Raw genomic sequence first — 115,343 nt, 5'->3', positions numbered from 1 at the left:
GGCGGAGGCGTCCTCGGCCACGTCCGCGAGGTCCGGTGCCGCGGCCGCTTCCGGCTGGGCGAGCAGGGTCGCGAACTCGGCGATGGTCGGCTTCTCGAACAACATCGCGGGCGCCAGCTCGACGCCGAGTTCCTTGCCGATGCGGCCGATCACGACCAGGCCGATCAGGGAGGTGCCGCCGAGGTCGAAGAACTTGTCGTCGACGCCCACCTGCTCCAGACCCAGACAGGCCTGCCAGATCTCGGCCACCTGCTGCTGGGCCGGCGTGCTCGGGGCCACGTAGGGAGTGCGCAGCTCCGGCCGCGGATAGCGCTTGCCGTCGGTCAGGTCGACCGCCGCGCCGCCCACCAGGGCGTCGAAGGAGTCGAGCTGGGCCAGTGCGGCCAGGGCGTCGGAGAGCTCCAGCGACAGCACGGCCACCTGCGTCTCACCGGAGGCCACGATGCGGGACAGCAGTTCCGTCCCCTCCTCGGTCGGGATGCCGAACTCCTCGCGGAACCGCTTGGAGCCCTCCTGCATCTCGGCCGAGCCGGCGAGGCCCGCCGACGTCCAGGGGTCGAGCTGCCACGGTCCCCACGCCACCGAGACGACGCGCTTGGCGACCCCTCCCGTGTTGGCCTCCACCACCGCGAAGGAGTCGAGGAAGGCGTTGGCCGCCGCGTAGTCGGTCGCGCCGACGCCGACGGTCAGGCTCGCCACCGACGAGTAGAGCACCAGCAGTTCCACCGGGTCGTCGCGCAGCGCGTCGGCCAGGGCCAGCGTGCCCGCCACCTTCGGCGCGAGCACCGCGGCCGCCTGCTCCTCGGTCTTGGTCTGCAGCAGTCCGCCACCCGCGACGCCCGCCGCGTGCACGACGCCGTGCAGTTCACCGAAGTGCGCCCGAACCTCCCGCACCAGCGACACGACCTGTGCGGGGTCGCTGACGTCGGCCTGGGCGACGAACACCTCGGCGCCCAGGGCACGCAGCTCCGCCACGGCCATGAGCACGCCGCTGGTCTTGTCGTTGACGCCCTTCTCCGCGATCCAGGAGTCCCAGGTCTCCTCCGGTGGCAACCCCTTCCGGCCGGCCAGCGCGAGCCTGGTGCCGAGCGGGGCCAGCCGCCGCGCCAGTGCCAGGCCGAGCTCGCCCAGACCGCCGGTGATGAGGTAAACGCCACCGGGACGCCAGGCCTCGGAGTCGGCGACCTCCGGCAGCCCGACCACCTCGAAGTCGCGCACCCAGCGACGGCCGTGCCGCCACGCGGCCACGGCGACACCGTCCACGGTGTCCGAAGTGGACGCTGCCAGGCCGTCGAGCTCGCGCAGCGCCTGGCGGGCGTGGTCGCCGTCCGGGCCGAGATCGGCGTACTGCGACCGCAGCAGGGGGTACTCCGCGGCGAGGGCGGGCGTGATCGCCGCGATGGTCGCGGCGTGCGGGTCCTTGGCGTCGCCGTCGAGGACCTCGAACCCGTTGGCCGCGAGGCTGATCAGCTCGACCCGCCTGCCCGCGCACTCTGTGCCGATGGCCTTGCCGAGTCGCATCAGGCTGTAGAAGCCGCTTTCCTGACTGGTGTCGGTGAGGCCGTAGGCGTGCACGATCCGCAGCGGCTCACCGGTGGTGCCCGCCAGCAGAGCGCGGTAGTCCTCCTGGTCCTGCGGCCGGGTGTGCGCGTGGACGACCTCGTGCCCGGCTTCCCTTGCCAGCGCGGCGAACCTGTCGGCGAACCCGCCCGGTTCGGCGAGGAGCACCAGCGGTCCGGCCGCGGCGGGCAGCGGGCGGCTGTTGTCGCGCCGCCAGGTGGGCACGTGGGCCTTCAGGCCGTCGTACGACGGCATTCCGGTGTTGGCCGTGGGCGCCGCAGGGGCGCTGGTGGCGTTCGCCGGGAACTCCGGCCAGTAGCGGGTGCGCTGGAAGCGGTACGCGGGCAGCGGGACGAACACTCGTTCCGCACCGGCGCCGCTCGCCCAGTCCACCGGCACGCCCTGCTCCCACAGCGCACCGAGCGCGGCAAGCCACGACCGGCGACCCTGCTCCAGCGGCAGGCTGACCGTCCGGGATCCGCTCGCCTCGGCCGGACCGACCTCGACGAGCACTTCGGCATGCCGGCCCAGCACCTGCAGGCCGTCGGCGATCCGGTCGGACTGCCCCGCCCAGTAGGCGGCGCCGGACACCTCGGCCGCTGTCAGCACGGCGCCGGTGCGCGGCGACACGACGGTGATCGTGGGCTCCGCGGGCTCGGTGGGAACCGTTCCGTCCAGGGCCAGTGCCAGACCGTCGGCCAACGACAGCATTCCGCCGACGACCGCGGCGACGCACTCCCCCACCCCGGCACCCAGCACGACGGCGGGGACCAGGTTCAGCGAGCCGAACAACCGGGCCAGGCCGTACTCGACCGCGAACACGGCCGCCCGCTCGTCGCCATCGGCCTCGCCGTACAGCGCGCCCAGCAGGTCCACCCGCCCGTTGAGCAGGCCGGCACACTCGTCGATCGCGGCGCTGAACGCCGATTCGGTGCGGTACAGCTCCTCCGTGGCGCCGCGCCAGGAACCCAGGGCCGCGGGGAGGAACAGACCGAAGCGGCGCTTGTCCTCGACCACCGAACCGGTCACGCCCGCGCGCAGGGACGCGATGGCGTCGGCGGTGTCGCGCACCGGCAGGGCGGTCCGCACCGGCAGCGCGCTGCGCCCGGACTGGGTGGTGTGCGCGACGTCGGCCAGTTCCAGCTCCGGGTGGAATTCCAGGTGATCGGCCAGCGCCACGGCGTTCGCGCGCAGGCTGGACTCGTTGTGCCCGGACACCGTGAGCAGCTGCCACGGCGGTCCCGATCGCGGCATCGAGCCCTGCGGCGCGCGCTCCAGTACGAAGTGGACGTTCGAGCCCGACCAGCCGAACGAGCTGACGCCCGCCCGCAGCACGCCGCCGGCGTCCGCGGGGAAGGACCTCGCGGTCTGCACGGGCCGGACGGGGCCGTCCAGGGTGACGACCGAGTTGGGAGTGCTCATGTGCAGGTTGGCCGGGATCTCGCCGTGTTCCAGCGCGAGCACGGTCTTGACCAGACCGGCCATCCCGGCGGCGGCCAGGGTGTGGCCGACGTTGGACTTGACCGCGCCCACGTACAGCGGTTCCGGCGCGGAGCGCTCGCCGAAGACCTCCTGCAGGGCGGTGAACTCGATGGCGTCGCCGAGCTGCGTGCCGGAGCCGTGCGCCTCGACGTAGCCGATGTCGTCGGTCCGCACGCCCGCGTCGGCGTGAGCGGCACGGATGACGGCGATCTGCGCGGCCCGGTTGGGCGCGGTGAGACCGTTGCTGCGGCCGTCCTGGTTGGTCGCCGTGCCGCGGATCAGCGCACGGGTGCGTTGCCCCGGCGCGACGTCCTGGGTGCGGCGCAGGACGACCACGCCGCCGCCCTCACCGATCACGTACCCGTCGGCGGACTCGTCGAAGGTCTTCGTGCGGCCGTCGGCGGCGAGCATGCTCATCTTGCAGGACTGGACGAACACCTCCGGGTTGATCATCGTGGAGGAGGCGCCGACGATCGCGATGTCGCACTCGCCGCGGCGCAGGCTCTGCACGGCCAGGTGCATGGCGCTCAGCGCGGAGGAGCACGCGGTGTCCACGGTCAGGCAGGGACCGCGCAGGTCGAGCTGGTGCGCGATCCGGCCGGCGGCCGCGGACAGCGAGCTGCCCAGGCCGAAGTACGGGTCGTCCGAGGCCTCGGCGCCGTCGGCCTCCAGCTGGCGCATGCTGTACTGGATGGTGTCGATCAGCCCGGCGAACACGCCGGTGCGGCTGCCGCGCAGCTCTTCCGCGGTCAGCGAGGAGTCCTCCAGCGCCTCCCAGACGAGCTCCATGAGCAGCCGGAAGCTCGGATCGGTGCGGCGTGCCTCCTGCGGCGAGAGCCCGAAGAACGCGGCGTCCCAGCCCGCGATGTCGGTGACGAACGCGCCGTGCTGGGTGTAGGCCTTGCCCGGCGCGGTGCGGTCGGGGTCGAGGTAGTCGGCGGCGTTCCACCGGTTCTCCGGAGCCAGGCTGACCAGGTCCTTGCCCTGCATGAGGTTCTGCCAGTAGTCCTCGACCGTGTCGCTGCCACCCGCGAAGCGGCAGGACATGCCGACGACGGCGATCTCCTGGCCCTGCGCGGTGTTCGCGCGGACGGCGGCCTTCGTCGCCGAGGGCTGCTCCTGCGGGCCGAGCTCGGCGAGCAGGTGTGCGGCCAGGGCGGCCGGGCTCGGGTGGTCGAAGACGATGGTGGGCGGGAGCGCGAGCCCGGTCTCGACGTTGAGCCGGCCGCGCAGCTCGACCGCGGTGAGCGAGTCGATGCCCAGCTTGGTGAACAGCTGCTGGGCGCTGACCTCGTCCTCGTGGCCCAGCACGGCGGAGGTGTGGGTGAGCACGAGCTGGTGCAGCACGCGCTCGCGCTCGGCCTGGGGCATGCCGGCGAGCCGCGTCCGCCACGCCGTGGTGACCTCGACGCCCTCCTCCGCGCGCCGCGCGTCGGCCTCGGCGATCGCCGCGACCTCGGGCAGGTCGGCGAGCAGGGGGCTCGGTCGCAGCGCGGCGAACGGGGGTGCGAACTTCAGCCACTCGAACGCCGCCACGGTCAGCGCGGTCTCCTCGCGGCCGAGCGCGCGCCGCAGCGCGGCGACACCCAGTTCCGGTGCCATGGCGGGCACGCCGAGGTCGCTGAGCAACTGGTCGGCCTGTCCGCTGACGCCCATGCCGACCTCGCCCCAGCGCCCCCAGGCGACGGAGGTGGCGGGCAGGCCGCGGAACCGGCGCTGCTGGGCGACAGCTTCCAGGTAGGCGTTCGCGGCGCCGTACACGCTCTGCGCGGGGTTGCCGACGGACGCGGCGATCGAGGAGAACAACACGAAGGCGTCCAGGTCGAGCCCCTCGGTGACCTCTTCGAGGTTCCGAGTGCCGGAGACCTTGGCGCGCAACGCGTCCGTGTAGGACTCGCGGCCTATCGTCTCGATCTGCCCGATCTCGAGGACTCCCGCGAGGTGGAACACGGCGCGCAGGTCGTCGCGGAACTCGCCGACGACGTTCTCGAGCGCGTCGCGGTCGGCGACGTCGCAGCCGACGATGGAGACCTTGTCGCCCAAGTCTTCCCGCAGGAACTCCGCGCCCGGCGCGTTCCCGCCGGTCCGGGAGACCAGCACCACGTGGTCCGCGCCCGCCTCGGCCAGCCAGCGGGCGACCACTCCACCGAGACCGCCGGTACCGCCGGTCACCAGGACGGTGCCCCGGGGCTTCCAGGAGCGCGCCGGCTCGGTGTTCTCGGCGTGCGCCAGGCGACGGCCGAACGCACCCGCCGTGCGGATCGCGACCTGGTCCTCGCCGCGGGATCCCGTGACCACCGCACCGAGAAGTGCGCTGACACGGTCGGACGGCTCGGCCGGAACGTCGACCAGTCCACCCCACAACCGCGGGTGTTCCAGCGCGGCCGCCCTGCCGAATCCCCAGAGCTGGGCCTGGACCGCGGAGGCGGGCGCCTCGTGCGGACCGGTCGCCACGGCCTGCCGCGTCACTGTCCACAGAGGAGTGCCTAGTTCACGGGCTGCCAGTTCCTGCACCAGCGACAGGGTCGCTTCAGCACCGAAGGACAGGCCGTCGATCTCGTGCTCGTCGAGCGCGACCAGGGAGAGCACACCGTCGAACGCCTGGACACCGTCCAGTGCGACCGCCACGGAGGCTCGGTCGGGTGCGTCGAGCACCACGCGTTCGACGTGGACTCCTTGTAGTGCCGCCGCGGCGGCGTCGGTCCAGTCGCCGGACCGCGACGAGGACACCAGCAGCCACCGTCCGGACGCCGCCGCCGACTTCGGCGTGAACGGCTTCCACCGCACGTGGTATCCCAAGGCGTCCACTTCGGACTCGCTCGCACGGGAGGTGCGCCAGCGCGCCAATGCCGGCAGGACGTCACCGAGAGAGACCTGCGTGTTCGGCAGCTCCAGCTCGGCGGCCAGCTCCTCGACGTCACCGCTCGCCACGACGGACCAGAACCGGTCGTCCTCGCCGCCGGCGCCGGCGGTGCCGTCTCCGGCGTCCTCCAGCCAGTAGCGGCGGCGCTGGAACGGGTACGTCGGCAGGGAGACGGTGCGAGCACCGGTACCGCCGAGGTAGGCGGCCCAGTCGACGGCGACACCGTTGACGTGCATCGCCGCGAGCGCGCGGACGAGCGTCTCGATCGGCTCGCGGTCCTTGCGCTGCGCGGCGGCGAACACCACGCCGTCGGCCAGGGCGGAACGGCCCATCGCGGTCAGCGGGGCGTCCGGTCCCAGCTCCAGGAACGCGGTCACGCCGCGCTTCCGCGAGGTCTCGAGGGCATCGGCGAACCGCACCGCCTCGCGGGCGTGCTCGACCCAGTACGCCGGGTCGGTCAGCCGCTCGGCGAGCTCACCGGTCAGCGTGGAGACCACCGGGATGGTGGGCTCGCCGTAGGTGACCGCACGGGCGATCTCCGCGAACTCCGCCAGCACGGGGTCCATCAGGCTGGAGTGGAAGGCGTGCGAGACCTTCAGCCGCGTCGTGCGGCGGTCGGCGAACCGCTCCGCCACCGCGAGAGTGGCTTCCTCGGCTCCGGACAGGACCACCGCACGCGGGCCGTTGACCGCGGCCAGGCACACGTCGTCGCTGAGGTGCGGGCGGACCTCGTCCTCGGTCGCCTCGACCGCCACCATCGCTCCACCGACGGGGAGCGTCTGCATCAGGCGACCTCGGGCCAGCACGAGCCGTGCCGCGTCGGCGAGGGAGAACACACCCGCGACGTGGGCGGCGGCGAACTCCCCGATCGAGTGGCCCGCGAGGAGGTCGGGGACCACACCCCACGAGGTGACCAGGCGGAACAGCGCCACCTCGAAGGCGAACAGGGCGGGCTGGGCGAACTCGGTGCGGTTCAGCCGCTCGGCGTCGTCGCCGAACACCACCTCGCGCACACCCGGCAGGTACTCGCAGGCCTCGTCGAACGCGGTGGCGAACACCGGGAAGGCGCCGTGCAGCTCGCGGCCCATGCCGATCTGCTGCGAACCCTGACCGCTGAACAACACGGCCAGCTTTCCGGTGGTGGCGAACCCGGTGATCGCTCCGGCGTCGCCGTCGGCGACGGCGCGCAGTCCGGCGGCCAGCTCCTCGGGGCCGGCACCCACGACGACGGCACGGTGGTCCATCGCCGCGCGGGTGATGGCCAGCGACAGCGCGATGTCCACGGGCTCGTTCGGGACTTCGTCCACACTGGACAGCAGCGCCGCGGCCCGGGCGCGCACCGCGGCGGGAGACGCACCCGACAGGACGTAGGGCACCACGGCCGGTGCCTGGACGTCGCGGGGCGGCAGCGGCTCTTCCGGTGCCTGCTCCAGGATGACGTGGGCGTTGGTGCCGCTGATGCCGAACGAGGACACCCCCGCGCGGCGCGGCCTGTCCACCTCCGGCCACGGCCGCCGCTCGGAGAGCAGCGAGATCGTTCCGGCCGACCAGTCGACGTGCCCGGACGGCCGGTCGACGTGCAGGCTCGCCGGGAGGACGCCGTGCCGCATCGCCTCGACCATCTTGATGACCCCGGCGACACCCGCGGCGCACTGCGTGTGCCCGATGTTGGACTTGACCGACCCGATCCACAGCGGCTCGGTGCGGTCCTGGCCGTAGGTGGCCAGCAGGGCCTGCGCCTCGATGGGGTCACCGAGCTTCGTGCCGGTGCCGTGCGCCTCGACCGCGTCCACGTCCGCCGGCGACAGCCGCGCGCCGGCCAGCGCCTGGCGGATCACCCGCTGCTGTGACGGGCCGTTCGGGGCGGTCAGGCCGTGGGACGCACCGTCGGAGTTGACCGCGCTGCCGCGGATCACGGCCAGCACCGGGTGGCCGTTGCGCCGGGCGTCGGACAACCGCTCGAGCACCAGCATGCCCGCGCCCTCGGCCCAGTTCGTGCCGTCGGCGCCGTCGGCGAACGGCTTGCACCGGCCGTTCGCGGCCAGCCCTCGCTGGCGGGAGAAGTCGACGAACGGGCCGGGGCTGGCCATGACCGTCACCCCGCCGGCCAGGGCCAGGGTGGACTCCCCCGTCCGCAGCGAGTGGGCGGCCAGGTGCAACGCCACCAGTGACGACGAGCAAGCCGTGTCGATCGACACCGACGGCCCCTGCAGGCCCAGCACGTAGGAGATCCGCCCGGACACCACGCTGCCCAGGGTTCCGGTGGCGAGGTACCCCTCGTACTCCCCCGGCACCTCGGTGAGCCGGGTGGCGTACTCGGTGTTCGTGACACCGGCGAACACGCCGGTCGCGCTGCCCTTGAGCGAGGCCGGGTCGATGCCGGCGCTCTCGACGGCCTCCCACGCGGTCTCCAGCAGCAGCCGCTGCTGCGGGTCGGTCGCCTCGGCCTCGCGCGGCGAGATGCCGAACAGCTCGGCGTCGAACTCGTCGGCGTCGTGCAGGAAGCCGCTCTCGCGGACGTAGGTCGTGCCCTGCCGCTCCGGGTCCGGGTCGTAGAGCCCGTCCAGGTCCCAGCCGCGGTTGGTCGGGAACGGCGAGACGGCGTCGCCCTCGGTGCTGACGAGGTCCCACAGCTGCTGCGGCGAACGGACCTCGCCGGGATAGCGGCAGCTCATCGCGATGATCGCGATCGGCTCGGCCTGGCGTTCCTCGGACTCCCGCAGCTGCCGACGGCTCTCCCGCAGGTCAGCCGCCATTCGCTTGAGGTAGTCGACGTACTGCTCTTCGGTGGGCATCGGTGATGGCTCCTATGACGGCCGGGGCTGGTCAGCGCGTGCCGAACTCGTGGTCGATCAGCGCGAGGATGGTGTCCGGGGTCGCGGTGTCGAGATCGCTCCCGGAGGAGTCCGAGCGCTTGGCCGTCCAGTCGGACAGCAGGCGCTGCAGACGCCGGTCGACCTCGGTGTCGTCCGGATCGGTGCCGGCGAGCATCGCCTCCAGCCGGCCTATCTGGTCGATCAGCGCGGTGTTCGCCGGTGCGGCGTCGCCGGCCAGTTCGGTGTGCAGGAACGCGGACAGCGCGGCCGGGCTGGGGTAGTCGAAGACCAGCGTGGACGACAGTCGCAGCCCGGTGGCGGCGCTCAGCCGGTTGCGGAACTCGACCGACGTCAGCGAGTCGAACCCGAGGTCGCTGAAACCGCGGGCGGGCTCGACGCTGTCCGCGCCCGCCCTGCCCAGCACCAGTGCGGCCTCCCGCCGGACCAGGTCGAGCAGGAACTCGTCCCGCTGGGCCGCGGTCAGCTCGGCGAGCTTGCGGAGCAGTTCGCCGTCCTGTTGCGCGGCGGCCGCCCGGGCCCGCACGCGGCCGGGAGCGCCGACCAGGCTGCGCAGCAACGGGGACATGGACGCGTCCGAGGCGCTGGCGCGGACCGTGGCGCGGTCGACCCGCAGTGCGAGCAGGACCGGGTGCGCGGTGCCGACGGCGATGTCGAACATCGCCATGCCCTCGGCGGAGGTGATGGGCGGGAAACCAGCGCGGCGCAGGCGTTCCTCGCCCTCCTCGCCGAGCCGGTCGCCCATGCCGCCCGCCCACAGGCCCCACGCGATCGAGTGGGCGGCCAGGCCGTCGGCGCGGCGGCGGACGGCCAGGGCGTCGAGGAAGCTGTTGGCCGCGGCGTAGTTGGCCTGTCCCGCGTTGCCCAGCACCCCGGCGGCCGAGGAGAACAGGACGAACCAGCGCAGTGGCAGGTGCCGGGTCAGCTCGTGCAGGTGGGTGGCCGCGTGGACCTTGGGTGCGAAGACGCGGTCCACCCGCTCCGGGGTGAGCGCGTCGACCAGGCCGTCGTCGAGAACGCCCGCCGCGTGCACGACACCGGTCAGCGGGTGCCGGTCCGGGATGGCGCTCAGCAGGTCCGCCACGGCGTCGCGGGAGGCGAGGTCGCAGGCGACGACGGTGACCGCGGCACCCAAACCGGTCAGGTCGGCGACCAGCTCGGTGGCACCCGGCGCGTCCGGGCCGCGACGGCTGGTCAGGACCAGGTGCCGGACACCGTGCTCGGTCACCAGGTGCCTGGCGAGCAGGCCGCCGAGGTCGCCGGTGCCGCCGGTGATCAGCACGGTGCCGTCCGGCTCGGGACCGCCGGGGATCGTCAGCACCAGCTTGCCGATGTGCTTGGCCTGGCTGAGGAAGCGGAACGCCTCCGGGGCGCGCCGCACGTCCCAGACACGGGTCGGCAACGGCGTGAGCACACCGCGGTCGAACAGCTCGACCACCTCGGACCACATCCGGGCGAGCAGCTCCAGCTCGGCCTCGATCAGGTCGAAGGGCCGGTAGAGGACTCCGGGATGCCGCGCGGCGACCTCGTCCGGGTCGCGCAGCCCGGCCTTGCCCATCTCCATGAACCGGCCGCCGCGCGGCAGCAGCCGCAGCGAGGCGTCGACGAAGTCACCGGTCAGCGCGTCCAGCACGACGTCGACGCCGCGCCCACCGCTGGTGGTCGTGAAGTGCTGCTCGAAGTCGAGCGTGCGGGAGTCGGCGATGTGGCCGTCGTCGAGCCCTGCCTCGCGCAGCACGTGCTGCTTGCCGGCGCTCGCCGTGGCGTAGACCTCCGCGCCGAGGTGCCGGGCGATCTGCACGGCGGCCATGCCGACGCCGCCGGCGCCCGCGTGGATCAGCACCGACTCGCCCGCGCTGAGCCCGGCCAGCTCCTTGAGCCCGTAGTACGCGGTCAGGAACACCAGCGGGACCGAGGCCGCGGTCTCGAACGACCAGCCGTCGGGAACCCGAGTCACGTAGGCGCGGGGCGCGACGGTGACCGTGCCGACGCCACCGGCCGCCACGCCCATCACGGCCTCACCGGCCACCAGGTCCGTCACGCCGGATCCGACCTCGACCACCACGCCCGCCACCTCGTTGCCGAGGGGGCCGGGCTCGCCGTCGAACATGCCGAGCACGTTGAGCACGTCGCGGAAGTTCAGGCCCGCTGCGGCGACGGCGATCCGGACGTCGTTGGCCGCCAGCGGTTCCAGTGCCTGCGGGTACGGCTCCAGGCGCAGGTTGTCCACGGTGCCGCGGCCGGTCATGCCCAGTCGCCAGGCCGGACCGGCCGGAACGACGAGCTCGTCCGCCGCAGGCAGTGGGGCCAGGCGCGGCGCGGCGAACTCACCGCCGCGGAGGAGCAGCTGCGGCTCGCCGGTGGACAGGGCCGCCGCCAGCTGTGCGGAGGTCGGCTCGGCGTCGGTGTCGATCAGCACGTACCGGCCGGGGTACTCGGACTGGGCCGAGCGCACCAGACCCCAGACCGCGGCGGCCGCCGGGTCGACCTGGTCCGTGCCGGCCGCGTCGCGGGTGAGCACCACCAGGGTGGAAGCCTGCAGGCGCTCCTCGGCGTTCCAGCGCTGGAGCACGGCGAGGACCCGGTTGGTCTCCGCCAGTGCGGTGCCCGCCACGTCGGCCGCTCCCGTGCGGACCGGGAGCACGACGGCCGGCGGGGGCGGGACCTCGTCGTCCAGTTCGTCGGCGAAGGCCCACTCGACGTCGTGCTCACCGGAGATGGAGAGCGGTGTCCAGTCGAGGTGGAAGAGCGAGTCCAGTCCACCCGGTTCGGCCGTCTTGAACTGGTCGGCGCTGATCTGGCGCAGCAGGAGCGCACCGATGGTGGCCACCGGCGCGCCGACGCCGTCCGCGACCCGGAGCGTGACCGCGTCCGACTGGCCGGGGGTCAGCCGCAACCGCAGCGTGGTGGCGCCGATCGCGTGCAGGGCGACGTCCTGCCACAGGTAGGGAACCCGGGGACCGGAGTCCTCGTCCGTGGTGAGGCCGATGGCGTGCAGGCAGGCGTCGAGCAGTGCCGGGTGCAGGCCGAACTTCTCCGCGTCCTTCTGCGCCTCGCCTTCCTCGGGCAGCCGCAGCTCCGCGTAGACCTCGTCGCCGAGGCGCCAGGCCGCCCGCAGGCCGCGGAACACCGTCCCGTACTCCAGGCCGTTGCGGGCGAACGCTTCGTACAAGTCGCCCAGGTCGACGGCGGAGGCACCGCGCGGGGGCCACTCGGCGAGGTCGAAGTCCGGTGCCGCGGCCGACGGGGTCAGCGTGCCGGAGGCGTGCTGGACCCAGCTGCCTTCACCTGCGCGGGAGTGCAGGGACACCGGCCGGCGGCCCGACTCGTCCGGCGCGGCCAGCACGACCTGCAGGTCGCGTGCGCCGTCCAGGAACACCGGCTCGTGCAGGGTGAGCTCCTCCAGGTGCGGGCAGCCGGACTCGTCGCCCGCGCGGAGCGCCAGCTCGACCAGTGCCGTTCCCGGCAGGATCGCGGTGCCCGCGACGACGTGGTCCGCGAGCCACGGGTGGGTCGGGAGCGAGACCCGGCCGGTGAGGACGAGCCCGGAGTCGTCGGCCAGTGCCACCGACGCACCCAGCAACGGGTGGCGGGCGTCGGCCAGGCCCAGCCCGGCCGGATCTCCCGCGCTGCCCGCGGACTTCAGCCAGTAGCTGTCGTGCTGGAACGCGTAGGTGGGCAACTCCGCCGCACGAGCCCCGGTGCGTTCGTAGAACGTCCGCCAGTCCACGCGCCCGCCGCGCACGTGCAGCGCGGCGAGGGCGGTCGTCGCCGTCACCGGCTCGGAACGGCCGCCGCGCAACATCGGCACGGCCAGCACGTCCTCGTCGGGCAGAACGCGGGCGAGCATGGCGGTCAGCACCGAGTCGGGTCCCAGTTCGACGAACCTCGAGACCCCCTCGGAGCGGAGCCAGGTGATCGAGTCCGCGAACCGGACGGACTGCCGGACGTGCCGCGGCCAGTACCCCGGCTCGGTGACCTCGTCGGTGCCGGCCAGCTTGCCGGTCACGTTGGACACCACCGGGATGCGCGCGGCACCGTAGGAGACGCTCTGGGCGACCGCGGTGAACTCGGCGAGCATGCCGTCCATGCGCGCCGAATGGCACGCGTGCGTCATGCGCAGCCGCTTGGTCTTGCGGCCGCGCTCGGCGAACGACTCCGCCACCGCGAGGACCGCGTTCTCGTCGCCGGACAACACCACCGCGTCCGGACCGTTGACCGCACCGATCTCGACGCCGTCGACGAGCGCGGCGTGCACCTCTTCCTCCGAGGCCTGAACGCTCACCATGGCACCGCCGGAGGGCAGCGCCTCCATGAGCCTGCCGCGGGCGGCGACCATCTTCGCCGCGTCCGGCAGCGTCCAGACACCGGCCACGTGCGCGGCCGTGAGCTCACCGATGGAGTGGCCGGCGACGAAGTCGGGACGCACGCCCCAGGACTCCAGCAGCCGGAACAGCGCTACCTCGACGGCGAACAGAGCCGGTTGCAGGTACCCCATGCGGTCGAGCAGGTCCTGGTCGTCGCCGAAGACCACGCCGGCGAGCGACCGGTCCAGGTGCTCGTCCAGCGCCGCCGCCACCGCGTCGAACGCCTCGGCGTAGGCGGGGAAGGCTTGGTAGAGCTCGCGACCCATGCCGCAGCGCTGGCTGCTCTGCCCGGTGAACAGGAACGCCGTGCGCCCGATCAGCGGGGTGCCCGACACGACGGCGGGCGAGGGCGAACCCTCCGCCAGCGCGGTCAGACCGGCCACGAGGTCGGCACGGGTCGAGCCGATCACCGCGGCCCGCCGGTCGAGCGTGGACCGGGTGGTCGCGAGCGAGCAGGCGACGTCGAGCGGATCGGCTCCTCCCACGGCGTCGAGGACGCGGGACGCCTGCGCTCGCAGGCCGCTCTCGTTCTTGGCCGACAACACCCACGGCAACACCGCCGGAGGCGTCCGTTCGACGTCCTCCTGCTCCTCCAGGACCTGCTCGAGGATGACGTGGGCGTTGGTGCCGCTCAGGCCGAACGACGACACCGCGGCGCGGCGCGGCCGGTCGACAGCGGGCCAGGGGCGCTCGCCGGTGAGCAGTTCCACGGCGCCCGCCGTCCAGTCGACGTGGGGCGACGGCTCGTCGACGTGGAGCGTGCGCGGCAGCACCCCGTGCCTCATGGCCTCGACGACCTTGATGATTCCGGCGACTCCGGCGGCCGCCTGGGAATGACCGATGTTGGACTTGATGGACCCCAGGTACAGCGGCTCGTCCCGGTCCTGGCCGTAGGTGGCCAGCAACGCCTGCGCCTCGATCGGGTCACCGAGCCGGGTACCCGTGCCGTGCGCCTCGACGAGGTCGACGTCCGATGTGGACAGACGAGCGTTCGCCAGCGCCTGGCGGATCACCCGTTGCTGGGACGGGCCGCTGGGAGCGGTGAGCCCGTTGGAGGCCCCGTCCTGGTTGACCGCCGAACCGCGGACGATCGCGAGCACGCGGTGCCCGTTGCGGCGGGCGTCGGACAACCGTTCCAGCAGCAGCACACCGGCGCCCTCGGACCACCCCGTGCCGTCGGCCGCGGCCGCGAAAGCCTTGCACCGCCCGTCGACGGCCAGCCCGCGCTGGCGGGAGAACTCGACGAACGTCTCCGGCGTGGACATCACGGTGACCCCGCCGACCAGGGCCAGCGAGCACTCACCGGTGCGCAGGGCGTGCCCGGCCAGGTGCAGTGCGACCAAAGAGGACGAACACGCGGTGTCGATGGTCACCGCCGGCCCTTCCAGGCCGAACGTGTAGGACACCCGGCCCGACAGCACGCTGTTGGACGAGCCGGTGCCCACGAAACCCTCGACGTCCTCGGACACCGACGTCAAACCGGACACGTACTCCGTGCGCATCGCTCCGGCGAACACCCCGGTAGCGCTCCCCCTCAGCGAGGCGGGGGCGATTCCGGCGCGTTCCAGCGCTTCCCACGTGACCTCGAGCAGCAGGCGCTGCTGCGGGTCCATGGCCAGCGCCTCGCGTGGCGAGATCCCGAACAGTTCCGCGTCGAACCGGTCCGCGTCGTGCAGGAAGCCGCCCGCGGTGGTGTAGGTGGTGCCGCGGTGGTCCGGGTCGGGGTGGTGGAGCGAGGCGGCGTCCCAGCCCCGGTTGTCCGGGAAGCTCGTCACGCCGTCACCGCCCTGCGCCACCAGCCGCCACAGGTCCTCCGGCGAGGCGATCCCGCCGGGGTACCGGCAGGCCATCCCGATGACGGCCAGCGACTCGGACGCGCTCTCCTGGACCTCGTCCAGGCGACGCCTGGTGTCGCGGAGTTCGGTGGTCAACCGCTTCAAGTAGTCGAGCGTCCGGTCGTCGCTGGTCATGCCGATTCCTCCTTGTGGCAGCGTCCTGTGTGGACGCTGCCACGAACGGAAAGGTCGAAACGGGTCAGAGTTCGTTGTCGAGCAGGGAGAACATGTCGTCCAGGGTGGCCGCCTCAAGGTCCGCGCGGTCGTCCGAGCCGGCACGGGTCTTGTCCCGCCACAGCGCGACCAGCTGGCGCAGCCTCGTTTCCACCCGTGCCCCGTCGGTGGCCGCCGGGTCGAGCGCCGACAGCGCCGCCTCCAGGTGGGTGATCTCGCTGTCCACACCGGAGACTTCGGTGGCGGCCGCGGGTACCACTTCGGTCTGCAGGAACTCCGACATGGCGTCCGGAGTCGGGTAGTCGAAGATCAGCGTCGCGGGCAGGCGCAGGCCGGTGACCTCGCCGAGCTGGTTGCGCAGCTCGACCGCGGTCAGCGAGTCGAAGCCCAGGTCGGTGAACGCCCTGTCCGGTTCGATCGTGTCCGGTCCCGCGTGACCGAGCACGGCTGCCGCCTGTCGGCGGACCACGGCGAGCAACGCCTGCCGGGCATCGGCCTGCGACAGCCCGGCCAGGCGCCGCCTCAGTTCGTCCGCCTGTCCCGCGGTGTCGGCCGAAGCCGACCGGCGGGCGCGCTGCGGCGGCACCAGCACCCGCAGCAGTGGCGGCACCGAGGCGGTCTCGGCGAGCGCCCTGAGCCTGGCCACGTCGAGCTTCATCGGCACCGTCGCCGGTGCCACCATGGACGTGGCCAGGTCGAACAGCGCCAGGCCCTCGGTCGCGGTGAGCGCACCGAAACCCTCTCGTGCCATCCGGCCGGCGTCCGTCGCCGAACCCATGCCGTCGGCCCAGAGGCCGTAGGCCAGGGACGACGCGGGCAGGCCCAGTGAACGCCGGTGTTCGGCGAGCGCGTCGAGGAAGGTGTTCGCCGCGGCGTAGTTCGCCTGACCCGGCGTGCCCAGGACTCCCGCGGCCGAGGAGAAGAGGACGAACATCGTCAGGTCGCGTCCCAGGGTCAGCTCGTGCAGGTTCCAGGCCGCGTTCACCTTGGGGCGCAGGACGGTGTCCAGCCGGTCCGACGTCAGCGAGGTGAACAGGCCGTCGTCGAGCACGCCGGCCGCGTGGACCACACCGGTCAGCACCGGGATGCTGTCCAGCAGGAGTTCCAGTTCGGACCTGTTGGCCGCGTCGCACGCGGCGACGCGGACCTCGGCACCCAGCCCGGTCAGTTCGCGGACCAGGTCCGCCGCACCCGGCGCGTCCGCGCCGCGCCGGCCTGCGAGAACGAGGTCCCGCACGCCGAGCGCGGTGACCAGGTGCCGGGCCAGAACAGCGCCGAGGCCACCGGTACCGCCGGTCACGAGGACCGTTCCGCTCGTGTCGAGCACTCGCGGCACGGTCAGCACGACCTTGCCCGTGTGCTCGGCGCGACCGAGGAAGCGAGCCGCCTCGGGAGCCTCGCGGACGTCCCAGGAGCGGACCGGCAGCGGGTTGAGCAAGCCCGACTCGAACATCGTGATCAGCTCCTCCCACATCGCCGCGATCCGTTCGGTGCCAGCGTCTTCGACGTCGCACACCCGGTAAGTCACACCTGGATACTGCCCTGCGAAATCGCTCGCCGGGCGAAGATCGGGCTTCCCCATTTCCACCCATCGCCCACCGCGCGGCAACAGCCGGGCCGACGCGTCGGTGGCCTCACCGGAGAGCGGGTCGAGGACGACGTCGACGCCGCGGCCGTTGCTGGAGGCCAGGAACCGCTTCTCGAAGCCGGGGGTCCGTGAGGAGGCGACGTGGCTGTCGGGCAGGCCCGCCGCGCGCAGGACGTCCAGCTGTCCCTCACCGGTCGTGCCGTAGACCTCCGCGCCGAGGTGGCGGGCGATCTGGGTGGCGGCCATGCCGACGTCGCCGGCCGCGGCGTTGATCAGCACCGCCTCTCCCGCGGACAGACCGGCCAGGTCGTTCAGCGCGTACCAGGCGGTCAGGAACGCCCTGGGCACGGAGGCCGCCTGCTCGAACGTCCACCAGTGGGGAACCTTGGTGACGAGCGCGCGATCGGTGCGGACGACCGGGCCGAAACCGTTGTGCACCAAGCCCATCACCGCATCGCCGGCGCGGAGGTCCGTGACGCCCTCCCCCACCTCCACGACGACGCCCGCGGCTTCGAGGCCGAGCATCCCGGCCTCACCGGAGCTGGCGCCCGCGGCACGGACGCCGATCCGGACCTCGTGTGCGGCCAGTGGTGCGGCGGCGTCCGGGAAGGGCTCGAACGTGAACTGGTCCAGGTTCTCCCCGCTCGGTGAGCCCAACCGCCAGAAGCGCTCGCCCGGCGGCGGGACCAGTTCCGGCGCGCTGCTCGCACGAAGCAGGCGGCAGGCGTGCACGACGCCGTCGCGCACCGCCAGTTGCGTCTCGTCGCCGAGGTTCGCGACCGCCAGTTCCACGTCCTGCTCGGAGGCGTCCAGCAGCACCAACCGGCCGGGGTTCTCCGACTGGGCACTGCGGATGAGGCCCCAGGCCGAGGCCGTGACCGGGCTGACCTCGTCGCCGTCGCGCACCCGCACCGCGTGGTGGGTGAGCACGACGAGCTTGCCGTCCGCGGCGCGCTCGTCCGCCAGCCATGCCTGGACGGTGGCGAGCGTGCTCGCCAGCACGTCGTGCACGGCGCGCGGAACCGCCTCCGCGGGCGGTTGCACCCTGAGCACCGTCACCGGTGGCTCGGTCTGCCCGGCCTCGTCGTGGTAGGCCCAGGCGACCGGCGCACCGCCACCCGCGACCGGGACCCAGTCCGCCCGGAACAGCCAGTCCGCAGTGGACGGTTGACCGAGCTGCTCCTTCGACACTTCGCGCAGCAGCAGGGATCCGACGGTGAGCACCGGTGCGCCCGCGGTGTCGGTGAGTTCCAGCCGGACCGAGTCGGCGCCGGTGGGGGTGACCGTCACGCGCACCGCGGTCGCGTTCGTGGCGTGCAGCGAGACGTCGCGCCAGAGGAACGGCAGACGCGCGGTCGCCTCTCCGTCGAAGCCGAGCAGCCCGATGGGGTGCAGGGCCGCGTCGAGCAACGCCGGGTGGATGCCGAACCGGGGCACGTCACCGTGCGCCGCTTCCGGCAGCACCACGTCGGCGAAGATCTCCGCGTCCCGCAGCCAGGCCGAGGTGAGGCCCTGGAACACAGGGCCGTAGCTCAGGCCCGTGACCTCCAGGTCGGAGTAGAGGCCTTCGAGGTCGAGGACCTCGGCGTCCGCGGGCGGCCACGCGCCCGCTGCCGGGGGGCGGCTCTCGTCCGGCGTGAGCACACCCGTCGCGTGCTGCGTCCACGGTTCCTCGACGGAGGCGTCCGCCCGCCTCGAGTACACCGCGACCTCGCGCCCGCCGTCCTCCGCCGTTGCTCCGACGACGACCTGGACGGCCAGTCCGCCCTGGTCGGGCAGCACCATCGGCGCCGCCAGGGTCAGCTCCGCCACCCTCGGACAGCCGAGCTCGTCGCCCGCCCGGACGGCCATCTCGACCAGGGCCGCGCCGGGGACCAGGACCGCACCGAGCACGGTGTGGTCCGCGAGCCACGGCTGGGCGGCGCGGGAGAGCCTGCCGAAGCAGATCAGCCCGTCCCCGTCCGGCGTCGACACGGTCGCGCCGAGCAACGGGTGCTCGGTCGTCGTGAGTCCGAGCCCGGCGGCGTCGCCGGTCGCCGGACCGCTCTCGAGCCAATAGCGCTCGCGCTGGAAGGCGTAGGTCGGGAGCTCGGTGCGCCGGGCACCGGTGCCCGCGAAGAACGCCTCCCAGTCCACGGTCACGCCCGCCGCCACCAACCGGCCGAAGGCGGCTTCCGCGGACTGCCGCTCGGCGCGGTCCTTGCGCAGCAACGGGACGAACAACGCCGCGTCGCCCGCGCAGTCGTGGCCCATCGCGGACAGCACACCGTCCGGACCCAGCTCGACGAATTTGTTGACGCCCGCGGCTTCCAGCGCACGGACGCCGTCGGCGAAGCGAACGGTGTCGCGCACGTGCCGGACCCAGTACCGCGGGTCGGTCAGCTCGGTCGCCGGCCGGCCGGTCACGTTCGACACGACCGGGATCGCGGGCTCCCGGTAGTCCAGTGAGCGCGCGACCTCCTCGAACTCGGCGAGCATCGGGTCCATCAGCACCGAGTGGAAGGCGTGCGAGACCGGAAGCCGCTTGGTCCGGCGACCTCGGGCGCGGAAGCTCTCGGCCACAGCCAGTGTCGGAGCCTCCACACCGGACAGCACGACGGCGGACGGACCGTTGACGGCGGCCAGGCCGACCTCGGCGGTGAGGTGCTCGCACACCTCGTCCTCGGTGGCCTCGACGGCCACCATGGCGCCGCCGGTGGGCAGTGCCTGCATCAGCCGTCCGCGCGCCTCGACGAGCGTGGCCGCGTCCCGCAGGGACAACACCCCGGCGACGTGCGCCGCGCTCAGCTCGCCGATGGAGTGGCCGGCCAGGAAGTCCGGTCGCACGCCCCACGACTCGACCAGCCGGTACAACGCGACTTCCAGCGCGAACAACGCGGGCTGGGCGTTGCCCGTCTGGTTGAGCACCTCGGCGTCGTCGATCTCCCGGATGCCCGGCAACAACGCCGCGATCTCGTCATAAGCCTCGGCGAAGACGGGGAAAGCCGCGTACAGCTCACGACCCATCCCCAGCCGCTGGGAACCCTGTCCCGTGAACAGCACGGCGAGCTTGCCGCCCACGGCACGGTCGGTCGTCACGTTCGCCGCGGGGTGCCCGTCCGCCAGGGCGGCGAGCCCGGCACGCAGGTCGGCGGGGCCACCCGTCACGACGGCTCGCCGTTCGTGCACGGTGCGGCTGGTGACCAAGGAGTACGCGACGTCCACCGGTTCCGCGAGCTCGGCGTTGAGCAGACGCTCCGCCTGCGCCCGCAGGGCGTTCTCCGTCCGTCCGGAAAGGACGTACGGGAGCAGCGCCGGTGCCTTGACCTCTCGCGCGGCCGACGGGGTGTCCGGCCCCTGTTCGAGGATGACGTGGGCGTTGGTGCCGCTGATGCCGAAAGCCGACACGGCCGCACGACGGGGGCGGTCGTGCCGCGCCCACGGCCGGGCCTCGGTCGCCAGCTCGACCGCGCCCTCGGCCCAGTCCACGTGCGGGGACGGCGAGTCGATGTGCAGGCTTGCCGGGATGACCCCGTGCCGCATCGCCTCGACCATCTTGATGATCCCGGCGACACCGGCCGCGGCCTGGGTGTGGCCGATGTTCGACTTGACCGAGCCGAGCACCAGCGGCACGTCCCGGTCCTGGCCGTAGGTGGCCAGCACCGCCTGCGCCTCGATCGGGTCGCCCAGCGCGGTGCCGGTGCCGTGCGCCTCGAGCGCGTCGACATCCACAGTGGACAGTCCGGCGGCCGCGAGGGCCTGGCGGATGACACGAACCTGGGACGGGCCGTTCGGAGCGGTCAGGCCGTTCGACGCGCCGTCCTGGTTCACCGCGGAACCCCTGACCACGGCCAGGATGCGGTGACCGTTGCGCTGGGCGTCGGACAACCGCTCCAGGAGCAGGAAGCCCGCGCCCTCCGACCAGCCGGTGCCGTCCGCCGCCGCGGCGAACGGTTTGCACCGCCCGTCGGCGGCCAGACCGCGCTGCCGGGAGAACTCGATGAACGGGTTCGGCGTGGCCATCACCGTCGCGCCGCCCGCCAGCGCCAGGTCGCAGTCGCCCGACCGCAGCGCCTGTGCCGCGAGGTGCAGTGCGACCAGCGACGACGAGCACGCGGTGTCCACCGACACCGCGGGGCCTTCCAGCCCGAAGGTGTAGGCCACCCGGCCGGACAGGACGCTGTTCGCGCTACCGGTGCCGAGCAGGCCCTCGAACCCGTCGGGAGTGCTCGTCAGGCGGGACGCGTAGTCGTTGTACATCACGCCGGCGAACACACCGGTGGGGCTGCCCTTGAGCACCGCCGGGTCGATCCCCGCGCGTTCGAAGGCCTCCTGGGCGGTCTCCAGCAGCAGGCGCTGCTGCGGATCGACGGTCATCGCCTCGCGGGGCGAGATGCCGAAGAACTCGGCGTCGAAGTCCGCCGCGTCGAGCAGGAACCCGCCCTCGCGGGCGTAGCTCTTCCCGGTGCGGTCGGGGTCCGGGTCGTACAGGTCGTCGAGGTCCCAGCCGCGGTCGGCCGGGAACGGCGTGATCGCGTCGGTGCCCTCGGCGACCAACCGCCACAGGTCCTCCGGCGAGCGGACGCCGCCGGGGTAGCGGCAGCTCATCGCGATGATCGCGACAGGCTCGTCCGACGCGGCGGAGCGCGCCGCCGGGACCACCGCGGTGGCCGTCGCGCCGAGGAGCTCGGTGCGGACGTGCTCGGCCAGCGCCAGGGGCGTCGGGTAGTCGAAGATCAGCGTCGCCGGCAGCCGCAGGCCGGTCGCCTCACCGAGCCGGTTGCGCAGCTCGACCGCCGTGAGCGAGTCGAAGCCCAGCTCGGTGAACGCACGGCCCACCTCCACCGCGGCCGTTGCGCTGTGGCCCAGCACTTCGGCGACGCGCGCCCGGACCAGGTCCGTCACGTGCGTGTGCTGGTCGGCGTCGGAGAGCCTGGACAGGCTCTCCAGCAGTGCGGACACCGCCTGGGCGTTCACGGCGCTGCGCAGGCGCGGCACCCGCACCAGGCCGCGCAGCACCGCCGGGATCGGCGAGGTGCGGGCGTGGACCTGCAACGTCGCGAGGTCCAGCTTCACCGGGACCGGCACCGCCGTCCGCGCGGCGAGCGCGGCGTCGAACAGCGCCAGACCCTCCTGCACGGACAACGCGCCGAAACCGTCACGACTCAACCGGTCCACATCGGACCCGTCGCCCATGCCGTCGGCCCACAGGCCGTAGGCGAGGGACCGGGCGGGCAGCCCTTCGGCGACCCGCTGCTCGGCCAGTGCGTCGAGGACCGCGTTCGCGGCGGCGTAGTTCGCCTGCCCGGGACCACCGAGGATGCCGGAGACCGAGGACAGCAGGACGAACTGGCTCAACGACCGGTCGCGGGTCAGCTCGTGCAGCGCCAGAGCCGCCTCGGCCTTGGGACGCAGCACGGTGTCCACCCGCTCAGGCGTCAGTGCCGTGACCACGCCGTCGTCGAGCACACCGGCGGCGTGCACGATCCCGGTCAGGTCGGGGATCGAGTCCAGCAACCCCGCCAGGGCGTCCCTGTCCGCGACGTCACACGCCTCGACCTGCGCGCCCAGCTCGGCGGCGAGTTCGGCCGCACCCGGCGCTTCCAGGCCGCGGCGGCTGGTCAGGACCAGCTTGGTGACGCCGTGCGCCTTCGCGAGGTGCCGGGCGATCGCGGCGCCGATCCCACCCGTGCCGCCGGTGACGAGGACGGTGCCCTCGCCCCACGCGGCCGGGTCGGCGGTGCGCGCCCGGACGAGCCGGGGCGCCAGCGTCTCTCCGTTGTGGACGCGGACCTGCGGCTCACCGGTCGCCAGCGCCGCGGTGACGTCGTCACCCTGGACGAGGACGAACCGGCCGGGGTTCTCCGACTCCGCGCTGCGGACCAGGCCGCGCACCGCCGCACCGGACAGCGACTCGTCGGTCACGACGACCAGCCGTGCGTCGGCGAACCGTTCCTCGGCGAGGAACCCCTGGATCGCCGCCAAGGTGCTGTGCAGGACGTCCCGGGGTTCACCCGCCGCGACGTCCAGGACCAGCGCCGCCGGAACGTCGTCGCCGACCTCCCCCAACGGCAGGTGCTCGACCGGAGTTCCCTGTGCGGGCACGGGAACCCAGGACAGCTCGTACAGCGGCTCGTCGGTCGTGCGCACCTGCTCGGCAGAGGCGGCGCGGACGACCAGCGAGCCGATCGTCGCGACGGGCGCGCCCGTGCTGTCGGCCACGAGCACCGACACCCGGTCGGTGCCGGTCGAGGTGACCCGGACCCGCAGCGTGGTCGCGCCGGTCGCGTGCAGGGTCACCGAGCCGAACGAGAACGGCAGACGGGTCCCCTCCCCCGCGGTGAACCCGATGGTGTGCAGCGCCGCGTCGAGCAGCGCCGGGTGCAGGCCGAACCTGCTCGCCTGGTCGTGTTCCTCCTCGGGCAGCGCGACCTCGGCCCAGACGTCGTCTCCGGCGCGCCAGGCGGCCCGCAGGCCCCGGAACACCGGTCCGTAGACCAGTCCTGCCGCCTCGAAGTCCTCGTACACGCCGTCGAGCTCCACGGTCTCGCCCGCAGGGGGCCAGGCCGCCAGGTCGAACGCCGGTGCGGACGTGACGGGCGACAACGTGCCCGCCGCGTGCTCGGTCCAGGCCCCATGCGCACCACGGGAGTGCACCGACACCGGTCGCCGACCGGCGCCGTCGGCCGCGCCGACGAGCACCTGCACGTCGAGCGATCCGGACGCGGGCAGCAGCAGCGGTGCCTGGACCGTCAGCTCCTCGACCGTGCCGCAGCCGGCTTCGTCGCCGGCGCGCACGACCAGTTCCAGCAGCCCGGTTCCCGGCATGAGCACGGTGCCCAGCGCGGCGTGGTCCGCGAGCCACGGGTGCGTGGCCAGGGACAACCGTCCCGTGAACACCCAGCCGTCACCGTCGGCGAAGGGCACGGCCGCACCGAGCAGCGGGTGCTCGGTGGGCACGAGACCGACGGCGGAGACGTCCGCACCGGCACCGGCGGAGGCGAGCCAGAACCGCTGGTGCTGGAAGGCCGAGGTCGGGAGGTCCACGATCCGGGCGTCGCTGCCCGCGAACACCGCGGACCAGTCGACCTGCTCACCCCTGGTGTACGCGGCGGCCAGCCCGGTCAGTGCGGACGTGGCCTCGTCGCGGTCCTTGCGCAGGAACGAGGTGAAGAGGCCGTCGGCGCTGTCGGCGCCCATCGCCGACAGCACGCCGTCCGGACCGGCCTCGAGGAACCGCGTGACGCCCTTGTCGTGGAGCCACGAGACGGTGTCGGCGAAGCGCACGGTCGCCCGGACGTGCTCGACCCAGTGAGCGGGGTCGGTCAGCCGGTCGGTGACGAGCTGCCCGGTGACCGTGGAGACGACCGGGATCGATGGTGCCGTGTAGGTCAGCGACTCCGCCACCGCGCGGAACTCGTCCAGCATCGGCTCCATCAACACCGAGTGGAACGCGTGTGAGACCGCCAGCCGCTTGGTGCGGCGGCCGAGCTTCTCGAACTTCTTGGCGACCTTGAGGGTCTGCGACGCGGCGCCGGACAGCACCACGGCGTTCGGGCCGTTGACCGCGGCCAGGGAGACCTTGGGAGACAGGTGTTCCCGGACCTCGTCCTCGGTCGCCTGGACGGCGACCATCGCACCGCCGGCGGGCAAGGCCTGCATCAGACGGCCTCGCGCGGACACCAGCTTCGCCGCGTCCTCCAGCGACAGGACTCCGGCGACGTGCGCCGCCGCGATCTCACCGATCGAGTGTCCAGCAAGGAAGTCAGGCGTCACACCCCACGACCGCACCAGGCGGAACAGCGCCACTTCCAGCGCGAAGATCGCGGGCTGGGCGTTGCTGGTCTGGTCAAGCACGTCCGCGTCGGCGATGTCCCCGATACCGGGCAGGAATTCGCAAACCTCGTCGTAGGCCTGAGCGAAGACGGGGAATGCCTCGTACAGCCCGGAACCCATGCCCAGCCGCTGGGAGCCCTGGCCGGTGAACAGCACCGCCGTCCGTCCGGAGAGGACCTTGCCGGTCGTGACCGACGCGGCGGTCTCACCGGCCGACAGCGCCGCCAGACCGGCACGCAGTTCCTGCGCGGTGGAGCCGACCACGACAGCCCTGTGGTCGTGCGAGGTGCGCGTGGTGGCCAGCGAGAGGCCGAGGTCGGCGTGCTGACCGTCGGCCGCGAGCAGCCGAACAGCCTGCTCGCGCAGTGCCTCCTCGCTGCGTCCGGAGAGCACCCAGGGCACGGCGGGGAGCTCCGCGTCCTCGCGCGGCGGCACGGGCACGTCCGGAGCCTGTTCCAGGATCACGTGCGCGTTGGTGCCGCTGATGCCGAAGGACGACACGGCGGCACGGCGCGGCCGGTCGACCTCGGGCCAGGCGCGCTGCTCGGTGAGCAGGCTGACGTCACCGGACGCCCAGTCGACGTGCGGGGTCGGCTCCTGCAGGTGCAGCGTCGCGGGGAGCACGCCGTGCCGCAGCGCCTGAACCATCTTGATGACACCGGCGACACCGGCCGAGGCCTGGGTGTGGCCGATGTTCGACTTGATCGAGCCGAGGTAGAGCGGCTCCTCGTCGCGCTCCTGGCCGTAGGTGGCGAGCAGCGCCTGGGCCTCGATCGGGTCGCCCAGCGGGGTGCCGGTCCCGTGAGCCTCGACGACGTCCACGGTGGACGACGCGATGCCCGCGCTGGCCAGCGCCTGGCGGATCACCCGCTGCTGCGACGGACCGTTCGGGGCGGTCAGGCCGTTCGACGCGCCGTCCTGGTTCACCGCCGAACCCCTGACCACGGCCAGGACGCGGTGACCGTTGCGCCGGGCGTCGGACAACCGCTCCAGCACCAGCACACCGACGCCCTCGGACCAGCCGGTGCCGTCGGCGTCGGCCGAGAACGACTTGCACCGGCCGTCGACGGCGAGACCGCGCTGCCGGGAGAAGCCGATGAAGGTGTCCGGCGAGGCCATGACGGTGACACCGCCCGCCAGCGCCATCGAGCACTCACCGGTGCGCAGCGCCTGCATCGCCCAGTGCATGGCGACCAGCGAGGACGAGCACGCCGTGTCGACCGTGACGGCGGGGCCCTCCAGGCCCAGGGTGTAGGCCACCCGCCCGGACAGCACGCTGCCGGACGTGCCGGTGCCGATGAAACCCTCGACACCGTCGGGCAGCACGCCGAGGCGCGCGCCGTAGTCGTGGTACATCAACCCGGCGAACACACCGGTCTGCGAGCCCTTGAGACCGCTCGGGTCCACCCGTGCGTGCTCCAGCGCCTCCCACGAGACCTCCAGCAGCAACCGCTGCTGCGGGTCCATCGCCAGCGCCTCGCGCGGCGAGATCCCGAAGAACTCCGGGTCGAAGTCGCCGGCGTCGTGCAGGAACCCGCCCTCACGCGTGTAGGTCTTGCCCTGCGCGTCGGGGTCGGGGTGGTAGATGCCGTCGACGTCCCACCCGCGGTCCTCCGGGAAGCGGGTCACGCCGTCGCGGCCGTGGGTGACCAGGTCCCACAGGTCCTCCGGTGACCCGACGCCACCGGGGTAGCGGCAGGCCATGCCCACGATGGCGATCGGGTCGTCGGCGAGTGCCACGGGGGCGAACGCCGGCGTCGCCGGATCGGCCAGCTCGTCGAGGAACTCGGCCTGGACGAACTCCGCCAGCACCAGGGGCGTGGGGTAGTCGAAGATGAGGGTGGCGGGCAGCCTCAGACCCGTGGCGGCGTCGAGGCGGTTGCGGAGCTCGACCGCGGTGAGCGAGTCGAAGCCCAGGTCACCGAACGCGCGGTCGGTCTCGACCGCGTCCGGGCTGGTGTGGCCCAGCACCAGCGCGACCTCGGTGCGGATCAGCTCGAGCAGCTGCCGCAGCCGCTCGGCCTGCGGAAGCGCGCCCAGCCGCTGGCGCAGCCCGGCACCTTCCTCCGTGCGCGCGGCACGGCGCGGGCGCACCTTGACGAGGCTCCGCAGGACGTGCGGGACCACACCGGTGGCCTTCGCTGCGTCCCTGACCGCGGCGACGTCCAGTCGCATCGCGACCGGGTTCGCGTCGTCGCCCAGCGCGACCAGGTCGAACAGCGCCAGGCCGTCCTCGGCCGGCAGTGCCGCGAAACCGGCGGGGCCGGCGGCCTGGCCGTGGCCCATGCCCTCGTCCCACAGGCCGTAGGCGATGGAGGTCGCCGGCAGTCCCAGTGCGCGGCGGTGGGCCGCCAGCCCGTCGAGGAAGCCGTTCGCCGCGGCGTAGTTGGCCTGGCCCGGCGCGCCGAGCGTGCCCGCGATCGAGGAGAACGTGACGAACAGGTCGAGATCGGTGGTCAGTTCGTGCAGGTGCCAGGCGGCCTCGGCCTTCGGACGCAGCACGGCTTCGACGCGCTTACGGGTCATCGCGTCGAGCACACCGTCGTCGAGCACACCGGCCGCGTGCACGATCCCACGCAGCGGCCGGCCGACGGGAACGAGAGCGAGCGCGGCCTCGAGCTGGGCGCGGTCGGAGACGTCGCACGCGGCGACCGTCACCTCGGCGCCGAGCGCGGTCAGCTCCTGCACCAGCAGGGGTGCGCCGGGGCTGTCGCCGCCGGAACGGCTGACGAGCACCAGGTTCCGGACGCCGTGGTTCTCGACGAGGCGGCGGGCGACCAGTGCGCCCAGGCCGCCGGTACCGCCGGTGACCAGAACGGTCCCGTCCAACGTCCAGTCGTCGGGACCGGTCGCCTTGGCGCGGACCAGCCGGGGAACCCTCAGCTCTCCATCGGAGAGCAGAACCTCCGGCTCACCCGTGCCGACCGCCGCGGCGACGTCACCGTCGCCGTGCACCAGCACGAACCGGTCGGGGTGCTCGGCCTGAGCGCTGCGCACGAGACCGCTCACCGCGGCGTGCGCGGGAACGCCCGGCGTCGTGCGCACGACCAGCTTGGCCTCGCGGTCCTCGGCCAGCCACGACTGCAGCAGCTCCAGGACCTCGACGGTCAGGACGTCGGCCGCACCCTCGGGAACGGCGTGGACGAACGCGTCCTCCTGGCCGTGTGGCCGGACGTTGGCCGTGACCGGCACCCAGTCCACGGTGAACAGGGCATCGCGCTCCGCCGAGTTGACCGGGCGCAGCTGCTCCTCGCTGATCTCCCTCAGCGCGAGCCGGTCGACCGAGAGCACGGGGGCGCCGGTCACGTCGGCGACCCGCAGCGACAGCGCGCCCGATCCCGCCGGAGCGAGCCGGACCCGCAGCGCGGTCGCACCGGCCGCGTGCAACGTCAGGCCGGCCAGCGAGAACGGCAGCCTCGCCTGGCCGCCGGACAGCCCGACGGCGTGCAACGCGGCGTCCAGCAGGGCCGGGTGCAGGCCGAACCGGCTGACGTCGGTGTCGGCGGGCAGCTCGACCTCGGCGAACGTCTCCTCACCCCGGCGCCACGCGGCACGCAGGCCGCGGAACAGCCCGCCGTAGTCCAGTCCGGCCTCGGCGAGGTTCGGGTAGAAGCCGTCGAGGTCGACCGGTGCGGCGTTCTCCGGCGGCCACACCGTCTGCGGCTCTCCCGGCTCGTCGCCGCCGCGGACCAGCGTTCCGAAGGCGTGCAGGGTCCACTCGTCGTCGGCGCCCTCAGGTCGCGAGTGGACGGTCACCGCCCGGCGACCGTCTACTTCGGACTCCGAAAGGGACACTCGGAGCTGCAGGGGCACGGTGCCGAGCACCAGTGGTGCCTGGAGAACGAGCTCCTCGACCGTGTCGCAGCCGGCCTCGTCGCCCGCCCGGACGGCCAGTTCGGCGAACGCGGTGCCGGGGAGCAGGACCGTACCCATCACCCGGTGCCCGGCCAGCCACGGCTGCGCGTCCAGCGAGAGCCGGCCCGTCAGCACGAGGCCCCCGCTGTCCGGGAGCGTGACGGTGGCGCCGAGCAGCGGGTGGTCCAGCGCGCCGAGACCCAGGCTCGGGGCGTCACCCACCCCTGGCGTGGAGTGCAGCCAGAACCGCTGCTGCCGGAAGGGGTAGGTCGGCAGGGCGACGGCCTTCGCGCCGCTGCCGGCGAAGTACTCCTGCCAGCCGACGTCGACGCCGTGGCTGTACAACGTGCCCAGTGCGGTCACCAGCGAGGTCGTCTCGTCGCGGTCCCTGCGCAGGGACGGGACGAACACCGCCTCGACCGTGTCCTGCCCGAGCCCGGACAGGGCGGCGTCGGGACCGATCTCCAGGAACCGGGTGACGTCCAGGCCGGCCAGCGTCGTCAGGCCGTCGGCGAACCGGACCGGCTTGCGCACGTGCTCGACCCAGTACTCCGGCGACGTGATCTCACCCAGCCCCACCAGGGCACCGGTCACGGTGGACACCATCGGAACAGTCGGTTCGCGGTACTCGATCGACTCCGCCACCGCGCGGAACTCGTCCAGCATCGGCTCCATCAGCACCGAGTGGAACGCGTGTGAGACGGCCAGCCGCTTGGTGCGGCGGCCGAGTTCCTTGAACTTCTCGGCGACCTCCAGAACCGGCGACACCGCACCGGACAACACCACGGCGTTCGGGCCGTTGACCGCGGCCAGGGAAACCTCGTCGGACAGGTGTTCCCGGACCTCGTCCTCGGTCGCCTGGACGGCCACCATCGCACCGCCACTGGGCAACGCCTGCATCAGACGGCCCCGCGCGGACACCAGCTTCGCCGCGTCCTCCAACGACAGGACCCCGGCCACATGGGCCGCCGCGATCTCACCGATCGAATGCCCCGCAAGGAAGTCCGGCGTCACACCCCACGACCGCACCAGGCGGAACAGCGCGACCTCTAGAGCGAAGATCGCAGGCTGGGCGTTGCTGGTCTGACCGAGCACGTCCGCGTCGGTGATGCCCTTGATGCCGGGCAGGAACTCGCAGACCTCGTCGTAAGCCTCGGCGAAGGCCGGGAACGCCTCGTACAGCCCGGCGCCCATGCCCAGCCGCTGGGAACCCTGTCCGGTGAACAGGAACGCGAGCCTGCCGGGAGCGGCCAGACCGGTGACCACGCCGGCTGCCTGGCCGGTGGCGGCGAACGCCGACAGCCCGGCGAGCACGCTCTCGTGGTCGGCGCCGACCACGACGGCGCGCCGTTCGTGGGACTGGCGGGTCGTGACGAGCGAGTAGCCGACGTCCAGCAGGGACTGCGCGCCCGTACCGGCGGCGAGCCTGCTCGCCTGTTCCCGCAGGGCCTCCTCGGAGCGGGCGGACAGCACCAGCGGCACGACCGCGGGCGGGTTGGTCTCCGTTTCCGTGGCGATGAGCGCGGGGACGTGCTCGAGCACGACGTGCGCGTTGGTCCCGCTGAAGCCGAACGACGACACGCTCGCCCGGCGCGGCGCACCGGTCTCCGGCCAGCCGACCTGTTCGGTGAGCAGCCGGATCGCGCCCCGGTCCCAGTCGACCTGGCCGGACGGCTCGTCGATGTGCAGGGTGCGCGGCAGCACGCCCCTGTTCATCGCCTCCACCATCTTGATGACACCGGCGATGCCCGCCGCTGCCTGCGTGTGGCCGATGTTCGACTTCACCGACCCCAGCCACAAGGGCTCCCGCCGGTCCTGGCCGTAGGTCGCGAGCAGTGCCTGCGCCTCGATCGGGTCGCCGAGCCGGGTGCCGGTGCCGTGCGCCTCCACCGCGTCCACGTCCGAAGTGGACAGACCGGCGTTCGCCAGCGCCTGGCGGATCACCCGTTGCTGCGACGGACCGTTCGGCGCGGTCAGACCGCTGGACGCGCCGTCCTGGTTGACCGCGGAACCCTTGAGCAGGGCCAGGACGGGGTGGCCGTTGCGGCGCGCGTCCGACAGGCGTTCCAGCAGCACCATGCCGACGCCCTCGCCCCAGCTGACGCCGTCGGCGCCGTCGGCGAAGGCCTTGCAGCGGCCGTCGAGCGCCATGGCCTGCTGCTTGCTGAAGTCGATGAACGGACCAGGCGTGGACATCACGGTCACACCGCCGGCGAGCGCCAGCTCGCACTCGCCCGACCGCAGCGAGTGGGCCGCCATGTGCAACGCCACCAACGACGACGAGCAGGCGGTGTCGACGGACACGGCCGGCCCCTCGAAGCCGAAGGTGTAGGCGATGCGCCCGGACATCATCGAGCCCGAGGTACCGGTGCCGAGGAAGCCCTCGACGTCGTCGGGGATCGTCTGCAGCTGCGAGGCGTAGTCGTGGTAGATGGCGCCGGCGAACACGCCGGTCGCGCTGCCACGCAGGTCCGCCGGTTTGAGCCCGGCCCGCTCGAACGCCTCCCAGGAGACTTCCAGCAGCACCCGCTGCTGGGGGTCCATGGCCAGGGCCTCGCGCGGGGAGATCCGGAAGAACTCCGGGTCGAAGTCGCCGGCGTCGTCCAGGAAGCCGCCGACCCTCGTGTTCGAGACGCCCTGCTTTCCGGGCGTGGTGTCGAACAGCGCGGCCAGGTCCCAGCCGCGGTCGTCGGGGAACGGGGAGATCCCCTCGCGGCCCTCGGCCACCAGCGACCAGAGGTCCTCCGGCGACCGCACCCCGCCGGGGAACCGGCAGCTCATGGCGACGATCGCGATGGGGTCGTCGGAGGCCGCGACCTGCGCCCGCACCGCGGGCGTGCCCGCCACTCCCAGTTCGCCCAGCAGCTCGGCGCGCAGGAAGCCCGCCAGCGCGACGGGGGTCGGGTGGTCGAAGGTCACCGTCGACGGCAGCCGCAGGCCGGTCGCCGAGCTCAGGCGGTTGCGCAGCTCGACGGAGGTCAGCGAGTCGAAGCCCAGGTCCAGGAACCCGCGGCCGGGCTCGATGCCGCCCGGGGTGACGTGGCCGAGCACCAGCCCGACCTCGGTGCGGACCAGGTCCAGCAGTTCGTGGTCCTGCTCGGCCTCGGTGAGCGAGGCGAGGCGGCGCGCGAGCGAGGAGCCCCGCCCGGCGCCGGACTGCGCGACGCGCCTGCCCGGCGTGCGCACGAGACCGCCGAGCACGGCCGGCAGCGAGGTGCTCCGCGCGGAGGCGCGCAGCGCGGGCAGGTCCAGTTTGATCGGGACGGCGACGGGCGCGTCGGCCGCGATCGCGGCGTCGAACAGCGCCAGCCCCTCCGGCACGGTGAGCGCGGGAGTACCGCCGTTGCGCAGCCGGGCGAGGTCGGCCTCGCCGAGCGTCTCCCCCATGCCGGCCGCCCACAGACCCCATGCCATCGACTGACCGGGCAGGCCGAGGGCCCGCCGGTGCTCGGCGAGCGCGTCGAGGTAGGCGTTCGCGGCGGCGTAGCTGCCCTGCCCCGGTGCGCCGAGCACCCCGGCGGCCGAGGAGAAGGTGACGAACAGGGCCAGGTCGTGGTGCGCGGTCAGCTCGTGCAGGTACCGGGCGGCATCGGCCTTCGGGCCCAGCACGCCCGCCACCCGCTGAGGGGTCAGCGAGTCGATCGTGCCGTCGTCGAGCACGCCCGCCGCGTGCACCACGCCCGTCAGCTCGACGCCGTCGAGCAGTGCGGCCAGCGCGTCGCGGTCCGCCACGTCGCAGGCCACGGCCGACACCTCGGCGCCCAGCGCGGTGAGGTCCTCGACCAGCGCCGCCGCACCGGGGGCGTCGAGTCCGCGGCGGCTGGTGAGCAGGAGCTTGCGCACACCGTGGCCGGTGACCAGGTGCCTGGCCACGACGGCGCCCAGGCCTCCGGTGCCACCGGTGACCAGCACGGTCTTTTCCGGCTCGGCCGCGCGCGGCATCGACAGCGCGACCTTGCCGATGTGCTTGGCCTGGCTCAGGAAGCGGAACGCCGCCCGTGCCTGGCGCACGTCCCACACCTTCACCGGAAGGGGTTCGAGCACCCCCTGGTCGAACAGCTCGACCAGGGCGGTCCACATCTGGGCCGTGCGCTCGGGCCCCGCCTCGCTCAGATCGAACGCCTGGTAGCGCACGTCCTGGTGCAGGGTGGCCACGTCGCGGACGTCGGCCTTGCCCATCTCCAGGAAGCGGCCGCCCGGCGCCATCGTCCGCAGCGACGCGTCCACGAAGTCGCCCGCCAGCGCGTTGAGCACGACGTCGACCCGGCCGAACCGCTGCTCGAAGTCGAGCGTGCGGGACGAGGCGATGCGCTCGTCGGCGATGCCCGCCTCCCGCAGCACGTGCTGCTTGCTCTCGCTCGCCGTGCCGTGGACGACGGCACCGAGGTGGTTCGCGAGCTGCGTCGCGGCCATGCCCACACCACCGGCGGCGGAGTGGATCAGGATCGACTCCCCAGCCTTGAGCTCGCCCAGGTCGCACAACGCGTGGTAGGCGGTGAGGAACACCAGCGGCACGGTCGCGGCCTGTTCGAACGTCCACCCCGCGGGTTTGCGGGTGATCATCTGACGCTCGACCACCGCCTCCGGGCCACCACCACCGGCGACCAGGCCCATCACCTCGTCACCGGGCGCGAGGTCGGTGACGGACGCACCGACCTCGGTCACGACACCGGCGAACTCGCTGACGAGCAGTCCGGCCTCGCCGCGGTACATGCCCAGGACGTTCAGCACGTCCCGGAAGTTCAGGCCCGCCGCGCGCACGGCGACGCGGACCCCGGTCGGCTCGAGCGGCTGCGCCGCCACCGGCTCCAGCACCAGGTGGTCGACGGTGCCCTGGCCCGACATGCCGAGCCGCCAGCCACCCGCGGGCGCGACCAGGCGACCGGTGGTCTCCGTGGCGACCAGGCGCGGCACCAGGAGCTCGCCGTCGCGCACGGCCAGTTGCGGCTCGTCGCACGCGACCACGGCGTCGGTGATCTCGGCGGCGTCCACCAGCGCGAAGCGGTCGGGGTGCTCGGACTGCGCGGAGCGCACCAGGCCCCACACGGCGGCCACGGCCGGGTCGACGGCGGGGTCGTCCGCTCCGGCCGAGACGGCGTCGACGGTCTGGACGAGGAGCTTCGCGGTCTCGAACCGCTCGTCGGCCAGCCACTCCTGCAGCACGCCGAGCGTGGCGGTGACCGTGTCGTGCACGTCCTCGCCGCCGGCGCGGTACACGACGACCGGGGGGACTTCCTCGCCCAGCTCGTCCCACCGCACCCAGCCGGGTGCGTCGGCGACCGGGGAGGTGACGGGGTTCCACGCGAGCTCGTAGAGCCCGTTCCGGTCGGCGGACGTGCGGATCTGCTCGGCCGACACCGGTCGCACGGCCAGCGAACCGACCGTGGCGATCGGCGCGCCCTCACCGTCGGCGACCTTCAGGGTGATCGCGTCGGTACCCGCCGGGGACAGCTTCACCCGCAGGTCGGCAGCACCGGAGGCGTGCAGGCTCACGTCCTCCCAGGAGAACGGCAGTCGTGCTTGGCCGTCGCCCAGTGCCAGGGAGTGCAGGGCGGCGTCGAGCAGCGCCGGGTGCAGGCCGAACCGGCCCGCCTGGTCCCGCGCCCGGTCGGGCAGCGCGACCTCGGCGAAGGTGTCCTCGCCCCGCCTCCACACCGCGCGCAGGCCCTGGAACGTCTCGCCGTAGTCCAGTCCCAGTGCGGCGAGCTCCTGGTAGTGGCCGTCGAGTCCGACCGCCTCGGCGCCGGGCGGCGGCCACTCGGCGAGGTCCCAGGACGTGCCCTGGCTCGCCGCGGCCAGCGAACCGGAGGCGTGCAGCGTCCACGTGCCGTCGACCGCGGCGCTGCTGGGGCGCGAGTGCAGGGTCAGCGGACGCCGGCCTGCCTCGTCCGGCGCGCCGACCCACAGCTGGACGTGCACGCCCGCGTTCTCGGGCAGCACCAGCGGTGCCTGGAGGGTGAGCTCCTCGATGCCGGTGAGCCCCGTCTCGTCGGCCGCGCGCACGGCCAGTTCGACCAGCGCCGTGCCGGGCACGACCACCGCTCCCATGACGACGTGGTCGGCCAGCCACGGGTGGGTCCTGGTGGACAGGATGCCGGTGAACAGGAACCCGTCCGCGTCGGCGACCGAGACGGCGGCACCGAGCAGCGGGTGGTCCAGCGAGCTGAGGCCGAGCCCGGACGCGTCGCCCGCGGGCGCGGTGACGGGCAGCCAGTAGCGGTCGCGCTGGAACGGGTAGGTGGGCAGGCCGACCACACGCGCACCGGAGAAGTACGCGGCCCAGTCGACCCGGCCGCCGTGGACGTGCAGCTCGGCGAGAGCGGACAGGATCGTCGCGACCTCGTCGCGGTCCCGGCGCAGCGCGGGGACGAACCGGCCGTCCGTGCAGTCCTGCCCGGCGGCGGAGAGCACGCCGTCCGGACCCAGCTCCAGGTATCGCGTGACACCGGCCGCCGCCAGGGTCCTGACGCCGTCGGCGAACCGGACGGCCTCGCGGACGTGCCGGACCCAGTAGCCGGGGTCGCAGATCTCCTCGGTGCGGGCGAGCTGACCGGTGACGTTGGAGACCAGGGCGATCTTCGGGGTCTGGTAGGTCACCTCGCGCGCGACCTCGACGAACTCCGCGAGCATGCCGTCCATCAGCGAGGAGTGGAACGCGTGCGAGACCGCGAGCGCCTTGGTCTTGCGGCCGGAGGCGGCGAACCGCGCGGTCATCTCGGCGACGGCGTCCGCGTCTCCCGAGATCACGACCGCCTCGGGACCGTTGACCGCGGCGATGTCGACACCGTCGCGCAGCGCGGCCCTGACCTCCTCCTCGTCGGCCTGGATCGCGGCCATGCCCCCGCCGCGGGGCAGCGCCTGCATGAGCCTGCCGCGGGCCTGCACGAGCTTCGCCGCGTCCTGCAGCGACCAGACGCCGGCAACGTGTGCCGCGGCCAGTTCGCCGACCGAGTGACCGATCAGGAAGTCCGGTCGCACACCCCACGACTCGACCAGCCGGTACAACGCGACTTCCAGCGCGAACAACGCGGGCTGCGCGGTGCCCGTCTGGTTCAGCACCTCGGCGTCGTCGATCTCCCGGACACCGGGCAACAACGCCGCGATCTCGTCGTACGCCGCGGCGAAGACGGGGAAGGCCGCGTACAGCTCACGACCCATGCCCAGCCGCTGGGAACCCTGTCCCGTGAACATGACGGCGAGCTGGCCGCCCACGGCCTCGCCGGTGGTGACGCCGGGCGCACCGGAACCCTGGGCGACGGCGCGCAGACCCGCGCGCAGTGAGTCGAGATCGGTACCGGTGACGACCGCGCGGCGCTGAGCGGTCGCCCGCGTCGCGGCCAGCGAGTAGCCGATGTCGGCCGGGTCCTCGTCGACCGAGAGCAACGCCTCGGCCTGTGCCCGCAGCGCGGCGTCGGTCCTGCCGGACAGCACCCACGGGATCAGCGCGGGGGCGGGCCCGCGGTCGGGCAGCTCCGCAGGCTCTGGTGCCTGCTCCAGGATGACGTGGGCGTTGGTGCCGCTGATGCCGAACGACGACACGCCCGCACGGCGGACGCGATCATCCGGCCAGGTGCGGTTCTCGGTGAGCAGCGAGATCGCGCCGGACGACCAGTCGACCTGCGGTGTGGGGGCGTCGATGTGCAGGCTCGCGGGCAGCACGCCGTTGCGCAGCGCGAGGACCATCTTGATCACGCTCGCGACGCCGGCGGCGGCCTGCGTGTGACCGATGTTGGACTTGACCGAGCCGAGGTGCAGCGGACGGCCGGCCTCCCGGCTGCGGCCGTAGGTGGCCTGCAGCGCCTGGACCTCGATGGGGTCGCCGAGGGTGGTGCCGGTGCCGTGCGCCTCGACGGCGTCGACGTCCTTCGCGGACAGGTGGGCGTCGGTGAGGGCGGCGCGGATGACGCGTTGCTGCGACGGGCCGTTGGGCGCGGTGAGGCCGTTGGACGCGCCGTCGGAGTTGACCGCCGTGCCGCGGATGACGGCGAGGACCTGGTGACCGTTGCGCAGGGCGTCGGACAGCCTTTCGAGCACGACGACACCCGCGCCCTCGCCCCACCCGGTGCCGTCGGAAGCAGCGGCGAACGCCTTGACCAGGCCGTCCCGGGACAGTCCGCGCTGGCGGGAGAACTCGACGAAGGCGCCGGGGTCCGACATCACCGTGGCGCCGCCCGACAGCGCCAGGTCGGACTCGCCCGCGCGCAGCGACCGGACCGCGAGGTGCAGCGTCACCAGCGACGCCGAGCACGCCGTGTCGACGGTGACCGACGGGCCTTCCAGCCCCAGCACGTAGGAGATCCGTCCGGACAGGACGCTGCCCGCGGTGCCGGTGCCCAGGTAGCCCTCGACTCCTTCGACACCCCTGGGGATGTCGCGCGCGTAGTCCACGCCGTTCGTGCCCATGAACACGCCGGCGCGGCTGCCCTTGAGCGAGGTCGGGTCGATGCCCGCCCGCTCCAGTGCCTCCCACGAGGTCTCCAGCAGCAGGCGCTGCTGCGGGTCCATCGACACCGCTTCGCGCGGGGAGACGCCGAAGAACTCCGGGTCGAACTCGTCGGCGTCGTGCACGAAGCCGCCGAGCCGCACGTAGCTCGTGCCCAGGTGGTCGGGGTCGGGGTCGAACAGGCCGTCGACGTCCCAGCCCCGGTTGCCGGGGAACTCGGTGATCCCGTGCCGGCCGGTGACCAGCAGGTCCCAGAACTGCTCGGGTGTGCGCACGCCGCCAGGGAAGCGGCAGCCGATTCCCACGACCGCGATCGGCTCGGCTTCCCGGTCCTCGACCTCGGCCAGGCGGTGTCGGGTGCGCTGCAGCTCACCGGTGACCCGGGTCAGGTAGTCGCGCAGCTTGGCGTTCTCATCCACGGTTGCCCCACTCATTGGTCAAGATCACGAGCGCCGGCTCAGGTGCCGAGCTGTTGGTCGATGAAGGCGAAGAGCTCGTCGTCGGACGCCTCGGTGAGGTCGGTCCGCGCCACAGCTCCACGGGAAGGCGTTGGTGCGGTGCCGAACTCCGCGACGAGCGCGTGCAGGCGCTCCAGGACGGCGGCGCGCGCCTCGCTGCCGGCGTCGAGACCGCCGAGCAGGTCGCCGGCCCTGTCGAGGTCGCGCAGCAGGGCGTCCGCCGCGTGCTCGGGGCCCGCCACCTCCTCCCACAGGTAGTCCGCGAGCGCCAGCGGTGTCGGGTGGTCGAAGATCAGGGTCGACGGCACCGACAGCGACGCCGTCGCGTCCAGGCGGTTGCGCAGCTCGACCGCGGTCAGCGAGTCGAAACCGAGCTCGCTGAAGGCGCGGTCCGGTTCGATCGTCGTGCCGCTCGGATGTCCCAGGACCTTGGCGACGACCTCGCGGACCAGGTCGAGCAGCACCCGGCGCTGCTCGGGCTCGATGAGTCCGGCGAGCCGGTCGCGCAGGTCTGGCACCACCGTCGCAGTAGGGCTTTCCGCCTGCGGGCGGGGGATCTCCGCGAGGACCGGTGCCGGTCGCGCGGTGTCCAGGTAGGCGGGCCAGTCGAAGTCCGCCACGGTCACCGCGGCGTCGCCCGCGGCCAGCGACTCGACCAGCGCGTCGACGGCGGCCCGCGGATCCATCGGCCGCAGTCCCAACCGGCGCACGCCCTCGTCGAGAGCACCGGCCATGCCGCCCTCGGCCCACGGCCCCCACGCCACCGCCGTGGCGGGCAGTCCGTCGAACCGGCGCTGTTCGGCCAGTGCGTCCAGGTGCGCGTTGGCTGCGGCGTAAGCGGCCTGACCGCCGTTGCCGAGCACCCCGGCGACGGAGGTGTAGAGGACGAACGCGTCCAGGTCGAGGTGCCGGGTGAGGGCGCCGAGGTGGTGCGCCGCGGCGACCTTGGGCCGGGCGACGGCGTCGAACCTGTCCGGGGTGAGGCCCGCGATCAGGCCGTCGTCCAGGATTCCCGCGGTGTGCACGACGACCCGGAGGTCGTCCAGTTCGGACACGACCGAGGCCAGTGCGTCGCGGTCGGCCGCGTCACAGGCGTGGATGCTCACCCGCGCACCGAGTTCGGTGAGTTCCGCGGTGAGTTCACGCGCTCCGGGGGCGTCCTCTCCTCGGCGTGACAACAGAACGAGGTTCTGCGTGCCTGCCTCGACCAACCGCTTGGCGACCACCGCACCGAGTGCACCCGTGCCACCGGTGATCAACGCGGTACCGCTCGTCGCCCACGTTCCCGTGGCGGGCTCGGCGGGGACGAGACGGCGGGCGTGCACGCCGGACGTGCGGATCGCGACCTCGTCCTCGCTGCCGGACAGGACTTCCAGCAGCCGCGCGACGGAGCGGGCGTCCGGAACCTCCGGCAGGTCGACGCAACCGCCCCAGGAACGGGGTTGCTCGATCGCCGCGACCCGGCCGACACCCCACACCTCGGCCTGCTCGGGCGAGGTGACGCGCTCCTGCGCGCCGACCGCGACCGCTCCCCTGGTGGCGCACCACAACGTGGTGTTCTCCCGCAGCAACGCCGCGGCTTCCTTGCCGTTGCCGACGAAGGCGAGGACGTTGCCCTCGCGGGCGTCGGCGGCGCTGACGACGATCGTCCCCAGCGCTTCCGCAGCCGCCTGCGCCCAGGCGTCGTCCCGGTCCGCGACGACCGTCCACGGTCCTGGCGAGCCCGCTGTGGTCGAGATGGGTGTCCACCGGACGCGGTGGCGCCAGCCGCTCGCCCGCTCGACCCGTTGGGGCGCGAGCCAGAACCGCTCCCGCTCGAACGGATAGGTCGGGAGGTCGACGGTCTCGGCACCGGTACCCGCGAAAATGCCGGCCCAGTCGAGCTTGACGCCGTTCGCGAACAGGGTGGCCTGCGCCTGTGCGGCGGTGGTGACCTCGTCGCGGTTCTTGCGCTGCACGGGCAGGAAAATCCCGCCGGGCACGCAGTCGGCGCCCAGCGCGGACAGTGCCGCGTCCGGGCCGATCTCCACGAAGCGGCGGACGCCCGCGGCGTGCAGGGTGGCCATGCCCTCGGCGAAGCGGACGGTGCCGCGGACGTGCCGCACCCAGTACTCCGGATCGGTGACCTGGTCCGCGGTGGCGACCGCGCCGGTGAGGTTGGAGATCAGCGGGATGCGCGGCGCGGCGTACTCGACGTCACGGGCGATCTCCCGGAACCCGGCGAGCATGCCGTCCATGAGGTGCGAGTGGAAGGCGTGGCTCACCGCGAGCCGTTTGGAGCGCTCGAACCGGCCGGCCATCTCGGCGACGGCCTCCTCGTCACCCGACAGCACGAGCGACCGAGGGCCGTTGACCGCCGCGATGCTCACGCCCGGCAGCAGCTCGATCTCGGACTCTTCGGCCACGACCGCGACCATCGCGCCGCCCGCCGGCAACGCCTGCATGAGCTTGCCGCGGGCCACGACCAGTCTTGCCGCGTCCTCCAGCGACCACACTCCCGCGAGGTGCGCGGCGGTCAGTTCGCCGATGGAGTGGCCGAGCAGGTAGTCGGGCCGCACGCCCCACGACGTCACGAGCTCCGCGAGCGCCACCTCGAACGCGAACAGGGCGGGCTGGGTCACCGCCGTCTGGTCGAGGGCTTCCTGCTCGGTGCCGTGCACGACGTCCAGCAGGGAGAAGCCGGTGTGCTTGTCGAGGTGTGCCGCCACCTCGGCGAGCTTCTCCGCGAACACCGGGTAGGCGGACAGCTCGCGTCCCATGCCGAGCCGCTGCGCCCCCTGGCCGGTGCACAGGAACGCGACCTTTCCTGTGGTCCGCGTGCCGGTGACCACCTCGGGTGCCTGCGCACCGGACGCCAAAGCTGCCAGCTCTTCCTCCCCGAAGACCACCGCGCGGTGCGCGAGCGCGGCGCGGCCGGTGGCGAGGGTGAAGGCGACGTCCACGGGATCGAGACCGGACACCCGGCGCGCCAGGCGCTCCGCCTGCCGGCGTACGGCCTCGGCGGTGGTCCCCGAGAGCACCCAGGGGACGCGGGGCGGCGGTTCGGCGGCGCGCACGGGGGCCGTTCGCGCCGGTGCCTCGCGGAGGATGACGTGGGAGTTGGTGCCGCTGATGCCGAACGACGACACCGCCGCGGTGCGGGGGTGTCCGGCGGCGGGCCAGTCGCGGTGCTCGGTGAGCAGGCGCCCGTTGCCCGAGTCCCACGAGATGGCCGGCGAGCGCTCGGTGACGTGCAGCGTGCGCGGCAACTCGCCGCGGCGCAGCGCCTCGACCATCTTGATGATCCCGGCGGCTCCGGCGGCGGACTGGGTGTGACCGATGTTGGACTTGATCGAGCCGAGCCAGAACGGCTCCTCGCGGTCCTGGCCGTAGGTGGCCAGCAGGGCGTCGGCCTCGATCGGGTCGCCGAGCTCGGTGCCGGTGCCGTGCGCCTCGATGACGTCCACCTCGCCGGCGGGCAGCCGGGCGTCGGCGAGCGCGGCACGGATGACGCGCTGCTGCGACGGGCCGTTGGGCGCGGTGAGACCGTTGGACGCACCGTCCTGGTTGACCGCGGAGCCCTGGATCACCGCGAGCACGTGGTGACCGTTGCGCTCGGCGTCCTCGAGCTTCTCCAGCAGCAGGATTCCCGCGCCCTCACCGAAACCGGTGCCGTCGGCGGAGGCGGAGAAGGACTTGCAGCGGCCGTCCGGGGAGAGCGCGCGCTGCCGGGAGAACTCGACGTAGGTGTCGGCGATGGCCATGACGCACACACCGCCGGCGAGGGCCATCGAGCACTCGCCCGTGCGCAGCGCCTGAACGGCGAGGTGGACGGCGACCAGTGACGACGAACAGGCGGTGTCGACCGTGAGCGCCGGCCCCTCCAGGCCGAGCGTGTAGGCCACGCGTCCGGACAGGACACTGCCCTGGGTCCCGTTGCCCAGGAAACCTTCGACGCCTTCCGGCAACTCCCCGACGCCGACGCCGTAGTCGCCGTACATGAGCCCCGCGAACACCCCGGTCGCGCTGCCCTTGAGCGTCGTCGGGTCGATGCGCGCGTGCTCCACGGCCTCCCAGCTGATCTGGAGCATCAGCCGTTGCTGCGGGTCCATGGCCAGCGCCTCACGCGGCGAGATCCCGAAGAAGGCCGGGTCGAAGTCGCCGGCGTCGTGCAGGAAGCTGCCCTCGCGGGAGTACGAGGTGCCGCGGTGGTCGGGGTCGGGGTGGAACAGCTCGCCGAGGTTCCAGCCGCGGTCGGCCGGAAACCCCGACACCGCGTCGGTGCCGTTCGCGACCAGGTCCCACAGCGCTTCCGGCGAGTCGACGCCGCCGGGATACCGGCAGGCCATGCCGATGATCGCGACCGGCGCGTGGGCGTCGTCGACCAGCTTCCGGTTGCGCGCGGCCAGCCTGCTGCTCTCCTTGACCGACTCCCGCAGTGCTGCGACCAGTTCTTCGTTGGAGGGCATCAGGAGTTCTCCGAACCAGGGGTGAGTGACACGAACTCGTCTTCGGCGGCCGCCATGACGCGCTTCACCAGCTCGTCGGCGTCCATCTCGTCGATCAGGCCGGCCTCGGGCGACACCTCGTCGGCGACCAGGCCGTCCGGCTCGGCGTCCGGCTCGGCGAGTCCCGGCAGCAGCGAGAGGACGAAGACGGCGACCGCGCGCGGCGACGGGTGGTCGAAGACGACGGTGGCGGCCAGGCGCAGCCCGAACATCGAGTTGAGCCTGTTGCGCAGGTTCACGGAGCTGAGCGAGTCGAAGCCCAGCTCGGTGAACGCGCGTTCCGGGTCGATCAACGCTCCGGAGCTGTGCCCCAGCACGTCGGCGACCTGCTCCAGCACGGCCTCCAGCACCGTGTCCTGTCGTTCGGCCGCGGGCAGGGCGGCCAGGCGTTCGACGAGGGAGAGGTCGCGCGCCTCGCGCGAGGTCGCGTTGCGCCGTACGGCCGTGCGCACCAGGCCGCGCAGGACGGCCGGGACCTCGGTGGTGCGCGCCAGGCGGTTCAGGACGGTGAAATCGATCTTCACCGGGACTGCCAGTGCTTCGTCCGACACCAGTGCCGCGTCGAAGGCGCGCATGCCTTCCGCGCGGTCCAGTGAGCCGAAGCCGTCGCGGCCGAGGCGATCCGTCTGGGCTTCGTCGAGGTGGACCGTCAGCCCCCGCTCCTGCTGCCACGGTCCCCAGGCCAGTGACCGCGCGGCGAGACCGCGGGCGCGGCGGTAGGCGGCCAGCGCGTCCAGGAAGCAGTTGGCCGCGGCGTAGCTGCCCTGGCCGGGGGAACCGAGGACGCCGGCGGCCGAGGAGTACAGGACGAAGTGCTGGAGGCCCATGTCCTTCGTGAGCTCGTGGAGGTGCCACGCCGCGTCGACCTTCGGGACGAGCACTCCTTCGAGTCGTTCCGGGGTGATCGCGGTGACGACACCGTCGTCGAGCACACCCGCGACGTGGACCACGCCGGTCAGCGGGTGCCCGGCCGGGATGCGGCCGAGAACGGCGGCGACGTCCTGCCGATCGGCGGCGTCGCAGCGCTCCACGACGACCTGTGCGCCCAGAGCCGTCAGTTCGTCGCGCAGCTCCACCGCTCCCGGTGCGTCGAGCCCGCGGCGGCTGGTCAGGACCAGGTGCCGGACGCCGTGCTCGGTCACCAGGTGCCGGGCGGCCAGCGCTCCGAGGTCCCCGGTGCCGCCGCTGATCAGCACTGTGCCGTCCGGCTCCCACGTCGCCGGATCGTCGTCGGCGGCGGTGGTCACGGGAACGAGACGCGGCACCACCAGTTCGCCACCGCGTGCGGCGACCTGGGGCTCACCGGTGGCAACGGCCTCGCCGACCGCCTCGGCCGGACCGTCGAAGAGGACGAACCTGCCGGGGTTCTCCGACTGGGCGGAGCGGACCAGGCCCCACACCGCGGCGGAGGCCGGGCACGGTGCGCCGGGATCGGTCGCGCCGCTGGTCCGCACGACCAGGGTCGCCGTGGCGAACCGGTCGTCCTCCAGCCAGCGGTGCAGGACGCCCAGCACGGTCGCGGTGAGGCGGTGGGTGTCGTCGACCGGGTCGTCGCCGGACAGCGCCGAGTACACGACGTGCCCTTCGACGGCGCCGTCGGCAGGCACGTCGGAGTATTCCGTCCAGGGCTGGGCGTTCTGAGCCCGCGTGCCCTGCCATTCGACCGCGTACAGGTTCTCCCGCGCGTCCGAGCTGCGCAGTTGTTCCGCGGTGACGGGCCGAACGGCGATCGACTCGACGGAGATCACCGGCTGCCCGGCGTCGTCCACCGCGCAAAGCGCTCCGGACCTCCCGTCCGCGCCCGTCAGCCGCACCCTCAGCGTGCGCGCACCGGTGGCGTGCAACGAGACGCCGCCCCAGGAGAACGGGAGTGCGGCGGTCTCGTCCGCGCCGGGAGCCAGGAACAGGGTGTGCAGCGCCGCGTCGAGCAGGGCCGGGTGGATCGTGAAGCCGTCGGCACCGGCGTCCGGCAGGGCGACCTCGGCGAAGATCTCGCCGTCCCGCCGCCACACCGCCCGCAGTCCCTGGAACACGGGACCGTAGTCGAACCCGGAGTCGGCCAGGCGGGGGTAGAAGCCGTCGAGGGCGACGGGAGCGGCACCGTTGGGCGGCCACTCCCCCGGTGCCCAGTCGGTGGTGGTGGCGGTGGGCCGCAGCCATCCGTCCGCGTGACGGGTCCACGTCTGCCCCGCGGGGGGCCGGCTGTGGACGGAGATCGGCCGGCGGCCGTCCTCGTCGGCGTCACCCACGACCACCTGCAACGCCAGGGACGCATCGGAGCTCAGCAGCACCGGCGCGTGCAGGGTCAGTTCCTCGACCGTGCGGCACCCGACCTCGTCACCGGCGCGGATCGCCAGCTCGACCAGCGCAGCCCCCGGCACGATCACCGTGCCCATGACGGCGTGGTCGGCCAGCCACTTGTGGGAGGAGAGCGACACCCGTCCGGCGAACAACGCCCCGTCGCCGTCCGCGGGCAGGATCGACGCCTCGAGCACCGGGTGCTCCGCCGAGACCAGCCCGATCGAGGTCAGGTCGGCGGGACCGTCGTCGTTCGCGAGCCAGTACGGGCTGTTCTGGAACGCGTAGGTGGGCACGTCGACGCGACGTGCACCCGTGGCGGCGAAGAAAGCGGTCCAGTCGATCCGCGCTCCGCTGATGTGCAGTCGCGCCACCATCGTGGCCAGGTCCAGGTCCTCGGCGTGGTTCTTGCGCAGGGACGAGACGAACTCGGCGGCGTCCGGCCGCTCCACGATCTCCATCGCGGCCGCGGTCAGCACGCCGTTGGGCCCCACCTCGACGTAGCGGGTGACGCCTTCCCGTTCGAGCAGGCTCACGGCGTCGGTGAACCGGACGGGCCGGCGGATGTGCCGGACCCAGTACTGCGGATCGCCCACCTCGGCCGCGCTGACCTGCTTGCCCGTGAGGGTGGAGATGATCGGGACGCGCGGCGCGGAGTACGTCAGCTCCGCGGTCGCCCGGCCGAACTCGTCGAGGATGCCGTCCATCAGCGCCGAGTGCGACGCGTGGCTGACGACGAGCTTCTTGGCCTTGCGCCCGCGGTCCTTGAACCGCTGGGCGATGGCCATGGCGGTCTCCTCGTCACCGGAGATCACCACCGACGTCGGCCCGTTCAGCGCCGCGAACCCCACCAGGCCGGTCAGCTCGGGCGCGACCTCCTCCTCCGAGGCCTGGATCGCCACCATCGCGCCGCCCGTCGGCAGCGAGTTCATCAACCGGCCGCGGATCGCGACGATGCGCGCGGCGTCGGCCAGTGACCAGACGCCGGCGATGTGCGCCGCGGCGAACTCACCGATCGAGTGCCCCGCAACGAAGTCCGGGACCACACCGAAGGACTCCAGCAGCCGTGCCACCGAGACCTCGACGGCGAACAACGCGGGCAGCATGTAGTCGATCCGGTCCAGCAGGACGGAGTCCTCCGCGAACACGACCTCGCGCAGCGGCTGCGGGAGGTGGGTGTCGAACTCCGCCATGACGGCTTCGAAGATGGCGGCGAACGAGGGGTTCGCCGCGCACAGGTCGCGGCCCATGCTCAGGTACTGCGCCCCTCCGCCGGTGAAGAGGAAGGCGGTCTTGCCGTTGCTCACGCTGCCCTGCAGGACCTGATCACTCCTGCCGCCCTCGGCGAGGACGGCCAGGCCGTCGAGGAGGCCGTCCCGGTCGGTGGCGAGAACGACTCCCCGCTCGGCGAGCGCGGTCCGGCCGGTGGCGAGCGAGTACGCGATGTCGAGCGGGCTCGCGGCGGGATCGGCCTCCACAGTGGACCGAAGTCGCCGGGCCTGCGCCGCGAGCGCCTCGCGGCTGGTCCCGGACAGCACGACGGGAACGGGCGGATGTTCGCCGGACCGGTCCTCGGCGGCCACGTCGGCGGGCACCTCTTCGAGGATCAGGTGGGCGTTGGTGCCCGAGATGCCGAAGGACGACACGCCGGCGCGGCGCGGCTGGTCGCGCCGAGGCCACGCCTGAGCCCGGGTCAGCAACTCGACGGAACCCGACTGCCAGTCCACGAACGGCGTCGGGGTGTCGACGTGCAGGGTCTTGGGCAGCGTGTCGTTCTGCAACGCCATCACCATCTTGATGACGCTGCCGACGCCCGCGGCGCACTGCGTGTGGCCGATGTTGGACTTCAGCGAGCCCAGCCACAGCGGCCGGTCACCGGGACGGTCCTGCCCGTAGGTCGCGAGGACCGCCTCTGCCTCGATCGGGTCTCCGAGCCGGGTGCCGGTGCCGTGCGCCTCGACCACGTCGACGTCCCTGGTCGACAGCCGCGCGTCGGCGAGCGCCTGCGCGATGACGTTCTTCTGGGCGGGCCCGCTGGGTGCGGTGAGCCCGTTCGACGCACCGTCCTGGTTGATCGCCGAACCCCTGACGACCGCGAGCACCTTGCGGCCGTTGCGCCGGGCGTCGGAGAGCCTTTCGAGCATCACCATGCCGACGCCCTCGGACCAGCCGGTGCCGTCGGCGGCCTCGGCGAACGACTTGCACCGCCCGTCGGGCGAGAGGCCTCGCTGACGCGAGAACTCGACGAAGACGCCGGGCCCGCCCATGATGTTCGCGCCGCCCGCCAGAGCGAGGTCGCACTCACCACTGCGCAGCGCCTGCACGGCGAAGTGCATCGCCACGAGCGACGACGAGCAGGCGGTGTCCACCGAGACGGCGGGGCCCTCGAGCCCGAGGCTGTAGGCGATCCGGCCGGAGTGCACGGAGCACGTGGTGCCGGTGAGGAGGTACCCCTCCACGTTCAGTGCCTGTTCGTGCAGCCGCGGCCCGTACTCCTGCGACGAGACGCCGGCGTACACACCCGTCCTGGTGCCGGCCAGGGAGCCGGGGGCGATGCCCGCCCGCTCGATCGTCTCCCAAGTGACTTGGAGCAGCAGGCGTTGCTGCGGGTCCATCGCCAGTGCCTCGCGCGGGGAGATGCCGAAGAAGTCCGCGTCGAACTGGTCCGCCGTGTGCACGAAGCCACCGGTGGTCGCGTAGCTGCTGCCGGAGGCCTCCGGATCGGCGTCGAACAACCCGTCCAGGTCCCACCCGCGGTTGGTCGGGAACGTGGAGATGCCCTCCCGCTCCTCGTCGACCAGACGCCACAGGTCCTCGGGACTCTCGACGTCACCGGGATAGCGGCAGGCCATCCCGACGATCGCGATCGGTTCCCTGTCGCGGGACTCCGCCTGGCGCAGGCGCGTCCTGGTCTGCTGAAGGTCCGCGGTGAGCTTCTTCAGCAGGCCGACCAGCTTTTCTTGATCCGCCATCTCACAACCTCAAAAAGGAATGTTGACCAGGACAGGGGGTGCTAGTGGCTCGCCTCAGGACAGGCCGAACTCTCGTTCCAGGAAGTCGACGAGCTCGTCGGCCGACGCGTCCACCAGGTCGCCGTCCGCGGCGTCACCCGGCCCGGCCGCCGTCGCCGAGAACGTCGAGAGCAGTTCCTCGAGTCGCAGCACGATCGTCAGGTGGCCGTCGCCACCGACCGCGAGCAGGCTCGTCTCCAGGCGGTCCAGCTCCGCGAGCACGGCGGCCGCGGACACCTTGGCGGCTCCCTGCGGAGCCAGCAGCTGCTTCAGGTGAGCCGCGAGCGCGACCGTCGTGGAGTGGTCGAAGACGGCCGTCGCGGAGAGCCTGACCTCCGCGGCGGCGTTGAGCCGGTTGCGCAGCTCGACCGCCGTCAGCGAGTCGAGGCCGATGTCCGTGAACGGCTTGGTCGTCTCCAGCGCCGCCACGTCGCTGTGGCCGAGGACTGCGGCGGCGTGACCGCGGACGAGGTCGAGCAGCAGGGCGTTCTGCTCCGTCTCGGTCAGGGAGGCGAGTCGTTCCGCCAACGAGGACGACTGGGCCGCCTCGGTGACCCGGCGGGGTGCGGCCCGGCCGAGGTCGTGCCAGATCTGGTTGATCTCGTTGTGCTTGGCGAACTTGCGCAGTGCGGCGCGGTCGAGCTTCACCGGGACGGCGAGGGGCTCGTCCGCGCGGAGCGCGTCGTCGAACAGGGCCATGCCCTCGGCCGTGGCCAGTGCGCCGAAGCCCTCCTGGTTCATCGCGTCCAGGTCGGCCTGGGTCAGGGCGGCTCCCATGCCGTCCTCCCACAGCCCCCACGCGTGGGCCTGGCCGACGTGGCCGCTGCCGCGACGGTGCTCGGCGACGGCGTTGACGAAGGCGTTGGCCGCGGCGTAGTTGGCCTGTCCCTCGGTGCCGGTGATGCTGCTGATCGAGGAGAACAGGACGAACCGCGCCAGGTCGAGGTGCCGGGTGAGGTCGTGCAGGTGCCAGACCGCGTCCACCTTCGCGCGCTGCACCGCGTCCAGTCGCGCGGGCGTGAGCGATCCGAGCAGTCCGTCGTCGAGCACACCGGCGGTGTGCACCACAGCGGTCAGCGGCCGGTCCCGCGGGATGCCGTCCAGCACGCCGGCCAGCGCCTCCCGGTCGGCGGTGTCGCAGGCGGCAATGGTCGCGGTGGCTCCGAGCCCGGCCAGTTCGGCACGCAGCCGCTCGGCGCCGGGTGCTTCCGCTCCACGCCGGCTGATCAGCAGGAGGTGGCGGATGCCGTGCTCCACGACGAGATGCCGTGCGACCGCGCTGCCGAGCGCACCGGTGCCGCCGGTGACCAGGACCGTACCGTCGGAGTCCATCGGCCTGGGCAGGGTGAGCGCCACCTTGCCGACGTGCTTGGCCTGGCTGATGAACCGGAACGCGTCCTGCGCCTGGAAGACGTTCCAGGTCCGGGTGGGCAACGGGGTGAGCTCCCCGCGTTCGAACAGCGCGTCCAGCTCCGCCCAGATCTCGGCGATCCGGTCCGGTCCGGCGTCGATCAGGTCGAACGCCCGGTAGGTGACGTGACGGTGCCGCTCGCCCACCTCGGCGGGGTCGCGGACGTCGGTCTTGCCCATCTCCACGAAGTGGCCGCCGTGGGTGACCAGTCGCAGCGACGCGTCCACGAAGTCGCCCGACAGCGCGTTGAGCACGACGTCGACACCGCGTCCGACGGTCGCCGCGCAGAACACGTCCTCGAAGTCGAGGTCACGCGACGACGCGATGTGCAGGTCGTCCAGCCCGGCCTCGCGCAGGACGTCCTGTTTGCCGGTGCTCGCGGTGGCGAAGACCTCCGCGCCGAGGTGGTGCGCGATCTGGGTCGCGGCCATGCCGACCCCGCCCGCGGCGGCGTGGATCAGGACCGACTGGCCCTTCTCGAGCCGGCCGAGGTCGAGGAGGCCGTAGTACGCCGTCAGGAACACCAGCGGCACCGCGGAGGCCTGTTCGAACGTCCACCCCCGCGGCATGCGGGTGACCAGCCGGCGGTCGGCGTCGGCGACGGGTCCGATCCCGCCGATCACCAGTCCCATCACCCGGTCGCCCGGACGCAGGTCGGTCACCTCCGAGCCGACTTCGAGCACCACGCCGGCGGCCTCGTTGCCGATCGTCCCGGCGTCTCCCGGGTACATGTCGAGCACGGTCAGCACGTCGCGGAAGTTCAGCCCGGCGGCACGGACGCCGATGCGCACGTCACCCGGCGCGATCGGCTCCAGCACGGCGGGGTTGGGCGTCAGGACCAGGTGGTCGAGCGTGCCCTTGCCCGACATCCCCAGCCGCCACGCGTCCGTTCCCGCCGGGGGTGACAGCCGGTCCTTGGCCGCGGGCACGATCCGGGGCGCGAAGACCTGGTCGCCGCGCACCGCCAGCTGTTGTTCCCCCGACCCGATCAGCCTGCCCATCAGCTCGTGCCCGATCGCCGCGCCGGGTTCGGCGTCGACGAGCAGGAAACGGCCGGGGTACTCCTGCTGCGCGGTGCGGACGAGGCCCCAGACGACCGCGGTCGCCGGGTTGTCCACCGTGGAGTCGACAGCGACCGCGCCTTCCGTCGCCACGACGAGCTGCGAGCCGGCGAACCGGTCGTCCGCCACCCAGCGCTGGAGGACGTCCAGCGTCCGGTGGGACAACCTGCGCGCCGCCTCGGGCACGTCCTCGTCGTGGTCCACCGGCACGTGCAGGACGACGTGCGCGGGAGCCCGGCCGCCGATCGCCTCGTAGTCCGTCCACTCGACGGCGTCGCCGAGCACCGCCGGCGCCCACTCCACGCGCAACGACCAGTCGTTCTGCCGTTGCGGCTGCAGCCCTTCGGCGGAGATCTCCTTCAGCACCAGGGACTCCACGGTCATCACCGGCTCACCGGCGCTGTCCGCCACCCGGATCGACCAGGTGTCACCGCTCTCCTCGCGCAGCCTGACCCGCAGCGCGCCGGCACCGGACGCGTGCAGGGTGACGCCGTTCCACACGAACGGCAGCGACAACGGCGTGTCCTCGGCCAGGCCGATCGCGTGCAGCGAGGCGTCCAGCAGTGCCGGGTGCAGCCCGAAGTCCGGGTGGCTCGTGTCGTCCGGGATCGTGACCTCGGCGAAGACGTCGTCACCCAGCCGCCAGGCCGCGGTCAGGCCCTGGAACGCGGGACCGTAGGAAAGCCCGGTGCTCGCGAGTTCCTCGTACCGGCCGGTGACCGCCACCGGCTCGGCTCCGGCCGGTGGCCACTCCCGGAGGTCGAAGTCCGGCACGGGCGCGGCGGGCACCAGGGAGCCCACGGCGTGCCGCGTCCACGGATCTCCGGTGAGCGAGCTCGCCGGGCGCGAATGCACGCTGATGGACCGGCGGTCGTCCGCGGCGGCGGGACCGACCTGCACCCGGATGTCCACCGCCCCCGACTCCGGCAGCACCAGCGGGGTCTGGAGGGTCAGCTCCTCCACGGTGCCGCAGCGGACCTCGTCCGCCGCGCGAACCGCCAGTTCGACCAGGCACGCGCCCGGGACGATCACCTGGTCCAGCACGACGTGGTCGGTCAGCCAGCCGTGGCTCGAACGGGAGAGGCACCCGGTGAAGAGGAACCCGTCCCCCTCCGCGAACTCAACGGCCGCACCGAGCAGGGGGTGCTCGGCGGGGGCGAGCCCCAGCCCGGTCGTGCCGGCCTGCGTGCGGGGCGCCTTCAGCCAGTACCTCCCGTGCTGGAAGGCGTACGTCGGCAACGGCACCCGCCGGGCACCGGGGAACATGGCGTCCCAGGCGACGGGCACGCCGTGTGCGTGCAACCGCGCGAGCGCAGTGGTGAACGACCTGACCTCGTCGTGCTTCTTGCGCAGCAACGGGACGAAGACGCTTTCCTCCTCCGTGCTCTCCGCGCCCAGTCCGGACAAGGAGCTGTCCGGGCCCAGTTCGACGAACCGCGTCACCCCGAGCTCCGCGCACACGGCCACCGCGTCGGCGAACCGCACGGGTTGCCGCGCGTGCCGGACCCAGTACTCCGCCGACGTGATCTCCCCCGGCCCGACCAGGGCACCGGTCACGGTGGACACCATCGGAACCACCGGTTCGCGGTACTCGATCGACTCCGCCACCGCGCGGAACTCGTCCAGCATCGGCTCCATGAGCACCGAGTGGAACGCGTGCGACACCGGCAACCGCGTGCACTTCCGGCCCCGCGCGGTGAGTTCCTCGACCACGGCCAGAACCGGACCCTCCACACCGGACAGCACCACCGAACCGGCACCGTTGACCGCGGCCAGCGACACCTCGTCCGACAGGAACTCCCCGATCTCGTCCTCACTCGCCCGCACGGCCACCATCACGCCGCCGGACGGCAGTTCCTGCATCAGGCGTCCACGGGCCGCGACCAACCGGGCCGCGTCGCCCAGTGAGAACACGCCGGCCACGTGCGCGGCCGCGATCTCGCCGATCGAGTGCCCGACCAGGAACTCCGGCCGCACACCCCACGACTCCACCAGCCGGAACAGCGCCACCTCGACGGCGAACAACGCCGGTTGCGCCACCGCGGTCCGGTTCACCGCCTCGGCGTCAGCGCCGAACACCACCTCGCGCACGCCCGGCAGCAACGCGCACACCTCGTCGAAGGCCGACGCGAAAACCGGGAACTCGTCGTACAACCCACGGCCCATCCCGAGCCGTTGCGAACCCTGACCGGCGAACAGGAACGCCACAGGTCCACTGAGGACAGAACCTTCCACCACATCGGTACCGGCCCCGCCGTCGGCGAGAACGTCCAGGGCTGACAACAGTTCCTCGCGGTCCGCTCCGGTCACGACGGCCCGTGCCTCCAGCCCGGCGCGAGCCGTGACCAGGGAGAAGCCGATGTCCGCCGGGGACAGGGTCGCGTCGGCACCGGCGAAGTCGCTCAGCCGCCGCGCCTGCTCCCGCACCGCCTCCGGCGTCCTGCCCGACAGCACCCAGGCGATCCGGGAGCCGGAGGTGTCCTCGCTCGTCGCGCGGGCGTGGACGTCCGCCTGGTCCGGAGCCTCGAGGATCACGTGCGCGTTGGTGCCGGAGATGCCGAAGGAGGAGACGGCCGCCCGCCGCGGCCGGTCGGTCGCGGGCCAGGCAACCTGCTCGGTCAGCAGCGACACCGCACCGGTGTCCCACTCGACGTGCGGTGTCGGAGCGTCCACGTGCAACGTCGCGGGCAGCGTCTCGTTCCGCATGGCGAGGACCATCTTGATCACGCCCGCGGCGCCGGCGGCGGCCTGCGTGTGCCCGAAGTTCGACTTGACCGAGCCCAGCCACAGCGGCGGTCGCCCGGCACGGTCCTGCCCATACGTGTTGAGCAGTGCCTGCGCCTCGATCGGGTCACCGAGCCGGGTACCGGTGCCGTGCGCCTCCACCGCGTCCACGTCCGAAGTGGACAGACCCGCGTTGGCCAGCGCCTGCCGGATCACCCGCTGCTGCGACGGACCGTTCGGCGCGGTCAGGCCGTTCGACGCGCCGTCCTGGTTCACGGCGGAGCCACGCACCACAGCCAGCACCTCGTGACCGTTGCGCCGCGCGTCCGACAACCGTTCCAGCACGAGCACGCCCACACCCTCGGACCAGCTGGTGCCGTCGGCGGCGGACGCGAAGGACTTGCTGCGCCCGTCTGCGGCCAGGCCGCGCTGGCGCGAGAAGTCCACGAAGGTCTCGGGGGTCGCCATGACCGTGACGCCACCCGCGAGAGCAAGAGAGCACTCCCCCGAGCGCAACGCCTGGGAGGCGAGGTGCATCGCGACGAGCGACGACGAACAGGCCGTGTCGACGGTGACCGCCGGCCCCTCCAGTCCGAGCGTGTAGGCCACCCGGCCGGACAGCACGCTGGCCGAGGTGCCGGTGCCGATGTAGCCCTCGACCTCTTCGGGGACAGCGCCCAGGCTGTGGGCGTAGTCGTAGTACATGACCCCGGCGAAGACGCCGGTCCTGCTGCCCTTCAGCGACAGGGGGTCGAGACCGGTGTTCTCGAGCGACTCCCACACGACCTCCAGCAGCAGGCGCTGCTGCGGGTCCATCGCCAGCGCCTCGCGCGGGGAGATGCCGAAGAACTCTGCGTCGAACGCGTCCGCCTCGTGCAGGAACCCGCCCTCGGTCGCGTAGGAGGTGCCCCGGTGGTCGGGGTCGGGGTGGAACAGGGTGTCGAGGTCCCAGCCGCGGTTCACCGGGAAGCCGGAGATGGTGTCCGTGCCCGACGCGACGACGTTCCACAGGTCCTCGGGCGAGCCCACACCTCCCGGGTAGCGGCACGCCATGCCGACGATCGCGATCGGCTCGTCCGTCGCGGCCGACGTGAGGACCGGAGCGGTCTCGTCGGGCTCGTCGTCGGAGAGCTGGGTGTGCAGGAACGTCGCGAGCGCGGCGGGCGTCGGGTGGTCGAAGACCACCGTGGCCGGAAGCCGCACGCCGGCGGCGGCGCTGAGGTTGTTGCGCAGCTCGATCGCGGTCAGCGAGTCGAAGCCCAGGTCGGTGAAGGCCTTGTCCTGGTCGACGCGCTCCGCGGAGGCGTGCCCCAGCACGGCGGCGACCTGGGCGCGCACCATGCCGAGCAGCGCCTTCCGGTCGGCCTTCGTCCCGGCCTGCGGCGCCCCAGCGGCGGCGACGCGCCGCGACTTCGTCCTGATCAGCCGGTCGAACAGAGGCGGGAGGAGCGAGTCGCGGGACCGTGCCTCCAGAGCGGCGAGGTCGAGCCGTGCCGTGACGGCGAGCGGCAGGTCGGAGGCCAACGCCGCGTCGAACAGCGCGAGGCCTTCGTTCTCTGTCAGCGCCGGGAAGCCCTGCCTGGCCGCCCGCTCGGCTTCCGCCGGGCTCAGACCGCTGCCCATGCCCAGCTCCCACAGCCCCCACACGAGGGACTGGGCGGGCAGGCCGTTCACGCGGCGGTGCAACGCCAGCGCGTCGAGGAAGCTGTTGGCTGCGGCGTAGTTGCCCTGCCCGGCACCTTCGAAGAGTCCGGAGGTGGACGAGTACAGCGCGAACAACCGCAGGTCGAGGTGGCTCGTCAGTTCGTGCAGGTGCCAGGCGCCGTCGACCTTCGGGCGGAGCACTCCCTCGATGCTCTCCTCGTCGAGCGACGTGACGACGCCGTCGGCGAGCGTGCCCGCGGTGTGCACCACGCCGATGAGCGGGCGATCCGCGGGGATGGCGCCGAGCACGGATTCCAGGGCCGCGCGATCGGCGACGTCGCACGCGCTGATCGTGACGTGCGCGCCGAGTTCGGTGAGTTCGGCGCTCAGTTCGCCGGCTCCTGGAGACTCTGCGCCACGGCGGCTGGTCAGGACCAGGCTCGTGACCCCGTGGGCCGAGACCAGGTGCTTGGCCAGCGCTGCGCCGAGGCCACCGGTGCCACCGGTGATCAGAAGGGTCCCGTCGGCGGGCAGGACCCGCTCGGCGCCGGCCGGAGCGCGCACAACGCGGGGTGCGAGCAGCACGCCTTCACGCACGGCCAGCTGGGCTTCACCACTGCCGGCAGCGGCACCGACGAACTCCAGCGGGCCGTCGAGGAGCACGAACCGGCCGGGGTGTTCGGCCTGCGCCGCGCGGACCAGGCCGCACACCGCCGAGGAGGCGACACTGGTCACGTCCGGACCGGCCGCGCCGGTGGTCACCACGACGAGACGGGAGTCCGCGTACCGGGTGTCGGCGAGGAAGTCCTGCACGGCCGTGAGCACGGTGCGGGTGGCTTCACGCACGCCGGTCGGACCGTCGTTCTCCGGCGAGACGAACAGGGCCAGCACGCCGGGGACGGCGTCCACCGCACCCCAGGTCGTCCACGCCGGTGAGTTGTCGGTGGGCACGGACACCCAGTCCACCGTGTACAGACTGGGGGCAGTGCTCTGCGCGGCCGCGGACGGCGCGCGGGACACGAGCGAGTCGACCGTGAAGACCGGCGCACCGGCCGGGTCGACGGCGTGCAGGCTGACCTCGTCGGCGCTCTTGACGGTGATCCTCACGCGGAGCGACGTCGCGCCGACCGCGTGCACCGACACGCCGGACCACGAGAACGGCAGCCGTGCACGCCCTCCGTCGTCACCGGCTCCGCCGAACCCGATCGCGTGCAGGGAGGCGTCGAGCAGGGCGGGGTGCACGGCGAACTCCGCCGCGTCCACCACAGCCGACTCGGGCAGGGTGACCTCGGCGAACACCTCGTCCCCGGCGACCCACACACCGTGCAGCCCGCGGAAGACGGGGCCGTAGGCCAGGCCGGTGGCGGCCAGGTCGTCGTACACGCCGTCGAGCGCGACCTCCCGCGCTCCGGCGGGCGGCCACGACGTCGTGGACCACTGGTGCGGTGCCGACGGCTTCACGGCCAGCGAACCGGACGCGTGCAGGACCCACTCGCCGGACCCCGGAAGCCGGGAGTGCACGCTGATCGCGGCCCTGCCGGCGGAGTCGACGGGGCTGGACCGCACCTGCAACTGCACGGACTCGGACTCCGCGAGCACCAGGGGTGCCTGCAGGGTCAGCTCTTCGACCGCGGCGCACCCGGCTTCTTCGGCCGCCCGCACCGCGAGGTCCAGCAGCACCGCGCCTGGCACGACAACGCGGCCGAAGACGACGTGGTCGGCCAGCCACGGGTGTGTCGCCAGGGACAGCCGTCCGGTGAGCACGTGACCTTCGCCGTCGGCCAGGGCGACGGTCGCGCCCAGCAACGGGTGGTCGGACGGCTCCAGACCCAGCGTGGCCGCGTCGGCCGCGGCCGATCCGGCCAGCCAGAAGTGCTCGCGCTGGAAGGCGTAGGTGGGCAGCTCGACGGTGGTCGCGGACGCGGGGAACACCGCGGGCCAGTCGACTCGTGCGCCGCGCACGAAGGCGTGGCTCACCGCGCTGAGCGCCTCGACCTCCTCCGGGCGGTCGCGGCGCAGCAGGGGCCGGACCAGCACGTCGGCGTCGTCCGTCAGGCAGTCCGCGGCCATCGCGGAGAGCACACCGTCGGGGCCCAGTTCCAGACACGTCGTGACGCCGGCCGCTTCGATGACCCGCACGGCGTCGTGGAACCGCACGGCCTCGCTGACGTGCGCCACCCAGTAGTCCGGTGTGGACACTTCCTCCGGGCTCACGAGGCGGCCCGTGACCGTGGAGACGAACGGGATGGCCGGAGCGGAGAAGGTGAGGAACTCCAGCAGCTGGCGGAACTCCTGCAGCATCGGCTGCATCAACGGCGAGTGGAAGGCGTGGCTCACGTTCAGGCGCTTCGCCTTGCCGCCCTGGGCCTGCCACCGGTCGGCGATCGCCAGGACGACGTCCTCGGCGCCGGAGAGCACGACCGAACGCGGTCCGTTGATCGCCGCGATGCTCACGGCGTCCTCGTGGCCGCCCAGCAGGCTCAGCGCTTCCTCTTCCGTCGCGCGCAGCGACACCATCGCGCCGCGCACCTCGAGCTCCTGCATCAGCCGCCCGCGCGCGGCCACCAGGGTCGCGGCGTCTTCGAGGGAGAGAACCCCCGCCACGTGTGCCGCGGCGATCTCGCCGATGGAGTGCCCGCTGACGTAGTCGGGCTTGAGGCCCTGCGACTCGACCAGCCGGTACAGCGCGACCTCGATCGCGAACAGCGCGGGCTGGGCGTAGGAGGTCTGGTCGATCAGGGCGGCGTTCTCGCTGCCCTCCTCGGCGAACAGCACCTCCAGCAACGGGGTGTCCAGCTGGATGTCCAGGTAGCCGCACGCGTCGTCCATCGCACGGGCGAAGACCTCGTTGCGCTCGTACAGCTCGAGTCCCATCGCGCGGCGCTGGGAACCCTGACCCGAGAACAGGAACGCGAGGCGGCCGGTGCCCGCGACGTCCCGGAGAGCCGGGGTGGTCCCGTTGATCACCGCGTCGAGGCCCGCCAGCAGCTCCTCGCGGCCGCGGCCGACGACGGCGGCGCGGTGGTCGAGGGCGGCGCGGGTGGTGGCGAGGGACAGGCCGACGTCGGCCGGGCTGAGCGCCGGATCGTTGCCGACGAAGGCCTTCAGCCGTTCGGCCTGAGCGCGCAGGGCGTCCTGCGTCCTGCCCGACACCACCCACGGAACCGCGATGTGGTCCGGAGTGTCGTCGATCCGCTCGGTCTCGACCGCCGGGGGTTCTTCGACGATCACGTGGGCGTTGGTGCCGGAGATGCCGAACGACGAGATCCCGGCACGGCGCGGGCGGCCGGTCACCGGCCACGGCTGCGCTTCGCCGAGGAGGGAGAGGTTGCCCGCCGACCAGTCCACGTGCGACGTCGGCCGGGTGAGGTGCAGCGAGCGCGGCAGGGTGCCGTGCCGCATCGCCATGATCATCTTGATCACGCCGGCGGCACCGGCGGCGGCCTGGGCGTGGCCGATGTTCGACTTGATCGAACCGACCCACAGGGGCTTGTCCGCCTCGCGTTCCCGGCCGTACGTGGCGAGGAGCGCCTGCGCCTCCACCGGGTCTCCCAGGCGGGTGCCGGTGCCGTGGGCCTCGACGGCGTCGACGTCGGCGGCGGCGAGCCCGGCGTTGGCCAGCGCCTGGTGGATCACGCGCTGCTGCGCGAGACCGTTCGGCGCGGTCAGGCCGTTGGAGGCGCCGTCCTGGTTGATGGCCGACGCACGCACGACCGCGAGCACCGGGTGGCCGTTGCGCCTGGCGTCGGAAAGTCGTTCCAGGGCGAGGACTCCGACGCCCTCGCCCCAGCCGGTGCCGTCGGCGGACTCGTCGAAGGACTTGCACCGTCCGTCGGGTGAGAGCCCTCGCTGACGGGAGAAGGCGACGAAGTTGCCGGGGGTGGCCATGACCGCCACGCCACCGGCCAGCGCGAGGTCGCACTCACCGGACTTCAGCGAGTTCGCGGCGAGGTGCAGTGCGACGAGGGAACCCGAGCAGGCGGTGTCCACGCTGAGGGCGGGACCTTCGAGGCCGAGGACGTACGCGATGCGACCGGACACCACACTCGTCGCGTTACCGGTCAGCAGATGCCCTTCGGACCCTTCCGGAGCGTCCGCCAGTCGCGGGCCGTACTCCTGGGGTTCCACGCCGATGAACACACCGGAACGGCTGCCGCGCAACGAGGTGGGGTCCACACCCGCGCGTTCCAGCGCCTCCCAGGAGACCTCGAGCACCAGGCGCTGCTGGGGATCCATGGCGGTCGCCTCACGCGGGGAGATCCCGAAGAACTCGGCGTCGAACTCCCCCGCCGCGTCCAGGAACCCGCCGTGCCGGCTGTAGGTCTTGCCCGCCTTGCCCGCGTCCTCGTCGTAGATGCCCTCGACGTCCCAGCCGCGGTCGGAGGGGAAGCCGGCCACGGCGTCGACGCCCTCGTCGACCAGGCGCCACAACGCCTCCGGCGAGTCGACCCGCCCTGGGAACCGGCAGCCGACACCCACGATCGCCACGTCGTCGTCGTGCTCGACGAGCGGGAACGCGGACACGGACCCGAACTGCTGGTCGTCACCCGCTCCCAGGCGCGTGGCCAGCGCCATCGGGCTGGGGTGGTCGTAGACGACGGTCACGGGCAGTTCGAGGCCGGTGGCCGCGACGAGACGCGCGTGCAGCTCGACCGACGCCAGCGAGTCGAACCCCAGGTCGAGGAACGACCGGGTGCCGCTGCCCACCGGTGGCGCGCCGGGCACCATGTCGGCGAGAACCTCCGCGGTCACCCGCATGACGAGATCGCGCAATGCGTGTGCCGCCTCGCCCGAGTTTCCCGCGGGCAGCTCGTTTCCCCGGTCCACCACCTCGCCGGTGGCAGGACGGAGGTCTTCGAACTCGCTCAAGTGCGCACTCCCCAACTACTCCGTGGGACGTCAGTGATGGCGAACAACAATGCAAGGCGATCCCGCCGGACACATCGGGACGCAGAACTGCAGTAACGTAATCACAGGTCGATTGCCTGCGGGATGTGGAGATTCCACCCGCCGGCCACCGGCGAAGAACTCCCCATCCACCCGGACGGATCGGCGCAGCGCGCACACCGCGGGCGCGAACGATTACTTGGCGATGACCGAGATGCGGAAACGCTCCATTACTCGGCACGTCCGCCCGAACATAGGATCCATTCCTATTTCCCCTTGGCCACGAAATCCAGCTTCTCGCCACTGCGGCGCAGGCCGAGGCCAGGCAGTTCCAGATGTCTTTGGAGGCGTCGCCATGAGCCGCACAGCAGTCGTGTTCCCGGGAATGGGTCCGTCGAAGTTCGACGACGTCGGCAGGTTCATGACGGTCAGTCCGTTCGCCCGGCGGAGGCTGGCCGAAGCGAACGCCGCTCTCGGGTGTTCGCTGCTCGACGAGCTGCGAACCGGTCCCGACGAGTACAACGCGGCACAGCAGATCGGGTTCCTGGTCAACTCCGTCGCGATGGCCGACTGGATGGAGAAGTCATTGGGCTTCCGTCCGGACATGTGCGTCGGATCCAGCTTCGGCGAGCGCGCCGCGGTCGCCTATTCGGGAGCCATGCCGTTCGCGGAGGTCGTCAGGCTCACCGCCGAACTGGCGCGGTGCGAGCTGGACTACTTCCGGGAGGAACATCGGGACCTGGTCAGCCAGCTGGTCGTGCGCACGCCGCAGGAACGGCTGGACGAGGTTCTCGCCACCATGTCGGAGAACGACGAGTGGCACGAGATCTCCGGTTACTTCGACGACAGCGTTCACCTCGTGACGATGCACGAGGAGCACCTCGCGGAGTTCAAGCGGAAGATCAGCGACCGCGGCGGCTACTCCCTGACCACGATGCGCCCCGCCGCGCATGCCCGCGTTCTGGCGCCCTTGCGCGCCCGGATGCGCGAAGAGGTGTTCGGGAAGTTCTCGTTCACCACGACGACGATGCCGATCATCTCGGACCAGGACGGCTCGCTGGTCAGCGCGGGAGCCGAGGTCGGCGCGATGCTCGAGGCGTCCACCGTCAACCCGGTGCACTGGGGGCACGTCCACGACCGGCTGGTGAACGAGGGCTTCACGCGGATCTGCGTGGCGGGCCCGGACTTCCTCATTCATCGACTGGGGCTCCTGAGGAAGAACTTCGAAGTGGTGGCGGCCGGCCCGAAGGACGCTTTGAAGTCCCGCCGTCCTTCCAAATAAGCCTCGTCTCCGGCGCGCTCACCACTGACCGCAGTTCCGTCACACCGCTGAGATCCGACGAATCATCGAGGTTGCAAAATGGGATTCACGTCGACTATCACAGATGACGAGCCGGCACCGACCGCGGGTTTGTCCCCAGATTTTCCCTTCGTCTACGAAGAATGGCTGAACCACCGGGCGGGACTCGGTGCCGTGCCGGTGGAGCGGCACGGCACCGAGGTGGCCGTCATCGGCGGCGGGATCTCGGGCATGGTGACCGCCTACGAACTCATGAAGCTCGGACTGCGACCGGTCGTGTACGAGATCGAGGAACTCGGCGGGCGGATGCGCACCGTCGGGTTCGAGGGACACCCGGAACCGAGGGCGGAACTGGGGTCGATGCGGTTCTCGCCGTCGGCCACGCTGTTCCACTACGTGAACAAACTGGGCCTGAAAGCAGTTCCTTTCCCCAACCCGCTGGCCGACGCCACTCCCAGCACCGTCATCAACCTGCGAGGGGAAACGCACTGGGCGCGCGGGCCCGAGGACCTCCCCCTGACGTTCCAGCAAGTCTCCGACGCGTGGTCCAAGGCGCTGCACGAGAAGGCCGACCTGCCGGTCATGATGGGCGCGATGGAGCGCCGCGACATCTCCGTGATCAAAGCCCTGTGGAACCGCACGGTCCGCGAACTGGAGAACCAGTCGTTCTACGGCTTCCTGACCTCCACGGCGGCGTTCTCGTCCTTCGAACAACGGGAGATCTTCGGCCAGGTGGGCTTCGGGTGCGGCGGGTGGGACACCGACTTCACCAATTCCGTGCTGGACGTTCTGCGGGTCGTCTACACCGAGGTCGGTGACAAGCAGTACCGCATCATCGGCGGCAGCCAGCAGGTCCCGACGGGATTGTGGAGTCACGAGCCGGAAGAACTCGTGCACTGGCCCGCCGGCACCTCGCTCGCGCGACTGCACGACGGGAAGCCGATGCCGGGGGTGTGCAGGATCAGCCGCGGCGGCGGTGGCGCCGGATACCTGATCGAGGACGTGTCCGGTGGTGTGCGCGAGTACCCGGTGGCCGTCTTCACGGCTCAGAGCTGGAACCTGCTGTCCCGGATCCAGTGCGACCCCGACCTGCTGCCGTCCGATCTGTGGACCGCCGTGGAACGCACCCACTACATGGGCTCGTCGAAGCTCTTCGTGCTGACCGACCGCCCGTTCTGGCGCGACCGCGACGAGAAGACCGGTCGCGACGTCATGGGGATGACGCTGACCGACCGGCTGCCGCGCGGCGTCTACCTGTTCGACGACGGGCCTGACGAACCCGGCGTGATGTGCCTGTCGTACACGTGGAACGACGACTCCCTGAAGGTCGCCACCCTCACCGCCGAGGAGAGGCTGGAGGTGGTCCTGGCGTCGCTCGCCCAGATCTACCCGGACGTCGACATCCGTTCGCACATCGTCGCGCCGCCGGTCTCGGTCACCTGGGAGACCGAGCCGAACTTCATGGGCGCCTTCAAGTCCAGCCTCCCCGGGCAGTACCGGTACCAGCGCGCGTTGTTCACCAACTTCATGCAGGACGGGTTCGACGCGAAGCACCGCGGTTTCCTCATGGCGGGTGACGACATCTCGTGGCTGGGAGGGTTCGCGGAGAACGCCGTGGAAACGGCGTTGAACGCGGTCTGGGGCGTGATGCGTCATCTCGGCGGTGCGACCCACCCGGACAACCCCGGGCCCGGTGACCTCTTCGACGAGCTGGCGCCGGTCGTCATCTGAGACGCGTCCCAGGTCGTGGCCCGACGGCGTGACCAGGACCTGGGACAGCCTCAGTACAGCTCCGGACGCCTGTCGGTGAGGTACGGGGTCTCCGCGCGGACCCCGGCGATCAGCGACAGGTCCAGATCGGTCACCAGAAGCCCGTCCGAGATCTCGGCGTCGATCGCGACGACCCGGCCGTCCGGTCCCGCCACCCTGGTGAGACCGCAGTACTTCAGGTGACGTTCCCCGCCGGTCCAGTTGGTGTAGGCGATGAACAACTGGCTCTCGAAGGCGCGGGCCGGCACCACCGTCTCGGCGACGAAGTGCCACGGGACCATCAGGGCGGTCGGCACCACCAGGAGCTCGGTGCCGTGCACCGCGTGTGCGCGAACCAGTTCCGGGAACTCCACGTCGTAACAGATGATCAAGCCGACGGTCGTGCCGTCGACGACGGCCTGCACAACGCCCGTGTCCCCGGCGCTGAAGCTCGACCGGTCGATGTCGCCGAACAGGTGCGTCTTGCGGTAGGTGGCCAGACCCGTTCCGTCGGCACCGACCACGCGCACGGAGTTGTAGACGCGTTCCCCGGCCAGTTCGGGCCAGCCGTGCACGATCGCGACACCGCACTCGGCGGCGATCCGCGCGACCTCGCCGCACATCGGCCCGCTCTCCGGCTCGGCGAGCTCACGCAGCTTCCGGCCGCCGAGGTTGTAGCCGGACAGCGACATCTCCGGCGTGACCAGCAACCGCGCGCCGGCCTCCGCTGCCTCCCTCGCGCGCACCCGCAGACGAGCGAGAGCACCCGCCACGTCGGACGGGTGCGTCGAGGCCTGCCAACAGGCGATTCTCATTGCGAACTTCCTCCCACACGGCCACACGTCGGATCGGCGATCAGCCGATGTACGTCTGCTGGGCGCCGCGGCGCGGACGCGGCGGGCGGATCGTGGTCAGGAGAGGGCCGAAGACGAACCAGGCCGCGCCGGTGCCCGTCATCACCGGCATGGCGACCTTCCACATCAGCTCGGTCTGCGCGGGTGTGCTGACGAAGAGGACCAACGCGGCCATGATGACCATCGAGATGAGCCACGCGAGTGCGAACTTGCCGAACTGCGCCCACTCGTAACGCACCTTGGCGCGACCGTACTTCGGCGGCAGAACGGGCGGTGGACCGCCGGCGAAACGGTGGTGGAAGCGCTGGTCGGTCCACCGCATGATGCTGTGCCCGAATCCGAGGGTGAGGCCGAGATAAATGGCGGCCGCCACGTGCGGCCACGTCGCCTCACCGCCCGAACGCAGGTCGAACACGGTGGCGATGAGCAGCACCACGTCCACGAGCGGTGTGCAGAGGAGCAATGCGGCGCCGACCCGGCGACTCCGCAGCGGATAGCGCGCGACCAGGCCGGCGAGCAGGAAGAACCAGAACCCGATCTCACATCCGATGATCAGCGCGAGGATGAAGTTCTCGCGCACGTACCCGAGGATCTCCGTCATGCCCGGATGCTGGCAGTGCGATCTATTGTTCCGTTATCGTTCTGTTCTTCCACCGCCCAGCGACGCTCGTGACGCGGTTTTCTCTAGTCGTAACCGCGAATGTGACCGTCCTCGTCGGCGAGACTGTCGTACTCGTCCATGCCATTCTCCTCTCATGGGTGAACTCCGGACAGCAGCTCCTTCAAGTGAGTTCAGTGCGGTGTAACTCCGATCACACAATTCCACTCTCCCCCGCCAACAATCCGCTATCGGGCCGCCATCGGCGCGCGGGTTCATCCCGTCAGGACGACAGCCTGACCGGCCGTGGCGAAGAGGCCGTCGAACACCCGGACGCGGTCGAAGGACAGGGCGTGCTCGCGTGCCCGGTCCGCCATGAGCTTTCGTTCCTCGGCTGACATGTGGAGCACCACCCGGTCGATCGCGGCGGCGATGTGGCTGGGGTTCCCGGCCTCGACGAGGATGGCCGTGCCGCCCACCGCCTCGCCGACCCCGCCGGTGGTGGTCGTGATCACCGGCCCGCCGCCCGCGAGCATGTTCTCGGTCAGCGCGATGCCGAAGGTCTCGACGAAGTCCGGTTCGGGCTTGGTCGGCAGCGCGTACACGGCGCAGCCGTTCATCAGCAGCGGCTTCTCCTCGTCCTCCACGTCGGTGAGGAAGAGGATCCGGTCGTCGTGCCGGGTGATCGCCTGGAGGTGCTCCAGTTCGGGGCCTTTGCCGGCGACCACGAGCTTCAGCCGTGACCGCGCCTGGCACCGGGCGAACGCGTCCACCAGGTCGTAGACGCCTTTGGCCCGCGTCACCCGGGACAGGAACAACACGTACCCGTCGCGTTCCAGGCCGCGGCGCCGCAGGGCGGCCTCCACGAGCGCCGGATCGAGGTCGAGGTACGCCGAGGTGTCGATCGGCGGGTAGCTGACCGATATCCGGCGCACGCACTGGCGGGCGAACCGGGTGCCGCAGTGCGCGTCGACGGCCTCCGCGCAGGCGATGATCTCCTGCCTGGTGTACTCCGACACGGCGATCACCTGGTCGTTGGCGAGGAACCGGGTGAACAGGACCACGGCGGCCCCGAACCGCCGCTCGTGCAGGCACGAGCGGATCACGTTGGTGACGTCCGATCCGACCGCCTTCGCGATGGTGTGGACGTCGGGTGCGTAGCCGGCCGCGCGTGCCGCGTCGACGGCGTCGCGCACCACGGCGTCGTGGGGAGCGAGGTACATCGACACGCAGGTGGTCCGGACCGGCTCGGCGAGCAGTTCGACCAGGCGTCCGGTCAGCCCGGCCAGGTACCGGCCATCGGGTACCCGGTAGTCGCCGACCGGCTCGGGCCGCTCCACGGTGATGCCCTCGCTGTAGGGCAGGATCCGGTCCAGCGGCTTGAGCGGCAGGCCAGCCGCCTGCAGCACGGGTATCGGCCAGGTCAGCAGCCGGACGTCGTCGAAGCCGCGGGTGAGCGCGACCTCGGCAAGGTTGCGGGCTTCTCCGGAGTGACCGCAGATGACCGGGTCGGCCCGGACCACGATGACGAGACGGCGGTTCGGCCTGCTCATGGGCGAGCCCTCTTTCCGAACGGGTCGGACGCTGATGGCGGCAGGATCTCGCGGCCCCACTCCGAGGGGTGCGGGCCGAGTTCGAGCAGCAGCCGGCCGCCGGCGTGGACGTCGGACGCGCGCAGGTGCGCCGCGTCCAGTGGTGTGCCGTTCAGCCGGGCGGACTGCACGTACTGCGGCGGCGGGTGCTCGTCCAGCCCGTCGGAACTGATGGACGTCTCGCGGTGTCCACGCGTCTCGATGACGAAGTCGCGGTCCCCGAGGTGCAGGGTGGCGCGGCTGAAGGCGGGCGCGTTGACGAGGAACAGGTTCTGCCCGGCGACCGGGAACAGGCCGAGCGAGGCCCACACGTACCAGGAACTCAGCCCGCCCGAGTCGTCGTTGCCCGGCAGGCCGCCGGGACCGGTGCCGAACTGCCAGGTCAGTGCCGCGTGCACGATCTCGGCCGTGCGGTCGGGCCGGCCCGCGTAGTGGTAGGACCACGGTGCTTCCATGTCCGGCTCGTTGTTCAGCCCCTCGAACCGGTTCAGCAGGTAACCGGCCGCCATCTCCGCCGAGCCTGGCCGCTTGCCGGGCTGCGCCACACGCGGGGCTCCGTAGCCGAAGAACGCGTCGAGCGTGCTGACGAACGCCTCGTTCCCGCCGACCATCGCGATTCTCGCCGCCATGTCGTGCAGCAACCGGAACGAGTAGTTCCACTTGCCGCCCTCGTAGAACGACGAGTCGAGCAGCAGGCCGGTGTCGGGGTCGAACGCGTTGGACCACAGGCGGCTGCGCGCGTCGAGGTCGTCGGCGAGCTGGACGTCGTTCAGGGCCCTGGCGACGCCGGAGGTGCAGTGGCAGGCGTAGGCGAGGTCGAGCGTGTGCGAGATCGGGTGCACGACGCCGTGCTCGTAGAAGTCCTCGCCGTACATCCGGCGCAGGTCGTCGTACATGTGCACCAGCGCCCAGGTCCAGTCCAGGTCGCCGAGGCCGAGGGCGTGCACGTCGGCCAGCGCGGTGTGGACCAGCGCGCTCGCTTGCCGGAAGAACCTGTCCGCGCCGCGGGCCATCCGGTATCCGATGGGGAAGTTGCCTTCCTCCTCGCAGACCCGGATCAGCGACTCCAGCAGATCGACCGCCCGCTCCGGGCAGAGGGCGATGAGCAACGGCAGCTGGGTCTTGTAGATGTCCCACATCGTGCAGATGTCGAACACGAAAGGCCCGGAGGACGGCCAGAACGGGCTCTCGTCGTCGGCGAAGCACGGCTTGATCAGCGAGTGGTACATCGCAGTCGCGAACACCTGCCGCCTGGCGGGCGACCCGCCCTCGACCTCCACCCGCCCCACGTGGTCGCGCCACCGGTCCTGGGTCCGCGCGCGGACGTCGTCGAACGCCGGCGCCCCGTCACCGCATTCGCGGTGCAGGTTCTCCCTGGCCTGTTCACAGCCGCGCAGGGAGAACCCGATCTGGATCTCGACGCTCTGCCCGGCGGCGGTGGGACCCATGTAGAGCATCCCGAACGGGCGCAGCGTGGTCTGCCTGATGCGGTCGAAGTCGAGCCGCGTACCACCCTCGATCAGCCGGCGGTCGTGCCAGAGCATCTGCCGCCAGCCCGGACTGTCGACCCTGATGTACACCGACAGCGGCACGCCCTCGACGACCACCGTTCCCTGGGCGCGGCCGTTGCCGAGGCTTTCCACGTGCGCCCTCAGCGGCACGGTGCGGCCGAGGTCGATGCCCAGCCCACCGCAGGACAGGTCGACGACGATCCGTGCGCTGCGATGCTCGGGAAAGGTGTACCGGTGGACGGCGACCTTCGCGCCGACAGTGATCTCACACCGAATGCCGGTGTCGAGGGTTGCCGCGTAGTACCCGGCCTCAGCGGCCTCGTCGTGCAGCGGCCAGGCCTCGCCGAGGACGTCCAGCGGCTGCACCATCGGCGTCACCCGCACGTAGTTGTAGTACTTGCGTATCGCGCCGGTGCCGGACTGCTGGAAGTGGGTGAAACCGGACGCCTGCAGCCGGTCGAACATCTCCTCCGGCTGCCCCTCGGTGTTCTTCGTGTAGAGGCCGTACCCGGTCGGATAGGCACCGGAGTAGGCGCAGGCGGACACCATGCCGAGCGGGGACGTCGCGCCGGGGTGGGTGTTGCCGACCTGTGCTTTCGGCCACCACCAAGTGGCCGCCAGCCCTTGCGCCGCAGGCAATGAGGTGGCAGCCGTTCCGATGAATGGATCGATCTCGTCGAGGATGACGGGACCCTACGTGCGGGCGGGCACCCCGTTGGTTTCAGCGACGTGAACATTGCGACGGTGGCTTCGACCCGATCCGCGAGGGCGATCCGCCCGGATCATCGCCACGGCCTCGGTCCACAGAGGACGAGCCGTCCGAAGCGCGATCGGGAACACGCGGGCAACCAAACCGGTCTCCCACCGCATGGATAGGGGTGAGGGCGTCTGCCGGGCGCCACTGATCCTCGAGGAGAGTCGCGGTGCGAGTGGGCCAGGTGATCGCGGTGGCGGTGGTGCTGCTCGCGCTCGTGGTCATCGCGACTGCGGTGCTCGCGCTCCGTGACACCGAACGAGCTCCGGAGCAGCGTCCCACAGTGGTCCGCACGGACGACATGACGTGGCAGCGGACGCCGTCGCCCGCGCCGTCCTCACCGTCACGGCCCATCGGATAGGGGACGACGCTGAGCTGGGAAACCGAGTTCGCCGAACTCTTCGACCGGTGTTCGGACTCGATGCGGTTCACCGCCTACCTGTTGTGCGGCAACTGGCACGAGGCGGAGGACGTGATGCAGTCGGCGTTCATGAAGCTCTACCAGGCCGGGCCGAAGCTGGCCGACCGCAGCGGGATCGAGGCGTACCTGCGGCAGGTCGTCGTCCGCACCTTCCTCGCCGAGCGCAGACGCCTGCGCTGGCGCAGGGAGGAGCTGACCGACGCACCACCCGAGGAAGTCTTCGACACGCCCGGCGCCGAGGACGGTCTCGTGGTGTGGCAGGCGTTGTCCACACTGCCCGCGCGCCAGCGTGCCGTGCTGGTGCTGCGCTACTGGAACGACATGAGCGTGGAGGACGTCGCCACCGCACTCGGTTGTTCGACCGGCACCGTCAAGTCGCAGAGCAGCAAGGGGCTGGTGACGTTGCGGCGCAAGCTCGGCCCTGGGTTCAGCCGGTCGAGACTGGAGGCCTGATGGTGCACGAAGACGAATTGAGAGCGATCTTCTCCGCACTGCGGTCGCAGACCGCGCCGCCAGGGTCCGGCTCCGCCGCCGACCTGATCCGGCGCAGCCGGGCGAGACGGTCACGCCGTCGCACCGCCGCGGTGGCGGGCAGCGTCGCCGCGACGGCGGGGATCCTGGTGCTGGCACTGGCTTTCCTGCCCGTCACACCCAGCACACCGGTGGACCCCGGCCCGTCCCTGCAGGCGCCGACCTCGACGACCGACGGCGTGCTCACCACTCCCGACGGGACACCCGCACCGCACCGCACCACGCCCGGCGTCCCGGTCACCACCACTACGGGAATGCCGCCTCCGGCACCGTGACGATCAGGGGTGCGGTGCCCGCTCCTGACCGCGTGGTGCTCGTCGTCGACCTGTCGTTCCCCTGTTCGGGGGATGGGGGTTCATCTATCGGGAAATTCGGACCCAAATACCGTCGGATCAACTGAGATCCGGAGGTCCTGTCCGTGCCTGAAACGCCCGAGACCGCGGTCACCCTCACGCGGCAGGCGATCGAGTCGCGTCACTCCGACCGGGGCCGCGCCCGTGCGTTGCTGGGTGCCGCTTTGGCGAAGAACGACCAGTACGAGCCCGCCTGGCGCTGGCTCGCCGAAGTGGTCGAGGACGACGGCGAGCGGCTGTTCTGCCTGAACCGGGCGTACGCGCTCAAGGCAGACCCGGCGACCGGCCGTGCGCGCAAGGCGCTGCGCGCCGCGTCTCCGACACCCCCTGCCGAGGTCTCCGACCTGGTCGATCCGCCGCCTCCAGCGGCAGAGGTCACCGGCCGGACCACCGGAAGGCACCGGTTGTCGTGGATCGCCGCGGGGGCCGCGGCGATGGTCCTGCTCTCGTCGTTGGGCGTGTGGACGGCATCGGGAGACAGGCAGGGCGATCCTGTCCACGTCGCACTGGTGGCCGGGATGACCGGGGACAACGCGGTGGCGTCGGCGCACATGGAACGTGCCGTGCGCATGCACCTCGACACCGTCAACGCCGCGGGCGGTGTGCACGGGCATCCGGTGGAGCTGCTCGTCTACGACGACGCGGACAGGGTCGACAAGGCCGTCGCCATCGCGGAGCAGATCGTTCGCGAGAACCAGGTGCTGTACGTCGTGGGGCACAGCAGCAGCGACACCGCACTCGCGGCGGCTCCGATCTACCAGCGGGCCAAGATCCCGGCCATCACCCCCTCCGCCAGTTCGCCCCGGATCACCGACGGCAGCGACTGGTACTTCCGCAGCATGTTCGGCAACCGCACGCAGAGCGATTTCCTGTCCGCGTACGTCTCGCGTGTGCTCGGCTCGAAGACCGCGGCCGTGGTCTACGAAGACGACGAGGACGGCCGGTCGGGTCACGAGACCTTTGTGGAGTCCTTCAGCGAGTTCGGCAGGGTGACCGCCGCTGTGGCGATCTCCGCCGCGGCGGAGAGCAGGGAGGAGTCGGTCGAGGCCGCCGTCGCGGAGGTGAAGGCGCGCGCCGGTGGCGCACCCGTTGTGCTTGCCCTGAAGGAGAAGAACGGCCTCGACGTGATCGACGGACTCCGGTCCGCCGGCGTCACGGCACCCGTTCTCGGCACCTCGGCGCTGAGCTCGCAGGCGTTCCACGCGGCCCTGGTGGAGCGGGAGAAGGCGAAGGCCCGGCCGGGGTCGCTCACCGGCAACCTGTTCATGGGCACGCCACTGGCCCAGGACTCGCTGTCCGGTCCCGCGCAGGTCTGGGCGGACGACTACGCCCAGCGGTACCACGAACGTCCGTTGTGGCAGGCCGCGATGGCCCGCCAGGCCGTGAACGTGGGGTTGCACGCGATGAAGGCGGGCGGGCTCGGCTTCGACGAGGCGAACCGGGCGGAGGACCGCCGGCGGGTGCGTGACTCGTGGGCGTCGTTGAAGGACCGCAAGAACTCCTTCGCCGCCTTGCTGGGACCGTTGTACTTCAACGCCAGCGGGTCGGCGCAGATGCCGGTGTCGGTGGTGACCAGTGACGGCTCGAGGTTCGTCTCGGCGCCCACGCAGTTCACGATCTACGACCCGCTCAGCGACGACGCGGTGAAAGCCGATCTGGCGCAGGGACGGGTCATCGCGGTCAAGAACCGGTACCTCAGCCTCAGGCAGGTGGTGGCGACCGGGATCAACATCAACGAGATCCGCGACCTCGACACCACCGACGGCACGTACTTCGTCGACTTCTTCGTGTGGCTGAAGTACGCCGGCGACAACGCGGCGGCCGACGTGCAGTTCGTCAACGCGGTCAAGCCGGACCTCAAGCTCGGAGAGCCGCTGCGCAACGTGACCGAGAACGGGCAGACCTACCGCCTCTACCGGGTGGCCGACCGCTTCAAGACCGGCCTGCAGTTCCACGACTTCCCGTTCGACCACCAACAGCTCACCGTCCTGCTGCAGAACAGGACGCGCACCGCGGACCAGGTGTCCTACGTGACCGACAAGGAGATCCTCGACCAGGACCCGCGCGACTACCTGCGCAGTGGTGCCGACGCCGACGCCGACATCAACCAGGTCCCGAACTGGCTCGCCTCGTCGGTGCGCTTCTTCCGGCAGACCGTCGGCAGCAGCGACGCGCTGGGCGACGGCCAGGCCGCGGGCGCCGCCAACGGCATCTACTACAGCCAGTACGCGGCCGAGATCGCCCTCGACCGGGACACCCTGCCGTTCCTGGTCAAGAACCTGCTTCCGCTGGTGCTGCTGATCTGCGTTACGTACCTGTCCCTGTTCTTCAAGCCCTCCGACGGCGGCCCACCGGTGTCGATGGGGGTCACCGCGATCCTGAGCACCGCCGTCCTGCTCAACAACGTGACCGCCCAGCTACCGAAGATCAGCTACATCGTGGCTCTGGAATGGGGCTACTACGCGTTCATCCTGCTGGCCGCCACCTGCGTGCTGATCGCCATGCTGCGCAAACGTCTCGTCACGACGAACCGCGACAGCGCGGAGCACACCCTCGCCAGGGCGGCGCGCATCGCCTACCCGGTCTACCTCGTCGTCGTCGTGACCGCCTTCGTGGCCATCTTCGGCTGAGCGACCGCCGTGCATCCCTGTTCGTGGATCCGGGTCAGAAGCCGAACTTCGCTCACTCCTCGGCTGTCAGCACATCGGCGGCCTTCTCCAGGACGGCTACGATCTCGTCGACACGGAGCCGTACCGCCCCTTCGCGGTCACCTACGCCTTCGAGCCGTGACAGCAGCAGGTACTGGAGGGTGCCGTCCGGGTGCATCTCCGCGGCGAGGTCGTCGGTGGTGGGGCCCCAATGCGCGAAATCTGCCCACTGCCCTGCTCGGTAGCGGGCGGCGCTCACCCGGAGCGAGTTCGTGAACTGCGGCACGTAGGCCGTGTTGTCGAACGGTGTGGCGATGGCACCGTCCAGCCACAGCGTGCAGGTGCGCAGTTGTGACCCGTCCGGGTCGGCCGGGCCGATCTCGAGCGCGATGCGTGACCTGTCTCCGATCAGGAGGTCGGTTGCGCGCCAACGGGAAACGTCGATGTCGAAGTCGAGCGCCCTGGTCACGGAGTCCAAAGTGGCCGCGGTCGCGTCCTCGTCGAGCGTGACCGACTCGGGCAGGTCGGCGAAGCCCAGGTGTTCCAGTGTGGCGCGCAGGTTCGGGTAATGGGGCGGCCGGTCGGGATGGGTGGTGTACACGCCGATGTTGCGCAGCATCGGCACGTGCGACCGGTCCGCACCGGGCAGCCGGGTGCCCGCCAGGTACACCCGCGCGGCCCTGTGATGAGGCGCGGCGTAGTCGGCGGGACCCAGCTCGACGGCGAAGCTCGCCCGGTCGCCGTGAACCCCGGCACTCCGCGTGGCGAATGCGCCGAGCAACTCATCCGCCACGACGTGCCACGCCGCCGGGTCCCTGCCACTGACCTGTGCGAACCGGCTGTCATCCGAGATCTCGAACTTCTGCCCGGCCAGCGCGAGCAGGCCGTTCGCGCTGTGGTGGCGCACCAGGTACTCCTGGTCGAACGTCCCGCGGTGCAGTGCGGCCAGCGAGCGAGGGGTGATCGGCAGCAGCCGGAGCGCCATGGCCGCGTCGATCCGTTCACCCCAGTGCCCGAAGCCTTCGAGCACCGCGGCCACCTCGGACACGTATTCGTCGGTGCCGATCAGCTCGTACAGCACCTGCGCGGTGCGCACGCGGAACACCCCGCGGGCTGAGGGGAGAGCGGATCGCAGCAACGCGGCCGTGTCGGACGGTGCACGGCCAAGCCGGGCCAAAGCGCCCAGCGACTCGACCGCGACATGATCGTGCTCGCCGACACCGGCACGCAACATCCGCTCCGCTCGCACAGGCTCGCGCTCGTGCTCGGCGATCAGCGCGCCGACATCGGCGCCTTCGTGCCACACCAAGTACGGCTCGCCGAACACCTTTCGGCGGAACTCACCCCACGCGTCACCCATCCGCGTGAGGCTAACGCCAGCGCTCAGCCCGCGAGGACACCGTCTTGCAGTGGTTCAAAGCGCACATGGGCTAGCCTTCACACAGATTGAGGGTGACCTGATGAGTGAGCCTGTCTTAGGCCCGTTGAGCCGTCATGGCTCTGAGATGCTCGACAACAACACCGACCAGGCGCCGCACGAGCGGGCGATCGAAGTGCTCGAAGAGGCTGTCGCGGCGGGTGAACCCGCTGCCGCCCGGTTGCTCGCCCGCGGATACCTCGACCAGGGCCGGCTGATCGAGGCACAGGAACTGCTGGTTCCCCTGGTCGAGACGGGACGCGACGATCTCGCGGACGTGCTGGCCGACGTGCTCGCCGACCTCGACCTGCCCCAGGACGCCGAGCGCGCGTACCTGGTGGCCGTGGCCTCGGGTGACAGCAAGGCGATGAACAACTTCGCGTTGTTCCTGGCCGAGCAGGGCCGCTTCGACGAGGCGGTGGGGATGTTCGAGCGTGCGGTCGAGCTGGGCGACACGCTGGCGCCGGCGAATCTGGCCCGTACGCACCTGCACGACCGGCTTGACGTCGCCAGCGCGCTCGCCGTCGCCGAGCAGCACCTCGACCAGGCCAGGCCGACGACCTACTGCGCGCTCGCCGAGGTCTACGCCGAGCTCGGGCGCCTGGACGAGGCCGAGCGCCTGCTGCGCACGGCCATCGACCTGGACGCGCAGCAGGCGCACATCGACTACGCCAAGTTCCTGCACCACCACCGGAACGACGCTGTGGCCGCCGAGCGCGAGTACCGGCTGGCCGACGAGATCGGCGAGCCCGCCGCCGGATACCACCTCGGTGCGTTCCTGCTCGAGCACGGCGACGCGGACGACGCCGCCGACGTGCTCGAACGCGCCGCCTCGTGGGGCGACATCGACGCACGACGGCTGCTGGACACCGAGTTCGAGCTCGTCACCGATCCGTAGAGGTCCGACGGCGGACGACGACGACAGCGACCTGGCCTCTGGCCGGGTCGCTGAGCAGTTTTCGCGGCCCGCTGTCAGTGGTGCGGTCGCACTGCTCGCCCGGTTTTGAGATCTGGTTTTCCCATCCTCTGAGGACGGCAGCGCTGCCGCCGTCGGCGTACACCTGTGTTTACGTGGGCCCTCTATCGGGTACTGAGATGTCCGGAAGTAGTGCCATGACAAGGAGTTGGAGTCAGGCCTGTGTGGTGAGACAGGAGGAACGAGCAGCAATGTGGTCCGTGGATGGGAATGCCTCGAAGTTCCTCGATGGCGCGCCGGTGGGCAGCATCGAACTGGCACGTGGTCTCGCAGGTTCAGGTGGATCGCTCCCGGAGATCACCTCGGTGCTCGAACGAGCGCCCGTGGGCTTCGCGGTCGTGGGCGAACAGATGCAGGTCCTCTACGTCAATCCGGCGTTCGTACTGGTGCACGGCGCGGCCTCGCGCCAGTTCGCCGGGCGGACGATCGGCGACATCGTTCCACCTGCGTACAGGGCAACGGTGGAGCCCCTCGTCGTCGACGTGCTCAACACCGGCGCCGTACACCGCGACATCGAGACGCACGACGACGCCGGCGACGGCACCAAACACTTCCAGCTCACCCTGTTCCCCTTGTGCGACCGCGACGACCAGGTGGTCGCCGCCGTGGTCGCGGTCCGGGACGTCACCGAGTCCCACGAGGTCGCCGAACTCGAGGGGATGCGCCTGCACGCCGAATGGACCGATCGGCTGGACCGGGCGCAACGAGCCGGCGGCACCGGGTCGTGGGAGATCGACCTGCGGACCGGACGCGTCGCGTGGTCGGTGAACCTCTGCCGCATCGCCGGCGTGACCCAGTCGCCGAACACCGTCGAGGAAGTCCTCGCGCTGGTGCACCCGCAGGACACCGAGGTGGCCCGCGCCTCGTTCAGCGGCCTGACCATGCAGTCACCGGTGTTGGAGGTGGAGTACCGGTTGTGCACGCCCGACGGGCGGATGATCGTGGTCACGTCGATCGCCGAGCCGGTCGCGGACGTTGCCGGCACGGTGGTGGCGCTACGCGGGATGTGCGTCGACCGCACCGCTCGCCGGACCGCCGAAGCCACCGCGCGGGCGGCCGAGGTGCGGGCCGACGAGATGACCGAGCAGCTGAAGGACGAGCGGCAGGTCGTGCTGCAGCTGCAACGAGCTTTGCTGCCGCCGAGTCTTCCCGACGTCGAGGGCGTGGAGCTGTCCGCGGCCTACCAGCCCGCGGACAGCGCGGCCGGGGTGGGCGGCGACTTCTACGACGCGTTCCCCCTGCCGGACGGCAGGCTCGCGATCGCGGTCGGCGACGTGATCGGGCACGACGTGGAGGCCGCGGTGACCATGGGCAGCGTCCGCAGTGCCCTGCGCGCCTTCGCGATGCAGGACCCGCACCCCGACCGCGTTCTACGTGAGCTGAACCGGCTCGTCTGCTCGTGCGACGACATGACGATGACCACGGTGTTCTACGGCGTGTACACCCCTTGGGACGGCACTTTCTGCTACGCCAACGCAGGCCATCCCCACCCACTGCTGGTGCACGACGGCACAGCCCGTCCCCTGGCACACCGGCACGGGCTGATCACGGGAGCCGCGCCGCACGCCGAGTACCTCGCGTTCGAGGCGTCGCTGAGCCCAGGTGACGCGCTGTTCGTCTACACCGACGGGCTGGTCGAACACCACGACACCGACATCGACACGAGCATCCAGGCCTTGTGCGCCGCCGTGACAGCGCCGCATCTGCCCGAGCGCCTCGAGCACCTCGTGCCGACGGTGATCAACGCCGCCGCGCCCGACCGGGGCCGCGACGACGTCTGCGTGCTCGCCCTGCGCCACAGACCGCCGTGTGCGGGCTGACCAGGTTGTCAGGTCGTTGTTGTAAGGCGGCCGCGCTCCCGGCGCCTGACAACCCGAACGGTGTAGACCTCGTGAGCCAGATGCCGATCAGCGAAGGAGAACATCGGCCGTGCTCAAGAACCTCACCCGCCGTAGCACGCGACAGGGCGTCCAGGCGGTCGTCGCCGCAGCGGCGATCGTGGCGACGGTCTTCGTCGCGCCGTCCGCGCACGCGGCGGACCCCAGCACCAAGTTCAGGCTCGAGTACGGAGCCAGCTACGCCTACGGCACCCTGCGGTGGCACCAACGTTCGGTCGACGTCGACGTGACGCTCCATGCCAGCTACTGCCGTCAGCTCAAGGCCTACCCCTTCGACAGGAACGGCGTCGGGCACCAGCCGGGGTGGACGCCGCGGGTGTGCAACGGCACGATCAGCGGCACCATCAGCCTGCCCGTCAACGTTCCGGGCGGCGCCGCGATCGTCCGGCTCGACCTCGTCGACGAGACGGGGAAGCTGCTCGTGAGCAAGCCCTGCCGCCCCAGCGCCAACTGCGACAAGTAGCCGTGGCCGACGCACTCGGGTGAGCCACCCCTTCGCGGTGCGGAACCAGACGTCCTGGTCCCGCACCGCGAGGAACGGACCGCCTGCTCGCGACGATGAGCCGGCTCCGGGCCGGTCTGCTGCCGGGTGTCGCCTGGGCGGTGCAGGTCGTCGTCGTGGTCGGCCTCCACCAGGCCGCTTCTCGCCGCCGAGAACAGGAGCGACGTCTCCTCGGCGGACAGCTCACGCCGTGGCGACTACCTGACCTACCGGGAACCGCACGCCGGTGAGGTCTTCCGAGACGGCCCAAAGACGTTGCTGCACGGTCAGGTCGTAGGAGTCGGAGCTGGAGGCGACCAGCCTCGGGTGGCCGCGTCGCTCGGCCAGACCGTCGGGCCCGTAGTACTGCCCGCCGAGGACGGACGGGTCGGTGGCGGCCCGCAGGGTGGGAAGCGCGCCCGCCGTCGCGGGCTGGGTCATCACCGGAGCAAGCCAGGTGATCACCCGGCGGGCGACCGGCAGGGTGTTGCGGGCCAGTTCGGTGTTGGAGATGCCGGGATGTGCGGCCACCGCGACGGTGGTGCCGTGCGCGGCCAGCCGGCGTTGCAGCTCGTAGGTGAACATCAGGTTGGCGAGCTTCGACTGGCCGTAGGCGCCGGACCGGCTGTAGGAACGCTCCCACTGCAGGTCGTCGAAGTGGATGGCGGCGTTGATGCGGTGACCCGTGCTGCTGACCGTGACCACCCTGGAGCCGGGCACCGGCAGCAGGAGGTCGAGCAGCAGGCCGGTGAGCGCGAAGTGGCCCAGGTGGTTGGTGCCGAACTGCATCTCGAAGCCGTCACGGGTGGTCTGCTTCGGGGTGTACATCACGCCGGCGTTGTTGATCAGCAGGTCGATCCTCGGGTGGGTGGCGCGCAGGCCGGCCGCGGCGGCGCGCACCGATTCCAGCGAGGTCAGGTCCAGCTCCCACACGGAGACGTCACCGTTGATCCGGGCGGCGGCCAGTTCCCCCTTCTCGGTGTCGCGCACGGCCAGCACGACCGACGCGCCGCGTTCGGCGAGCCGCCGCGCGGTCTCGAAGCCCAGTCCGGTGTTGGCGCCGGTGATCACGGCCACCCTGCCGTCCTGGCGCGGGATCTGCTGCTCGGTCCACTTCATTGCGAACTCCTAATGTACCGCCGGTAACTTATGATCCGAACGTTAATGTACCGCCGGTACACTGTCAAGGTACCGGCGGTACCCAAGCTAGGATCGAGGTCATGACGTTCCAGCGGGCGCGCACCGAAGAGCAGCGGGAGGTCCGGCGCAGGGCGATCCTGGAGACGGCCTCGGCGATGCTCGACGAGATGCCGGTGGCCGAGGTGACCCTGAACGAGCTGAGCCGGCGGGTCGGCCTGGCCAAGACGGCGGTGCTGCGCTACTTCGAGTCCCGCGAGGCGGTACTGCTCGACCTGATGGACGACCGGACGGCGACCTGGCTGACCGCGCTGGAGCAGGAGCTGGCCCACGCCGTCGACCTGGACCGAAAAGCGGTGGAACGGGCCGGGCAGACGGCTGACGTGCTCGGCCGGTCGCTGGCCGCCCAGACGGCGCTCTGCGACCTCTACGGCGCGCAGGGCGGAGTGCTCGAGCACAACGTCTCGGTCGAGGTGGTCCGCCGGCACAAACATGCCTCGCTGGGCAACCTCGCGGTGATGGCCGGCCTCGTCCGGCGGTTCCTGCCCGAGGTCGGCGACCAGGCCGAAGAGTTCTGCCTGACCGTTCTGCTGACGGCCGGCGCGCTGTCCGCCTACACCTCACCGCCACCGAGCCTGCTCGCCGTCTACGAGTCCGAGCCGGCCCTGGCGGTCCACCGCATCGACCTGCGGACAGCCCTGCAGCGCGCGATCATGACAGCGCTCGTGGGCATGCTGCCACGCTCCTGAGCCCAGCAGCGCGACGGAGGGCCGGTCCGGGAGGGCGAACCTCGCGAACCGGCCCTTCGTTCGAGCCGGGTCAGATCGACACGGCGGATGAGGACTTCCTCGACCTGCGCTCAGGTCACTTCGCGTAGTGGACGTCCGGCCACGGCGGGGTGACCATGCCGCTGCCGATGTGGAAGCTCGGGTGTGGCGGCTGGTTGTAGGCGGTGTTCTGCCAGGCGATCGCGGCCCGGTACATCGGGTCGTGCATCAGCGTCGGGATGCGGCGGTCGGTCTGGTTCGGAGTGCTGTAGATCCGCAGCGCCCGGTTGTCGCTGGTCGGCCAGATGACCTCCTCGCGCCAGTCTCCGAGGATGTCGCCGGACAGCGAGGGGTTGGACTTGGTGCCGTTGTTGGAGTGCACGTTCGATCCGGTGAGCAGGCGGGTGTCACCGCCGGTGCCGTACTTGTCGACGTGGGTGCCGTCGAGCAGTTCGCGGGTGGGGTCGCCGTCCCACCAGATCAGGAAGTTCGCCGACGACGGCTTGCGGCCGACCGTCTCCCCCCTGGTGTTGCGCAGCTGGCTGTCCGCGCTCGACCACGACTCGGCGCCGGGGCTGCCGGCGTGGACGTCACCGGACACACCGCGGCCGTTGTCGCCCGCCGGCGCGGTCCGCCAGAGGACCTGACCGGTACGCGCGTCCGCGAACCACGAACCTGGCTGGCTGCCGTTCTCGGACACCTTGTAGTACTCGAGGCCCGGCCGGGACGGGTCGAGATCACCCAGGTGGGCCGCGTCACCGTGACCGAAGCGGGTGTTCCACAGACCGCGGCCGTCGTCGTCCACGACCGCCGCGCCGTAGACGATCTCGTCGCGGCCGTCGGCGTCCACGTCACCGACGGTCAGCGAGTGGTTGCCCTGTCCCGCATAGGTTCCGTTGCCGGAGGCGGTCGAGTCGAACGTCCACCGCTTCACCAGCCGGCCGTCGCGGAAGTCCCACGCCGCGATCACCGCGCGGGTGTAGTAGCCGCGAGCCATGATCAGCGACGGGCGAGCACCGTCGAGGTAGGCGGTACCCGCGAGGAACCGGTCGACGCGGTTGCCGTAGCTGTCACCCCACGACGCCACGTTCCCGCGTGGCGGGTCGTAGTTCACAGTGGACAGCGCGGCGCCGGTGAGGCCGCTGAACATCGTCAGGAACTCCGGGCCGGCCAGCACGTAACCGTCGCCGTTGCGGTGGTCGGCCGAGGCGTTGCCGATGACCGTTCCCCGCCCGTCGCGGGTGCCGTCGGCGGTCTTCATCGCGATCTCGGCACGGCCGTCACCGTCGTAGTCGTAGACCTGGAACTGGGTGTAGTGCGCGCCGGAGCGGATGTTGCGGCCCAGGTCGATGCGCCACAACCGGGTGCCGTCGAGACGGTAGGCGTCGATGAAGGTGTTGTCGGTGACACCGGCCTGCGCGTTGTCCTTGGCGTTGTTCGGATACCACTTCAGGAAGATCTCGTACTGGCCGTCGCCGTCCGCGTCGCCCACACTCGCGTCGTTCGCGGTGTACGCGCTGCCCGGCGGGGAGATCGGCACGTCCAGATAGCCCGCTCCGAACGACAACGACGCCGGCGAAGCCGGTTGCTCGGCGCCGTTGACCACCGCTCGCACGGTGTACGACGCACCGGAAGGGCCACCGGCGTCGAGGTAGTTCGTGGACGCCGTGATCGGTGCCGGGTTGAGCTTCGCCCCGCCGCGGTAGACGTTGAACCCGGTGTCCCGCGCGTCCCCGGCGAGCAACCGCCAGCTGACCAGGTTCCCGCTGCCCGACCGCACGCTGACCACACCGCGGTCCAGCCGTTCGACCTGCTTGCGCCCGGTCGGGTCACCCGGTTCCGGGCCTGGATCCGGGCTCGTCGTCGTGGTCGTGGTCGTGGTGGTCGTCGGCACCACACCGCCAGTGCACAGGACCCCGTTGAGCGTGAAGGCATCCGGTTCACCGACGTCGGATCCAGACGCCGTTCCGTTGAACCCGAACGACACGTTCCCACCAGTGGGAATCGCTCGATTCCAGTCCACATTGGACGCCACCACGTCCGCACCGGACGGCGCGAACGTGGCGTTCCAGCCCTCGCCGTAACGCTCAGAACCCGGAAATGTCCACGCAAGCCTCCAACCATCGACCGGATCACCGAGGTTCTTGATCGTGACGTTGGCGGAGAACCCGCCCTGCCACTTGTTCTGCACCAGGTAGTCGACCTCGCAGCCGGGAGCGGCCGAAGCCATCCCCGCGGCCGCGAAGCCACCTGCAACCACGCAGAGCGCCGTTCCCACGGCGAGTGCGCGCGCGCCAACGTTGCTGAGCACCATTGCTCCTTCATCCGATTTCTGGGAACGCTCCCAGATCTGTCGCGCCTCCATGACAACACCGCACACCGGGACCGGTCAATGATTGAAACGATTCATTCGACGACGGTCGGTAAGCGCTTTCCACCTTGCAGTGCATCAAGTAGATCTTCGTCGTCGCACGTCGGAAGGCGTGCAGCGCACGGTCGGGCCCGGCTGTTCCGGGCACGAGGCCAGGCCGAGCCGTCGCCTCCGCCGTCGAACGCTTCGACGGTTCGACGGACAGCAGTGGACGACTGACGAGGTGTCCGCGATCCTCATCCAGGCAGCGCGCACGGCACGGCGATTGGACATCTGATGACAGTGATCATGGCGCACGACCGTCATCGGCCAGGAGCATCGCGGAGCACCCGGTCGTCGCGCCGATCACTGATCACCCTGGCGGTGGCCGCGCTCACCGCATCGCTGAGCCTGGTCGTCACCACTCCCCCGGCCGATGCCGCCACCAGCCAGTTCCGCGGTGTGAACTGGGCCGTGCTGGGCGACAACTTCAGCACCACCACGCTCGTCGTGCAGGGCCTGAGCCAGTCCGACAGCAACGCCACCGTGCGGGCCAAGGCCAACGCCCTCTACGACGACATGGCCTCCACCTTGGGGGTCAACACCGTCCGGTTGCCCATCAACACCCACACCGTGGCCAACACGACCTGGTGGAACGCCTACCGGGGCGCCGTCGACGCCGCCACCGAACGCGGGTTCAAGGTCATCCTCGCCTACTGGGAGGACGGCGCCGCGTCCAACGGCAAGATCACGAACATGGCCGCGTGGAACAGCATGTGGTCCAGCGTGACGAACACCTACGGTTCGAACGGCAACGTCTACTTCGAGCCGATGAACGAGCCGGTCGGCTACAGCTCGGCGGACTGGCGCAACGTCGCCGCGAACTGGCTCGGCTACCACACCTCGGCGGTGCCCTCCAGGGTGCTCATCGGCGGCATCGGCTACAGCCAGGACCTGCGCGACGTCTGCAACGACAGCCGCTTCAACTCGACGCTGCTGTCCTTCCACCACTACGCCTTCTTCTACGGCGCGATGACGTACGACCAGTTCCGCAGCCACATCCAGACGCGGCTGGGCAACTGCGCCTCCCGCGCCGTCGCCACCGAGTTCGGCGCGCCCATGTCCACCGGCCTCGACTACAGCGACGCGAACAGCAGCAACAACTTCGTGCGCCACATCCGCGCCATGGCCCAGGTCATGCGCGACAACCGGATGGGCGGCACCTACTGGCCGGCCATCGGCGGCAAGCCCGGCGACATCGGCTACGACCACTACTCGATGTACTCCTTGAGCGGCAGCGGCACGAACCTGGACCTGACCATCCGCAACGCCTCCGGCGCCGACCGGCTCCGGTACGCCTGGGGCGACGGCACGAACCCGCCCGCGGAGACGTTCTACCGGATCACCGCGCGCCACAGCGGCAAGGCCATGGACGTCCAACAGCCGAACACCGACAACGGCGCGCGTGTCGGCCAGTACACCTACAGCGGCAACGCCTGGCAGCAGTGGGAGTTCCGGGACGCCGGCAGCGGCTACTGGCGCGTCGTCAGCCGCCACAGCGGCAAGTGCCTCGACGTCGCGAGCGCCTCCACCGGCGACGGCGCCGAGCTCATCCAGTACACCTGCGGCAGCGGCACCAACCAGCAGTTCCAGATGGTCGCCAACGGCAGCTACTTCCAACTCCGGGCGCGGCACAGCTCCAAGTGCGTCGACGTGCCGGCCGCTTCCACTGTGGACGGAGCGGTCCTCAAGCAGTACGCCTGCAACACCGGCACGAACCAGCAGTGGTCACGCTCAGCGAGCTGACAGCCGATCACGGACGCGCCGGCACGTCCCAGAGCAGCACCCTTCCGCGGTCCCCGGCGGTGGCGAGGGTGCTGCCGTCGGGACTGAAGGCGAGGTCGAACACCGGGATGTCGCCGGTACCCACCGTCTCGAGGAGCTGCCCGGTTTCCGCGGACCAGAAGGTGATGCCGCCCGCGATCCCGGCCACCGCCAGGACTTCGCTGTCAGGGCTGAAAGCCGCTTGGGTACCGGCCAGTGTTCGATGGGTACCGTCCTTGTGCAGCAGGTGAACCACTTCGAGAGATTCGACTATCGCAACGTGCTCTCCGTTGCCGGCGACAGCAAGCCCGGAGAGTCGCCCATCAGGACTCGTCGTCTTCCACTGCCGCGACCCGTCCTCACCCGATACCAGAATGGACCTGTCCTCTCCCACGAGAGCAACGACGTTGCTGTCAGAGCTGAACGCCCCTCCGATCACCACCGCATCACTTCTGGCGACGTACTTGCCCTTCAGCGTCACCGTGTCCACACAAGCGAGATGTCCGTCGGGTTCGACCAGTACCAAGGTGGTGCCGTTCGGGCTCAGCGCGACTGGGCGCACCGGGGCCGGGATCCTCGCGGCGTGGTCCCAGCCGTGCTCCGAGGTACATCGGCGTCGCACAAGAAGGGTTCCGTAGAAGGTGCATGTTGTGCCGTCGCGGTCGATCCCGATGACGTTCCCGAATCCCGGGATCTCGGTCAGCTCACTCGACCTGCCCGAATCCACCTCCAGCACCGTCATCCTCGATCTGGTGTGGACGAGCACCTTCTTGCCGTCACCGCTGAACGAGATCGCGTCGACGTCGCGGAACTCGCTGGTGTCGAAGATCCGGCGGAGCGGGCTCTGCGCCTCCACCACAACGACGGAGACGAGCAGCAGACCGGTCGTCGCGACGGCGACGACCGCTGGATGCCTGCGTACCAGGCGCGTGCGGCCCGGAGCAGCGGGGCGGGTACCTCGCCACCTGTCGGCCAGGTAGCCGCGGAGCAGGTCGTGGCGCAACTCGTAGGAGGGCCCGGCGCTGCGCAGGACTCCCTTCTCGTGGGCCTCGCCCAGGAACCGCATCAGGCGCCACGGCAGGCGACCTCGCACGGCGAGCCAGAGGCGCGCGACCGTGTAGACCGACCAGGCCGTACCCGTCCCGAACAACACCACGATGCTGATCACCGGGACGGCGATGACAGCGGCCACTGCCGCCTCAGCGACACGCTCGTCGGAGTCCGAGGGGAAAGCTACCGCCGCAGCGGTCGCCAAGCCGCCGCAGACGCCCGTCACCACCGCGGTCAGCAGTGTCGCCGTGCGATCGGTGCGCAGCACCGAGAGCGGGGAAGGCGCGGTGCTCCACGGTGCCGGAGCGGCGAGCCAGCGCCCGAGCGCCAGCGGCACGCCGACCGTCGCCGCCGTGACCAGCCACAGCATCACGCTCTGGTTCACCTGCCAGGCGCCGACCATGATGAGCCAGGGCGAGCCGATGATCAGACCGGCGAACACCCCGACCGGCAGGTGCAGGAACAGTCCGCGCACACTGGGGGAACTCCTGTGCGGGGTGCCGTCACGTCCCGCGACAACGCCGTTGGTCAGGGTGGCCACCCCGAGGATCGCCACCGAGATGACCACCACGTTGGGCACGAAGTCCCCGGCGAGGGACAGGGTACGAGCCGATTCGCGGAGGCCGATGACGAACCCGGTCGTCGCGGGCCCCGCCACCGCGTAGGCCCCCAGGAGCACTACCAGCGCCGCACCGCAGACGATCGACACCATGACCGCGAGATCTCGTCCCACACCGGCGGCGGCGATCATCGCGACGTGACGCCGCGAGGGAGAGGGCGAGGTGTGGGCCGCACGGGCGACGTTCAAACCGGCCACCAGGCCGACCGGCAGACCCATGACCGCGCCACCGAAGGCATATTCGATCAGGTCGTCGCCTGGATCGCCCAGCAGCCCCCACAACGTGACGGAGAGCGCCGCCCCCGACACAGTGATCATCGCGGTGATCAAGAGCGTGAACACGAACGGCGGGACCGCGCGGGCGATGCGCCACCACTCCAGTTCGGTGCCGCCCACGCGGTCGCGGAGGTGAACGGCGAGGAACGACAGCCAGCGCCGCGCGCGGTCGCGGTCCTGGTCGCGCGGGTAGGCCGTGACCAGGAACTGCTCCAGCAGGTGGTGCTCGACCTGTTCCTTGGTGCCCAGCCGGGTCAGCTCTTCCGGGTCCTCCCGGGGCCGCTGGTAGACACGCCGGGCCAGGCTGATCATCAGCGGGGTGGACAGGGCGGTGGCCACCGGTCCGCCGGGGTCGTCGGTCAGCGAGCGCGTGACGGCCTGCCAGCGGCCGGGCCCGGCTTCCTCCAGTTCGGCCTGGGTCAGGTAGACCCGGGCGTCCTCGGGGCGGATCCGTTCGACGTCGACGACGGCGGCGTGCGTCAGGACACGGCTCTCCGCGACCGCCTCCTCGAACTCCTCGCCGCGGCAGGTGATCACCATTCGCAGGCCGAGCCCGGCCACGCGTTCCAGGTCCGTCAGCGCCTTGCCCAGCGAGTTCTCCGACATCTCGTCGAGGCCGTCCAGCACGGGCAGCAGCCGGCTCAACGGCACGCCGTGCACGAGCGACCCGTAGTCGGCGGCCAGACGGCGGGCGATCCAGTGTTCGACGTGCTCGCCCGCGCCGGTCGACGGGTCGTGTGGCTGCCAGCCCGCCACCGGGAGCAGCACCGGCACGCGGTCGTGGGCGGCGGCCGCGATGGTGAACAGCACGGCCAGCGTCGTCTTCCCCGCACCCGGTTCCCCCAGCACCACCAGCTGGTCGTGCGGTCCGTCCAGGAACTGGGCTGCCAGCTGGTGCGCCACCGGGCTCTTGTCGCTGGTGTCGTGCACCAAGGCCCCGGCCAGCGGCGCCGACTCCGGCAACGAACCGGCCTGGGCGCGGCGTTCGGTCGGCCGCCACCTCAGCCGCAACGGCCGGGGCCCTGCCAGGCCGCGCGCGGTCACCTCGTCCTCCCACTGCTCCGTCACCACCTCCCGCAGTTCGGCCAGGCGTTCCTCGATCGACGGCGACGTGCGCGCCGCACGGAACGCCCACGCCGCACCACAGGCCGCGACCAGCAGTCCCGCCAGTCCGGCACCCACGAGCCAGCCACCGGATCCGCCGCCCGCGACGGCCCACACGACCGCGACCGCCGACGCGACCGCGACGGTCACGACCCACGACGGACCGGAACCGGACTGCCCCGTCGTGATGACGAGGTCCCCCTCGACCACGCCGGTCTGCACGGCGGTGCCGTTCACCGAACCCTTGATCGTGTTCTTCACCCGAGGACATCTCTCACCGGATCCGTCACCCGGTCGACCACGCCGCATGAGAAGCTGATCGCCTTTGGCACCAAACGCGTTTCACGGATCGGCGTTCACGCCACCCGCGGTGGAATCGCCGGTGGGCAAGGGGCTGCGAGGTCGCGATGCGATCCTCAGGTCGTGGGACGCGGTTGATGCGATCATCGACGAACTGCGGCGCCCAAGGGGAGCGGAAATGGGTGGGACGTTCGGGGAGTTGTTGCGCGAGCACCGGATCGCGCTGGGGCTGACACAGCAGGCGCTCGCGGAGAAGGCCCAGCTCAGTGAGCAGGCGATCGGTGCGCTGGAACGCGGCGACCGCAGATATCCGCAGGCCGCCACGGTGGACCGGCTGTCCGGGGCGTTCGGGCTGACGGGAGCCGCGCGGGAGGCGTTCGACGCGGCGGCGTCGCGCAAAGGCACGCCAAGACGCCGGAACGCGTCCACGCCGCACCAGCTGCCTGCCGACGTCGCGCACTTCACCGGGCGTGCCGAGCAGGCCGAACTGCTGGCGGCCACACTGCGTTCGCACAGGACGGCCGCGGTGGTGGCCATCAACGGCATGGGCGGGGTGGGCAAGACCTCGCTGGCCGTTCACGTCGGGCACCGGGTCGCCGCCGACTTCCCCGACGGACAGCTGTACCTCGACCTGCGCGGGCACGGGGACCGGGCACCCGTCGCACCGCTGGAGGCGCTGGGAGTGTTCCTGCGCGCGCTCGGGCCGGCGGGCGTGGACGTGCCCGCGACGGTCGACGAGGCGGCGGCGCGGCTGCGGACGGAGCTCGCCGGGCGGCGGATGTTGCTGGTGCTGGACAACGCCGCGGACGCGGAGCAGGTGACGCCGCTGCTGCCGGGGACGGCGGGCGCGGCGGCGATCGTCACGAGCCGGCGGGCACTGCTCGCCGGGCAGGCGCTGCAGGTGCAGCTGGACGTGCTCGCACCGGCCGATGCGGTCGAGCTGCTGGCAGTCACGGCGGGAGCCGATCGGGTCGCGGCCGAACCGGAGGCGGCCGCCGAGGTCGTGCGGCGCTGCGGCCGTCTGCCGCTCGCGGTGCGGCTCGCGGGCGCACGACTCGCGACCAGGCCCGCCTGGACCGTGTCGGCACTGGCGGACCGGCTGGCCGACGCGAGCCGCAGGCTGGACGAACTCGACGGGGTGCGGGTGTGCTTCGCGCAGTCGATCGACGTGCTGGCCGGCAGCGAGGCCCCGGCCGACCGCAAGGCCGCCGCGGCATACCCACTGCTCGCCTGGCCCGACTTGCCGGATCTGTCCGTCACGGTCGCGGCCCGTCTGCTCGATCTCGGTGAGCAGGAGACCGAACGGCTGCTCGAACGGTTGACGGCCGCCTGCCTGCTCGAGGCGCCGTCGTCGGGCCGGTACCGGCTGCACGACCTGCTGCGAGTGTTCGGGGCCGGCATGGCGGGGCCGGAGCGGTCGGGGGCGCTGACGAGGGTGCTCGGGCTCTACAGCGCGGTCGCGTGGTGTGGGCTCGCCATGGCCAGCCGCGGCTCGCCCCGGCTGGCCATGGCGCCGGACACCGTTGCCGCGACGGGCATTGCTCGTACACCGGACTTCTCCGACGCGGGTGCCGCGATGGCGTGGCTGGAGGTCGAGCGTGCACACGTCCTCGCGGCCGTCACTCAGGCCGCCGCAACCAAGACGGGCAGGGAGACGATCGCGATCCTCGCCCTGGGGTTGTTCGAGTTCTACCGTTCCCGCGGCTTCTGGCGGGACTGGCAGCTGGTGTGCAAGGCGGCGCTCGAACATCCCGCCGACGGGCTGGTGCGCGCGTACCTCCTCAGCGACCTCGGTGTCGCTGAGGCCGAGTCGGCCCTGCGCGGCAACGGTGATCACCGCGCAGCACAGGGGCACGTTCGCGAGAGCATCGCGCTGTTCGAAGAGCACGGCAACGACCACATGACGGCAACGGCGCTGAACAACGCCTGCTACGCGTTCAACCTGGGCGGCGCGGTCCGCCAGGCCATCGAGTTCGGTGAACGTGCCCTCGCGCTGCACGTCGAACTCGGCGAACGGAGCTGGACGCACGGCATCACCCTGGTCAACCTCGCCGAGCTGCACGGGCAGGCAGGCGAGCGCCAGACCCAGCACCGGTACCTCGCCGCAGCACTCGACGTCCTCGAACCCCTCGGCGACGACACCCACGGCCTGGCATATGCACTTGTAGTGCTGGGTTTGGCGTACCGCGCGGAAGAGCGCTTCCCCGAGGCGGTGGAGACGCTCCGGCGCAGCGCCGCGGAGTGGCGGCGAATCGCCGACGCACCGGGGGAAGCGAACACGATGGTCGACCTCGGCGAAACCCTGCTCCAGGCAGGTCAGCCCGAGACGGCGCGCGAGGTGCTGACCGACGCGCTCACCTTGATGTCCCGGTACGGCGACTCGGTGCGGGAGCAGAAGGTGACCGAACTGCTGCGCCTGTCCGAAACAGCCGCGACGAACTGTGATGGCGATTCGCAGGGGACGTCCGGGACGTGAACCGCGCGAGGCCCACCCGGAAGGTGGGCCTCGCGCGGTCAGAAGAGCGTCAGTCCTTGCCTCCCCTGGTTCCGCGATAGGGGAAGCAGGTCACGACCGCGCCGATGATGTACGCCATGATCCCGGTGACGACGCCCCACAGGGGCAACAGACCCCATCCGATCGCCGGCGCTGTCACCCAGATGACGACGATGAACGAGATCAGAGCGAGGATGCCGCCGAGGCAGGTGATGGCCCGGCCCGGATCGATGCGGTTCGGGTTGATCCTGCGCAGCGCCTTGCCGGCCTTCTTCAACGCCTTCTGGAAGCGGCCCTTGTACTTCCTGGACATCTTCTTGACGCGCTTCTCAGCCTTTTTGAGAACGCTCTTGGCCTTCTTCAGCTTGCTCCGGAGCGTCTTCTTGCTGACGCAGCCGCACCCGCCGCCGCGCTCCTCCTTGTTGATCCTCCCGTCGGTGTCGACCCGGTTCACCGGATCGGCCGGGTAGTTGTAGGCGTTGGTGTTGCCGCCCCGCACCGGGTCGACCGACAGGAACAGCCCGGTCGCCGGGTTGTAGAGCCGCGCACCCATCAGCGTGAGCCCCGCTCCGGACACCGCCCGCTGCTTGGTGCCCAGCCAGCCGTACTGCACCGCACCGGTCCGGTTGACGTTGGTCGCGTCGGGACTGCCGTACTCGTCGTAGTTGTTCCAGCCGCTCAACGAGGTCGCGGTGGACGACGACGTTGCCAGATCCACAGTGGACACCACATCGCCGTGCGGGTTGGCGATCGCGAGAGATCCCGCACCGGTCTGGTCGACCATCAGCGACAGGTCGTCGGTCATCAGCTCGACGTACCGGCGGGCCGAGTCACCCGAGCTCACCCACGTCGGGTTGTCCGAGCTGTCGGTGTAGTGCCGGGTGGTCGTGCTGAACTCGCTTCCTTCCACGACCGACTCGGCGACCCGCCGGTCAGCCGCATCGAGTGCGAAGGACGTGGTGATGCCTCCTTGCGCGATCGACTCGGTCTGGTCGCCGTCGTAGTAGCCGATCTCCACGGCACCGCCGGCCGGTCGTGGTGCATCGGCCGCGGACAGGGTCCTGGTCCGGCCGAGCTCGTCGTAGACGTAGCCGGTGACCGGGCGGTCAGCGGTGTCGAACGAACGCGTCGTCGTGGTGCCGCCGGTTGTGGCGCACGAACCGTCGGACTCGGCGTTCCTGGAGGTCTTGCCGAGCCGGTTGTCGTTGCGGTCGAAGGAGTAGGAGCGGGTGACACAGGCCGGCAGGGTCTCCGGATCGGTCACGTCGGCACCGGTGGTCGACGCCGTGCGGTCACGCACCTCCAGCAGCCGGCCTGCCCCGTCGTAGGAATACGCCCGGTCGTACGGCACGGCGTCGCCCACGTCGGACGGGTCCTCCTCACCGGGTGGGCCGGTGAACGCCGCGCCGTCCGGGGTCCGCTCGCGGACCACCCGTCCGGTGACGTCCACGTCCTGCGACCAGGACAGCCAGCCGCCGCCGGGACCGGTGTAGCTCAACCCGATCTGGGTGCCGGCGTTGTCCAGCTCGGTCTGCTGCGTGATGCCGCCGGGCAGCTGGTGCACGACCAGTGCGCCCGCCGCGTCGTAGGCGCCCGACGAGGTCCAGGTCGAGCCCGCGGTGGTGACCTCGACCTTCGTCGGCAGGCCGCGGCGCTCGGTCCTGCCCGCCGCGTCGGTGCCGTCGTAGGTGTAGCGGGTCGAGCCGTTGGCGTCGGTGACGGTGGCGATCGAACCGGACGCGTCGTACACCGTGGTCGTCATCGCGTCACCGGACGGCTGGTATCCGGTCTGCCTTCCCCAGCCGTCGTAGGTGGTGGTGAGGGTCGAGGCGACGCTGCCGTCGGTCCTGCGCGCGATGACGGTGCCGATGCCTCCCGTCACGGGGTCGTAGGTCGTCTCCTTCCGGGTGTTCGCCGTCGAGCCGGCCAGTCCGGTCACGGTCGTCGCGACCGACGACTCCCGCCCGTCCAGGAGGTAGGTCGTCGTCTTGGTGCGGGTGACAGCGCCCGAGGTCTCCGTCACCACCGTCGGCGACAGGAGGTAGTCGAACCCCGTGTTGGTCGTCGTCGGCAGCGACGGACCCGACGACGGCGCGGCCGCGGGGAACGTCTTGCAGATGAGTTCCGCCCACTGCGGCTTGCCGCCGCATTCGGTGCCATCGGCCGCGGCTGTGTAGAACACGGTCTTGAGCGTGCCGGCGTCGGCACCGTTCGACGTGGGCTGACGGGTCTCCACGACTCGGTTCTCACTGTCGTGGCGGGAGATTCGCACGACGTCCGGAGCGGACGCGGTGCCGTCGAGGTCGACGTCGGTGATCGTCCGGCCGGGCAGGCCGGACGCCCAGCCGTCGGGATCGCCCTGCACCACCGGGGTGTAGTCGCTCAACGTCCGGGAGACCGCCTCCAAGTCCAGGCCGGTGCCGGGATCGTGGGCGAACGAGGTCTCGGTCGTGGCCAGCCGGTACGGCTGGCCACTCGCGGGGTTGACGCCGCCGTTCGGCGCGCCCTGGTCGAACTCGATCTTGCGGTGGGTGCGCAGCGGCTGGGAGGTGCCGTCCCGCAACGTCGCCGTCGTCACCGGGCCGTAGCTGTCGGTGACCAGCGTCTCGTCCTGGTTGTAGACGGTGATCGACGCCAGCTGGTCGGCGGCCGAGTGCTGACCGTCGATGATCAGCCGCAACGCGCGCTCGTCCAGCTCGCGCACCTCGTTGCCCTTGGCGTTGTAGTCGGTGGCGGTGTACTGCCACGCGCCCGCGCCGAACTCCGCGGTGTTCACCGTGTAGCCCTGGGCGTCCGCGTACTGCAGCCGCGCGAACTCCCAGTCGCCGGCGGAGGTGCCTGCCGGGTGCTCGGGACCGAACACCGCGAATCCCTTGACCGGAGCGGACTCCTGGCCCCATCTGTCCACGGAGGACTGTGACAGGTCCGGCAGGCCGGCACCGGTGAGCGGGACGTCGTAACCGAAGCTCGCCAGGGTCGCCGTACCACCGGCCGGGTCGCCGGCGGGCCGGTCCCGCTTGACGTCGGCGAGCTTCACGTTCGGCGCGGCGGTGTAGGCGAGCCGCGTCGGGACCTGCCCCGGCGGCGTGACCGAGGTGAGGCGGTTGGCGGAGTCGTAGCCGTAGCCGGTCGTCAGGTCGTTGCGCGGGTCGGTGACGCTCGCGAGCCGTCCTGCCGAGTCGTAGGTGTAGGACGCGACCTTGATCGTGTCCATGGCCGACTTCGCGGGGTTGTAGATCTCCAGCCACGCGGCGGTCATCCTGCCGGCGGCCGAGCCGGACGTCCCGTAGTCGAACCGCACCGACCGGCAGCCGGCCACGTGCTGGTAGACCCCTTGAGCATCCGCACAGGACACGCCGGGTGCGGACGGCGCCAGGATCCGGAAGACCCGGCCCGCGCCGTCGTAGCTGTAGCTGGTCTTCCCCGGCACACCCTGTTCGGCGATGCTCACCGGCCGGAACTTGGCGGCGGTGGTCGCTGTCGGCGCGGTGGCCGAACTCGTGGCGAACGTGGTGACGGTCCCGTCCTCCTCGGTGTAGGCGATGGTGGTCGCCGCCCCCGCACCGCTCACCGTGAGCTTCGCCCTGGCCTGCGCGGCGTCTTCCTCCGCGGCCACCCAGGTGCCGGCCTCCAGGTTCGCGGTCATCCTCCGCTTGCCGCTCGGCGACTCGAACACCAGCGTGGACTCGCCGCTGTCGACCAGCGCGATGGTGCCGTCGAGCCGGGTGTTGTCGATGACCTGCAGGCCACCGGTGCCCGCGTCGGCACCGTCGAACTGGGCGGTCCAGCCAGGGCCGAACACACCGCTGACCGTGTCGGTCGGGCCGGCGAACGTCGAGTGCGAACGGGAGACCGAGAGATCACCGGTGTAGCCGGGGACCTCGAAGTCGGTCTCCTCCGCGCGGAACTCGCCGGTCCACAGCGCGACCTCGCCCGGTCCCGCGTCAGCCGTGGGATAGCCGTTGCCGAAAGCGTGCGGAACGCGCAGCACGGTGCTCTTGGTCTGGGACCAGGTGCATTGGGTGGTGCCGGTGTACGTCAGGCACACCTGGACGTCCAGGAGTGCGGGCACGCGGTCGTTCAACGGGGTCGGCTGGACACCTGCCGTGTCGGGGTCGTGGTCGAGCTGACCGTCCTGCGTCTCCGCGGCGGAGTTCCAGGTGCCGGAGACGGTCACACCCGCGGTGCCGTTGTCGGTGACCGTCAACGGGGCGTTCGCGGAGGTGTTCCAGCCGATGGCCTCGCTGTTGCCGCCGTAGCCCGACAGCCGCCAGCGCACCGTGGCCGTCGGTGTGGCGGAGCTGCCCTTGGGCGGCCCGGAGGCGGAGACCTTGACGCCACCGGTGGTGGTGGTCCTCGGGTTCACCGCCGGGCTGGTCAGCGTGGTGCCGCCGTAGCCGAACGCGTGGTTCGTGACGGTGGAGAGCTTGCCCGCGGGAGTCTCCGCCTGCGCCTTGATGGTGTGCAGGCCCGCCGTGTTCGGCATCGTGATGACTGCCTTGGCGACGTTCGGATCGGCGCCCTGCGTGATCTTCAGCTGGCCCGGTGCCCCGCCGGTGAAGTTCGTCGGGCGAAGTTGCCCGTCAACGGTGACCCGGACGTAGCCGGGCGCACTGTAGCCGCTGGCCGGCGCCGTGATCGTGCAGGTGAAGTTCGCCGGCGGAGGTGTGTCGGCCCACGACCCGTTGGCGTACGGGCAGGTGATGGTGGGCGCCGCGGGTACTCCGGCGCCGACCCGCACGAGCGAGAGCGCGGACCATCCGGAACGCAGGAACCCGTCCGTCGTCCTGGCCCGCACGTAAGCGGGCGTGTTGTCGGGCAGATCGGCGTTGGGCTGACATCCGGCGGTGGTGCCCGACGGATACGACGCGCTCGAACACGTCGCCTTCAGCGTTGACGCGGTCGGCGTGGCGGAGTTGTGGAACTCGAACTCGTAACGCACGTTGTTGCCGTCTGCGTCCGTGCCCTTCGACGACACCCACGTGCGCCGGTTGGCGGTGTACAGGTAGCTCCTGCCTCCGGGCGCCGCGTACGGCACGGCGTTGACGATCGTCGGTGTCGCGGGCACCGACGGTGGACGGTTGTAGGTGTAGGAGATGTAGGGGTCGGCGGAGCCCTCGGTCGAGTGGAACCTCTTCCAGGAGTTCGAGTCCGACTCGTTGGCCGCCATCACCACCATGCCACCGGTCGCGTACGACGCCGTCGACCACGCCTGGACCAGACCGGTGATCGGGACCGACACCCGCCCCGCGGGACAGTTCGCGTCGTGCCCCTTCGCCCACGAGGACGAGCCGTACTGGCTGCCGATCGGCGGTTGTGCCGTCCACCGGGCCGCGGTCGTGGCGGTCTGCGCGCTCTTCACGACGAACGAGGAGGCCGTGCACGAGTAGGACCAGGTCTCGAACAGGAACAGGTTCGCGCCGAGGATCTGCTTGCCCTTGAACGGTGCGACGGAGAAGTTGAGGAACGACCGCGCCTTCACCGCGCCACCGTTGTAGGTGCCCAGCTTCAGCTCGGGAGACGTCGACTGGTCGGTCGTGTAGTCCGACTGCACGAACGTGTCCAAGCTCGCGTACGCCGTGCCCACCGCGTACGTCGGGTCCACCGTGATCGGGAACGTCCGCTTGACGTCGTTGAACCACAAGGGATCCGGCTTCACCACGAGCGTCGCGGCACCGTCCTTCGCGGTCTCGACGACGATGCCGACCTGGGCGCGGTCGAGGTGCTCACCGCTGCGTTCGTCCACCGTCGCGTCCCACATCAGCGGAACGGGAATGCTGGAGTGCACCTCGTTCCGGGCGTCGACGAAGTCGATCGACCCGTCGGCCTGCGGCTTGACGGTCAACCCCTTGACCCGCAACGGGATCCGCCACACCGGCGCGACCGCCGGCCTGCGCTTGACCACGAAGTCGTACTCGAACCCGGACCGGCGGTTGTGCACGACGAGGTCCACGCCGGGCTCGACCTCGGCGTAGGTGGCCTTCGTCCCGTCGAGCTTCGGTTCCGGCAGCGTCCACGGCGCCACCCACTCCACCTGCCGGTCGGCGTCCGACCCGGCCACGGCGAACGCGGTACCCGTCTTCGCCGTCTTGGCGCCCAGCTTGAGGCCCAGCGGGTGACCTCCCGGGGCGACCGTGCCGTCCCGGTTCTTGCGCCAGTTCAGATCGATGGCGGTCCAGGCGCCCTGCTCGTCCTTGAAGCGAACCGGCGCGACGTGCTCGTCCGTGGTCATCGTCCCGTCGGGGTTCGACCAGGTCGTCGAGGTCTCGGTGCGCAGCTCCTCGACCTCGACCCTGGAACCTTGCGCACGGGCCGAGACCGCGGCGGACACCACGTCCGGTCTGGATGCCACCACCGGGCCCTTGTCAGCGGCAGGCGGTGCCGCCAACACAGGTCCAGGCTCCACCACCTCCACCGAGGTGAAGGTGAGCGCCGCCAGGGCGGTCAACAGAATTCCTTTGCGCAGCAACGACAAGCGCGTGGTCACGGAGCCCCCACTCAGAGATCGGGACAGCTCCGGCCAGTCTGTCGGCGCGTGGACCACGCCGACAGCGACAACCTGCACAGTTCGCCTACACAGTTGGTTCCGGCGTTCCTCAGCCGACGTCGGTGGCCGACATGGCGTGAACCTCGGCGACTCGGCACCAGAACCAGCCGGACATCGGACTGCGCACGAAGATCAGCTACCGGCGCTGACGCCCGCCGGGACGCTCCGCAGTCCGTTGACCAGCAGTCGCACGAGGTGCCGCACGTCGTAGCGGGTGCCCTTGCCCGCCGGCGCGCCCGCGCAGATGCCGCCGACACCGCGCATCAGCTCGTAGGGGTCCTGGCCGGGAGCGATCTCACCCGCTTCCGCCGCCGCCTGCAGCAGTCGCGTGCACACCGGCACGAGATGCTCGAGGAAGTAGTCGTGCAGCGGGTCGTAGCACGACTCGCCGGACTGCAGCACGGACGCCAGTCCCTGCTTGGTGATGACGAAGTCGACGAACTGGTCGATCCACTTCGCCAACGCCCGGTGGGGGCCCGGTTCGGTGGCGAGCAGGGCGGGGCCCGCTTCGGACAGCGACTGCACCTGCGACCGGTAGACGGCCACGATCAGGTCGGCCCGCGTCGGGTAGTGGCGGTAGATGGTCGCGGTTCCCACTCCGGCGCGGGCGGCGATCTCGCGGATCGGTGCGTCGACGCCGGAGGTGACGAACACCGCGGCCGCGGCTTCGAGCACGTTCCCGGCGTTGCGCCTCGCGTCGGCACGCCGCGGCGGTGGGCCACCGGCGCCGGGAACGTCGCTCATGACCGCATCCTATCGACCGGCACCGGCCGGGGAGGACAGCCGCGAGGCGGCCAGGTCACCGATGTCGAGCAGCATCTCGGCCAGCTCCGCGGGTGTGGTGATCATGCAGTCGTGTCCCGTCGCCAGCTCGCGCACGTCGGCGGGTTCCCCGTTCGGCTGCACGGAGGGCACGGGACGGAACTCGACGTCCACCGGTTTCACCGTGCAGTGGATGTGCGTGCGGGGAATCGCGGCCAGCGCCGGGTTGTCCATGGCGACAGGCTCTTCCAGGCACCGGGTGGACTGGTCGGAGAGCATCGTGCGGAGCCAGGCGATGTCAGCGGGATCGGTGATGCCGAACAACCCGAACGGCGCGGGCGGCGGGGGCATCCGCCAGTCGCCGCCGATCATGCCGCGGATGACGGGCATGGCGTCGAGCGCGCTCTCCCCGTGGACCGGCACCATGGCGTCGAGGTAGACCAGCCGCGCGATCCGCTCGGGAACCTCATTGGCCACCGCGGAGATCACCATGCCCGCGTAGCTGTGCCCGACCAGCACGACGTCGCGGAGGTCCTCCTCGACCAGCAGCCGCACGACGTCGGCCGTGTGCGTGCCGAGCCCCGTGTCCGGGCTCAGCAGGTGCCGGGTCTCGCCGTAGCCGGTGAGCGTCGGGGTGAACACCGGCCTGCCGCTCGCTCCCAGCCGCGGCACGACCCGTGCCCAGCTCTGACCGCTGTGCCATGCACCGTGCACCAGCACGTACGTCACCGGCATGTTCTCTCCCCGAACTAAGTGGGACACTGTCCCGGTAAAGATATGGGACGATGTCCCACTTAGTCCAGCGGCCGCGGCGACGTCCGGCCGCACCGGCACCGCGACGAAACCCCTTCCAGCAGGCTCTCGCCGAAATTCGACCACCTGAGTCGAACGGCGCGGCCCATTCGATTCGAAACACGAAATCGCGAGACCTCAGCATCGACCCATTCATATTCGTGAATCAGCCGGGTGGTCACCAGAAAGTCGCGCCAAGCCCGGCAATCAAAGCCTTCGATGTTCATAACCGTGAATTTTGTTGCCAGTCAAGCACTATTGCGCAACACTGACTGGGAGCGCTCCCAGCGGGGCAAAGCCAATCACCGGAGTTGCCGCTGGCATTGCCGCCGCCTCTACCTCGATTCCGACCACCGACATCGCCCGGCGGCAATCAACCCCATTCACCGGCATTGCCGCCGGCGAGTGCTATCACACCCGTCCCCCTTCGAAGACGCAGGAGACGAAATGAAACGATCAGTCGCATGGCGGATCCCCGCGGTAGTGGCCGCGCTGGCCGTCGCGACCTCGACCAGCGCGGTGCTGGCGATGTCACCGGCGTCGGCGGCGGCCGGCACCGCGACCGGCTACGCGTCCCAGAACGGCGGCACCACCGGCGGCCAGGGCGGGGCGACGGTCCGGGCCACCACGGGAACCCAGATCCACCAGGCCCTGTGCGGCCGGGCGAGCAGCAGCACGCCGGTCATCATCGAGGTCTCGGGCACGATCAACCACGGCAACACCGCCAAGGTCTCGGGCAACAGCTGCGAAACCGCCGCCGGCGTGATCGAGCTCAAGCGGATCAGCAACGTCACCATCGTCGGCGTCGGCGGCGGAGCCGTCTTCGACCAGCTGGGCATCCACATCCGCGAGTCGCGCAACATCATCATCCGGAACGTGACCGTCCGGAACGTCAAGAAGTCGGGCTCCCCCACGTCCAACGGCGGCGACGCCATCGGGATGGAGAACAACGTCCGCAACGTCTGGGTCGACCACGTCAACCTGCTGGCGTCGGGTGGTGAGTCGGAAGGCTACGACGGCCTGTTCGACATGAAGAACAACACCCAGTACGTGACCCTGTCCTACAGCACCCTGCGCAACTCCGGTCGCGGCGGCTTGGTCGGGTCCAGTGAGAGCGACCGCTCGAACGGTTTCATCACCTACCACCACAACCTGTACGAGAACATCGACTCCCGGGCGCCTTTGCTGCGGGGCGGCATCGCCCACATGTACAACAACCACTACGTGAGCCTCAACGAGTCCGGCATCAACTCCCGGGCCGGCGCCAAGGCCAAGGTGGACAACAACTACTTCAAGAACTCCCGTGACGTCCTCGGCACCTTCTACACCACCGAGGCCGGCTACTGGCAGGTCAGCGGCAACGTCTTCGACAACGTGACGTGGTCGGCCCCGAGCAGCGACCACAGGCCCGCCGGTCCCGACGTCAAGTCCACCACCACCGTCTCCGTGCCCTACAGCTTCACCCTCGACCAGGCCGCCTGCGTGCCGAACGTCGTGAGCCGCACGGCGGGCGCCAACACGGGTCTGAGGGAGTCTGACGGCACCTGCTAGAAGGCTTCGCACTCGTGGTCTTCCCCCGCGGCGACGCTCATCTGGTGATCGACCTGGCCGAGCGGTACGAGCGGCAGGACCTCCGCTCGTACTGCTCGGTGTTGGCCGACAGGAACTCGGCGTCCGGCTCGACCAGGAGATCACCCGTGCGGTTCTGCGCGTCGGTCAGAACCTGCGCGACGTACCACCACCAGACATCGCCGAACCCCAGCAGGCTCTGCACGTTGTAGGTGAAGGTCGCGCCGTTGGCCACGAACTTCCCGTCCACCACAACGGGATCGCGGTCCAGGTCGTTCTGCAACTGCACGAAGGCCGATCGCGGATCGCCCTCACCGAACTCGCACTTCGTCGCCGCGCACCAGTCGAAGAACCGCCCGAGCGCCGACTCGATCGCCACGTACTGACCGAGGTCGTACTCGTAGGGCCGGTTCGCATAGGTGTCCGGGTCGTACCCACCGTCCAGTGCCAGCGCCCGGATGTTCTTCGGGAAGAGGTTCGCGTAGACCGTGCCGATGTAGGTGCCGTACGACAGACCGAAGTAGTTCAGCTTGGAATCGCCCACGGCGCGCCGCAACAGATCCATCTCCCGTGCGACGTACTCGGTGCCGACGAACGGCAGCAGCTTCGCGCTCTGCTTCGTGCAGGCGTCCGCGAACGCCTTGCCTTCCCGCAGCGCGTTGTCGAACGAGTGGACTTTCGGCCGGGCCGAGGCTTTCGCCCAGGCGCGCATGTACTCGTCCTGCGTCTGGCAGGCGAGCGGCTGACTGCGACCGACGCCCCGCGGGTCGAACCCCACGATGTCGAACCGCTCCCGCAGTTCGGCGGGACCGGAGGTGCCTGGGTATCGCACGGTGTCGTCGGTGCCACCGCCGGGACCACCGGGGTTGACGAACAACGAGCCGATCCCCCGGGAAGGGTCCGTCGCGGGCTTGCGGGTGAGACCGAGCTTGATCTTCTCTCCGGACGGCGCGCGGTGGTCGAGCGGCACGTCCGCCGGCGCGCACTCGAACCCGTCACCGCAGTCCGTCCAGATCAGCACGGGCACGCCCGTGGCGTGCGCTCGCGGTGCGCCGGCGGTGGACTACCGGGACCTCGTCGACGAACTCGCCACCGGAGACAACCAGCGATGTGGTGTGGATCAGCCCGTGCTGACCGATGTGGGCTCGATCGGGAAGTCCTTCGTACCCGCGGTCTCAACAGGGGCCGGGCGAGGTGTGCCTCGAGATCACCGCGATCTGAGCGCGCGCTGTTCGGGGAAGGTCCAGCCGAAGCGGACCGCGAGGAGGCGCAGGACCGAGGTCACGAGCACGCAGACGAGGCCCGCGACCAGGATCGGCGTGCCGAACCTCACGAGCACGACGAGCACCCCGGCTCCAGCCCCGGCCGCGACCGCGTACAGGGTGCCGACCTGGAGGAAGGAGATCGGAAGGCACAGGATGATGTCGCGCAGCATCCCGCCGCCGATGGCGCCGATGACGCCGGCGACCAGCGCCCCGGCCTCGCCGGCACCGAGCGACAGCGCCTTGGAGGCCCCGATGGCGCCGAACAGTCCCATGACGATCGCGTCGAGGCCGGTGATCAGCCAGTCGACCCGCGCGAGAACCGGTTGCAACGCCATGCCGAGGACCGCGGAGGCGCCTGCCACGAGCAGGTACCAGTTCTTCCAGATCACGACGGGCGGCTGGTCGAGCACGATGTCACGCAGCAGGCTGCCCCCCAGCGAGACGGCGAGCCCGATCACGACGACACCGAGGACGTCGATGCGGCGGTGCCGCTCCCCCGCCGCGAACAGCGCGCCCTGGAGGCCGCCCAGTCCCGCGGCGAGGAGTTCGATCCACAGCGCCACCTGGAACGGCATGACGGGCATGTGGTCACGCTCCGGAAGCTCGGGGCGGGCTCGCGGAGTGCGCGAGCCCGCCCGGGGAGGAGAGGCCGTGCGTCAGGCAGCGCTGGCGGCCTTCTGCGCGGCGGTGGCGATGACGTCGGCGACCGCACCGGCCTGCGTCACGTACAGGGCGTGGCTCGCCGGGACGTTGGTGATCTCCGCACCGATGCGCTTCGCCATGTGCTGCAGCATCTCCTGGTCGAACGCCTTGTCCTCGGTCGCGATGACGGCCCAGCTCGGCTTGTCGCGCCAGGCCGCGTTCGTCACGGGCGTCGAGAAGACGCTCATGTTGATGGGCACCTGCGAGTCCCGGAGGAAAGCGGCATCGGCGTCACTGGCGTCCGCCGCGAAACCGACCTTGAACACGTCGGGCTTGATGAAGCCGTACCCGTCCTCACCGACGTCGATGACGAAGTCGGGCGTCGGGGCGAACCCGTCGTACTGCTGGGCGGTCGTCTCGCCCGCGTCCGGCGCCAGCGCCGACACGTAGACCAGGCCCGCGACGCCGGGGTGAACTCCGGCCTCGGTGATGACGGTGCCGCCCCAGGAGTGGCCGACGAGGATCGCCGGGCCGTCCTGCAGGTCGAGCACGCGAGTGGTCGCCGCGACGTCGTCCTCCAGCGAGGTGAGCGGGTTCTGCACGATCGAGACCCGGTAGCCCTGGGCGGTCAGCAGGTCGTACACACCTCGCCATCCCGAACCATCGGCGAACGCGCCGTGCACCAGCACGACGTTCTTGATCTCCTGACCGGCGGTCGTCATGAGGCTTCCCTTCGGTGCGCCGCTCCCGCGTTGCCGGAGCGATCGAGTCGGTGGCGGCCTGGGCGTGCTCGCCCGCCGCGGTGCTCCGAACGTACACTAATATATTGGATATTAGTTACGGCCCACCCGCCGGCTTCCGGCCACGGACAAGCGCGAACCCGCCACGCCAGTCACGACCGCAGAGCTCTGACCAGGCTTTCTGTTAGGAGATGCAGCAGAAGACGCGTCGAAACCACCGAACCCCCCGACGCGAGAACAACGCATCCTGTGGGATCCGCACGACGACCACCCGCGGCGACTCCTGGACCTCATCGACGCGTTGCTGAGCGAAAGCCGGCCGGCGGTGACGTGGTTCCTGGAGAGCATCAGGGTTTTCGACGTGGTCATCACCGCCCTGGAGGAGATCGGGATCGTGACCGATCTGATCAGCGTGCGGAACAGGAACCGGTCCTTTTGGGACAAGGCCACGGTCAGGCTGCAGAGCTGACCGAGGGCGGGCTGCAGCCTCTGCTCACCGCCGTGTCAGAGCTTTGTCAGCGCCATGTCCGAGTCTGGCCAGGCGCTGGACCGAGACCGTGGCCGGCTTTGAGCGAACGGGAAGAAGCACCGCATGAAGAAGATGAAGCCCCAGGGCGCCGTTACGGCGCTGGCGACTTTCGCTGTCCTGGGCTGCCTGACGTTGAGCACGACGCAGGCGTCAGCCGCGGCCCCACAGGAGTTGCCGTCCGCCGCCGCGCTGCCCGTCGTCAACATGGAGGCCACCGTCCTGGCCGCCCAGATCGATCCCCGGCGCGCCGACGACACGCTGACACCGGGCGCCAAGGCTTCCGTGCTGGCCGTCGAGCGGGCGCTGCAGGCGCGCAACCTGCTGGACGCCCGCTGGGTCGACGGCTACTTCGGAACCACGACCATCACGGCGTACGCGGCCTACCAGCGTTCGCTCGGACACACCGGACTGGCCGCCAACGGGCTGCCCGGCGCGAGTTCGCTGGCCACGCTCGGCCAGAGCCGGTTCACCGTCTCCCACGTGATCAAACCAGGCGCGAAGACCGGGCGTGACGGATACGTCGTCAACACCCGCACCCAGGCGATGCTCGTTGAGGCAGAACGTCTGCTGGGCCGTCGCCTCGTGCTGGACCAGGGCTCCTACAACCCCGGCGGCGACCCGACCTCCGCCGGCACCCACGACGGCGGCGGCGTCGTGGACATCAACGTCGACGGCATGTCCGCCGACACCCGCACCGCCGCCGCCCGTGCGCTGCGCCAGGTCGGCTTCGCCGCCTGGGTCCGCAGCCCGGCCCAAGGCAACTGGCCCTGGCACCTCCACGCTGTGGCGATCAACGACACCGACCAGGCCACCCAGGCCCAGAACCAGGTCGGCGACTACTACCTCGGCCTGAACGGCCTGGCCAACCGCCGCCCCGACGACGGGCCCCGGGTCCCGATCCGGACGTGGGAGGACTACCAGCGCACGCGCTGACACGCGTGATGCTCGCCGCGGCCAGGGCCTCACCGGCCCTGGCCGCACCGCCATGCCGCTCACCCGACTCAGGGAGAACCACCGAACTGGAAACCCGGTCGGCGCCACCTACTTCAGTCGAATTCATTCGACACTATTCTTCACAACGTCGAATGAATCGACCACAAGGACTACCCGAACACCGCTGAAAAGCAATCCGCGAGACCACGTATGTGAACCGGTTCTCATATGTGACGCGGCGTTGACACGCCGGAAACACAAGTCCTATGGTCCAAATCAGGAAAGCGATTTCTCAACCCCGCCGCCACACCCTGAGACGCATTCCCGAAAGGACCACCCAAATGTGGACGCACGTCGGGTACGAACGCGCCCTCGCACGGGTCGCGGTGGCGGTGGCCGTGATGGCCGCCGCGGTCGGGGCACCGCCCGCCACGGCGGCCGGACCCGCCGCCGACGGCTTCGCCGGGGTGACCGCGCTGGGGCAGGGCGGAACCACCGGCGGGGCGGGAGGCTCGGTGGTCACAGCGACGACGACCGCACAGTTCCTGGACTACATCGCCCGGCCGGAACCGCTGGTGGTGCAGGTCCGCGGCACGATCACGCTGCCCACCGGCACCAGCGACGGGATGCACGACGTCGCTTCCGACAAGACGATCGTCGGCCTCGGCGGGGACGCCCGGCTGGTCGGCGGCGGGCTGAACATCGGGCTCCCGGTGGACGACGACGTGACCTCGCCGCCCCCGAACGCGGTGCACAACGTGATCATCCGGAACCTGTCGATCACCGGCGCCACCGACGACCTGATCAACGTGCAGATGTTCAGCCACCACATCTGGATCGACCCCCACGGTGATGACGGAGCCGTCGACGTCAAACGCGGGTCCGATTTCATCACCGTTTCCTGGAACAGGTTCCACGACCACGACAAGACGTTGTTGCTCGGGCACGACGACGACAACTCGGCGCAGGACGCGGGGCGCCTCAGGGTGACCTACCACCACAACTACTTCGACGGTTCCGATCAGCGCAACCCGCGAGTCCGCTTCAGCGAGTCGGTGCACGTCTACAACAACTACTACCGGGACAACAGCTACGGCGTCGCGTCGGCGATGAACGCGGGCGTGGTGCTGGAGGGCAACTACTTCTTCAGCGTCAACAACCCCGGCCGGGTCGACTTCAGCGGTGACCTCGGCCGGATGGTCGCCAGGGACAACGTCCTCGTCGAGTGCAACCACGAGATCGAGGTGCGCGGGTCCGTCGTCGAGCCGCGCACCTACTACGCCTACACACCGCACCGGGCCGTCGAGGTCCCGGCCGTCGTGCCCGCCGGTGCGGGTGTCGGCCGAGTCTGAGGAGGACGGAGACATGAGCGACATCAGCCGACGGGCGCTCCTCGCAGGCGCCGCCGCGACCGCGCTGGCCACGACCACCAAGCCCGTGTGGGCGGCCCCGCTCGCCGCCGACGGCTTCGCCGGGGTGAACTCACTCGGCCAGAACGGCACCACCGGCGGCGCGGGCGGCCCGGTCGTCACGGTGCGGGACGCGGACGCGTTCCTGGACTACTGCGACCGCAACGAGCCGTACGTCATCCAGGTCGACGGGGTGATGCGGATCAGCAGCAAGCAGGGCGTGCGGTCGAACAAGACGATCGTCGGGCTGGGGTCGAGCGCCGAGATCACCGGCGGCGGCCTCGACCTGTACCGCAGGCAGAACGTGATCATCCGCAACCTCCGGTTCACCGGCGCGGACGACGACGCGATCAGCATCCAGCAGTCCTCGCACCACGTCTGGATCGACCACTGCGACCTCAGCGGCGGGGCCGACGGGCTGATCGACATCGTGCGCGGTGCCGACTACATCACCGTGTCGTGGAACCACTTCCACGACCACAGCAAGACCGCGCTGCTGGGCCACTCCGACTCCAACGCGGGACAGGACACCGGCAAGCTCCGGGTGACGTTCCACCACAACTTCTTCGACGGCACCGCGCAACGGCACCCGAGAGTCCGCTTCGGCGAGCCGATTCACGTCTACAACAACTACTTCCGCAACAACACCCTCTACGGCGTCGCGTCGACCGAGAACGCGGGAGTCCTGGTGGAGGCCAACTACTTCGAGGACGTCCCCCACCCGATCTACTCCGGCTACGACGAGAGCGGGCCGGGGCGCGTGGTCGAGCGCGGCAACGTCTACGTCCGCTCCGGCATCCCCGAGACGCTCGGCACCGTGGTGGAGCCGCGCACCTACTACGCCTACACCCCCGACAGCGCCGCCGGCCTGCCCGGCACCGTTCCGGCGGGCGTCGGCGTCGGCCGGATCTGACAGGACGCGGAGGACCACCATGAGCCCCATCAACCGACGACGGCTGCTCGCGGGTGCGGCACTGACCGCCTTCGCCGCCACCACTCCGCGCGCCGGGTGGGCGGACCCGTCCGCCGACGCCGTGGCCGACGGCTTCGCGGGCGTGACCGCGCTGGGCCAGAACGGGACCACCGGCGGCGCGGGCGGCCAGGCCGTCACCGTGACCACCGCGGCGGCACTGCGGGACTACGTCGGGCGCAAGGAGCCCTACGTCATCTCGGTGTCCGGCCGCATCGAGGTCGACGGCATGCTGACCGTCGTCGCGAACAAGACGATCTTCGGGATCGGCTCCACCGCCGAGATCACCGGCGGCGGGCTGCAACTGGGCTCGACCACCCGGCCCGGCAACAACGTGATCATCCGCAACCTGCGCTTCACCGACGCCTCGGACGACTCCATCAGCGTCACCAACTCCGCGCACCACGTGTGGATCGACCACTGCGACCTGTCGCGCGGCTTCGACGGCCTGCTCGACGTCAAGCGGCAGTCCGACTACGTCACGGTGTCGTGGAACCACTTCCACGACCACAGCAAGGCCGCGCTGCTGGGCCACTCCGACACCTACACCGCCGACCGCGGCAAGCTGCGCGTCACCTACCACCACAACTTCTTCGACCGCACCGACCAGCGGCACCCGCGCGTGCGGTTCGGCGAGCCCGTGCACGTCTACAACAACTACTACCGCGGCAACTCCCTCTACGGCGTCGCGTCCACAGAGGACGCCGGGGTGCTGGTCGAGGCGAACTACTTCGAGAACGTCGCCCACCCGGTCCTGTCCGGCTACGACAAGAGCGGACCGGGCCGCGTCGTGGAGCGCGGCAACGTCTACGCCGGCTCCGGTGCCCCGCAGACCCTCGGCACCGTCGTCGAACCCCGCACCTACTACGCCTACTCGCTCGACAACGCCGCCGACGTACCAGCGCTCGTCACCGCGGGCGCGGGCGTCGGCCGAGTCCAACGGAGGACCTCATGAGGAGGACAAGCGCTCTCGCGCTCGCCGCGGTGCTCGTCGGCGGTGCCACGTCGGTGGCCACCGCGCCCCCGTCCGCCGCCGAGGCCGCGCCCATCGGGTTCGCCTCGGTGACGGCGCTCGGCCAGAGCGGCACCACGGGCGGCGCCGGAGGACCGGCGGTCACCGTCTCCACGGCGGCCGACTTCACGGCCGCCGTCAAGGCCGACGGACCGCGCGTGGTCCGCGTGCAGGGCATGATCACGTTGGCGGCGGGCATGTACGACGTCTCCTCGGACAAGACCGTCATCGGCGTCGGCGCGAACTCCGGCATCACCGGCGGCGGGCTGAACATCGGCCTGCCGGTGAGCTCGGTGACCACTCCCCCGGCGAACGCCGTGCACAACGTGATCATCCGCAACATGGTGTTCCGCAACGCCAACGACGACTCGATCAACGTGCAGATGTTCTCCCACCACGTCTGGATCGACCACAACGACCTGTCCGCGGGCAAGGACGGCCTGATCGACATCAAGCGCGGGTCCAGCTACGTGACCGTGTCGTGGAACCACACCCACCACCACACCAAGAACATGCTGCTCGGCCACGACGACGGCAACGCCGCGCAGGACACCGGCCACCTCAAGGTGACCTACCACCACAACTTCTTCGACCGGACGCCGCAACGCAACCCGCGCACCCGCTTCGGCAACCCGGTGCACGTGTTCAACAACTACTACGTCGCCAACAGCGACACGGGCGTCGCCTGCCAGAACAAGTCCGGCTGCTGGGTCGAGGGCAACTACTTCGAGAACGTCGAGGAGCCGATGACCAACAGCTACGCGGGCCCGAAGGGCAGCATCGTCGAGCGGGACAACGTCTACGTCAACAGCGGCGAACCGGTGGTGGGCGGCAGCGTGGAGGACCCGCGCGGTTACTACGCCTACACCCTGGACACGCCGGCGAACGTGAAAGCGCTGGTGACCCAGGGCGCGGGCACCGGCAAGATCTGAGCCCGACCCCGGTGCGATCGCGACCGGATCTCAGAGACTTCTGAGATCCGGTCGCTAGCGTGAACCCGAAGCGTGTCAGCGCCTTTTTCGGGAGGGTTCGGTGGAAGTGATGTCTCGGATCGCCAGATCGGTGCTCGTCCTGGCCTCGGTGCTGCTGTCCCTGGCCGGCACGTCCGTCGTCGCGTCGGCGCAGACGGCGTCGCAGACCCGGACGTGGCACCTGGAACAGTTCGACAGGACCAGCCGGATGTGCGTCCAGCACGGTCCCGACGGGAGGACCCACGCCTCCTACTTCATCTTCGTGGTGAGCGGGAAGTGGGCCACCGACCTCGAGTTCGGCATGCGCGACCTGCCTCCCGGCTGGACCGCCACCGAGCACCACCTCCCACCGGGCTCCAACTTCCACGACCCCGACGGCTCGATCACCGTCAACGGGTTCGTCGGCGTGCAGGGGTCCGCGTCAGTGCCGCTGGCGACCTACCACGCACACATCTGGGTGTCGGACGGGACCGTGACCGAAACCCTCCCGACCGACATCATCGTCACCACCGAGTCCTGGGTGGACTGCATGAACCGGCGGTGAGCCCCCGTCAGCTCGCGACCTACACGGAATCGCAAGTCGTCTTGAGTTCAGTCGTGCCAGCGCTTTCGTTCTTCTCACCCGTCTCGATGGCGGGGTGGCGGCGCCGTTGGAGCTCCTCCCGTTCGGCGTCCGGGATCGTCATCGACTCGGCGAGCACGGCGGCGAGCGCGTCCACCCGAGTGTTGTCGACATCGGCGTGGAAGAGCCACCGGATGTTCTCGTCGCGCGTGATCAGGTCGATCGCCAAGCGTGAACTGCTGTCCGGCGCGACGGGTGCTCGAACGTAGCGCACCTGGCCGATCGGGATGTCGCGGTCGATCTCGGCCTGCTCGAGCAACGTGTTCGTCGTGGCCAGGACGATGCGGCGATCCGTGACCGCGACCAGTGTCCTGCCCGTGGTCTTGTCCATCGCCGCCGCCAGCATCCCCATCGCGCCGCCGACGATCGCGGAGATGGCACCGTCGTCGAGCGGCTCGGGGAAGCCGAGGGCACGGAGGACCTCGCCGTCCTCGAAGAACCACCGCAGAATGCGGAGGTACGGCTCCGAGTCCAGCGATCCGGGTCCGCAGACGACGTCAGGGACCTCGATCGGAGGCACCGGCGGGTGGAGGGCGTCGGCAAGAGGCTCGATCGCCTCCAGAAGCCGGGCCGAGATCTCGCGGGCCGCCTTCACGTCCTTCCGCTTCCCCGACAGCGGCCACGCGTCGGGGTCGCGGAGCTCGGCCGTGATCCGGAGCTCCCGGACCAGCGCGTCGACGAGGCCGGTCATCTCGGCGAGGGTCGAGTCGAACTCCGCGCGGGTGTCGCGGGCGATGACCTCGGCGTACTGCGCCTCGGCCGTGTCTTCACGTCCGGCGGCTCTCGCCCGTGCGGCGCGAAGCGCGTGATACCCCGTCCACGCGTTGAGGGAGGACAGCAAGGCGCGGACGTCGAACGCGATGACCTCGGCGTTGGTCTGCAGGTACTCGCGGTGGCTGCGTGCGTCGGTCCGGCTGATCCGCTTGAGGTGGTCGCGGACGTTTCCTTGGTAGAGCTCGAGTTGCTTGCGCAGCAACGCTCCACTGCCCGCGACGTCGTCCCACAACGACGTCGGGACCGACTCGATCTCCCGGGCCTGCTCGACCGCGCGATCAACAGCGGCGACGAGCCCCGTCAGTTCGGCCCACTGCTCCTTGCGGACGGTGGCGAGGACCTGGTTCGTCACCGCGAGGGTGGTCCTGACGAGACTCGAGACCTCGTTCAACATCATCTGCAGCGCGACCATGGCCAGTGCCGGCCCGATCGAGGCCGCGATCTGCGCCTTGCTCAACGCGGTCACGGGGTAGAAGCGGGCCTGGTGCACGATGCGGCCCGAACTCATGACAGTTCCGAGATTCCCGCCGTCCTTGACGGCGAGCGTCGCGCCGCTCCTCAGCAAGGCCTGCGCCGTGTCACCGAGCCGGTAGAGCCCTTGCACGCCGGCGAACGCGTTCCCGAGATTGCCGGCCACGGTCGCCGCGTTCCCGACCGAGGCGAGGACCGCTGAGATCTGCTTGCGGTCGGCAACCGGCACGACCCCGAAGTCGATCAGATCGAGCTTCAGGTCCGGCGGGACCTCACCGGCGACGACAGCCACCCCCGGGAGCACCTCCACCAGGACGATCGACGTCGTCGAGTCGACGTCCGGGTCAGACGTCGACTCGTCCCCGACAAGCAAGTCGGTGACCTCTGTCCGGCCGTTCTGTTCGGGCTCGGCGATCTCCATCGAGTCCGGCAGATCCTGCATGCGATCTCCTCCCACACACGCGCAACGACCGGATCTCCTCGGCGTTGACCACCGCAATCCACGGCCCAATGCCTCGCACTTCGGTGCGCACGACCCGTCCGTCGTGAAGCGGGGCTCGCTCGTTACGCGCCATTCGCCGTCCCGAAGTGGTTCAGCCCAGACCCGAAGCGACAAGATCACCAGGGCGAGTGCGCGAGGAGGGAAAGCCTGCCAGTCGCCGCCGCACATCGGACCAGTCGCCGGCGTCGTGCCAGCCGGGGATTCCGCGGCTGCGGCCTTCTGACCAAGGGGAAGCCGCCTAGATCATGCGGCGCCGCACCCGCCACACCACCACACCGATCAGCACCGCCGCGACGGCGATGAACAGGGCCGCCTCGATGAGCTGAAACGTCCAGAACCGGTCTGCCGGGTGGTAGACCCCGAACCGCTGGACGCCCCGCGCGTGCAGGAACTGGCTGAGGTTGGTGCCGGCCCGGTCGGCGGCGGCCTCCAGCTCGTAGTACTCGGTCGAGCTCAGCCTGCGCCCGGCGGCGTCCGCGTAGCCGCGTTCGATCGTCCAGTCGGCGAAGCTGGGCACGGGGCCCGCCTGGTCCTTCGAGCCGCCGGCGGGGACCGGCTCCGTGGTGGTGAGCGGCGTGGCGTACGCGGGACGGGCCAGCAGCGCCACCGACATCCGGGCGGCGAGGAACGCCCCGAAAGCGACGCCGAACGCGGGCAGGCTGCGCCGCAGGAACGCGCCCGCGGCGGTGGCGACGCCGAACGCGAACAGCGCGTACGCCAGCGGGACAAGGCCCTCCAGGTCGAAGGCGTCGTACTGGAACCGCCCTTCCCACGCGTCGAACGGCTGCCGGAACCAGGTGAGCACCGCGGTGAACATCCCGGTGAGCGCGACGGTGACGCCGGCCAGTGCCACGAGCTTGGCCGCCAGCCAGCGCATCCGCGGCACGGCCTGCGTCCAGGCGAGCTGCCAGGTGCCGTCCTCCAGTTCGCGCGCGAGCAGCGGCGCGCCGAGGAACGCGCCGATGACGACGGGGACCAGGTAGAAGGCCGCCAGGAGGTTCTCGACGAACCCGTACTCGTCGTCGAGCCGGCGGAAGGAGGTCGCGCAGGCCTCGTTGGCACCGGCCTCTCCCGCGCACCGGGCGGGACCGCCGGGGAACAGGTCGTGGGCCTGCGTCCCCAGCACGAGCAGGGCGATGCCGAACAGGCCGACGAGCAGACCCAGGACGCAGACCTCGGTCCGGTGCTGGCGCCAGATCAACCACGTCATGCCGTCACCTCCGACGTGACCGCGGCGCCCGGCTCGGACGGGCGGCGCAGGTACGCCAGCACCAGGTCCTCCAGCGAGACCGGCTGGGCCTGCCACCCCGGCGCGGCCGGGATCGCGCCGTCACGCACCAGAAGGGTCGTGTGCCGGTCGCTGTGGACGGCCTCCACGACCGCGCCGGCCCGGTCGAGGTCGGTGGCCGTGCGCGGGCCGACGAGCAGCCGGTGCTCGGTGAGGAGGGTGTCGATGTCACCGGTGAGCGTGACCCGGCCCTGGTTGAGCACGATCAGGTGGTCGCAGACGCGCTCCAACTCGTGCACGACGTGGGAGGAGAACAGGACGGTCACCCCGCCTTCGGCCACCGCTCCCATGAGGACCTGCAGGAACTCGTGCCGGGCCAGCGGGTCGAGGCTGGCCACCGGCTCGTCGAGGACGAGCAGGTCCGGCCGCTTCGCCAGGGCCAGGGCCAGCGCGACCTGTGCCTGCTGCCCGCCGGAGAGCGTGCCCGCCCTGCGGTCGAGCGGGATGCCCAGCTTCGCCAGCCGGCGCTCGGCCAGCCCCTGGTCGAACCGCAGGTTGCAGGCCCGGCCGAAGCGGAGCAGGTCGGCCACGGTGAAACGCTTGTACAGCGGGTGGTCCTGGGCCAGGAACCCGATCCGGGACAGGGTCTGCGGGGTGCTCGCGGTGACGTCGTGGCCGAGGACCTCCACCGTGCCGGTGCTCGGTGCCAGCAACCCGACGACCAGGCGCAGCAGCGTGGTCTTGCCCGCGCCGTTCGGCCCGACCAGGGCGATCACGCCGCCCGCCGGCAGGGCCAGGGTGCAGTCGCGCAGCGCCCAGCCCTTCCGGTACCGCTTGCCCACACCCTCGGTGCGCAGCGCGAACTCGGTCGCCGTCACGCCACGTCCTCGTTCCTGGTCTGCTGGTGGACGGAGGCGAAGAGCGCGTTGACCGCCTGCTCGTCGAGGCCGGCCGCGTAGGCACGCCTCAACCAGGTCGCCAGGCCTCGTTGCAGCGACGTGTACGTCGACGGCGACACCGCGGCCGACTGCTGTTCGTCGACGAACGTGCCCTGGCCGGGCCGGCCGGTGACCAGGTTCTCCTGCTCCATCTGCCGGTACGCCTTGGCGACGGTGTTCGGGTTGATCGCCAGGTCCTCGACCACCTCGCGGATGAGCGGGAGGCGGTCACCGGGTTGCAGGAAGCCCAGCAGCACCGCCTGGCGGACCTGCTGAACGAGTTGCAGGTACGGCGGCACGCCGGAGTGGGTGTCGAGCCGGAAGACGAACACGGAAGCCCCTTTGCTGCTTTACTAGTTCCATAGTAAAGCAGCAAAGCCGGTGGTCGAGAACCCGGCGTGCGCGCACGATCGCGGCGCACGCCTGCCCCGGCCGCCACCGGGCACGGCCGCGCCGATCATGACAGGGTGTCGTGTGCGTCTCACCGCGCGTATCATCTTGCGCTGGCTCCGACCACGGACGAGCCAGGTGTGAGAGGTCTGCGGGAGACGTCGGGACAGTGCGGCCCACCATCGGCATGATCACGGCCGGCCCGCTCATCGAGCTCGCCGGTGAGCAGTGGCAGGGCGTCAGCGACGGCGTGGCGGCCGGCGGCTGCGACCTCGTCTGCTTCGTCGGCACCGAACTGGCCCACCCGGACCGCCACAAGCGACAGGCCAACGCGGTCTACGACCTCATCGCGCCCGGCCGGATCGACGCGCTGGTCATATGGACGACGCGGATCAGCCAGCAGATCGGCGAGGCCGCGATGCGCGAGTTCGCCGGCCGCTACGCGCCGATCCCCATCGTCAGCGTCGAGGCGCACCTGGCGGACTGGCCGACGGTGGTGATGGACAACCGCGGCGGCATGGACCAGGCGGTCAGCCACCTGATCGAGGTGCACGGCCACCGGCGGATCGGATTCGTCCGCGGGCCGCTGGCACATGTCGGCGCGCAGGACCGCTACCAGGGCTACGTGGACGCTCTCACCCGCCACGGCCTGGCCGTCGAGCCGGAGCTCGTGACCGCGCCCGCCCCGTCCTGGGACCCCGCCGCCGCGGCGGACGCGGTCGCCGCGATGCTGGACGAGGTCGCGGAACCGCCGGACGCCTTCGCGGCGGCCAACGACGAGTTCGCGCTGGGCGTCGTGACCGCGGTGCAGGAGGCGGGCCTGCGCACGCCGGAGGACGTGGCGGTCGTCGGGTACGACAACCACACGTGCATCCGCTCGAACGACCTCGGTTACCAGGCACCCGCGCGGCCGGCCTCGGGCAGTGTGCACCGCCGGGTCAACATCGACGCGGGAACGCCCGCGCTGACGACGGTGCGCGCTCCGTTCCACGAGATGGGGCGCCGGGCCGCCGAACTCGCGAGCGCGTTGGTCCGGGGTGAGTCCGCACCCGTGCTGGAGGTCGTTCCCACCGAGCTCGTCGTCGGCCGCTCGTGCGGCTGCATCCCATCGGGCGGCGGGATCTCCGCACCGGCGCACGGTGAGCTCGCCGTAACGGAGCACGACACCGCCGGGGCGGTCGCCGCGAACCTGCGCCAGGGGCTCGGTCCGAAGTCGGCCGTGCTGCCGGACGGCTGGGCCGAACACCTGGTCCGCCTGTTCCTCGACGCCGGACGGCCGGACGGTTTCCTCGCTGTGTTCGCGGAGTACCTGCGCGACAGCGCACGCGCCGGGTGCGCTGCGCAGTCGTGGTGGGCGCCGCTGTTCTACCTGCGCCGGTTCGCTGTCGCGCACGGCATCGACGAGGGCGCGGTCGAGGACCTGTGGCTCCGGGTGCAGCTGATGGTGTCCGACGTGGTCGAGCGGGAGCGGACCTTCGAGTACCTCCTGCACGAACGGCAGGACCAGACCGTGCGCGAGGCAGGCCAGCGGCTGATCGTCTCGCGGGACGTCTCCGAGCTCACCGGCGCGCTGGTGGCCGAACTGCCCAGGATGGGGATCCCCGGCTGCCACGTGATGACGTTCGAGTCGACCCGTGAGCACGCGCGCCCGCTGATGTCGTACGAGAACGGCGAGCTCAGGCCGGAGCGCACGGCGCTGACGTTCCGGTCCACCCAGCTCACGCCCCACCGGATCGACCGGCAGAAGCCCGCCAACTTCGTGGCCGCCGCGCTCTTCGGGCTCGAGGAACAGCTCGGGTTCGTGCTGTTCGAGGTGGGCGCGATGCCGGGCTGGGTCTACGAGGCGATCCAGCAGCAGCTCAGCAGTGCGTTGCGCGGCATCAGGATGCTCGAGCGGGAACGGCAGGCCCTCGCCGAGGCCGAGCAGGCGCGGCGATCGCTGGAGGTGGCCCACGCCGAGCTGGAGGCACAGCTGCGGCACGCGCAGAAGATGGAGGCGATCGGCCGCCTCACCGGCAGCATCGCCCACGACTTCAACAACATCCTGACCGTCATCAACGGCAACAGCGAGGCGTTCCTGCGGCGCTGTTCGCCGGACGACCCACGACGCCCGGAGATCGAGGACGTCCAGCACGCCGGTGAGCGAGCGGCGAACCTGACCCGCCAGCTGCTCGCGTTCACCCGCCAGGAGGAGCTGGAACCCGAGTGCGTGGACCTCAACGCGACGATCACCGAGGTGCGGGCCATGCTCGCGACCCTGATCGGCGAGGACGTGGAGCTGGTACTGGACCTGCCCCCGCACGTGCCGCCGGTCTGGGCGGACGCGGGACAGCTCGAGCAGATCCTGTTCAACCTGGCCGCGAACGCCCGTGACGCGATGCCCGGCGGCGGAGTGCTCGGCATCAGCACGGACAACGTGCGCCTCGACGCCCGCCACCCGGGTCGCATCGCCGACGTGCGTCCTGGGGACTACGTGGCGCTCAGCGTGAGCGACACCGGCACGGGCATGGACGAGGCGGTCCAGGCGCAGGTCTTCGAGCCGTACTTCACCACGAAACCCGTGGGCAAGGGCACCGGTCTGGGCCTGGCGACGGTGTTCGGCATCGTGCAGCAAAGCGGCGGTCAGATCGACCTGGCGAGCGCGTCCGGCGCGGGCACGACGGTCACCGTGTACCTGCCCCGAGCGCAGACGCCTGCCGCACCGCTCCCCCACGCCACGACCCGCACGTCACCTCCCCGCGGCTCCGAGACCATCCTGCTGGTGGAGGACGACAGCCAGGTGCGCGCCGTGACGCGCCACTCGCTGGAACGGTCCGGGTACGAGGTGATCGAGGCACCCAACGGCCTGCAGGCGCTGGAACTCGTCGACACCCACGAGGACATCGACCTCATCGTGACCGATGTCGTGATGCCGAAGATGGGCGGACCCGAGCTCGCGGCCACGGTGCGGCGGAGGCAGCCTGCTCTGCCCGTGCTGTACGTGTCCGGCTGCACGACCGCGGAAGAGCTGGACGACGCGGCGGTTCTGCTCGCCAAGCCGTACGCGGAGACCGAGCTGCTGGACGTGGTCCGCAGGCTGCTCGACCAAGCAGTCTGACCACCTCTGCCGCCCACGAGGGACTTAGCTGCCGAAGGGCTGCACCACGAAGTCGACTTCGGCTGACACGTCCCCGATGCCTTGCGCAGCAACAACTCCGAGACAGGCGCCCGCAGCACGCACGCCCTCTCGCACCTCGGCGAGGAAGCTCACGGGCAGCTCGTCCCCGGCGTGGTCGAGCAGGACGTCGTCGAAGCCGAGTGATGCCGCCTCACGGGCGAGCGCCACGACGTAGCCGCGCACTTCGGGATGGCTCGAGCTGGTGAGGACGAGGCTGCCGTCGTGAGCGGCGTGGTCCCGCAAGCCGGCCTGCCACGCCGCCTTCGCCAGCACCGGGTCGCGGAACGGCACCACTCGCGCCACGGCGCGCAGCCCGGCGCGGTGCAGCTGGTCGACGGCTGATCGCGGGTCGTAGCGGTCGCTGACCGCACCGATCCGCCCGGCCAGTGCGACGTTCGAGAGGTAAGGGATCTGGCCGGTCTCGTCCTTCACGTCGAGCACGACGGTGTCGATCTCGCCCTTGCGGGCCATCGCCAGCACCGCCTGGCGTGAGCGCGGCGACGTCCACTCCCCCGGTTCGAGATGCGCGATCCGCATCGCCGGGCGTGCGACCGGTACCGCCACGTGCCGTCCTGTCGTGTTTCCCGCCGTGTCGCGTGCTTCCACGAACACGGTCGCCGCCGACGGCACGGTCACTTCGAACGTGCCGTCCAGCAGTTGCGCGGAGTTCTGACCGACCCGTACGAGCACCGCGTCACTCGTCGTTCCGCGCACGGTGATGGACGAACGGGGATCGGCCGCTTCGGTCTGGTCGATGGTGAGCGACGGCGCGGTGTCGTCGATCGTGAACTCGTGCTCGATCTCGGCGTCCAGCCACAGCAGTGAGGCATCGCGGACCCGAGCGCGCAGCGTGTGCACGCCTTCGGCCGGTTCGAAGCCGTGGAGCCGCAGCTTGTCTCCCTCGCGGCGAGTCAGCACCGGTTCGCCGTCGACGAACACGTCCACTCCGTCCAAAGCGCTCGGGTCTTCGGCGATGACGCTCACCTCGCGCACGGCTGCCGCCTTCAAGACCGCACCGGGTTCAAGCCCGTCGACAGCGAGCCCGAACCGCTCGAGGTGCACCACGGGAGCCACGACGGTGAACGACAGCACGCACACCGCGGTGAGGAAGGCGAGCAGGACGGGCTTGCGCGGCGGGACGTTCATCGCTCATCCCGTGGCCAGCACGGCGAGCCGGTCTGCGCCCCCGCTGAACACGTTCTGGTCGATCGGGGCGGCGGAGTGCTGCCAGATCGTGTGGAACGGCCACTTGAACGGCATCGGGCCCACCGTGGCCGCGTACCTGGCGAGCCACAACGGGTTGGTGGAGCTGAAGTCGC

The 115,343-nt window shown here is 71.1% G+C and carries 45 protein-coding genes and 1 pseudogene (1 of these 46 running past the window's edge); 21 read left to right on the top strand and 25 right to left on the bottom strand.

Annotation, left to right across the window (positions count from 1 at the left end; genetic code table 11):
* The 6 genes and pseudogenes from DFR72_RS10565 to DFR72_RS45435 form a co-directional block, all read right to left on the bottom strand.
* Positions 1-8,700 carry the 5' portion of a type I polyketide synthase gene (locus DFR72_RS10565; protein ID WP_090062990.1) on the bottom strand. It extends 66 nt beyond the left edge of the window, so only the first 8,700 of its 8,766 coding nucleotides appear in the window; the start codon lies at positions 8,698-8,700; the stop codon falls past the left edge of the window.
* 31 nt (positions 8,701-8,731) lie between these two features.
* Complete coding sequence (locus DFR72_RS10560; protein ID WP_090062991.1) at positions 8,732-15,076, bottom strand: type I polyketide synthase; 6,345 nt, start codon at positions 15,074-15,076, stop codon at positions 8,732-8,734.
* Between the two features lie 64 nt (positions 15,077-15,140).
* Positions 15,141-37,235 (bottom strand): type I polyketide synthase, encoded by a 22,095-nt coding sequence (locus DFR72_RS10555; protein ID WP_170176201.1) that lies wholly within the window; start codon positions 37,233-37,235, stop codon positions 15,141-15,143.
* 38 nt (positions 37,236-37,273) lie between these two features.
* Positions 37,274-41,722 (bottom strand): annotated as a pseudogene (locus tag DFR72_RS10550) (type I polyketide synthase); the annotation flags it as partial.
* On the bottom strand, positions 41,722-47,031 hold the full coding sequence (locus DFR72_RS10545; protein WP_090062995.1) for a type I polyketide synthase: 5,310 nt from the start codon (positions 47,029-47,031) through the stop codon (positions 41,722-41,724). The gene DFR72_RS10545 and the pseudogene DFR72_RS10550, both read right to left, overlap by 1 nt.
* Positions 47,032-47,085: 54 nt before the next feature.
* A complete protein-coding gene (locus DFR72_RS45435; protein WP_090062996.1) occupies positions 47,086-58,779 on the bottom strand; it encodes a type I polyketide synthase in 11,694 nt (3,897 codons plus the stop codon).
* A gap of 373 nt (positions 58,780-59,152) precedes the next feature.
* Here DFR72_RS45435 and DFR72_RS10490 point away from each other — a divergent pair, with 373 nt between their 5' ends.
* Positions 59,153-60,079: an ACP S-malonyltransferase gene (locus tag DFR72_RS10490; RefSeq protein ID WP_090062998.1), complete on the top strand. Its 927-nt coding sequence runs from the start codon at positions 59,153-59,155 to the stop codon at positions 60,077-60,079.
* Positions 60,080-60,157: 78 nt separating this feature from the next.
* The gene (locus DFR72_RS10485; RefSeq protein WP_090062999.1) at positions 60,158-61,828 is read left to right on the top strand and encodes a flavin monoamine oxidase family protein; all 1,671 of its coding nucleotides are present in this window, start codon (positions 60,158-60,160) and stop codon (positions 61,826-61,828) included.
* Between the two features lie 50 nt (positions 61,829-61,878).
* Here DFR72_RS10485 and DFR72_RS10480 read toward each other — a convergent pair whose 3' ends face one another.
* The 4 genes from DFR72_RS10480 to DFR72_RS10465 all read right to left on the bottom strand — a co-directional run bounded on the left by DFR72_RS10480 (position 61,879) and on the right by DFR72_RS10465 (position 67,061).
* Positions 61,879-62,661 carry a carbon-nitrogen hydrolase family protein gene (locus tag DFR72_RS10480; RefSeq protein WP_090063000.1) on the bottom strand — a complete coding sequence of 261 codons (783 nt, stop codon included), beginning with the start codon at positions 62,659-62,661 and terminating at the stop codon, positions 61,879-61,881.
* Between the two features lie 40 nt (positions 62,662-62,701).
* Entirely contained in the window at positions 62,702-63,301 is a 600-nt protein-coding gene (locus tag DFR72_RS10475) for a hypothetical protein (protein WP_090063002.1), read from the bottom strand.
* 272 nt (positions 63,302-63,573) lie between these two features.
* Positions 63,574-64,851 carry a glycosyltransferase gene (locus DFR72_RS10470; protein ID WP_090063004.1) on the bottom strand — a complete coding sequence of 426 codons (1,278 nt, stop codon included), beginning with the start codon at positions 64,849-64,851 and terminating at the stop codon, positions 63,574-63,576.
* Positions 64,848-67,061, bottom strand: a complete 2,214-nt coding sequence (locus DFR72_RS10465) for a glycoside hydrolase domain-containing protein (RefSeq protein ID WP_256237739.1) — start codon at positions 67,059-67,061, stop codon at positions 64,848-64,850. Before DFR72_RS10465 ends, DFR72_RS10470 begins: the two co-directional genes overlap by 4 nt.
* Before the next feature lie 263 nt (positions 67,062-67,324).
* On the opposite strand from DFR72_RS10465, the gene DFR72_RS10460 reads away from it, so the two are divergent.
* From DFR72_RS10460 to DFR72_RS10445, 4 genes are all read left to right on the top strand, one after another.
* Positions 67,325-67,516: a hypothetical protein gene (locus DFR72_RS10460; RefSeq protein ID WP_143086583.1), complete on the top strand. Its 192-nt coding sequence runs from the start codon at positions 67,325-67,327 to the stop codon at positions 67,514-67,516.
* 9 nt (positions 67,517-67,525) lie between these two features.
* On the top strand, positions 67,526-68,029 hold the full coding sequence (locus DFR72_RS10455) for a SigE family RNA polymerase sigma factor (RefSeq protein WP_090063008.1): 504 nt from the start codon (positions 67,526-67,528) through the stop codon (positions 68,027-68,029).
* Positions 68,029-68,382 carry a hypothetical protein gene (locus DFR72_RS10450; RefSeq protein ID WP_090063010.1) on the top strand — a complete coding sequence of 118 codons (354 nt, stop codon included), beginning with the start codon at positions 68,029-68,031 and terminating at the stop codon, positions 68,380-68,382. The genes DFR72_RS10455 and DFR72_RS10450 overlap by 1 nt, the downstream gene beginning before the upstream one ends.
* A gap of 143 nt (positions 68,383-68,525) precedes the next feature.
* On the top strand, positions 68,526-71,090 hold the full coding sequence (locus DFR72_RS10445; RefSeq protein WP_090063011.1) for an ABC transporter substrate-binding protein: 2,565 nt from the start codon (positions 68,526-68,528) through the stop codon (positions 71,088-71,090).
* Positions 71,091-71,142: 52 nt separating this feature from the next.
* On the opposite strand, the gene DFR72_RS10440 is transcribed toward DFR72_RS10445, so the two are convergent.
* Positions 71,143-72,468, bottom strand: coding sequence for a hypothetical protein (locus DFR72_RS10440; RefSeq protein WP_090063012.1), 1,326 nt, complete (start codon positions 72,466-72,468; stop codon positions 71,143-71,145).
* A 100-nt stretch (positions 72,469-72,568) separates the two neighbouring features.
* Between DFR72_RS10440 and DFR72_RS10435 the strand changes: the two genes are divergently transcribed.
* From DFR72_RS10435 to DFR72_RS10425, 3 genes are all read left to right on the top strand, one after another.
* Positions 72,569-73,423 carry a tetratricopeptide repeat protein gene (locus tag DFR72_RS10435; protein ID WP_090063014.1) on the top strand — a complete coding sequence of 285 codons (855 nt, stop codon included), beginning with the start codon at positions 72,569-72,571 and terminating at the stop codon, positions 73,421-73,423.
* A gap of 269 nt (positions 73,424-73,692) precedes the next feature.
* Positions 73,693-75,321 (top strand): SpoIIE family protein phosphatase, encoded by a 1,629-nt coding sequence (locus DFR72_RS10430; protein ID WP_170176200.1) that lies wholly within the window; start codon positions 73,693-73,695, stop codon positions 75,319-75,321.
* Between the two features lie 109 nt (positions 75,322-75,430).
* Positions 75,431-75,862: a hypothetical protein gene (locus DFR72_RS10425; protein ID WP_090063017.1), complete on the top strand. Its 432-nt coding sequence runs from the start codon at positions 75,431-75,433 to the stop codon at positions 75,860-75,862.
* A gap of 222 nt (positions 75,863-76,084) precedes the next feature.
* On the opposite strand, the gene DFR72_RS10420 is transcribed toward DFR72_RS10425, so the two are convergent.
* Complete coding sequence (locus tag DFR72_RS10420) at positions 76,085-76,999, bottom strand: SDR family NAD(P)-dependent oxidoreductase (RefSeq protein ID WP_090063019.1); 915 nt, start codon at positions 76,997-76,999, stop codon at positions 76,085-76,087.
* A gap of 101 nt (positions 77,000-77,100) precedes the next feature.
* On the opposite strand from DFR72_RS10420, the gene DFR72_RS10415 reads away from it, so the two are divergent.
* Positions 77,101-77,766 carry a TetR/AcrR family transcriptional regulator gene (locus DFR72_RS10415; RefSeq protein ID WP_090063020.1) on the top strand — a complete coding sequence of 222 codons (666 nt, stop codon included), beginning with the start codon at positions 77,101-77,103 and terminating at the stop codon, positions 77,764-77,766.
* A 115-nt stretch (positions 77,767-77,881) separates the two neighbouring features.
* Here the strand turns inward: DFR72_RS10415 and DFR72_RS10410 are convergent, their stop codons facing one another.
* Positions 77,882-80,095 carry a rhamnogalacturonan lyase family protein gene (locus DFR72_RS10410; protein ID WP_425459879.1) on the bottom strand — a complete coding sequence of 738 codons (2,214 nt, stop codon included), beginning with the start codon at positions 80,093-80,095 and terminating at the stop codon, positions 77,882-77,884.
* A gap of 336 nt (positions 80,096-80,431) precedes the next feature.
* Between DFR72_RS10410 and DFR72_RS10405 the strand changes: the two genes are divergently transcribed.
* Entirely contained in the window at positions 80,432-81,940 is a 1,509-nt protein-coding gene (locus DFR72_RS10405) for an RICIN domain-containing protein (protein WP_245982758.1), read from the top strand.
* A gap of 7 nt (positions 81,941-81,947) precedes the next feature.
* Here DFR72_RS10405 and DFR72_RS10400 read toward each other — a convergent pair whose 3' ends face one another.
* Complete coding sequence (locus tag DFR72_RS10400) at positions 81,948-85,268, bottom strand: hypothetical protein (RefSeq protein ID WP_090063024.1); 3,321 nt, start codon at positions 85,266-85,268, stop codon at positions 81,948-81,950.
* A gap of 217 nt (positions 85,269-85,485) precedes the next feature.
* Between DFR72_RS10400 and DFR72_RS10395 the strand changes: the two genes are divergently transcribed.
* Positions 85,486-87,783, top strand: a complete 2,298-nt coding sequence (locus tag DFR72_RS10395; protein ID WP_090063026.1) for a tetratricopeptide repeat protein — start codon at positions 85,486-85,488, stop codon at positions 87,781-87,783.
* 49 nt (positions 87,784-87,832) lie between these two features.
* On the opposite strand, the gene DFR72_RS10390 is transcribed toward DFR72_RS10395, so the two are convergent.
* The 3 genes from DFR72_RS10390 to DFR72_RS10380 all read right to left on the bottom strand — a co-directional run bounded on the left by DFR72_RS10390 (position 87,833) and on the right by DFR72_RS10380 (position 95,845).
* Positions 87,833-94,288, bottom strand: coding sequence for a DNRLRE domain-containing protein (locus tag DFR72_RS10390; protein ID WP_211335376.1), 6,456 nt, complete (start codon positions 94,286-94,288; stop codon positions 87,833-87,835).
* Between the two features lie 192 nt (positions 94,289-94,480).
* Positions 94,481-95,092, bottom strand: coding sequence for a TetR/AcrR family transcriptional regulator (locus DFR72_RS10385; RefSeq protein WP_090063028.1), 612 nt, complete (start codon positions 95,090-95,092; stop codon positions 94,481-94,483).
* Positions 95,093-95,101: 9 nt separating this feature from the next.
* Entirely contained in the window at positions 95,102-95,845 is a 744-nt protein-coding gene (locus DFR72_RS10380; protein ID WP_090063030.1) for an alpha/beta hydrolase, read from the bottom strand.
* Between the two features lie 504 nt (positions 95,846-96,349).
* Between DFR72_RS10380 and DFR72_RS10375 the strand changes: the two genes are divergently transcribed.
* On the top strand, positions 96,350-97,453 hold the full coding sequence (locus tag DFR72_RS10375; RefSeq protein WP_090063031.1) for a pectate lyase family protein: 1,104 nt from the start codon (positions 96,350-96,352) through the stop codon (positions 97,451-97,453).
* Between the two features lie 37 nt (positions 97,454-97,490).
* Here the strand turns inward: DFR72_RS10375 and DFR72_RS10370 are convergent, their stop codons facing one another.
* From DFR72_RS10370 to DFR72_RS10360, 3 genes are all read right to left on the bottom strand, one after another.
* On the bottom strand, positions 97,491-98,498 hold the full coding sequence (locus DFR72_RS10370; protein ID WP_090063033.1) for an alpha/beta fold hydrolase: 1,008 nt from the start codon (positions 98,496-98,498) through the stop codon (positions 97,491-97,493).
* A 180-nt stretch (positions 98,499-98,678) separates the two neighbouring features.
* Complete coding sequence (locus DFR72_RS10365) at positions 98,679-99,320, bottom strand: trimeric intracellular cation channel family protein (protein WP_090063034.1); 642 nt, start codon at positions 99,318-99,320, stop codon at positions 98,679-98,681.
* A 72-nt stretch (positions 99,321-99,392) separates the two neighbouring features.
* On the bottom strand, positions 99,393-100,100 hold the full coding sequence (locus DFR72_RS10360; protein WP_090063036.1) for an alpha/beta fold hydrolase: 708 nt from the start codon (positions 100,098-100,100) through the stop codon (positions 99,393-99,395).
* A 319-nt stretch (positions 100,101-100,419) separates the two neighbouring features.
* Here DFR72_RS10360 and DFR72_RS45430 point away from each other — a divergent pair, with 319 nt between their 5' ends.
* The 7 genes from DFR72_RS45430 to DFR72_RS10330 all read left to right on the top strand — a co-directional run bounded on the left by DFR72_RS45430 (position 100,420) and on the right by DFR72_RS10330 (position 106,486).
* Positions 100,420-100,587 (top strand): hypothetical protein, encoded by a 168-nt coding sequence (locus DFR72_RS45430; protein WP_170176199.1) that lies wholly within the window; start codon positions 100,420-100,422, stop codon positions 100,585-100,587.
* Positions 100,588-100,719: 132 nt separating this feature from the next.
* On the top strand, positions 100,720-101,580 hold the full coding sequence (locus DFR72_RS10355) for a peptidoglycan-binding domain-containing protein (protein ID WP_211335413.1): 861 nt from the start codon (positions 100,720-100,722) through the stop codon (positions 101,578-101,580).
* Positions 101,581-101,921: 341 nt separating this feature from the next.
* The gene (locus DFR72_RS10350) at positions 101,922-102,932 is read left to right on the top strand and encodes a pectate lyase family protein (RefSeq protein WP_177224485.1); all 1,011 of its coding nucleotides are present in this window, start codon (positions 101,922-101,924) and stop codon (positions 102,930-102,932) included.
* Positions 102,933-102,945: 13 nt separating this feature from the next.
* The gene (locus DFR72_RS10345) at positions 102,946-103,902 is read left to right on the top strand and encodes a pectate lyase family protein (RefSeq protein WP_090063595.1); all 957 of its coding nucleotides are present in this window, start codon (positions 102,946-102,948) and stop codon (positions 103,900-103,902) included.
* Positions 103,903-103,921: 19 nt separating this feature from the next.
* On the top strand, positions 103,922-104,914 hold the full coding sequence (locus DFR72_RS10340) for a pectate lyase family protein (protein ID WP_090063039.1): 993 nt from the start codon (positions 103,922-103,924) through the stop codon (positions 104,912-104,914).
* Positions 104,911-105,903: a pectate lyase family protein gene (locus tag DFR72_RS10335; RefSeq protein ID WP_090063041.1), complete on the top strand. Its 993-nt coding sequence runs from the start codon at positions 104,911-104,913 to the stop codon at positions 105,901-105,903. Before DFR72_RS10340 ends, DFR72_RS10335 begins: the two co-directional genes overlap by 4 nt.
* A 109-nt stretch (positions 105,904-106,012) precedes the next feature.
* A complete protein-coding gene (locus DFR72_RS10330) occupies positions 106,013-106,486 on the top strand; it encodes a DUF5980 family protein (RefSeq protein ID WP_090063042.1) in 474 nt (157 codons plus the stop codon).
* Between the two features lie 19 nt (positions 106,487-106,505).
* Here the strand turns inward: DFR72_RS10330 and DFR72_RS10325 are convergent, their stop codons facing one another.
* The 4 genes from DFR72_RS10325 to DFR72_RS10310 form a co-directional block, all read right to left on the bottom strand.
* The gene (locus DFR72_RS10325; RefSeq protein WP_090063044.1) at positions 106,506-108,251 is read right to left on the bottom strand and encodes a hypothetical protein; all 1,746 of its coding nucleotides are present in this window, start codon (positions 108,249-108,251) and stop codon (positions 106,506-106,508) included.
* A gap of 298 nt (positions 108,252-108,549) precedes the next feature.
* Positions 108,550-109,521 carry an ABC transporter permease subunit gene (locus DFR72_RS10320; RefSeq protein ID WP_090063045.1) on the bottom strand — a complete coding sequence of 324 codons (972 nt, stop codon included), beginning with the start codon at positions 109,519-109,521 and terminating at the stop codon, positions 108,550-108,552.
* Complete coding sequence (locus DFR72_RS10315; RefSeq protein WP_090063047.1) at positions 109,518-110,417, bottom strand: ABC transporter ATP-binding protein; 900 nt, start codon at positions 110,415-110,417, stop codon at positions 109,518-109,520. Before DFR72_RS10315 ends, DFR72_RS10320 begins: the two co-directional genes overlap by 4 nt.
* The gene (locus tag DFR72_RS10310; protein ID WP_090063049.1) at positions 110,414-110,809 is read right to left on the bottom strand and encodes a GntR family transcriptional regulator; all 396 of its coding nucleotides are present in this window, start codon (positions 110,807-110,809) and stop codon (positions 110,414-110,416) included. The genes DFR72_RS10315 and DFR72_RS10310 overlap by 4 nt, the downstream gene beginning before the upstream one ends.
* Positions 110,810-111,036: 227 nt before the next feature.
* Between DFR72_RS10310 and DFR72_RS10305 the strand changes: the two genes are divergently transcribed.
* Entirely contained in the window at positions 111,037-113,964 is a 2,928-nt protein-coding gene (locus tag DFR72_RS10305) for a substrate-binding domain-containing protein (RefSeq protein ID WP_090063050.1), read from the top strand.
* 24 nt (positions 113,965-113,988) lie between these two features.
* Here DFR72_RS10305 and DFR72_RS10300 read toward each other — a convergent pair whose 3' ends face one another.
* Positions 113,989-115,170 carry a putative glycoside hydrolase gene (locus DFR72_RS10300; RefSeq protein WP_090063052.1) on the bottom strand — a complete coding sequence of 394 codons (1,182 nt, stop codon included), beginning with the start codon at positions 115,168-115,170 and terminating at the stop codon, positions 113,989-113,991.
* Positions 115,171-115,343 lie beyond the last annotated feature (173 nt).

The organism is Lentzea flaviverrucosa (genome assembly GCF_003350445.1).
In the GTDB taxonomy this organism is placed as follows: Bacteria; Actinomycetota; Actinomycetes; order Mycobacteriales; family Pseudonocardiaceae; genus Lentzea; species Lentzea californiensis.
This window is presented reverse-complemented; position numbering and strand designations above follow the sequence as displayed.

Bases quoted from the DNA above. Each gene is read 5' to 3' on its own strand.
- DFR72_RS10375 (WP_090063031.1), top strand. From the start codon at position 96,350: ATGAAACGATCAGTCGCATGGCGGATCCCCGCGGTAGTGGCCGCGCTG.
- DFR72_RS10325 (WP_090063044.1), bottom strand. From the start codon at position 108,251: ATGCAGGATCTGCCGGACTCGATGGAGATCGCCGAGCCCGAACAGAAC.
- DFR72_RS10355 (WP_211335413.1), top strand. From the start codon at position 100,720: ATGAAGCCCCAGGGCGCCGTTACGGCGCTGGCGACTTTCGCTGTCCTG.
- DFR72_RS10480 (WP_090063000.1), bottom strand. From the start codon at position 62,661: ATGAGAATCGCCTGTTGGCAGGCCTCGACGCACCCGTCCGACGTGGCG.
- DFR72_RS10435 (WP_090063014.1), top strand. From the start codon at position 72,569: ATGAGTGAGCCTGTCTTAGGCCCGTTGAGCCGTCATGGCTCTGAGATG.
- DFR72_RS10485 (WP_090062999.1), top strand. From the start codon at position 60,158: ATGGGATTCACGTCGACTATCACAGATGACGAGCCGGCACCGACCGCG.
- DFR72_RS10380 (WP_090063030.1), bottom strand. From the start codon at position 95,845: ATGCCGGTGACGTACGTGCTGGTGCACGGTGCATGGCACAGCGGTCAG.
- DFR72_RS10545 (WP_090062995.1), bottom strand. From the start codon at position 47,031: ATGGCGGATCAAGAAAAGCTGGTCGGCCTGCTGAAGAAGCTCACCGCG.
- DFR72_RS10420 (WP_090063019.1), bottom strand. From the start codon at position 76,999: ATGAAGTGGACCGAGCAGCAGATCCCGCGCCAGGACGGCAGGGTGGCC.
- DFR72_RS10490 (WP_090062998.1), top strand. From the start codon at position 59,153: ATGAGCCGCACAGCAGTCGTGTTCCCGGGAATGGGTCCGTCGAAGTTC.
- DFR72_RS10440 (WP_090063012.1), bottom strand. From the start codon at position 72,468: ATGGGTGACGCGTGGGGTGAGTTCCGCCGAAAGGTGTTCGGCGAGCCG.
- DFR72_RS10335 (WP_090063041.1), top strand. From the start codon at position 104,911: ATGAGGAGGACAAGCGCTCTCGCGCTCGCCGCGGTGCTCGTCGGCGGT.
- DFR72_RS10330 (WP_090063042.1), top strand. From the start codon at position 106,013: ATGTCTCGGATCGCCAGATCGGTGCTCGTCCTGGCCTCGGTGCTGCTG.
- DFR72_RS10340 (WP_090063039.1), top strand. From the start codon at position 103,922: ATGAGCCCCATCAACCGACGACGGCTGCTCGCGGGTGCGGCACTGACC.
- DFR72_RS10360 (WP_090063036.1), bottom strand. From the start codon at position 100,100: ATGACGACCGCCGGTCAGGAGATCAAGAACGTCGTGCTGGTGCACGGC.
- DFR72_RS10300 (WP_090063052.1), bottom strand. From the start codon at position 115,170: ATGAACGTCCCGCCGCGCAAGCCCGTCCTGCTCGCCTTCCTCACCGCG.
- DFR72_RS10365 (WP_090063034.1), bottom strand. From the start codon at position 99,320: ATGCCCGTCATGCCGTTCCAGGTGGCGCTGTGGATCGAACTCCTCGCC.
- DFR72_RS10450 (WP_090063010.1), top strand. From the start codon at position 68,029: ATGGTGCACGAAGACGAATTGAGAGCGATCTTCTCCGCACTGCGGTCG.
- DFR72_RS10350 (WP_177224485.1), top strand. From the start codon at position 101,922: ATGTGGACGCACGTCGGGTACGAACGCGCCCTCGCACGGGTCGCGGTG.
- DFR72_RS10475 (WP_090063002.1), bottom strand. From the start codon at position 63,301: ATGACGGAGATCCTCGGGTACGTGCGCGAGAACTTCATCCTCGCGCTG.
- DFR72_RS10470 (WP_090063004.1), bottom strand. From the start codon at position 64,851: ATGAGCAGGCCGAACCGCCGTCTCGTCATCGTGGTCCGGGCCGACCCG.
- DFR72_RS10415 (WP_090063020.1), top strand. From the start codon at position 77,101: ATGACGTTCCAGCGGGCGCGCACCGAAGAGCAGCGGGAGGTCCGGCGC.
- DFR72_RS10320 (WP_090063045.1), bottom strand. From the start codon at position 109,521: ATGACGTGGTTGATCTGGCGCCAGCACCGGACCGAGGTCTGCGTCCTG.
- DFR72_RS10345 (WP_090063595.1), top strand. From the start codon at position 102,946: ATGAGCGACATCAGCCGACGGGCGCTCCTCGCAGGCGCCGCCGCGACC.
- DFR72_RS10395 (WP_090063026.1), top strand. From the start codon at position 85,486: ATGGGTGGGACGTTCGGGGAGTTGTTGCGCGAGCACCGGATCGCGCTG.
- DFR72_RS10430 (WP_170176200.1), top strand. From the start codon at position 73,693: ATGTGGTCCGTGGATGGGAATGCCTCGAAGTTCCTCGATGGCGCGCCG.
- DFR72_RS10560 (WP_090062991.1), bottom strand. From the start codon at position 15,076: ATGACCAGCGACGACCGGACGCTCGACTACTTGAAGCGGTTGACCACC.
- DFR72_RS10405 (WP_245982758.1), top strand. From the start codon at position 80,432: ATGACAGTGATCATGGCGCACGACCGTCATCGGCCAGGAGCATCGCGG.
- DFR72_RS10385 (WP_090063028.1), bottom strand. From the start codon at position 95,092: ATGAGCGACGTTCCCGGCGCCGGTGGCCCACCGCCGCGGCGTGCCGAC.